This window comes from Streptomyces incanus, from assembly GCF_042656345.1.
GTDB classification, from domain to species: domain Bacteria; phylum Actinomycetota; class Actinomycetes; order Streptomycetales; family Streptomycetaceae; genus Streptomyces; species Streptomyces incanus.
This window is the reverse complement of sequence record NZ_JBHSPC010000037.1, coordinates 91,262-201,079: the sequence shown is the minus strand read 5'-3', so window position 1 is coordinate 201,079 and position 109,818 is coordinate 91,262. Positions and strand designations below refer to the sequence as shown.

The window sequence follows — 109,818 nt, the reverse complement described above, 5'->3', positions numbered from 1 at the left end:
CATCCACCACGCTGACCAGCCGCGTTGCCTTACGCCTCACGAACTACAGCTGCCGTGACAGTCCCGGCAACAGCGTGGCAGGGCCGGGTGGGCCCCCTGATCCGGCATTCCGCCCCTCGCAACTATCGACCACGCTGTTCAATGTCGCGGACAAAGACCGCCGGAGTGGGATCGGCATATCCGTGGCATATCCGTGGCGTATCCGTACCTGCCCGGATGGGCTAATGCCCCGGTGCAGATAGCGCGAGAAGGCGTCCCCGGAGCCGGGGGCCGTTCTTGCCTGCCGTCGGGTGTGTCGGACCGGTCGAAGCGAGCGGCAGCGCACGCGGTTTCCGGTTCGCCTCCGTTTCACACCCCTGTCGCCGGCACAGGCCCGCCGCGAGCACCACGAACAAGCAGGTGAGGCCGCTGGAGCGCGCCGCGCAGCTCAGGCGGGGTGCTCGCCGGGACACATCGGGGCGGGTGCTTTCCGGTCGACTGGCAGAAGGGGACCTGTGGGGGGAGCATTTTCCTCACGAATCCGCACCACGCGGGCTGACCCGCGGATCGATGATGCGGTGGCGAACGGCGAACGGCGGACATGGTGCGAAGCGGAAGAAGGTGCGGCCCCATGGACGGAAATACCGGCGGGAAGCTACGCCGGATGTTCCTGGCCGCGTCGTCGGTCCTGTGCGTTCTCGCGGGAGTGTCGTGCGCCCCTCGCGGCGCCTCTGCCACCAGGACCCCGGACTGTGAGCGCACCCTGGTGGGAGTGGCCCACCCTGACGACGACCTCTACTTCATCGATCCAGAGATCCGTGAAACCGTCCGGGCCGGATGTCAGGTCACCACCGTTTACCTCACCGCGGGCGATGACGGCAAGACGCCTCGGCGGGCGGCCCTGGAGTATGTCGAGAACAGGGAGAAGGGCGTACGCGCGGCCTACGCCGAGGTGGCGGGGGTGCCTGACCGCTGGACCGACAGGACTGTACGGGTCAACGGCCGCAGCATCCGGTCCGTCACGCTCGACGGCGCCGCCGCCACGGTACGACTGGTCTTCTTCGGACTCCATGACGGTCTCCCCCGGGGGCAGGGCGAGGACAGCCTGCTCAAACTGTTCGTCGGCACCCGCCAGAGCATCCCGTTCTTCGAGAGCGAGGAGAGCATCACCGGGGAACAGCTCGTGAGGAGCCTCTCCGCCCTGGCCCGGCAGGACAAAGCGCAGAGGATCCTCACCCTCGACTACGACAACGCCTCGTTCGCCTTCGGGCTCAGCGGAAGAGTCGACCACAGCGACCACGGTATCGGGGCCCGCTACTTCAGGCAGGCGGGATACACCGCCGGGATCCCCGTGTCCTCCTACCTCGGGTACACGATGTCACCGCTGAGCCCCAACCTTCCCCAGGACCAAGTACCCCCGAAAGAGGCAGCCGTCAGGCGCTATCTGGCTCAGGTCGCCTGCGGCTCCCGCGACTGCGGCACCACCGCTCTCTACGAGAGACCACTTCCGCTCGACGCGTTGAAGTGGGTCCACCGCCAGTACCGGCAGATCCGCCGCAGTCCTCGTCCGGGAGAGATCCTGGCGGACATCGGAAGGACCACCGCCCACACGGGCAGAGACCCTGAGCAGTGCCTCGAAGCGGTGCGGGCGGAACCGGAGAACGGCGCCGTCAGGCTCAACAGCTGTGGGGGTACCACTGAGCAGAAATGGGACATCCGGGACGACGGCACCATCAGGTCGCAGCGCTTCCGGGGCTACTGCCTCGCCCTGGTGACGGCCGGAGTGGGACTGGCCCGGTGCGCCCCGGCACGCGCGGAACAGCGGTGGACACAGGAGCCGTGGCAGAGCACCACCTGGAAACGCACGGCGTGGCGCATCGCGGGGGCGAAGAACATGTGCCTCTACCAGGACGACCGGCACCTTCCCCCGCGATGGGACTCAGGAGCGGATCGCAGCCCCCGACTCGGCCTGATCAGGTGCGACGCGCAGACCCAGCCCGGCATCTTCTGGAGTCGACACGATCCCGAGCACCCCGCGTCGACGGGCGGGTGAGCCGTCCGAGCGGCGCCCCGCCAAGTCCGGTGTCCGTCGAACCGTGCCCCTCACGGCAAAGGGAACGCAGCCGACGACACGGTCTCCAGCGGAACGCGAGGCGACCTCACCCGAAGTCCGACACACTCCTGCTTCGGCAAGCCTGCGTTCCGCGTAATTCGAGGGCCATGGAGTCCTTGCCGGGCTGAAGGCGCGGGCACCACCCTCACCAAGCCCCGGACCGACCTCCTGGCCAAGCTCGGCATCCCCGCACCGAAGCAGATCATCACGCTCGAACCCGCACCCCGCTGACCAGCACGAACACCAGCGCTCAGAGAGACGCCTCTCAGGCGCTCTCACCCATGTCCGCGCAGGTCACGCCCCAGATTCGCGACTCCAGACCGCTGAATTACGCGGAACGCAGACAGGAGGGCAAGGTCGCTCCGGTGGCCGGCAGCAGTCAGGTCCTCGACCTCGCGGACTCCTTCTTCGACATCTTCGACGCGATCACGCCGACGTGGACATACGACGACAACGGACAGGGCCCGGGCGACCGACGCGAAAGGGAACTCGCCGCCATGCTCTCCTTCGCCGAACACTCCCCGCGATGAGTGGGGCTCGGCTACGCGTCACCGATGAAGACGGTGTGATCTGGGAAGACCCCTCGGAACAGCAGGTTCAGCGCCTGTATGCCGGACTCGACCTGCGTCGCCGTTTCCTCGGCCTGGAGAGACTCGACGTTCCCCCTTCGGAATCCGGGGAGCATTACCTTCAGGTCCCGGCTCAACGACGATCTGACCGTCGAGATCGAGCACCGGGACGGAAGCGCTGCCGCGCACTACCGCGCCGAGGCCGATGTGCCGTCCGACCAAGGGGGGAGCGAGAGCGTCGAGCCGGTGCTGCTCGGATGGGCGGTGGGGCGTGCGGGCCGGCGCGCCCGATTCCCGTGGACGCGGTGGGACGTGACGCGGGAGTGCCCGTGGGACGAGAACTCCACGATCGACGGAGAATGAACCTGGGGCCGGCCGGAGAAGGAGGGGCGTCGAGATCGCCGAGAAGGTCGACACACCCGAGGCGGTCGGGGCCTTCCCGGTACGGCAGGCGAGGCTGTGACCGGCCCCGGTCGGGACCGCGAGGTCGGCCGCGTTTGATCCCAGCCACCCCCGGGGTATTCTCTCCGTCCCGATTGGCCAGGCCGCTGCCCGCTGTGGCAGACTAGCGGGGTTGCTCGGTCGAGTGCCGATGCTGCGCGTCTCCCGCCGGGAGGACCGGAAGCGAGTCCCACAGTACTCGTCGTCCCATGCATTACATCGAGAGATGTAGGGGCGGACGTACGGGAATCTTCCGGGAAGCGTCAGCGGGGTGCAGACCAGGCGCCCGGTGGGCCTCTCGCCCCCGCCCGCGGTTCCGGAAGGGCCCGCACTCCCATGCAGGGAAGTTCCGACAAGGGACATTCATGTCAACGGGAGCGCGACACGCCCGACCGCGTGGGTCGGAGGAGGGGAGGGTGAGTGACAGAGCAGGCAAACCATCGGGTTCCGGAGCGTTACTAGAGACAGGACTACGAAGTAGCCATGGCGGGACAGAAGATCCGCATCCGGCTCAAGGCCTACGACCACGAGGTCATCGATTCCTCGGCGAAGAAGATCGTCGAGACGGTGACGCGTACTGGTGCGTCGGTCGCGGGCCCGGTGCCGCTGCCCACTGAGAAGAACGTGTACTGCGTCATCAAGTCGCCGCACAAGTACAAGGACTCGCGCGAGCACTTCGAGATGCGCACGCACAAGCGCCTGATCGACATCCTCGACCCGACCCCCAAGACCGTTGACTCTTTGATGCGACTCGACCTCCCGGCCGGTGTCGACATCGAGATCAAGCTCTGAGGCCGGTGATCTGAAGAGATGACAAAGCAGATCAAGGGCATCCTGGGCGAGAAGCTCGGCATGACGCAGGTGTGGGACGAGAGCAACCGTGTTGTTCCCGTCACCGTCGTCAAGGCCGGACCCAACGTCGTCACCCAGGTCCGCACGAACGATGTCGACGGCTACGAGTCCGTCCAGATCGCCTTCGGCGAGATCGACCCGCGCAAGGTGAACAAGCCCCTCAAGGGTCACTTCGCCAAGGCCGACGTCACCCCCCGCCGCCACCTCGTCGAGATCCGCACGGCCGACGCCGCCGAGTACACGCTCGGTCAGGAAGTCACCGCCGAGGTCTTCGAGGCCGGCATCAAGGTCGACGTGACCGGCAAGAGCAAGGGCAAGGGCTTCGCCGGTGTCATGAAGCGTCACAACTTCAAGGGCCTCGGCGCCGGACACGGCACCCAGCGCAAGCACCGCTCTCCCGGCTCCATCGGTGGCTGCGCCACCCCGGGCCGCGTGTTCAAGGGCCTCCGCATGGCCGGCCGCATGGGCAACGAGCGGGTCACCACCCAGAACCTGACCGTCCACGCCGTTGACGCGGAGAAGGGTCTGCTGCTCATCAAGGGCGCGGTTCCCGGTCCGAACGGCGGCCTCGTCCTGGTCCGCACTGCGGCCAAGGGGGCCTGAGGTAACCGATGAGCACTGTTGACATCCTTTCGCCTGCCGGCGAGAAGACCGGAAGCGTCGAGCTCCCCGCGGAGATCTTCGGCGTGGAGAAGATCAGCATCCCGCTGATCCACCAGGTCGTCGTCGCGCAGAACGCCGCTGCCCGTCAGGGCACGCACAAGACCAAGCGTCGCGGTGAAGTCCGTGGTGGCGGCAAGAAGCCGTACCGCCAGAAGGGCACCGGCCGTGCCCGTCAGGGCTCGACCCGTGCGCCGCAGTTCGCCGGCGGTGGCGTCGTCCACGGCCCGCAGCCGCGCGACTACTCGCAGCGGACCCCGAAGAAGATGAAGGCCGCGGCCCTGCGCCACGCCCTCACCGACCGGGCCCGCCACGACCGCATTCACGTCGTCACCGGCGTGATCGAGGGCGAGAACCCCTCCACGAAGGCCGCCCGGACGCTGTTCGGCAAGATCTCGGAGCGTAACAACCTGCTCCTGGTCGTCGACCGCGCCGACGAGGCCGCGTGGCTGTCCGCCCGCAACCTGCCCCAGGTCCACATCCTGGAGCCGGGCCAGCTGAACACGTACGACGTTCTCGTCTCGGACGACGTGGTCTTCACCCAGGCCGCTTTCGAGTCCTTCGTCGCCGGCCCGAACAAGGCCAACGACAACGAAGGGAGCGAGGTCTGATGGCAATCCGTCACCCCTCCATCGCCTCCAAGGCGGCGAAGAAGGCCAAGGCCGCGCGCGTCGCCAAGGCACGCCGCCACGCCACCGAGGGCAAGAACACCGTCGTCACCCCGGCGAGCAAGGCGTACACGGACCCCCGTGACGTCCTGATCAAGCCGGTCGTGTCGGAGAAGAGCTACGCGCTCATCGACGAGAACAAGTACACGTTCATCGTCGCTCCGGGCTCCAACAAGACGGAGATCAAGGAGGCCGTGCAGGCGGTCTTCTCGGTCAAGGTCACCGGGGTCAACACGATCAACCGCCAGGGCAAGCGCAAGCGCACCCGCACCGGCTTCGGCCAGCGCGTGGGCACCAGGCGCGCGATCGTGACCCTTGCCGAGGGCGACCGTATCGACATCTTCGGCGGTCCGACCTCCTGACGGAGGTCCGGATCGTCCGGAATCGGACGAGGACTGAGAAATGGGAATCCGCAAGTACAAGCCGACTACGCCGGGCCGTCGTGGCTCCAGCGTCGCCGACTTCGTCGAGGTCACGCGGTCCACGCCGGAGAAGTCGCTGGTCCGCCCGCTGCACAGCAAGGGCGGCCGTAACAACTCAGGTCGTGTGACCGTTCGCCACCAGGGTGGCGGACACAAGCGCGCCTACCGCGTGATCGACTTCCGTCGTCACGACAAGGACGGCGTGCCGGCGAAGGTCGCGCACATCGAGTACGACCCCAACCGCACCGCGCGCATCGCGCTGCTGCACTACGCCGACGGCGAGAAGCGTTACATCCTCGCCCCGCGCAACCTGCAGCAGGGCGACCGCGTCGAGAACGGTCCCGGGGCCGACATCAAGCCGGGCAACAACCTCGCCCTGCGCAACATCCCGGTCGGTACGACGCTGCACGCCATCGAGCTGCGTCCCGGCGGCGGTGCCAAGTTCGCCCGCTCCGCCGGCGCCTCGGTGCAGCTGCTCGCGAAGGAGGGCACCATGGCCCACCTGCGCATGCCGTCCGGTGAGATCCGCCTGGTCGACGTCCGCTGCCGCGCCACCGTCGGTGAGGTCGGCAACGCCGAGCAGAGCAACATCAACTGGGGCAAGGCCGGGCGCAAGCGTTGGCTGGGCGTCCGCCCGAGCGTGCGTGGTGTGGTCATGAACCCGGTGGACCACCCGCACGGTGGTGGTGAGGGCCGTACCTCCGGTGGTCGCCACCCGGTGTCCCCGTGGGGTCAGAAGGAAGGCCGTACTCGTTCGCCCAAGAAGGCGTCGAACAAGTACATCGTCCGCCGCCGCAAGACGAACAAGAAGCGCTAGGAGCGGGTTTAGATGCCGCGTAGTCTCAAGAAGGGGCCCTTCGTCGACGACCACCTGATCAAGAAGGTGGATGTCCAGAACGAAGCCGGCACCAAGAACGTCATCAAGACCTGGTCCCGTCGCTCGATGATCGTCCCGGCCATGCTCGGCCACACGATCGCGGTGCACAACGGCAAGACCCACATTCCGGTGTTTGTCACCGAGTCGATGGTCGGCCACAAGCTCGGCGAGTTCTCGCCGACGCGCACCTTCCGGGGTCACGTCAAGGACGACCGGAAGTCGAAGCGCCGCTAAGGCGGGGTGGAATGACCATGACAGACACTGGAAGGACAACCATGGAAGCCAGGGCCCAGGCGCGGTACATCCGCGTTACGCCCATGAAGGCCCGCCGAGTGGTGGACCTTATCCGTGGCATGGATGCCACGGAGGCTCAGGCGGTCCTGCGTTTCGCCCCGCAGGCCGCGAGCGTGTCGGTCGGCAAGGTGCTGGACAGCGCCATCGCCAACGCCGCGCACAACTACGACCACACCGACGCCGACAGCCTCGTCATCTCCGAGGCGTACGTCGACGAGGGTCCGACCCTGAAGCGGTTCCGGCCGCGTGCCCAGGGCCGCGCCTACCGGATCCGCAAGCGGACCAGCCACATCACCGTGGTCGTCAGCAGCAAGGAAGGAACCCGGTAATGGGCCAGAAGGTTAACCCGCATGGGTTCCGGCTCGGCATCACCACCGACTTCAAGTCGCGCTGGTACGCCGACAAGCTGTACAAGGACTACGTCAAGGAAGACGTCGCCATCCGTCGGATGATGACGTCCGGCATGGAGCGCGCCGGTATCTCGAAGGTGGAGATCGAGCGCACCCGTGACCGTGTGCGGGTGGACATCCACACCGCGCGTCCGGGCATCGTCATCGGCCGCCGTGGCGCCGAGGCCGACCGCATCCGCGGCGACCTCGAGAAGCTCACGGGCAAGCAGGTCCAGCTGAACATCCTCGAGGTCAAGAACCCCGAGACCGATGCTCAGCTGGTGGCCCAGGCCGTTGCCGAGCAGCTCTCCTCCCGCGTCTCCTTCCGCCGTGCCATGCGCAAGAGCATGCAGTCGGCGATGAAGGCGGGCGCCAAGGGCATCAAGATCCAGTGCGGTGGCCGCCTCGGCGGCGCCGAGATGTCCCGCTCGGAGTTCTACCGCGAGGGTCGTGTGCCCCTGCACACGCTCCGCGCGAACGTGGACTACGGCTTCTTCGAGGCCAAGACGACCTTCGGCCGCATCGGTGTGAAGGTCTGGATCTACAAGGGCGACGTCAAGAACATCGCCGAGGTCCGCGCCGAGAACGCCGCTGCCCGCGCCGGCAACCGCCCGGCCCGTGGCGGTGCCGACCGCCCGGCCCGTGGTGGCCGCGGTGGCGAGCGTGGCGGTCGCGGTCGCAAGCCGCAGCAGGCTCCCGCTGCCGAGGCCCCCAAGGCCGAGGCTCCGGCTGCCGCTCCGGCTGAGAGCACCGGAACGGAGGCCTGACCGACATGCTGATCCCCCGTAGGGTCAAGCACCGCAAGCAGCACCACCCGAAGCGCCGTGGTCAGGCCAAGGGCGGTACGACGGTCGCGTTCGGCGAGTACGGCATTCAGGCCCTCACGCCGGCGTACGTGACCAACCGTCAGATCGAGGCGGCCCGTATCGCCATGACCCGCCACATCAAGCGTGGCGGCAAGGTCTGGATCAACATCTACCCGGACCGTCCCCTGACGAAGAAGCCTGCCGAGACCCGCATGGGTTCCGGTAAGGGTTCTCCGGAGTGGTGGATCGCGAACGTGCACCCGGGTCGGGTCATGTTCGAGCTGTCCTACCCCAACGAGAAGATCGCCCGTGAGGCGCTGACTCGCGCAGCCCACAAGCTGCCGATGAAGTGCCGGATCGTCAAGCGCGAGGCAGGTGAAGCGTGATGTCGGCCGGTACCAAGGCGTCCGAGCTGCGCGAACTGGGTGACGAGGAGCTTCTGGCGAAGCTTCGCGAAGCCAAGGAAGAGCTGTTCAACCTCCGCTTCCAGGCGGCGACCGGACAGCTCGAGAACCACGGTCGGCTGAAGGCCGTCCGCAAGGACATCGCGCGGATCTACACCCTGATGCGCGAGCGCGAGCTGGGCATCGAAACGGTGGAGAACGCCTGATGAGCGAGAACAACGTGACTGAGACGAACACCGGGGCTCGAGGCTTCCGCAAGACCCGCGAGGGCATCGTCGTCAGCGACAAGATGGACAAGACCGTCGTCGTCGCTGTCGAGGACCGCAAGAAGCACGCGCTGTACGGGAAGGTCATCCGCAGCACGAGCAAGCTCAAGGCCCACGACGAGCAGAACTCGGCCGGCGTCGGCGACCGTGTCCTCCTGATGGAGACCCGGCCGATGTCCGCGACGAAGCACTGGCGCATCGTCGAGGTCCTCGAGAAGGCCAAGTAGGTAATTCCCGCAAGGGAATTCCAAACAGTACGTTCCTGCGAGGCACCCCTCGCAGGACAGTTCCGCCAGGCTCCGGGGGCCGATCCGATCGGCCCCCGGGGAACCGGCAGACAAACAGGAGATAGACGTGATCCAGCAGGAGTCGCGACTGCGCGTCGCCGACAACACGGGGGCGAAGGAAATCCTTTGCATCCGTGTGCTCGGTGGCTCCGGTCGCCGCTACGCGGGCATCGGTGACGTGATCGTCGCCACCGTCAAGGACGCGATCCCCGGTGGCAACGTGAAGAAGGGTGACGTCATCAAGGCGGTCATCGTTCGCACCGTCAAGGAGCGCCGCCGTCCCGACGGCTCGTACATCCGCTTCGACGAGAACGCCGCCGTCATTCTGAAGAACGACGGCGACCCCCGCGGCACCCGTATCTTCGGCCCGGTCGGCCGAGAGCTGCGCGAGAAGAAGTTCATGAAGATCATCTCCCTCGCGCCGGAGGTGCTGTGAGCATGAAGATCAAGAAGGGTGACCTGGTCCAGGTCGTCACCGGCAAGGACAAGGGCAAGCAGGGCAAGGTCATTGCCGCTTACCCGCGTGAGGACCGCGTCCTGGTCGAGGGCGTCAACCGGGTCAAGAAGCACACCAAGGCCGCCCCGACCGCCCGCGGTTCGCAGGCCGGCGGGATCGTGACCACCGAGGCCCCGGTCCACGTCAGCAACGTTCAGCTCGTCGTGGAGAAGGACGGCCAGAAGGTCGTCACCCGCGTCGGCTACCGCTTCGACGACGAAGGCAACAAGATCCGCGTTGCCAAGCGGACGGGTGAGGACATCTGATGACGACCACCACCACTCCGCGTCTGAAGACGAAGTACCGCGAGGAGATCGCGGGCAAGCTGCGTGAGCAGTTCTCCTACGAGAACGTCATGCAGGTTCCCGGCCTCGTCAAGATCGTGGTCAACATGGGTGTGGGCGACGCCGCCCGCGACTCGAAGTTGATGGACGGCGCCGTGCGCGACCTCACCACGATCACCGGTCAGAAGCCGGCCGTCACCAAGGCCCGCAAGTCCATCGCGCAGTTCAAGCTGCGTGAGGGTCAGCCGATCGGTGCCCACGTCACCCTCCGTGGCGACCGCATGTGGGAGTTCCTGGACCGCACCCTGTCGCTCGCGCTGCCGCGCATCCGCGACTTCCGTGGTCTGTCCCCCAAGCAGTTCGACGGCCGTGGCAACTACACCTTCGGTCTCACGGAGCAGGTCATGTTCCACGAGATCGACCAGGACAAGATCGACCGTGTCCGGGGTATGGACATCACCGTGGTCACCACGGCGACCAACGACGAAGAGGGCCGTGCCCTTCTCCGTCACCTCGGCTTCCCGTTCAAGGAGGCGTGAGCGAGATGGCGAAGAAGGCTCTCATCGCGAAGGCTGCTCGCAAGCCCAAGTTCGGAGTGCGCGGCTACACCCGTTGCCAGCGCTGCGGTCGTCCGCACTCCGTGTACCGCAAGTTCGGCCTGTGCCGCGTGTGCCTTCGTGAGATGGCTCACCGCGGCGAGCTGCCGGGCGTGACCAAGAGTTCCTGGTAATCCGGTAGTTCCGGACTCCCAGGGCTCTCGGTAAGCAAGGGGAACGGCAGGCGGTCCGCTCCGTATGGCTTAGGCTTGCGGGGTTGGGCACCTGCCGTGCCCGAACGCACGCGGGCATCGCTCGCTAATGTTGCTTACTACGCCGTAGGTCCACCGCGCCGCACCCGTCCCGTCTCGGATCGGGGAGAGGGATGGCGCACCAGGAAACCACGGCGAGAGAGGCCGAAGGCCAATTCATGACCATGACTGATCCGATCGCAGACATGCTGACGCGTCTGCGGAACGCGAACTCGGCGTACCACGACTCCGTGACGATGCCGGCATCCAAGATCAAGTCTCACATCGCGGAGATCCTCCAGCAGGAGGGCTTCATCACGGGCTGGAAGACGGAGGACGCCGAGGTCGGCAAGAACCTCGTCCTCGAGCTGAAGTTCGGCCCCAACCGTGAGCGCTCCATCGCGGGCATCAAGCGGATCTCCAAGCCCGGTCTCCGGGTGTACGCGAAGTCCACCTCCCTGCCGAAGGTGCTGGGCGGCCTCGGCGTGGCGATCATCTCCACGTCGTACGGGCTCCTCACCGACAAGCAGGCCGGCAAGAAGGGCGTGGGTGGGGAAGTCCTCGCCTACGTCTGGTAGCAGAAGGGAACGGAGGAAACAGCTATGTCGCGCATCGGCAAGCTCCCCATCGCGGTTCCCGCCGGCGTGGACGTCACCATCGACGGCCGCACGGTTGAGGTCAAGGGCCCGAAGGGCTCGCTGACCCACACCGTCGTGGCGCCGATCGAGATCGCCAAGGGTGAGGACGGCGTGCTGAGCGTCACCCGCCCCAACGACGAGCGTCAGAACAAGGCCCTCCACGGCCTGTCCCGCACGCTGGTGGCGAACATGATCACCGGCGTGACCCAGGGTTACGTGAAGAAGCTCGAGATCAGCGGTGTCGGTTACCGCGTGCTCGCCAAGGGTTCGAACCTGGAGTTCTCTCTCGGTTACAGCCACCCGATTCTGGTCGAGGCCCCCGAGGGCATCACCTTCAAGGTGGAGTCCGCGACCCGGTTCTCGGTCGAGGGCATCGACAAGCAGAAGGTCGGCGAGGTTGCGGCGAACATCCGCAAGCTGCGCAAGCCCGACCCGTACAAGGCCAAGGGCGTCAAGTACGAGGGCGAAGTCATCCGGCGCAAGGTCGGAAAGGCGGGTAAGTAAGCCATGGCATACGGGCAGAAGATCCTCAAGGGCGACGCCTACAAGCGTGCTGCTATCAAGCGTCGTCACATCCGGATCCGCAAGAATGTCTCTGGTACCGCCGAGCGTCCTCGCCTGGTCGTGACCCGCTCCAACCGCCACATCGTGGCGCAGGTGATCGACGACCTGAAGGGCCACACCCTGGCTTCGGCGTCCACGCTGGACGCATCGATCCGCGGTGGCGAGGCCGACAAGTCCTCGCAGGCCAAGCAGGTCGGTGCCCTGGTCGCGGAGCGCGCCAAGGCCGCCGGAGTCGAGGCTGTCGTATTCGACCGCGGTGGCAACCAGTACGCGGGGCGCATCGCCGCCCTGGCGGACGCCGCCCGCGAAGCCGGACTCAAGTTCTGAGTCGGTTCCGTAGCTAGCGGAAACAGAGAGAGGTAATTCCAATGGCTGGACCCCAGCGCCGCGGTGGCGGTGCCGGTGGCGGCGAGCGGCGGGACCGGAAGGGCCGTGACGGCGGCGCAGCTGCCGCCGAGAAGACCGCATACGTTGAGCGCGTCGTCGCGATCAACCGTGTCGCCAAGGTTGTGAAGGGTGGTCGTCGCTTCAGCTTCACCGCGCTGGTCGTGGTGGGCGACGGTGACGGCACCGTGGGTGTCGGATACGGCAAGGCCAAGGAGGTGCCGGCCGCCATCGCCAAGGGTGTGGAGGAGGCCAAGAAGCACTTCTTCAAGGTCCCCCGCATCCAGGGCACCATCCCGCACCCGATCCAGGGTGAGAAGGCTGCCGGCGTCGTGCTGCTCAAGCCCGCGTCCCCGGGTACCGGTGTGATCGCCGGTGGTCCGGTGCGTGCCGTGCTCGAGTGCGCCGGTATCCACGACATCCTGTCGAAGTCGCTCGGCTCCGACAACCAGATCAACATCGTGCACGCGACCGTGGCGGCCCTCAAGGGCCTGCAGCGTCCCGAGGAGGTCGCGGCCCGCCGCGGTCTGCCGCTCGAGGACGTCGCCCCCGCGGCTCTCCTCCGTGCACGTGCCGGGGCGGGTGCGTAATCATGGCGCAGCTCAGGATTACGCAGGTCAAGTCCTACATCGGCAGCAAGCAGAACCACCGTGACACCCTGCGTTCGCTGGGCCTGAAGAGGCTCAACGACGTGGTCGTCAAGGAGGACCGCCCCGAGTTCCGCGGAATGGTGCACACCGTCCGCCACCTCGTGACGGTCGAGGAGGTCGACTGATCATGGCGGAGCAGAACCCGCTCAAGATCCACAACCTCCGTCCCGCCCCGGGCGCCAAGACCGCCAAGACCCGTGTGGGTCGTGGTGAGGCGTCCAAGGGTAAGACGGCCGGTCGTGGTACGAAGGGCACCAAGGCCCGTTACCAGGTTCCGGAGCGCTTCGAGGGTGGCCAGATGCCCCTTCACATGCGTCTCCCGAAGCTGAAGGGCTTCAAGAACCCGTTCAAGACCGAGTTCCAGGTCGTGAACCTCGACAAGCTGGCCGCGCTCTACCCCGAGGGTGGCGAGGTCACCGTCGAGGGTCTGGTGGCCAAGGGGGCCGTTCGCAAGAACAGCCTCGTCAAGGTCCTCGGCCAGGGCGAGATCTCCGTGGCACTGCAGGTGACGGTCGACGCCGTCTCCGGCTCCGCCAAGGAGAAAATCACCGCTGCCGGCGGTACCGTCACCGAGCTCGTCTGAACCACTCAGGCGTGCCGATGACATGAGCGATCCCGACCGGGGATACCCCACATATGGGGTATCCCCGGTTGGTCGTTCCTAGGGCGGTGGTCTCGCCGGTAAGGTGACTTGCACTGCCCACTTCCCCCGGGCGCCCCACACGGGCACTTCGGGCGGAAGCTGACCGTTATGTATTCGTCGAACCTCAAGACCATCACCCTTGACGCGGTTGCGCGGGGGTCGCAGGAGGCACCGTGCTCACCGCGTTCGCCCGGGCGTTCAAGACGCCCGACCTGCGCAAGAAACTGCTGTTCACACTCGGCATCATCGTGGTGTACCGGATCGGTACGAAGGTGCCGGTTCCCGGTGTCGATTACCGGAGCGTGCAGACCTGTATCGACGCGGCCCAGGCGAACCAGGGCCTGTTCGGGCTGGTCAACATGTTCAGCGGCGGCGCGCTGCTGCAGATCACGGTCTTCGCACTGGGCATCATGCCGTACATCACGGCGAGCATCATTCTCCAGCTGCTGACCGTGGTGATCCCGCGGCTGGAGGCCCTGAAGAAGGAGGGTCAGGCCGGTACCGCGAAGATCACGCAGTACACCCGTTACCTGACGGTGGCGCTCGCCATCCTGCAGGGCACCGGCCTGGTGGCCACCGCCCGCAGCGGCGCCCTCTTCCAGGGCTGCCCGGTGGCGAGCGAGATCGTCCCCGACCAGTCGATGTTCGTGACCATCACCATGGTCATCACGATGACCGCCGGTACGGCCGCTGTGATGTGGCTCGGTGAGCTGATCACCGACCGCGGCATCGGCAACGGAATGTCGATGCTGATGTTCATCTCGATCGCCGCCACCTTCCCCTCCGCCCTGTGGGCCATCAAGGAGCAGGGCAGCCTGGCGGGCGGCTGGATCGAGTTCGGCACGGTCCTGCTCGTCGGTCTGGTCATGGTCGGCCTGGTCGTCTTCGTCGAGCAGGCACAGCGCCGGATTCCCGTGCAGTACGCGAAGCGCATGATCGGCCGCCGTTCCTACGGCGGCACGTCGACCTACATCCCGCTCAAGGTGAACCAGGCGGGTGTCATCCCCGTCATCTTCGCCTCGTCGCTGCTCTACATCCCGGCGCTGATCGTCCAGTTCTCCAGCTCCACCGCGGGCTGGGCGACGTGGGTCACGAAGAACCTGGCCGACACGGGCGCCACGCCGCACATCATTCTGTACTTCTTCTTGATCGTGTTCTTCGCGTTCTTCTATGTGGCGATTACCTTCAACCCCGAAGAAGTCGCTGACAACATGAAGAAGTATGGTGGTTTCATCCCGGGCATCCGGGCTGGCCGACCGACCGCTGAGTACCTGAGTTACGTACTTAACCGGATCACCTGGCCGGGTTCGCTGTACTTGGGTCTGATCGCTCTCGTGCCGACGATGGCGTTGGCCGGTTTCGGGGCAAACCAGAACTTCCCGTTCGGCGGGACCAGCATCCTCATCATCGTGGGTGTCGGTCTCGAGACGGTGAGGCAGATCGAGAGCCAGCTCCAGCAGCGCAATTACGAAGGGTTCCTCCGCTGATGCGAATCGTCCTCGTCGGGCCGCCTGGTGCTGGAAAAGGCACGCAGGCCACCCGTCTAGCCGAGAAGCTGCGCATCCCTCACATCTCCACCGGTGACCTGTTCCGGGCCAACATCAGCCGGCAGACCGAGCTGGGCAAGCTCGCGAAGTCCTACATGGACGCGGGCAACCTGGTACCGGACGAGGTCACCATCGCCATGGCGAAGGACCGCATGGAGCAGCCGGACGCCGAGGCCGGCTTCCTGCTGGACGGCTTCCCGAGGAACGTCTCCCAGGCCGAGTCCCTGGACGAGCTGCTGGAGACCGAGGGCATCACGCTGGACGCGGTGCTGGACCTGGAGGCCCCCGAGGCCGAGGTCGTCAAGCGGATCGCCGGGCGGCGGATCTGCCGCAAGGACTCCAGCCACGTCTTCCACGTGACGTACAGCAAGCCGAAGCAGGAAGGCGTCTGCGACGTCTGTGGCGGCGAGCTGTACCAGCGTGACGACGACTCCGAGGAGACGGTGCGCACCCGGCTGGAGGTCTACCACACGCAGACCGAGCCGATCATCGACTACTACAAGGCCCAGGGCCTCGTGGTGACGATCACGGCGACGGGCCCGGTCGACGAGGTCACCGGGCGCGCGCTGGAGGCGCTCAAGCGCGACCAGTAGCTGTGTCCGTCCGGCCGCGGCTCCCTGCGGGGAGCCGCGGCCGACGTGTGTGCGGGGACGCGGGCGCGGACGCCGTCCCCCGTATCGTTGACGGTGTCCGCACTCTCTCCGGTCCAGAAAGGCCGTCGTCCTCATGGTGCAGATCAAGACCCCCGAGCAGATCGCCAAGATGCGCGAGGCGGGGCTGGTGGTCGCTGCCATCCACGCGGCCACCCGCGAGGCGGCCGTGCCCGGGGCCACGACGAAGGACCTGGACCAGGTGGCCCGCAAGGTGCTCGCGGAGCACAACGCGAAGCCGAACTTCCTCGGCTACGGCGGCTTCCCCGCGACGATCTGCACCTCCGCCAACGAGGTCGTCGTCCACGGCATCCCCTCCGACGACGTCGTCCTCAAGGACGGGGACATCATCTCCATCGACTGCGGCGCCATCATCGACGGCTGGCACGGCGACGCGGCCTACACGGCGTTCGTCGGGTCCGGGCACGCGCCGGAGCTGGTCGAGCTGTCCCGGGTGACCGAGGAGTCGATGTGGGCCGGCATCGCGGCCATGAAGTCGGGCAACCGGCTGGTCGATGTCTCCCGCGCCATCGAGACCTACATCCGCCGGCAGCCGAAGCCCGGCGGCGGGCGCTACGGAATCATCGAGGATTACGGCGGCCACGGCATCGGCACCGAGATGCACATGGACCCGCATCTGCTGAACTACGTGGAACGCCGCCGGGGCAAGGGGCCCAAGCTGGTCCCGGGCTTCTGCCTGGCCATCGAGCCGATGGTCTCGCTGGGCACGGCGAAGACGCGGGTGCTGGAGGACGACTGGACCGTCATCACGACGGACGGTACCTGGTCCTCGCACTGGGAGCACTCCGTCGCGCTGACGGAGGCGGGCCCGCTGGTGCTGACCGCTCCGGACGCCGGGAGGGCGAAGCTCGCCGAATACGGGATCACGGCCGCGCCGGATCCGCTTGCCTGAGGACGGCTCTCGCCGCGACTGCCGGTCGGGGGCCGGTGCAGCCGCTCGACGCCTGTGAAGTGCCCCGGGCGCCGAGCCCGCGAGCGGGGCGTCCGGACTGGGTCCGCCCCGGACGCCGGGAGGGCGAAGCTCGCCGAGCACGGGGTCACGGCCGCGCCGGATCCGCTGGGATGAACCCCGGATCTTGCGCAAGTCCGCGGGTTAAGAATCTCGTGGGTGGGGCAGACTTTCCCGATTCGTCTTTCCGGGGGGCCTGACGTAGACTGACTCGTCGGCTCTTGTGCACCCGCATGTCTGCATGCACGTCATGCTCATACGGTGCGCAGCAGAGTCGATCAAGGTAGTCGATTCGAAGGGCGAAGCGTGGCCAAGAAGCAAGGTGCCATCGAGATCGAGGGCACTGTCGTCGAGTCTCTTCCGAACGCCATGTTCAAGGTCGAGCTCCAGAACGGCCACCAGGTTCTGGCACACATCAGTGGCAAGATGCGCATGCACTACATCCGCATCCTCCCTGACGACCGGGTCGTGGTGGAGCTCTCTCCGTACGACCTGACCCGTGGCCGGATCGTCTACCGGTACAAGTGAGCAAGTAGATCTTGCCCCCTCTCCCTGTGATGCGGGGGCACTGAGCCCGGAGAACTTCAATCCCATGAAGGTCAAGCCGAGCGTCAAGAAGATCTGCGACAAGTGCAGGGTGATCCGCCGTCACGGCCGGGTCATGGTCATCTGCGACAACCCGCGCCACAAGCAGCGCCAGGGCTGAACCGCACGATCCCCCCTCTGCGCCTTTCTGCAGAACTTCGCGCGACGCGAGCAACACATGTTCATACGCAGAGCCCGAGCCTTCCGGCTCGACACCCCCGGCTCGGAGGCTGGGGACCCAGTCCGTACCAAATCGTCGAAGCAGGCGAGGACGGCGGCTGGGGAACGGTTCTGCGGAAGACCTCCGACAACAAACTGGAGCCATTGAATGGCACGCGTTTCCGGTGTTGACATCCCGCGCGAAAAGCGCGTGGAGATCGCCCTCACCTACGTGTTCGGTATCGGCCGAACCCTTTCGCAGCAGACGCTGGCCGCTGTCGGCGTCGACCCGAACACCCGCGTTCGCGACCTCTCCGAAGAGCAGCTCGTCGCGATCCGTGAGTTCGTCGACAACAACATCAAGACCGAGGGCGACCTCCGTCGCGAGATCCAGGCCGACATCCGTCGCAAGGTCGAGATCGGCACCTACCAGGGTCTGCGTCACCGTCGTGGTCTGCCCGTCCGCGGTCAGCGCACCAGCACCAACGCGCGTACCCGCAAGGGCCCGCGTCGCGCCATCGCCGGCAAGAAGAAGCCGGGCAAGAAGTAGTCCACAGCGGACACCTGTCCACGGTCTTCGCTGAAGGACCGACCACCTCCCGTAGGAGTTAGTAGATGCCCCCCAAGGGACGTCAGGGCGCTGCCAAGAAGGTGCGCCGCAAGGAAAAGAAGAACGTCGCTCACGGCCACGCGCACATCAAGAGCACGTTCAACAACACGATCGTCTCCATCACGGACCCGTCCGGCAACGTGATCTCCTGGGCCTCCGCCGGCCACGTCGGCTTCAAGGGCTCCCGGAAGTCCACGCCGTTCGCCGCGCAGATGGCCGCCGAGTCGGCTGCCCGCCGCGCCCAGGAGCACGGCATGCGCAAGGTCGACGTGTTCGTCAAGGGCCCGGGTTCCGGTCGTGAGACCGCCATCCGTTCGCTCCAGGCGACCGGTCTCGAGGTCGGCTCCATCCAGGACGTCACCCCGACCCCGCACAACGGCTGCCGTCCGCCGAAGCGTCGCCGCGTCTGAGTTGCCGGTTCGGTCGGTCGGCCTCCTGCTGGGGGTGCGGGGGTTGTTCCCCGCAAGGCTGTAGCACGGCTGCCGTCCGCCGAAGCGTCGCCGCGGCCGAGCCTTTGGCTCAGTGCCACGCAGGTAGTGATTTTTCGGGCGGTACGCTCCGTATACGGACCGTACCGCCCGTACCCTTGCAGTGCCCGCACTCCTCATCGGGTGCGGTTTCCGTCGGACGTCAAATAGCGGGCGTCCACGAAAGAAGGATCCACACATGCTGATCGCTCAGCGTCCCTCGTTGACCGAAGAGGTCGTCGACGAGTTCCGGTCCCGGTTCGTGATCGAGCCGCTGGAGCCGGGCTTCGGCTACACCCTCGGCAACTCCCTCCGCCGCACCCTCCTGTCGTCGATCCCCGGCGCTGCTGTCACCAGCATCCGCATCGACGGCGTCCTGCACGAGTTCACCACCGTGCCGGGCGTCAAGGAGGACGTCACCGACCTGATCCTCAACATCAAGCAGCTGGTCGTCTCCTCCGAGCACGACGAGCCCGTGGTGATGTACCTGCGCAAGCAGGGCCCGGGTCAGGTCACCGCCGCCGACATCGCGCCCCCGGCCGGTGTCGAGGTGCACAACCCCGACCTCGTCCTCGCCACGCTCAACGGCAAGGGCAAGCTGGAGATGGAGCTGACCGTCGAGCGCGGTCGCGGCTACGTCTCCGCGGTGCAGAACAAGCAGGTGGGCCAGGAGATCGGCCGTATCCCGGTCGACTCCATCTACAGCCCCGTGCTGAAGGTCACGTACAAGGTCGAGGCGACCCGTGTCGAGCAGCGCACCGACTTCGACAAGCTGATCGTCGATGTCGAGACCAAGCAGGCCATGCGTCCGCGTGACGCCATGGCGTCGGCCGGTAAGACCCTGGTCGAGCTGTTCGGTCTGGCCCGCGAGCTCAACATCGACGCCGAGGGCATCGACATGGGCCCGTCCCCGACGGACGCCGCTCTCGCCGCCGATCTGGCGCTGCCGATCGAGGAGCTGGAGCTCACGGTCCGCTCGTACAACTGCCTCAAGCGTGAGGGCATCCACTCCGTGGGTGAGCTCGTCGCCCGTTCCGAGGCCGACCTCCTCGACATTCGCAACTTCGGTGCGAAGTCGATCGACGAGGTCAAGGCGAAGCTGGCCGGCATGAGCCTGGCTCTGAAGGACAGCCCGCCCGGATTCGACCCGACCGCTGCCGCGGACGCGTTTGGCGCGGACGACGACGCGGACGCCGGGTTCGTCGAGACCGAGCAGTACTGAGCGCTCGGGACCGACGGTTCTGTTCGGTGGCGGGGCCGCTGCGGTTGGTCGCGCCCACGCGACGGAGTCGCATATCGACACCTCCCCGCGCCCCTATGGGGCGCGGGGTCTCCGACAGGCGACCGCCTGCTCGGATACTGACTTCGGTACCTGATACGGCCGGGGCAGACACCTAGGAGAGACACCATGCCGAAGCCCACCAAGGGTGCCCGTATGGGCGGCAGCGCCGCGCACGAGAAGCTGCTCCTCGCGAACCTCGCGAAGGCGCTCTTCGAGCACGGCCGGATCACCACCACCGAGGCGAAGGCGCGCAAGCTGCGTCCGTACGCCGAGCGTCTGGTCACCAAGGCGAAGAAGGGCGACCTTCACAACCGCCGCCAGGTGCTCCAGGTCATCACGGACAAGAGCATCGTGCACACGCTCTTCACCGAGATCGGCCCGCGGTACGAGAACCGGCCGGGTGGCTACACCCGTATCACCAAGATCGGTAACCGCCGTGGCGACAACGCGCCCATGGCCGTCATCGAGCTGGTCGAGGCCCTGACGGTCGCCCAGGAGGCCACCGGTGAGGCCGAGGCCGCGACCAAGCGCGCGGTCAAGGAAGACGCCCTCACGAAGGACGCGGCCGTCGAGGACGCCAAGCCCGAGGACGTCAAGCCCGAGGACGCCAAGGACGAGGCCGCCGAGGCCCCGGCCGAGGACAGCGCCAAGGACGCCTGAGGCAGCACTGCTTCACGCCGAGCGGGTCCGCCCTTCCGGGGGCGGGCCCGCTTTCGTATGCCTGAGAGGATCTGTACGTGAGTGACGAAGTGCAGCCCGGACACGTCCGTATCCGCCTGGATCTCTCCTACGACGGGACCGAGTTCTCCGGCTGGGCCAAGCAGGCCGGGGGCAGGCGGACCGTGCAGGGGGAGATCGAGGACGCCCTGCGGACCGTCACGCGGTCCGGGGAGACCACGTACGAACTGACCGTGGCCGGACGGACCGACGCCGGGGTGCACGCCCGCGGCCAGGTGGCCCATGTCGACCTTCCGGCCGGACTGTGGGAGGAGCACCGGGAGAAGCTGCTCAAGCGGCTCGCGGGACGGCTGGCCCGCGATGTGCGGATCTGGTCCCTCGCCGAGGCCCCGGTGGGATTCAACGCCCGCTTCTCCGCGGTCTGGCGGCGCTACGCGTACCGCGTCACCGACCACCCCGGCGGGGTGGACCCGCTGCTGCGCGGCCATGTGCTGTGGCACGACTGGCCGCTTGACGTCGACGCCATGAACGAGGCGGCGGGCCGGCTGCTGGGGGAGCACGACTTCGCCGCGTACTGCAAGCGACGGGAGGGTGCGACGACCATCCGTACGCTCCAGGAGCTGAGCCTGGTGCGCGACGCGGACGGGGTGATCACGGCGACGGTCCGGGCCGACGCCTTCTGCCACAACATGGTGCGCTCGCTGATCGGGGCGCTGCTGTTCGTCGGCGACGGCCACCGCACGCCCGACTGGCCGGGCAAGGTGCTGGCGGCGGGCATACGGGACTCGGCGGTGCACGTGGTGCGTCCGCACGGGCTGACCCTGGAGGAGGTCGGTTATCCGTCCGACGACCTCCTGGCCGCCCGCTCCAAGGAGGCCCGGAACAAGCGCTCGTTGCCGGTCTCCCCGGCCCGGTGCTGCTGAACCGGGCCCGGCCCGGCCGTCGTCACTCGTTCGCGGCGGCCGAGGCCTGGGCCTCGCCGCGGCGGCGGATCTGGCGGAAGGTGAACTCGGCGAGATCGTTGCCGGTGGAGAAGACGGCCGTGTCCTTCTCCGTCACGTCCTTGGCGGCGGTGAAGCCGGACAGGGTGAAGTAGGCGTAGCGGCCGTAGGAGTTGGTGGTCGAGCGGCAGATCGCGCCGTCGCAGAACTCCTTCACACCGCCGCCCGCGAGGGACTTGACGATGCTCTTCTTGTCCGCCTGCTGCTTGGCCTTGGCGGCCTGGGCCTCGGTGTCGAAGACGGCCACGCCCACCGTCACCGCGATGTCGTCCTTGGTGTAGGTGACCCGGAGCAGGCGGCTGCAGCCGTTGTCCGTGAGGACCTTGGGCAGCGTGCCCTTGGCGGCCGAGGCGCAGTTGCGGGTGTCGGCCGTCGGGCCCTTCTTGTACACCGTGTCGCCCATGGTGAGCTGCGTGCCCGGGAAGAGGACGTCGGGGCCCAGTGGCGCCCGGTCCTTCTGCGCGCTGGAGACGAAGTCCTTCGGGTCCAGCGGCGGCGGCGCGCTCGTCGGGGCGAACGACGGGACCGTGCCGGTGGCGCTCGGCAGGTCGGCGGTCGCCGGCAGCTGGGAGGACGGGTCGGAGGCCTGGTTGCTGCCGTTCGCCGAGACGACGGCCACCGCCACGGCCGTGCCTATCGCGACGGTGGCGATCGCACCGCCGCCGATGAGCAGCAGCCGGCGTCGCTTGTGACGTGTCTCGGACGCATCGGCGAGCGCGGCCCAGTCCGGTGCCTGGCCGCTGCCGTTCCCGCCTCCGCTGCTCCAGGGCTGCTGAGACTGCGGTTTCCAGGGATCCCACTGTGAAGGAGGTCCCCCCTGCCCATAACTCATGGGGCGCATCTTAGACGGGGAGCGAGGTGCACCGGCCCGCCCCAACCCCGCGCACGGTGCACGCCGTTGCCCCCACCCGAGGGCAAAAGCGACAACTCCGGGTGGTTGGTGCGAGCCGTGCTGGGGGTCCGGCGTACGGGTGGGGGTCCGGTGTGCGCGTGGGGGACGGGCCCGGCGAACGGGAGAGGGACGGGCCCGGCGAACGGGAGAGGGACGGGTGGTCCACCGCACCCCTGTAGAGTCGGTGTAGCCCACACCCGGCGGACTCGTTTTGACCTGTCCGGCCGAGCGTGGGTATTCTGCATGTTTGTTATGTGTATTGGCTTGCTCATTCTCACGTGAGGGGCCCTTACACCGGTCCACCGGGCCGATGACCAGCGATCTGCACGCGGTATGCGTCACCGCGGTGCGGTCAGGGCTGTCGTGATCGTCTTCGGTGACCATGTCAGGACCACTCACTGAAGAAGCGAAGGCTACGAACCGTGCGTACGTACAGCCCCAAGCCCGGCGATGTGACGCGCCAGTGGCACGTCATCGACGCTCAGGACATCGTCCTGGGTCGTCTGGCCTCCACTGCGGCCTCCATCCTGCGCGGCAAGCACAAGCCGATCTACGCCCCTCACGTCGACACCGGTGACTTCGTCATCGTCATCAACGCCGACAAGGTGCACCTCTCCGGCAACAAGCGGACCCAGAAGATGGCGTACCGCCACTCGGGCTACCCGGGCGGTCTGCGCTCGGTCCGCTACGACGAGCTGCTGGCGAAGAACCCCGAGAAGGCCATCGAGAAGGCCGTCAAGGGCATGCTCCCCAAGAACACCCTGGGCCGTCAGATGCTGTCGAAGCTGAAGGTCTACTCGGGCGACCAGCACCCGCACGCTGCACAGCAGCCGGTGCCGTTCGAGATCACCCAGGTCGCGCAGTAAGTCCGGCCACCCCCTAAGACTGAAGAGAATCTGAGGAGCATCGTGGCCGAGACCACTGCCGAGCAGCCGCTCGAAGAGACCGACATCGACATCGACAGCTACACCACCGAGTCCGAGGTGCCCGTCGAGGGCGAGTACACCTCGGAGTCCATGGCGTCCCACTTCGGCGAACCGCAGCCGGCCGCCGGCCTGGGCCGTCGCAAGAACGCCATTGCCCGCGTCCGGATCGTTCCGGGCACCGGCACGTGGAAGATCAACGGTCGCACCCTCGAGGACTACTTCCCGAACAAGGTGCACCAGCAGGAAGTCAACGAGCCCTTCAAGGTGCTCGAGCTCGAGGGCCGCTACGACGTCATCGCCCGCATCGCGGGTGGCGGTGTCTCCGGTCAGGCCGGTGCGCTCCGTCTCGGTGTCGCCCGTGCGCTGAACGAGGCGGACGTCGACAACAACCGCGGCGCGCTCAAGAAGGCCGGCTTCCTCCGTCGCGACGACCGCGCGGTCGAGCGCAAGAAGGCCGGTCTGAAGAAGGCCCGCAAGGCCCCGCAGTACAGCAAGCGCTGATTGCAGCTGCGCCTGCACGTACTCCGAACGCCCCGACGGCACGCCACAGTGCCGTCGGGGCGTTCGTTTTCTCTCCACTGCGGGCGTATAACGGCACGAGGTGCTCGACGGCTAATCTGATCGGATGGCCCGAGAGCGCTTGCCTCGGGATGTGGAAGCCGCACACGCATCGCGACCGTCGAACACCTCACCGGCGCCCATGGGCCGTGGCCTACGGGCCAAGGGCCATGCCCGGTGGCTGGTGGCCGGATCCTCGGTCCGTAGTCCGGCATCACGCCATCGCGGCATTGCGGCATCACGCTTGATACGACTTCCGGTACGGCATTCGATACGACATTTCGATACTGACGCTTCTCAGGAGGACAAGTGGGACGACTCTTCGGCACGGACGGCGTGCGCGGTGTCGCCAACGTGGACCTGACGGCCGAGATGGCGCTGGGCCTCTCCGTGGCCGCCGCGCACGTACTGGCCGAGGCGGGCACGTTCGAGGGGCATCGGCCGACCGCCGTGGTCGGGCGTGATCCGCGGGCGTCCGGGGAGTTCCTGGAGGCCGCCATGGTCGCCGGGCTGGCCAGCGCCGGCGTGGACGTGCTGCGGGTCGGCGTGCTGCCGACGCCCGCCGTGGCGCATCTGACCGGAGCGCTCGGCGCCGACCTCGGCGTGATGCTGTCCGCGAGCCACAACGCCATGCCCGACAACGGCATCAAGTTCTTCGCGCGCGGCGGCCACAAGCTCGCCGACGAGCTGGAGGACCGGATCGAGTCCGTGTACGAGGAGCACCGCACCGGCGCTCCCTGGGAACGCCCGACCGGCGCCGGCGTGGGCCGTGTGCGGGACTACGAGGAGGGGCTCGACACATACGTCGCCCACCTCGTCGGTGTCCTGCCGAACCGGCTGGACGGTCTGCGGATCGTCCTCGACGAGGCGCACGGCGCCGCTTTCCGGGTCTCGCCGGAGGCGTTCGCGCGGGCCGGGGCCGAGGTCGTCACCCTCGGCGCCCAGCCGGACGGGCTCAACATCAACGACGGCTGCGGCTCGACCCACCTGGAGCAGCTGAAGGCCGCGGTCGTCGAGCACGGGGCCGCCCTCGGCATCGCGCACGACGGCGACGCCGACCGCTGCCTGGCCGTCGACCACACCGGTGAAGAGGTGGACGGGGACCAGATCCTCGCCGTGCTCGCGCTGGCGATGCGGGAGCGTTCCGCACTGCGCTCCGACACCGTCGTCGCGACCGTGATGTCCAACCTCGGGTTCAAGCTCGCCATGGAGCGCGAGGGCATCCACTTCGTGCAGACCGCCGTCGGCGACCGGTACGTGCTCGAGCAGATGAAGCAGCAGGGTTACGCCCTCGGCGGCGAGCAGTCCGGCCACGTCATCGTCCTCGACCACGCCACGACCGGCGACGGCACGCTCACCGGCCTGCTGCTGGCCGCGCGCGTCGCCGAGACCGGGCGTCCGCTGCGCGAGCTGGCGTCGGTGATGGAACGGCTGCCGCAGGTGCTCATCAACGTGCCCGACGTGGACAGGACCCGGGTGCAGACCTCCGGGGAACTCGCGGAGGCCGTGACGGAGGCCGAACACGAGCTGGGCGAGACCGGCCGCGTGCTGCTCCGCCCCTCGGGCACCGAACCGCTGGTCCGCGTGATGGTGGAGGCCGCCGACATCGACCAGGCCCGCTCGGTCGCGGAACGCCTGGCGGACGTGGTGAAGTCGGCGCTGGGCTGACGGGGGTGGGCGGCTGCTGTCCGGCGGTGTGCCGCCGGGGCGCCCGCGGTCGCCCGCGGTCGTAGGAGTCCGCCCCCTCAGGAACCGGAACCGGAAAACCGGCGGAGGGGCTTGAGCGGCCGGCCCCAGAACAGCTTCTGCGTCAGCAGGGTGAGGACGCCGGCCAGCGTGATGCCCAGCAGGTTGAGCAGGAGCTGCTGGGTGGAGCCCCAGGTCTGGCCGGCGTCGCCGTAGCTCAGCGCCACGGCGGCGTTCGCGGCGGCCGGGATCGTCGTCACCGAGATGGCGACGCCGACCAGGGCGCCGGACTTGGCGGATGTGAGCGAGAGGGTGCCGGCCGTCCCGGCCAGTACCGCCACGACGAAGGAGAGCCAGTCGGGCGCGTAGACGAACCCGGTTTGCGGGCGCTCGCCCTCCAGCTGTGCCTCGGTGAACAGTCCGAACGCGTCCATGAGGAGGCTGAAGCCGACCGTCACGGCCATCGCCACCGCGAAGCCCACCAGCAGTGCGATCACCGAGCGCAGCGCGAGCTGCGGCCGGCGCCGTACCACTGCGGTGGAGACGCCCACCAGCGGACCGAATTCGGGGCCGACCGCCATCGCACCCACGATCAGGATGGCGTTGTCGAGCACGACACCGCAGGCCGCGATCATGGTGGCCAGGGTCATGAACGAGAGGTAGGTGACCGAAAGGGTCGACTCCTCGTGGGTCTCCTCGGTCAGGTGCTCCCACACCACCGCGTCCGCGCTCTCGCCGGGCGTCTCCGCCTCGGCCCGGTCGGCCCGCTCGGAGAGCGACAGTTCGATGTTCTCCACGGCGATGGAACCGGACGTTTCCAGTCCCAGCCGCTGCAGCCCGCTCAGCAGGTCGTTACCCGCCTCCCGCGCCACATCGCACATCACGACGTCCCCGACGGGATCGCGCGCGGCGCCCGGCAGCACGACGAGGTGGGTGGTGCCGACGGTCTCCCGGACGAGCCGGCACACGTTGTCGGTCTGACCGGCCGGTGTGATCAGGCGCAGGTGCAGCATGCCGGAAGACTAGGGGATGTTTCGAAAGTCCTGTGCGGTGCCCGCGGTGCTCGGTGCGTGCTCTCGGCGTGCCGGCCGAAAGCCCTCGTACTGGACGTACTTGGGCTTTCGGCCGGTGCGGCGAAGGGGGTACCTCCCTGCTCGAGCGAAGCCGAGAGCTTGGGGGCGCGTGCCGGGTGCCGTCGGCGCTGTGCGGGACTTTCGATACACCCCCTAGACCGGGCGGTGCCCCGGCGGGGCGGTCACAGTTTGCGCAGGCTGAGGCGCTGGACCGTGTGGTCCGGGCCCTTGCGCAGGACGAGGGTGGCCCGGCCGCGGGTGGGGGCGATGTTCTCCACCAGGTTGGGCCGGTTGATCGTCCGCCACATCGTGCCGGCGTAGTCGAGGGCCTCCTCCTCCGAGACCTGGGTGTACTTGCGGAAGTACGAGGAGGGGTCCTGGAAGGCGGTCGCGCGCAGCTTGCGGAAGCGGTTGAGGTACCAGCGCTCGATGTCCTCGGTCCGGGCGTCCACGTACACGCTGAAGTCGAAGTAGTCGGCGAGCCCGACCCGGGTGCGCCCGTCCTTGCCGGGCAGCGCGGGCTGCAGCACGTTGAGCCCCTCGACGATCAGGATGTCCGGGCGGCGCACGGTGAGCAGTTCGCCCGGGACGATGTCGTAGATGAGGTGGGAGTAGACCGGGGCCGTCACCTCGTCCTTGCCGGCCTTGATGTCGGCGACGAAACGGGTGAGCGCGCGGCGGTCGTACGACTCGGGGAAACCTTTCCGCGACATCAGGCCGCGCGCGTGGAGCTCTTTCGTCGGCAGCAGGAACCCGTCCGTGGTGACCAGTTCGACGCGCGGGTGCTCGGGCCAGCGCGACAGCAGGGCCCGGAGCAGCCGGGCGACCGTGGATTTCCCGACGGCTACGGAACCGGCGACCCCTATGACGAAGGGTGTGCCGGACTGGGAGCCCTGCTCACCGAGGAAGGTGTTCAGCGCGCCGCGGAGCCCGTCGGTGGCGCCGACGTAGAGGTTGAGCAGCCGGGACAGCGGGAGGTAGATGTCCCGCACCTCGTCGAGGTCGATGACGTCCCCGAGCCCGCGCAGTTGCTCCACCTCGTCGGCGGACAGCGGCAGCGGCGTCTTGTGGCGCAGCGCGCTCCATTCCGCACGGGTGAGGTCGAGGTAGGGAGTCGCCTCCGGCCGCTGCCGGTGGGCGCTCCGGGACGTCGAGGAGACCGGAGAGATCACAGTCCATTGTTAACGGAGTTTGAACGGGATGGTTCGTGGGCTGTGTCACGCGGTGAGTGGGATCGGAGGAAAATCGAGGGGGGTTGCGAGAAGTCGCGCGCCCCGTGTCCGGCTTTTCCTCGCATCGGGTGTGGCGTTTCGTAGCGGCTCGGGCCGCCGTCGGGTTCACAGTCACAGCCTGGGGTTCGGTGTGAAGCGCGCCATGGTCCGGATCGGCCCAGCCGTCCGCCGCCGGGTGTGCCGTATCTCCAAGTCCGACGGGAAGGGCTGACCGGACCGGACCGTAACGGCGGACGCACGAGCAAGATCACGTGACAGTCACGGTTCCCCTACGAGTGATCCCTCGATGATCACTTGTGAGGGGGCTGTGTCTATATTTCGTGGACTGTGCTGCGGACTCCTCCGCGCCTTAGAAGAAAGAGTTTTCCCACGTGAGAACCACCGCCGTCCGCCGTTCCGCTCTCACCGCCTCCGCCGCCGCGCTCGCCCTGCTCGTCACCGCCTGCGGAGGCTCCGACGACAGCGACAGCGGCAAGGGCGACGAGGGCAAGGTCGACTCCTCCTCCTCCTCCTCCTCCTCCGCGCCCGCGGCCAAGGCGCTGACCGCGGCCGAGCTGGAGAAGGCCGCGCTGGTCCAGGCGGACGTGAAGGACGGCAAGGTGGTCACCAAGGTGCCCGCGACGGACGACGTGAGCGCCGACAAGGTCAAGGCGGACGACGAGGCGTGCCAGCCCCTCGCCAACCTGCAGCTCGCGGTCCCGGTCGGCTCGCCCGCCGCCACCGTCAAGCGGTCCTGGACCGGTGAGCCGAAGAAGCCCGCCAAGGGCGCGGGCGTGGAGGAGGCCCTGCTCGCCGGCCTGGCCGTGGACAAGGTCCTCGTCACGCTCGCCTCCTACGAGGACGGCGGCGCCGAGCAGGTCGTCAAGGACGTCGACGCCGCCGCCGAGAAGTGCGCCGGAGGCTTCACCGTCACCGCGGCCGGCGAGAAGATCGAGTTCCTGAAGGCCGCCAAGGCCGAGGGACCGAAGGGTGCCGACGAGTCCGTCGAGATCACCCTGACGATGGCCGCCGATGAGGGCGTCGAGGCGCCCGTCAAGATCGTCGTCGCGCGTACCGGCGCCACCGTCGCCGGCTTCTCGGCGGTCAACTTCGGTGCGGTCGCCACCGGCGAGGAAGCCCCCTTCCCGGCGCAGATCTCCGACGCCCAGCTCGCCAAGCTCGGCTGACCTCCGGCTGCCGTGACTCCCACCGGTGCCCGGACGATGTCCGCGCACCGGTGGGAATTTCCGATTCCGGGCACGCGGCGGCCCTTTTCGGCGCCTGACGGATCGTAGGCTGCCGGGCATGTGCGGAATCGTGGGATACGTGGGGCCGCAGTCGGCGCTGGACGTCGTGACGGCCGGACTGAAACGGCTGGAGTACCGGGGCTACGACTCGGCGGGCGTGGCCGTCCTCGCGGACGGCGGGCTCGCCACGGCGAAGCGGGCCGGGAAACTGGTCAACCTGGAGAAGGAACTGGCCGCCCGGCCGCTGCCCACCGGGGCGACCGGCATCGGCCACACCCGCTGGGCCACGCACGGCGGCCCCACCGACGCCAACGCACACCCGCACCTCGACAACGCGGGCCGGGTCGCCGTCGTCCACAACGGCATCATCGAGAACTTCGCCGAACTGCGGGCCGAACTGGCCGGGCGCGGCCACGACCTGGTCTCCGAGACGGACACCGAGGTCGTCGCCCACCTGCTCGCCGAGGAGTTCTCCTCCTGTGCCGACCTCGCCGAGGCGATGCGCCTCGTCTGCAAGCGGCTGAACGGCGCCTTCACCCTGGTCGCCGTCCACGCGGACGCGCCGGACGTGGTCGTCGGGGCGCGCCGCAACTCGCCGCTCGTGGTGGGCGTCGGCGAGGGCGAGTCGTTCCTCGCCTCGGACGTCGCCGCGTTCATCGAGCACACCCGCTCCGCGATCGAACTGGGCCAGGACCAGGTGGTCGAACTGCGCCGGGACAAGGTCACGGTGACCGGTTTCGACGGCGTGGCGGCGGACGTCCGCTCGTACCACATCGACTGGGACGCGTCGGCCGCGGAGAAGGGCGGCCACGACTACTTCATGCTCAAGGAGATCGCCGAGCAGCCCAGGGCCGTCGCCGACACCCTGCTCGGCCGCATCGACGGCACCGGAGCCCTGTCCCTGGACGAGGTGCGGATCCCCCCGGAGGCGCTGCGCGAGGCCGACAAGGTCGTCATCGTCGCCTGCGGTACGGCCTTCCACGCCGGGTTGATCGCCAAGTACGCCATCGAGCACTGGACGCGGATCCCCTGCGAGGTCGAGCTGGCGAGCGAGTTCCGCTACCGCGATCCGATCCTCGACCAGCAGACCCTCGTCGTCGCCATCTCCCAGTCCGGCGAGACCATGGACACCCTGATGGCCCTGCGGCACGCGCGCGAACAGGGCGCCCGCGTCCTGGCCATCTGCAACACCAACGGCTCGACCATCCCTCGTGAGTCCGACGCCGTCCTCTACACCCACGCCGGCCCCGAGGTCGCCGTCGCCTCGACCAAGGCCTTCCTGACCCAACTGGTCGCCTGCTACCTGGTAGCCCTGTACCTCGCCCAGGTCCGCGGCGCGAAGTACGGCGACGAGATCCGCGCGGTCGTCCGGGACCTGTCCTCCATCGCCCGGTCGGTGGAACGGGTTCTGGAGACCATGGAACCCGTACGGGAACTCGCCCGCACCCTCGCCCACAAGGACACCGTGCTGTTCCTGGGCCGGCACGTCGGCTACCCGGTCGCCCTGGAGGGCGCGCTCAAGCTCAAGGAGCTCGCCTACATGCACGCGGAGGGCTTCGCCGCGGGCGAGCTGAAACACGGCCCCATCGCCCTCATCGAGGACGACCTGCCCGTGGTCGTGGTCGTCCCGTCGCCGCGCGGCCGCTCCGTCCTCCACGACAAGATCGTCTCCAACATCCAGGAGATCCGTGCCCGCGGCGCCCGCACCATCGTCATCGCCGAGGAGGGCGACGACGAGGTGACCCCCTACGCCGACCACCTCATCCGCATCCCGCCCACCCCGACCCTCCTCCAGCCCCTGGTCGCCACGGTCCCCCTCCAGGTCTTCGCCTGCGAACTGGCCACGGCCCGCGGCAACGAGGTGGACCAGCCCCGCAACCTGGCGAAGTCGGTCACGGTGGAGTGACTTCGGGACCGAGCGGGGAGTCTGGCGAAGGCCGGGACCGGGGCCCCTACGGCTGAACGACGCGCTCGCCGTGACGAGGACCTGCGTTCAGAGGCGGCACACTCACCCGAAAAAGCGTGAGCACTCCGGGCACCACTGTTCAGATGCCGCTCGTCTGAGCGCTCACGTGTCATTCGCCTGCTGACTGCTCACGTTTTTCGGTAGGGCACCTGCTTCCGACCCCAAGGAGCTCTACGGCAGCGGCGCCGTCCGCTCGTGGACGCCGAACCGGAGGAGGGAGGGCGAGGACTGGGGCTCGTCCGGGCGTGCTCGGACGTATGGGGCCGGCAGACGCTGTCTGCAGAGGGCAACCGGGGCACGTACGTGTGGTGCGAGCTGAACGCAACTCACCCGACGGCTGCGTGAGCGTGCCGGGACCGGTGTTCGCCATAAAGTGCTCGGCATGAGCATTATCGGAGTCGGGATCGACGTGGCCGAGATCGAGCGGTTCGCGGCGTCGTTGGAGCGGACGCCCGGCCTCGTGCGGCGGCTGTTCGTGGACAGCGAGTTGCTGCTGCCCAGTGGGGAACGGCGGGGGATCGCCTCGCTGGCGGCGCGGTTCGCCGCCAAAGAGGCGCTGGCCAAGGCGCTCGGGGCGCCCGGCGGCCTGTACTGGACCGATGCCGAGGTGTACTGCGAGGACAGCGGGCAGCCGCGGCTGCGGGTGAAGGGGACGGTGGCGGCGCGGGCCGCCGAGCTGGGCGTGCGGTCCTGGCACATCTCGCTCAGTCATGACGCCGGGGTGGCGTCGGCGGTCGTCGTTGCCGAAGGGTGAACGAGGGCGGGTGACGGACGTGGACCAGTACAGGTTGCTGGGATTCCCCGGGGTCGGGGAGGCCGGGGGCCGGCTGCCGGTGTGGGGAGAGGCGCTTCTCGCCGCCGCCGCTCTGCTCGTGGTGGTGTTCACGGTGGTGCGCATGGTGCGGATGGCTCGTCGGGCGGGGCGCAGGCGGCGGCGGTGACCGGCCGGATGTGCGGGATGGGAACGTGTGTGCCTGCGGTCGCTGGTCCGGGTGGTGTCCGTGTGATCGGGGGACGGGTGTGCGGCGGTCGCGCATACCGTCTCACTGGGGCTCGGGCGCCACGGCGTTCCGGTCGGCAACCGGGAGGTCTTGGGGAGGGCATGGTGCAGGCAGTGGAGGCGGTCGGGTGGGCCCGTTATACCTACCGGCTGCGTGTGTCGTCGGCTGCCCGGGGGGCGCTGGAGGGGGAGTGGGATCGCTGCCGGTGGGTGTGGAACGAGTGCGTGGCGCGTGCGAAGAAGGCCCACCGGGACGGGGAGCTGTGCGGTCCCGCCCGGCTGGACAAGATGCTGACCGGGGCCCGTGCGGTCACGCCCTGGTTGACGGTGGGCTCCTCGGTAGTGCAGCAGCAGGTCATCCGCGACTTCACCAAGGCCCGGGCGAAGGCCCTCAAGGACATCAAGGACCGTCTGCCGCTTGGGCGGCGGGCGGGCATGCCGAAGCACCGGAAGAAGCGTGAGGCGCGGCCGACGCTGAACTACACGCGGCGTGGTTTCCGGCTCAAGGGCGGGCGCCTGTACCTCGCGGGCGGCATCGTGGTGGGGGTGGTGTGGTCGCGTGCGCTGCCGGACGAGCCGTCGAGCGCGCGGGTCTATTGCGACAGCCTCGGCCACTGGTACGCCTCCTTCGTCGTCCCCGCCGTGCTGCAGCCGCTCGAGCCTGCCGGTGCGGTGATCGGGATCGACTGGGGCGTTACGGAGACGGCGACCACCACCAGCGACGCCCATGACCTCCCGCACGCCCGGCACGGCCACAAGGCCAAGGAGGAGCTGGCCCGTTACGACCGGATGATGGCCCGCCGCAGACCCGCCAGGAGGGAGGCCGCCTCGCGGGGCTACCGGGAGGCGAAGCGGCTGCGGGCGAAGACCTACGCGAGGATCGCCCGGCAACGGCAGGACACCGCCCGCAAATGGGCCAAGAAGATCGTGCGCGACCACGACGTGATCGCGGTGGAGGACTTCCGCCCGAAGTTCCTCGCCCGCACGTCCACGGCCCGCAAGGCCGCCGACGCTGCGATCGGCGCCACCAAACGGGCCCTGCTCGAGATGGGCCGCAAACACGGGCGGGACGTGCGCCTGGTACATCCCGCGCACACCACCATGGACTGCGCCCGGTGCGGAGCGAGAACCAAGCACGCACTGCCGCTGTCGGAACGTACCTACACCTGCACCGCGTGCGGAGCCGTCTCCCCCAGAGACAAGAACTCCGCCCGCGTGATGCTTCTCCGGGCAGGTCTGAACCCGGCTGGTGTTGATCGCGTAAGACTCGACCGCTCGCCGAGCGACCAAGCGGCGTGAGCCAGGAATCTCCCTCGCTGTAAGAGGGAGAGCATTCAAGTTGTAGCAGTTCTCGACGGGCGCGTGGGCTTCGATAACTTTCGACCGGCTTGAGAGGCGCGGGACGGCCTTCGGCGAAAGGTAGTTGGACCGTTCCGTGCGGGACACTCGGAGGTATGCGTACTGCGTACAGCGTGGAGACGGTCAGGGCGGCGGAGCGGGACCTGATGGCGCGGCTGCCGGAGGGCGCGCTGATGCAGCGCGCCGCCGCCGGGCTCGCCGCGGCCTGCGCGGACCTGCTCGGGCGGGGTTACGGCCGGGTCTACGGCAGCAGGGTCGTCCTGCTGGTCGGCAGCGGGGACAACGGCGGCGACGCCCTCTATGCCGGCGCCCGGCTGGCCCGGCGCGGCGCGGGCGTCACGGCGGTGCTGCTCGCGCCGGAGCGCGTCCATGCCGCCGGGCTCGCGGCCCTGCGCCGGGCGGGCGGCCGGACCGTGGGGATCACCGATGCCGACGCCGATGCCAACGCCGACACGGGGCCCGATGCCGATACCGCTGCCGTCGCGGCGGTCCGACGGGCCGATCTCGTCGTGGACGGCATCGTCGGAATCGGTGGCACGGGCGGGCTGCGCCCGGAGGCGGTGCCGCTCGCCCGTGCCGCCGAACGGTCCGGTGCCACGGTCGTCGCCGTCGACCTGCCGAGCGGCGTCGACGCGGACACCGGCGAGGTGCGCGGCACCGCGCTCCGGGCCGACCTCACGGTGACCTTCGGGACGCACAAGCCGGGGCTGCTCATCGACCCGGCACGGGAGTACGCGGGGTCGGTGCGGCTCGTCGGCATCGGTCTCGACCTGCCCGCCGAGCCGGAACTCGAGGCGCTCCAGCACGCCGACGTGGCCCGGCTGCTGCCGGTGCCCGGCGCGGAGAGCGACAAGTACCGGCGCGGTGTCGTCGGGGTCGCCGCCGGGTCCGCCCGCTACCCCGGCGCCGCCGTGCTCGCGGTCGCCGGTGCGCTGCGGGGCGGCGCCGGGGCCGTACGGTACGCCGGTCCCGCCGCGCGGGACGTGATCGCCCGCTTCCCCGAGACACTGGTGTCCGACCGGGGGCCGAAGCACGCCGGGCGGGTGCAGGCGTGGGTCGTCGGGCCGGGTGCCGGGGACGACGCCGGCCCGGTGGCGGAGGTGCTGGCGGCGGACGTCCCGGCACTGATCGACGCGGACGGCCTGCGGCTGGCCGACGCCTCGGCCGTACGGGACCGCCGGGCGCCGACCCTGCTGACCCCGCACGCCGGAGAGGCCGCCGCGCTGCTCGGCGTGGAGCGTGAGGAGGTCGAGGCCGGCCGGCTGGCCGCGGCGCGTGAACTGGCCGGACGATACGGGGCGACCGTGCTGCTCAAGGGCTCCACGACACTGGTCGCCGACCCGGAGGACGGGGACGGTACCGCCGTACGGGTGAACCCGACCGGGACGTCCTGGCTGGCCACGGCCGGAAGCGGGGACGTCCTGTCCGGCCTGACGGGCTCGCTGCTGGCGGCGGGACTGCCGGCCCGGGACGCCGGCAGCGTGGCGGCCTACCTGCACGGGCTCGCGGGACGTCACGCGGCGGACGGCGCGCCGGTGGGGGCGCACGACGTGGCGGAGGCGATCCCGGGGGCGTGGCGGGACGTCATGCGCGGGTGAGTCCGAAAGCGCGGGGTCCCCGGACGGGTGGAGCCCCGCCCGGCGCCCGGTGGCGCCGTACCGTCCCGCCGGGGCCGCCCTTGCCGTACCGCTCCCGATGGGGTGTCGTACCGCTCTGAGAGACTGGAGCGCGATGAACGAGACAGATGCTGTGCGGAGTGCGACCTTCAGGGCCCGTGCCGAGATCGATCTGGCCGCGCTGCGCGCCAATGTGCGAAGCCTGCGCGCCCATGCGTCCGGTGCCGCCCTCATGACCGTGGTCAAGGCGGACGCCTACGGGCACGGCGCCCTCGCGTGCGCGCGGGCGGCCGTCGAGGCCGGGGCGTCCTGGCTCGGCACGGCCACCCCGCAGGAGGCGCTGGCGCTGCGCGCGCCCGATGCCGGGGTCCCCGCCGACGTACGCGTCATGTGCTGGCTGTGGACGCCCGGCGGGCCGTGGCGGGAGGCGATCGAGGCCGACCTCGACGTCGGCGTCAGCGGCATGTGGGCGCTGGAGGAGGTCACCGCGGCCGCGCGTGCCGCCGGGCGGCCCGCGCGCGTGCACCTCAAGGCCGACACCGGCCTGGGGCGGGGCGGCTGCGCGCCCGCGGACTGGGCCGAGCTGGTCGCCGCGGCCCTCGCCGCCGAGGCCGACGGCCTGCTGGGCGTCGTCGGCCTGTGGTCGCACCTCGCCTGCGCCGACGAGCCGGGGCACCCCTCCATCGACGCCCAGCTCACCCGCTTCCGGGAGATGGTGGCGTACGCCGAGCAGCAAGGGGTCGACCCCGAGGTCCGGCACATCGCCAACTCGCCGGCCATCCTCACCCTCCCCGACAGCCACTTCGATCTCGTCCGGGCCGGCATCGCGACGTACGGCGTCTCGCCCAGCCCCGAGATCGGCACCCCTGCCGACTTCGGGCTGCGTCAGGTGATGACCCTGACCGCCTCCCTCGCCCTGGTGAAGCACGTCCCCGGCGGGCACGGCGTCTCGTACGGCCACCACTACGTCACCCCGGGCGCCACCACCCTCGGCCTGGTCCCGCTCGGCTACGCGGACGGCATCCCGCGGCACGCCTCCTCCGCCGGTCCGGTACTGGTCGAGGGCAAGTGGCGTACGGCCGCGGGGCGGATCGCGATGGACCAGTTCGTCGTCGACCTCGGCGGGGACGAGCCTCCGCCGGGCACCGAGGCGGTGCTCTTCGGCCCCGGCGACCGCGGCGAGCCCACCGTCGAGGACTGGGCGCAGGCCGCGAACACCATCGGGTACGAGATCGTCACCCGGATCGGAACCCGCGTCCCGCGCGTCCATGTGAATGACGTGACGGCGTGACGGCGTGAGGCATGACGGCGTGACGGCATGACGAAGTAGTACGCCAGAACGCCCGTACGTCCGTACGCTCATCCGACCGCACGCGCATGAGGAACGACAGAGGAGCCAGTACGTGAGCGAGAGCAGTGCGGGGGCCGTCAACACCGCCGTCACGACGGCTGCCGCCTCCGTCGCCGAAGCGTCCGGTGGCTGGCGCCGGGCGACCGGGGTCGCCGGCGTCGCGATAGGTGTGCTCGCCACGGGTGCCGCCGCCGGGGTGGCCATAGAGCGGATGACCGTCGGCCGGGGCATGCGCAAGAAGGCCCGGCTCGCCCTCGACTCCACCGGACCGTACGGCTCGCTGCGCGGCACCCCCGGCAGGGCGTACGCCGAGGACGGCACCGAGCTGTACTACGAGGTCGACGACCCCGACCCGGACCCGGACGCCACTCCCGCGCGCCGCCGCCGGCTGTTCGGCCGCAAGTCACCCGCCCCCGTCACCGTCGTCTTCAGCCACGGTTACTGCCTCAGCCAGGACTCCTGGCACTTCCAGCGGGCCGCGCTCAGGGGTGTCGTACGGGCCGTGTACTGGGACCAGCGCAGCCACGGCCGTTCCGCGCGGGGTGCGGCCCAGGTCGAGCGGGGCGAGCCGGTCACCATCGACCAGCTGGGGCAGGATCTCAAGGCCGTCATCGACGCCGCCGCCCCCGAGGGGCCGATCGTGCTGGTCGGGCACTCCATGGGCGGGATGACGGTGATGGCCCTCGCCGACCGGTACCCCGAGCTGATCCGTGAGCGGGTCGTCGGTGCCGCCCTCGTCGGCACCTCGCCGGGACGGCTGGGCGAGGTCAATTTCGGGCTGCCCGTGGCCGGGGTCAACGCGGTGCGGCGGGTGCTGCCGGGGGTGCTGAGGGCGCTGGGGCAGCGGGCCGAGCTGGTGGAGAAGGGGCGCCGGGCCACCGCGGACCTGTTCGCCGGGATCATCAAGCGGTACTCGTTCGCGGCCCGGGACGTCGACCCGGCCGTCGCCCGGTTCGCCGAGCGGATGATCGAGTCCACCCCGATCGACGTCGTCGCCGAGTACTACCCGGCCTTCAGCGAGCACGACAAGACCGAGGCCCTCGCCCACTTCACCGGCCTCCCGGTGCTCGTGCTGGCCGGGGTGAAGGACCTGCTCACGCCCAGCGAGCACAGCGAGGTCATCGCCGGGCTGCTGCCGGAAGCCGAACTGGTGCTGGTACCGGACGCCGGGCATCTGGTCATCCTGGAGCATCCGGAAGTGGTCACCGACCGTCTCGCCGATCTGCTCGCCCGCACCGGGGCGGTGCCCGCCGCGGCTACCGTGGGTGGCTGTGACCCCGCCTCCTCCTGACGGAGACGGCTGCCGGCCTTTTCCGGCGGTGGTCCAGCCCGAACCGACCCCTTGCGGGGTGTGCCCATGTACTACTGCGAGTGAGTGATGATGGAAGAAGTCGCAGCGTCCCCCCCGTCCGTCCGGTTGGTCGTCAGTTCCCCCGACCGGATGCGGGATTTGGGCCGTGCCCTCGCCAAGCTGCTGCGCGCCGGCGACCTCGTGATGCTCACCGGCGAGCTGGGCGCGGGCAAGACCACGCTGACCCGTGGGCTCGGCGAGGGGCTCGGGGTGCGGGGCGCCGTCACCTCCCCGACCTTCGTGATCGCCCGCGTGCACCCGTCCCTGGGGGACGGACCGCCGCTGGTCCACGTCGACGCGTACCGGCTGTCGGGCGGACTGGACGAGATGGAGGACCTGGATCTCGACGTCTCGCTGCCCGAGTCGGTGATCGTCGTGGAGTGGGGCGAGGGCAGGCTCGAGGAGCTGACCGACGACCGGCTCCAGCTCGTCATCCACCGCGCGGTCGGCGACACCACGGACGAGGTCCGGCACGTGACGCTGACCGGCCTGGGCGACCGCTGGACGGGCACGGACCTGAGCGCACTGTCGGCCCTGAGCGCGCTGTCGGCCTGAGCGCACCGTCGGCCTGAGCGCACCGTCGGTCTGGGCGGGGCGGGCCGGCGCGCTGTGCCCGTGGGGTCCGTTCTCCGGGCGTTCCGACAAGGTGTCGGTAAAATCTTGCATTTGGTGTCCCGGGCGTGGTCACATGGTATCCAGCTCGTAGTTAGGTCTGCCTAACCACGTCCGCCCCCGGCCTCAGGAGGCGTCCATGCCGGCCACCGAGATCTCTCGCCGGACCGAGGCGCGGCCGCAGTCGTTCGCCGGGGTGTCGATGCGCGACCTGCTGGCGGCCGGCGCGGCCGCCGCCGCGATCTCCACACCGCCCCGCGCTCCCGAACCGCACCCGCGGCCCCGGCTCGCCGAGCCGGGCGACGGCCACCGCGAGGCCGCCTGATCCAGGCCCGTCACCGCCGTGGTCGTACGTCGTACGTCATGGGTGGTGGGCGATGTCGCGGCTAACGCACGACGACGACCGTGCGGCCGATGGTGGCGAACTTCCACATCGCCTCGCCGTCCGCGCGGGTTTCGCGGATGCCGCCGGTGGGGACCTTCGGGTCCGGTTCCGGGGCCGATCCGTCGATCGCCGCGCTGAAACCGATCGCCGTGCGGCCGTTGCCGGCGAAGCGGACGACGTGTTCGACGGGGATGCCGTCCGATCCCGTGGTGGACTTCGAGCGGGAGGTGACCCGGTAGGTGCCCGGCTCCGGGTCCACCGTGCCGGGGCTGACCACGAAGGCGTGCCGGACCTTGCCGCCCTCCTCGACCAGCCACACCCGGTCGTCGCCCAGGGCGTAGACGACCCGGGGACCCTGGCCGGAGCCCTCGGGCAGGGCGGCGGGGGAGTGCTTGCCCCGGTCCGCCTGCGGGGCGGCCCGTGCGCTGCCCGTGTCCGTGCGGGCCGCGTGCGGAGCGGCCGGCGCGTTCGCCGACGCCTGGTAGCCGAGGACGCCGACCGTCAGGAGGGCCGCCGCGGTCAGTCCCGCCACGATCGCCGAGCTGTTGCCCGCCACCGCCGTCACCACCTCTGTCCCGCTCCGGCCCGCAGTGTCCCGTGGGACCCGCTCTCCCGTCGCACCCGCTGTCGCCGCCACCCCGGTGGCGATCATCCGGGATCGTCCGGAATTATCCGAAATGCGCATACGTCGATGTGACGGTAGCAGTACGTGACCGTTCGACCGGGCCGTCCGACACGGGGCACGGGGAGCCGTAGGCTGTTTGTGTGCTCCTGCTCGCTCTGGATACCGCCACCCCTGCCGTCACCGTCGCGCTGCACGACGGCGACGACGTCATCGCTTCGTCGAGCCAGGTGGACGCCCGCCGCCACGGCGAACTGCTGCTCCCGGCGATCGACCGGGTGCTCGCCGAGGCCGGTCTGAAGGTGGACGCCCTCACCGGGATCGTCGTCGGCATCGGCCCCGGACCGTACACCGGGCTGAGGGTCGGCCTGATGACCGCGGACACCTTCGGGCTCGCGCTCGGTGTCCCCGTGCACGGCGTGTGCACGCTGGACGGCCTCGCGTACGCCGCCGACCTGGAGGGCCCCTTCGTCGTGGCGACCGACGCCCGCCGCAAGGAGGTCTACTGGGCGCGGTACGCCGACTCCCGTACCCGCCTCACCGACCCCGCCGTCGACCGGCCCGCCGACATCGCCGGTCAGGTCGCGGGGCTGCCCGCTGTCGGCGCCGGCGCGCTGCTGTACCCCGACACCTTCCCCGCAGCGCACGAGCCCGAGTACGTGACCGCCGCCGCCCTCGCCCGGCTGGCCGCCGAGCGGCTGGCGGCCGGCGTGGAACTGCCCGCGCCCCGGCCGCTGTACCTGCGCCGCCCCGATGCCCAGGTCCCCAAGAACTACAAGGTGGTCACCCCCAAGTGACACAAGTGACAGGGCCCGAGAAGGTTGCGCTGCGCGAGATGCGCTGGTGGGACATCGAGCGCGTGTTCCGGCTGGAGCGCGAGCTGTTCCCCGAGGACGCCTGGTCACGAGGGATGTTCTGGTCCGAGCTGGCCCATGCGCGCGGTCCCGCGGCGACCCGCCGTTACGTGATCGCGGAGGAGGACGGCCGTCTCGTCGGATACGCGGGCCTCACCTCCGCCGGTGCGGCGGCCGACGGCGACGAGGGCGCGGCGACCGGGGTGGCCGACGTCCAGACGATCGCCGTCAGCCGGGACCACTGGGGCACCGGCCTCGGCTCGCGGCTGCTGACGGAGCTGCTGCGGGCGGCGACCGCGTTCGAGTGCGCCGAGGTGCTGCTGGAGTGCCGGATCGACAACGTCCGGGCCCGGAAGCTGTACGAGCGCTTCGGCTTCGAGACCATCGGGGTCAGGAAGGGCTACTACCAGCCGGGGAACGTGGACGCCCTGGTGATGCGGCTGGCCGACCCGTCCACCTCCGTCAATCCGGCGAACCCCGGGAACCCCGCGACCTCAGTGAACGGCGTAGAAGGAACCGAGACTCATGGCTGACGAACCCCTGGTACTGGGGATCGAGACCTCCTGCGACGAGACCGGTGTCGGCGTCGTCCGGGGTACCACCCTGCTGGCGGACGCCGTCGCCTCCAGCGTCGACGAGCACGCCCGCTTCGGCGGTGTCGTCCCCGAGGTCGCCTCGCGCGCCCACCTGGAGGCGATGGTGCCCACCATCGAGCGCGCGCTGAAGGAGGCGGGGGTGAGCGCCCGGGACCTGGACGGCATCGCCGTCACCGCCGGTCCGGGTCTCGCCGGTGCGCTGCTGGTCGGCGTCTCGGCGGCGAAGGCGTACGCCTACGCCCTCGGCAAGCCCCTGTACGGCGTCAACCACCTCGCCTCGCACATCTGCGTGGACCAGCTGGAGCACGGGCCGCTCCCCGAGCCGACGATGGCGCTGCTGGTCTCCGGTGGCCACTCCTCGCTGCTGCTCTCCTCGGACATCACCTCCGACGTCCGTCCGATGGGCGCCACCATCGACGACGCGGCCGGCGAGGCCTTCGACAAGATCGCGCGCGTGCTGAACCTCGGTTTCCCCGGCGGCCCGGTCATCGACCGGTACGCGCGCGAGGGCGACCCGTCCGCGATCGCGTTCCCGCGCGGACTGACCGGGCCGCGCGACCCCGCGTACGACTTCTCCTTCTCCGGTCTGAAGACGGCTGTGGCCCGCTGGATCGAGGCCAAGCGGGCGGCGGGGGAGGAGGTCCCGGTGCGTGACGTGTCGGCCTCCTTCCAGGAGGCGGTCGTGGACGTGCTCACCCGCAAGGCCGTACGTGCCTGCAAGGACGAGGGCGTCGACCACCTCATGATCGGCGGCGGAGTGGCCGCCAACACCCGGCTGCGGGCGCTGGCCCGGGAACGCTGCGAGGCGGCGGGCATCCGGCTGCGCGTACCGCGCCCGGGGCTGTGCACGGACAACGGCGCGATGGTGGCCGCCCTGGGCGCCGAGATGGTCGCCCGTAACCGGGCGGCTTCCGACTGGGACCTGTCCGCGGACTCGTCCCTCCCGGTGACGGAACCGCACGTGCCGGGCCACTCGCACGCCCCCGACCGCGACCACGACCATGTGCACGAGGTGAGCAAGGAGAACCTGTACTCGTGACCGTCGCGCTGATGTGGGAGGCGCGGGCCGTACCCGGCCGGGGCGAGGCGCTGCTGGCCTGGGCCGAGGAGCGGGTGCGGGAACTGCCCGCCGATCCCGCCCCCTTGCGCCGGGAGACCTTCCGCGCCCCGCAGGACCGGGTCCTCGTCATCACCTGGTGGGACGCCCCGTACAACGCCGACCTGCCCGAACTGCCCGAACCGGGAGCGGACTTGGTCACGCGGGCGGCGCACCGGTGGCGGTTCGAGTCGGTGGGGACGGGCTGACCGCGTCTTGAGCGTGGGGTGAGTGCGTGGGGGCGAGGGGCGTTGCGGGCCCCGGCCGGCAACGCCCCTCGCCACCCCTGTCCCTGCCCCCTGCCCTTGCCCCTGCCCCGGTGTCCGTCCCCCCGTCACACCCCGTCCGACACCTCCGTCCCGCATACCAGCCGCCGGTCGGAGCCGAGTTCGCGGAGGGGGCCGGTGAGGGTGAGGTGGGCCGTGTGGCGTAGGCGGTGGCCTGCCAGGCGGTGAATCCGGCCAGGCACTCCTCGTGCGCGACCGCCGGGATGCCGAACCTGCCCGCCCGCGTGATCCGGCGCTGGGCGCGGGCCGGCGCCCGCGTACCGAGATCCGGGTCGACGGGGGCCGTGCCGAAGGAGCGGGTGAGCCGGCCCAGGCCGTGGACGATCAGCTCGCCCCCGTCGTGGTCGGAGGTCATGTCGTGCTGGTGCGGGGCGACTCCCTCGCCGTCCGTGCCCGCGCCGGCCCAGACCCCGTACAGCTGGGCGGTCTTCTCCTCCAGGGTCATCCGGGCGAGCAGGTCGTCGACCCGGGCGGCGGCGGGCAGGGCGGGGTCACGCCAGGGCGCGGTGGTCATGAAACTCCTGTCGAGGACGGACGGCCCTCTCACGAACGTTCTCCATGACGGGGTCTGCGGTGGGGCTACTGCCTTGGGCGCCTTGAGTTGCGAATGTTTCGGAATTTATATCGAATGTTCCGGGAATTTATGGCGCGAGGAATACTTCGTCAAGGGGGTCCGCAGGGATACGATCGCGGCCATGACTTCCTCGCAGCCCGCCGAAACCCGGACGCGAGGGCGCAGTACGCAGACTGCGACCCTTGCCGAGATCGCCCGCGAGGCCGGTGTCTCCGCGCCGACTGTTTCGAAGGTCCTCAACGGCCGTGCCGATGTCGCCCCCGCCACCCGGAGCCGGGTCGAGGAACTGCTGCGTGCCCACGGCTACCGGCGCCGGCGCGCCGAGGCCACCCGCTCGCCGCTGATCGACCTGGTCTTCCACGAACTGGAGAGCGCCTGGGCGATGGAGGTCATCCGGGGCGTGGAGAACGTGGCGAGGGACGCCGGACTGAGCGTCGTGCTCTCCGAGAGCGCGGGGCGGCTCACCCCGGGGCGGACCTGGGCCGACCAGGTCGCCGCGCGCCGCCCGCACGGGGTGATCCTCGTGCTGTCCGGCCTCGACGAGTCCGGGCGGGCGCTGCTGACCAGCCGTTCCATCCCGTTCGTGGTGATGGACCCGGCCGGTGATCCCGGCACCGACGTGCCCTCCATCGGCGCGACCAACTGGCAAGGCGGACTCGCCGCCACCCGGCACCTGCTCGAGCTGGGGCACACCAGGATCGGGGCCGTCAGCGGGCCCTCGCAGATGATGTGCAGCCGCGCCCGCGTCGACGGCTACCGGGCCGCGCTGGAGACCGGCGGGCTTCCGGTGGACCCCGGGCTGATCATGACCGGCGACTTCCACCACGAGACCGGGTACCGCCAGGGCCTCGCCCTGCTGCGCCGCCCCGACCGGCCCACCGCGGTCTTCGCCGGCAACGACCTCCAGGCGCTCGGTCTCTACGAGGCGGCGCGTGAGCTGGGCCTGCGGATTCCCGAGGACCTGAGCGTGGTCGGGTTCGACGATCTGCCGGTGGCCCGCTGGGTGGGGCCGCCGCTGACGACCGTACGGCAGCCGCTGACGGAGATGGCGGAGGCGGCTGCCAGGCTGGTGCTCGACCTCGGCAAGGGCGAGCACGCGGCGGCGGCCGCGACCCGGGTGGAACTGGCGACGAGCCTGGTGGTGCGCAGTAGCACGGGGGCGCCGCCGGCCGGAGGCTGACGGTTTCCGGGCTTCCGGGCTTCTGGGCTTCTGGGCGTCGGCGGGGCGGCGCTCGAAGCCTGTCGCTGACGATTTCGAAAGTTTCGCTGTTCGGGACTCGCGCGGTGCCGTGCGGTCGGCCGCCAACTCGGCTGTTCTCAGGGTGAGTCCAGGCGGTGAAGTCTGAGAACTTCACAAGAAAACAGTCCGGAGGGTGTTGGTTGCCATAATTCGGACTTACGTTCCTGCCTGTGAGGGGACACGAGGACCAGGGCGAGGGCTCCGACGAAGGGCACGACGAGTCCGAAAGTGACGCGCCTTCGGACGCGCCCTCGGAAGCTTCCGAGGGCGCGGGCATAGGGACGGACCCGCCGACGGAACAGCGACCGCACCGCCGGGCGCGGGCGCTGAAGTTCGCCGGTCTCGCTCTGGCGGGCGCGCTGGCGCTGGGCGCCGGGGCGGCCGGCTGGGCGTACTGGCAGCTCGGCGACAACATCACGAGCGTCGACATCGACAGCGCCCTGGGCGACGACCGTCCGGCCAGGGGAACCACCCCCGGCCAGGGTGCTTCGGCGTCCGCCTCGGCCTCACCCCTGCCGACGGGGTCCCTCAACATCCTGGTGCTGGGCTCGGACTCGCGCAGTGGCGGAGAGAACCGGGCACTCGGCGGCGGCGACAGCGGCGGGGCCCGTTCCGACACGGCCATGGTCGTCCACCTCGACGCCGGCCGGACCGCCGCGACCGTGGTCAGCATCCCGCGCGACACCCTGGTCGACCGCCCGGCCTGCCCGCTGCCGGACGGCGGGTCGACGCGGCCGGCGTCCCACGCGATGTTCAACAGCGCGTACGAGGTGGGCGGGCCGGTGTGCGCGGTGAAGACGGCCGAGCTGCTCACGGACGTCCGCATGGACCACTACGTCGAGATCGACTTCACCGGCTTCGCCCGCCTGGTCGACGTGCTCGGCGGCGTCACCGTCACCACGGACGAGGACATCGACGACGACCGGAGCCATCTGAACCTCGAAGCGGGCACCCACCACCTGGACGGCACCGAGGCCCTCGCGCTGGCCCGCACCAGGTACGGCATCGGGGACAGCAGCGACCTCGGCCGCATAGGCCTCCAGCACACGCTGGTGAAGGCGCTGCTGGACCGGATCGGGAAGCAGGGCCTGCTGACCGACCCCGTGAAGCTGTACGAGGCCGCCGACGCGGTCACCAGCAGCCTCACGACCGACACCGGCCTGGACTCGCCGGCCGAGCTGAACCGCTTCGCCCGGAGCCTGCAGGGCCTGTCGTCGACCGCCGTCACCACCGTCATGATGCCGGTGGTCCCGGCGCCCTGGGACGCCGACCGGGTGGTGGCGGACCAGCCGGAGGCGGACGAGCTGTGGGCGTCGCTGCGGTGACTCGCGGCGCGCCGGAAGAAGGTTCAAGAAAGTTCGGGGAAATCCGGGGGAGCGTGTCGATTCCGGCGTCGCCCGTTCGACGCAGGGGGTGAGAGGCCGGGAAGGGCCCGGCCCGTACGACACGACGACATGAGGAGTCACCATGCCGCGCTTTCTTTCCCTGGTCCGGATCGACGAGTCCAACGCGCCTGCGGAGGGGCCCAGCCCCGAGCTGATGCAGCGGATGGGTGAACTGATCGAGGAGATGACGAAGGCCGGGGTCCTGCTGGACACCGCCGGGCTGACCCCGACGGCCCAGGGCGCCCGGGTGCACTACGAGGGTGGACAACTGTCCGTGACCGACGGTCCGTTCACCGAGTCCAAGGAGGTCATCGGGGGCTATGCGCTGATGCAGGCCAAGGACAGGGCCGAGGCGATCGAGTGGACCGAGCGGTTCCTGAAGGTGCACGAGGAGCACTGGACGGTGACCTGCGAGGTACGGGAGATCGTCGAGGGCTGACGGCGGCGGAGCGGCCCGGCGGGGCCGCTTTCCGGCCTCCGGTGTCGTAGGGGTGTGTGAGGGTGGGCTGTGACATCGCAGCCCATCCCCGTCCCGCACGGCGCGGCCGAGACGGCGGCAGCCACCGCGCCCGGTGACCCGGCCGGGTCCCCCGCGGCCGTCCGGGCGCGCCGGACCGTCGAGACCGTCTTCCGTCTGGAGTCCCCGCGGGTGATCGCCGGCGTGGCCCGCGTCGTCCGTGACGTCGGCATCGCCGAGGAACTGGCGCAGGACGCCCTCGTCGCCGCGCTGGAGCAGTGGCCGAGGGACGGCGTGCCCGACAATCCGGGCGCCTGGCTCATGGCCACCGCCAAGAACCGCGCCGTCGACTTGATCCGGCGCCGCGAGAACTACGCCCGCAAGCTCGCCGAGATCGGCCGGGACCCCTCGGCCGTCGCCCCGCCGGAGGACCCCGCAGACCTCGCCGACCCCGACGGCATCGACGACGACCTGCTCCGGCTCGTCTTCACCGCGTGCCACCCGGCCCTGTCGGCCGAGGCGCGCATCGCCCTCACCCTGCGCCTGCTCGGCGGTCTGACCACGGCCGAGATCGCCCGCGCGTTCCTGGTCCCGGAACCGACGGTGGCCCAGCGGATCGTGCGCGCGAAGCGGACCCTCGCGACGGAGAACGTCGCCTTCGAGGTGCCCTACGGCCCCGACCGCGCGGCCCGCCTCGGCTCGGTCCTCGACGTCATCTACCTGATCTTCAACGAGGGGTACGCGGCCACCGCGGGCGACGACTGGCTGCGCCCCGGCCTGTGCGAGGACGCGCTGCGGCTGGCCCGTGTGCTGTCCGGGCTGATGCCCGGGGAACCCGAGGTCCACGGTCTCACCGCGCTGCTGGAGTTCCAGACCTCCCGCGCCGCCGCCCGCACCGGCCCGGACGGCGAACCGGTCCTGCTCAAGGACCAGAACCGGGCCCGTTGGAACCGCATGCTCATCGCCCGCGGCATCACCGCCCTCACCCGAGCCGACGCGACGGCGGGCGGCGCCCCGGGCCCGTACGTCCTCCAGGCCGCCATCGCCGGCTGCCACGCGCACGCGTACCGCTACGAGGACACCGACTGGCGCCGCATCGTCGCCCTCTACGGTCTCCTCGCCGCCCGCGCCCCGTCCCCGGTCGTCGAACTCAACCGCGCGGTCGCCGTCTCCATGGCCGACGGTCCCGCCGCCGCCCTCCCCCTCGTCGACGCCCTGACCGACGTACCGGCGCTCCGGGGCTACCACCTCCTGCCGAGCGTCCGAGGAGACCTGTTGGCCCGCCTCGGCCGCACCGAGGAGGCCCGCGCGGAATTCGAACGAGCGGCATCCCTGACCAGGAACGAGCGGGAACGGGAGATGCTGCTGCGACGGGCGGGAGGCTGACGGGCGGGAGGCTGAGGGAGGCGGCTTCCGGCCCGAAGGTCAGCGCAGAGGGTTGCCGAGCAGCATGGTCGGGGCGCCGGCGACACGGGTGAGGAAGACGGTGACGGACGCGGAGCCGTGGGGTTTGGGGAGGGCCTTGCGGCGGAGTTCCTCCGGTTCCACCGCCGAGCCGCGCTTCTTGACGGTCAGCGTGCCGACCTGACGCTCACGCAGCAGCGCCTTCAGCTTCTTGACGTTGAAGGGGAGCCGGTCGGTGATCTCGTAGGCGGTGGCGTACGGCGTCGGGCGGTGTTCGTCGGCGGTGATGTAGGCGATGGTCGCGTCGATGAGCCCGCCGTCGAGCCGGTCGGCGACCTCGGCGACGAGATGCGCGCGGATGACGGCGCCGTCGGGCTCGTACAGGTACCGGCCGGGCGGACGCACCGCCGGGTCGGGCAGCCCGCGGGAGAGCAGCGTGCGGGGGCCGGGCAGCAGGGTCGCGCGTACCGCGCCGGGGTCCGGCTCGGGGTCCGGCGCGGGGCCCGGTCCGGGGCTCGCCACTGTCTCCGACGGGGCGGCCGCGTGCCCGGTGCCGAACCACAGCACCGCCTCCTTCACATCCCCGCCGTCCGAGATCCACTCGGCCTCGGCATCACCGGGAACGGCCTCGTGCGGGATGCCCGGAGCGACCTTCAGGGCGGCGGCGCGGGGCGCCCTGCGGGCCGCCTCGATCGCCCAGGACAGCGGGGGCGAGTAGGCCTCGGGGTCGAAGACGCGGCCCCGGCCGCCGCGCCGGGCCGGGTCGACGAAGACGGCGTCGTACCCGGCGGTGTCCACCTCCGTCACGTCTGCCTCCCGCACCTCGATCAGATCCGCGAGCCCCAGCGCGTCGGCGTTGGCCCGGGCCGCCGCCGCGGTGAGCGGGTCCCGGTCCACCGCGAGCACCCGGATTCCGGCGCGGGCCAGCGCGATCGCGTCCCCGCCGATCCCGCAGCACAGGTCGGCCACCGAGGTCACCCCCAGCTCCTTCAGCCGCCCTGCCCGGTACGTCGCCACGCTCGCCCGGGTCGACTGCTCGACCCCGTTCGGTGTGAAGAACATCCGCCCGGCGTCCTCGGCCCCGAACTTCACCACCGCCCGCTGCCGCAGCCGGGCCTGGCCGAGCGCCGCGGACACGAGCTCCGCCGGATGCTCACGGCGCAGCCGGGTCGCGACGGCGAGTTCCTGGGCCGGGTCGGTGTCGCGCACCTCGTCGAGGAGGGCGCGGCCCTCGGGAGTGAGGAGCGGGGCGAGGGGTGGGACAGGAAGGGGGGTGCGGTCGTTCACCGGCCCATTGTGGGTCAGGTACGGGCCGTTGTGGGCCAGTCGGCGGACGGTGTGCCGCCGGCCGCGGTGTCGGACCGGGTCCGGGGCGGTGGACTGCGAGGATCCGACCCCATGCGACTAGTAGGACAAAATGACAAAAGATGGTCACTGGTGGGTGTGCGGGCCGGTGTCGCCGTACTCACCCTCGCGACCCTCGCCCCTCTCGTCGCGGGCTGCGGACAGGACTCCACCGCCCCGGACCCGGCTGCGGGCGGCCCCCAGCCCCTCGCCGCGCCTCCGGCCCGCGAGCCCGACTCCTACGCCGCCGAACTGCGCGCCGCGCACGCCGCGCGGGTGGCCGCCGCGAAGCGCTGGGGGCTCAAACAGGTGCCCCGGACCGCTCCGCCGGCGCCCGAGGAGAAGCCGAGGATCACCACCCGTGAGGGCTTCGAGGTCGACGGGCACCGGAAACCGGGCCTCCCCCCGGTCTTCACCACCGTCCCCACCGAGGAGAAGGTCGTCTTCCTCACCATCGACGACGGCGCCGAGAAGGACCCCGCGTTCCTGCGCATGATGAGCGAGCTGAAGATCCCGTACACCGCGTTCCTCAGCAACTACGTCATCGAGGAGGACTACGGCTACTTCGAGAAGATGCGGGACCAGGGCGTCGGCCTGAACAACCACACCCTGAACCACCCGTACCTGCCCGGCCTGTCCTACGCCGGCCAGAAGCGTGAGATCTGCGGCATGCAGGACGTCATCGAGGAGCGGTACGGCGACCGCCCCGTCCTCTTCCGCCCGCCGTTCGGCAACTACAACAAGGACACCCTGCGCGCGGCGAAGTCCTGCGGCATCGAGTACGCCCCGCTGTGGAACGAGGAGGTCTTCGTCGACCGCTGGGACTACCGCGAGGGGGACGGGGAACTGCGCCCCGGCGACATCGTCCTCTCCCACTTCCGGGGCCGTGCCGAATGGGAGGGCACCATGCCCGACATGATCCGCCGCTTCCTGGACAAGGTCACGGCCGAGGGATACGCGGTGGGGCGCCTGGAGGACTACCTGTGATCCGGCGGGGGGCGGCCACGGCGGTTCTCCTGGCGGCGGGTCTCGTCCTTTCGGCGGCGCTGGCGGGCTGCGGCACGGTCGGCGGGCGGCCGACCGCGGGCCCGACAGTCCCAGGGGCAGGGGCAGGGGCAGGGGCAGGGGCAGGGGCAGGGGCAGGGGCAGGGGCAGGAGAAGGGGCGGGGACGGGTGCGGGTGAGGGGAAAGGCGCCGGGGAAACGGGCGACGGAGCGGGCCGGTCACCCGGCCGCCTCCCGCCCGTCGTCGACCACGTCCCGACCCGGGAGAAGGTCGTCTTCCTGACCTACGACGACGGCGCCGAACGCGACCCCCGCTTCATCGACCTCGTACGCGGGCGCCGCCTCCCCGTCAGCATGTTCCTCACGGACAGCGTGGTGGGGCCCGGCTACGGTCACTTCGCCCGGCTGCGCTCGGTCGGCGCGAGCCTGCAGAACCACACCCTCGACCACCCCGCCCTGCGTGGCCTGCCCTACGCCGGTCAGCGCGCCGAGATCTGCGGCCAGCAGCGCAAGCTCACGTCCCGCTTCGGCATCCGCCCCCACCTGTTCCGCCCGCCCTACGGCACGTACGACGCCACGACCCTCCGGGCCGCCGCCGACTGCGGCATCGCGGCGGTCGTGCTCTGGAGGGTCACCCTGGAGGGTGACGGCACCCTCACGTACGCCCGCGGCGCCCACCGCCTGGCCCCCGGCGACATCATCTCCGTCCCCGCGGGCGAGGGGCCGCCGCTGACCCTTGCGGAACGGACGACGCGTTTGCTGCACGAGCTGGAAGACCGGGGATTGAGGGTCGGGAGGCTGGAGGACCACGTCCGGCACGTGAGCCTGTCCGGCACGTGAGCCTGTCCGGGACGTGAGCCCGTCCGGCACATGAGCCCGTCCGGGGCCCCCGCCTGTGTTGAACGGGGTTCGCCGGACCGGGGGGGGACGGGCAGAAGTGGCCCCACCCCTCGACCGGTCGGACGACCGGCCCCCCGGCCCCCCGACGGCCTCTTCTCACCGGCCGCGCTGGTGCGCGGACCACCCGCCGGCCCGCCGCTCGCACACCCGCCGGAGCCACTTCTCACCGTTTCGGCGGGGCCGGAACTTCCCGGCGGAGACACCCTGCCCGTAGAGATCGGGGGAGATCGAGGGCGAGGCCGTTCAGGTCGAAGCCGGGGTCCGGGGGTGGCGGCTCCCAGGCGACGGTCACCCGAACGCAGGCCGACCTCTCGGACTGGCGTACACAAATCGGACTGGCGTACACAAAAACTCCGGCGACGCCACGCAGTGAATTGGCACTCCGCTTGACCGAGTGCTAATCGCGGTCATAGTCTCGGGTCTGGCACTCCCCCCTGGAGAGTGCCAACAAAGCGACAGGCAGGTCCGGCACCCGCGACGACGGATCCACCTGGTCGCCACCTCAGACAGTTAACCCCGTGAGATCTCCGAAGGGGGAGGTCGGATCGTGACGACCGCCAGCTCCAAGGTTGCCATCAAGCCGCTCGAGGACCGCATTGTGGTCCAGCCGCTCGACGCCGAGCAGACCACGGCTTCGGGCCTGGTCATTCCGGACACGGCCAAGGAGAAGCCCCAGGAGGGCGTCGTCCTGGCCACCGGTCCCGGCCGTATCGAGGACGGCAAGCGCGTCGAACTCGACGTGAACGTCGGCGACATCGTGCTCTACAGCAAGTACGGCGGCACCGAGGTGAAGTACAACGGCGAGGAGTACCTCGTCCTCTCGGCCCGCGACGTTCTCGCGATCATCGAGAAGTAAGTCACCTCGTAGCAGATTTGCTCCGAACTGCGCCCCTGGTCCCGACACGCTTACTGAGCCGGGGGCCCGGGGCGCAGTGTTTTTTCACCCCAGAATCCCGAGAGGGCTCCCGCTGCCATGGCGAAGATCCTGAAGTTCGACGAGGACGCCCGTCGCGCCCTTGAGCGCGGCGTCAACAAGCTTGCCGACACGGTGAAGGTGACGATCGGCCCCAAGGGCCGCAACGTCGTCATCGACAAGAAGTTCGGCGCCCCCACCATCACCAACGACGGTGTCACGATCGCCCGCGAGGTCGAGGTCGAGGACCCGTTCGAGAACCTCGGTGCCCAGCTGGTCAAGGAGGTGGCGACCAAGACCAACGACATCGCGGGTGACGGTACGACCACCGCGACCGTGCTGGCCCAGGCCCTGGTCCGCGAAGGCCTGCGCAACGTCGCCGCCGGCGCCTCCCCGGCCGCCCTCAAGAAGGGCATCGACGCCGCCGTCGCCGCGGTCTCCGAGGACCTGCTCGCCTCGGCCCGCCCGATCGACGACAAGGCCGACATCGCCGCCGTCGCCGGGCTGTCCGCCCAGGACCAGCAGGTCGGCGAGCTCATCGCCGAGGCCATGGACAAGGTCGGCAAGGACGGTGTCATCACCGTCGAGGAGTCCAACACCTTCGGTCTGGAGCTGGACTTCACCGAGGGCATGGCCTTCGACAAGGGCTACCTGTCGCCGTACTTCGTGACGGACCAGGAGCGCATGGAAGCCGTCCTGGACGACCCGTACATCCTCATCACGCAGGGCAAGATCGGCTCCATCAACGAGCTGCTGCCGCTGCTGGAGAAGGTCATCCAGGCCAACTCCTCCAAGCCGCTGCTGATCATCGCCGAGGACGTCGAGGGCGAGGCCCTGTCGACCCTGGTCGTCAACAAGATCCGCGGCACGTTCAACGCCGTCGCGGTCAAGGCCCCCGGCTTCGGTGACCGGCGCAAGGCGATGCTGCAGGACATGGCCGTCCTCACCGGCGCCACGGTCGTCTCCGAGGAGGTCGGCCTCAAGCTCGACCAGGTCGGCCTGGACGTGCTGGGCTCCGCCCGCCGCGTCACCATCACCAAGGACGACACCACGATCGTCGACGGCGGTGGCAAGAAGGAGGACGTGACCGGTCGCGTCGGCCAGATCAAGGCCGAGATCGAGTCCACGGACTCCGACTGGGACCGCGAGAAGCTCCAGGAGCGCCTCGCGAAGCTCGCCGGCGGCGTGTGCGTCATCAAGGTCGGCGCCGCCACCGAGGTGGAGCTGAAGGAGAAGAAGCACCGTCTGGAGGACGCCATCTCCGCGACCCGCGCCGCGGTCGAGGAGGGCATCGTCTCCGGTGGTGGCTCCGCGCTCGTCCACGCCGTCAAGGTCCTCGAGGGCAACCTCGGCAAGACCGGCGACGAGGCCACCGGTGTCGCGGTCGTCCGCCGCGCCGCCGTCGAGCCGCTGCGCTGGATCGCCGAGAACGCCGGCCTCGAGGGCTACGTCATCGTCTCCAAGGTCGCCGAGCTCGAGAAGGGCAGCGGCTACAACGCCGCCACCGGCGAGTACGGCGACCTGGTCAAGGCCGGCGTCATCGACCCGGTCAAGGTCACCCGCTCCGCCCTGGAGAACGCCGCCTCCATCGCCTCCCTCCTCCTGACGACCGAGACCCTGGTCGTCGAGAAGAAGGAAGAGGAGGAGCCGGCCGCCGGTGGGCACGGCCACGGCCACTCCCACTGAGCGACTCGCTCATAGCGGCGGACGTCGGTGACAGACGCCCGTAGCGGACACGGAGGCCCGGCACCGCTGACCAGCGGCGCCGGGCCTCCGTGCCGTATCCGTGCCCGTGATCGCCCTCGATGTCGGTGTCCTGTGCCACGCTCGGCGCATGGGATTCTTCGGCGATCCTGTGCTTCCGGAGGAACCGCCCGCCGAACGGGCCGTGTCGGTGAGCTTACGGCCGCCCGGAAAAACGAGGCATGGCCTACGCGCGCGCCACGGCCGGACCGAGGATCGACGATGGCCGGGACGCGGCCGGACTCCGCACCCCACGCCGCCGGGCGGCGCTGCCTCCACGGTTTCGGTGCTGACGGCGGAGGGCACAGCGGCACCTCGTCCGAACGGATCCGCCGCTTGCCCACGCCGGTGCACGCACACCCGGGACCGCATGGCGGCCGAAGGCGAGAATGAGCCCGGCTCCCCGTCCCACGACCGTGGGCACGCCCTTTCCCCTTTCTCTCCGCGCTCTGTCCACGGGTCACCTGGAGGTTCGAGCATGCAGTACACGCGTGCACGGCGTGCCGTTCTGGGCGGGCTCGCCGCGCTCGCCGTCCTCCCGCTCGCGGCTTGCGGCTCTGGCAGTGCCCCGGCTTCACCGACTTCATCGGCTCCGTCTGCCGCGACGACGCGACCGGCTCCGGCCGCGAAGCCGGCCGCCGGACTGGTGGCGACGACCGCCCACACGGTCTTGCCGGGCCCACCCGGCCGCTCGGCGACGCCCCACTTTTCGGCCAGCGCCGCGACGAGGGCGAGTCCCCGGCCACCCTCCGTGAGCGGCCCGCCCTCCGGCGCCGGTACGGGCAGCCGCTCACCGCGCACGTCGCTCACCTCCACGCGCACCCGGGCCCCGTCCGCGTTCCTGCCGAGCCGCAGCTCGGCGTCCCGGCCGGGAACCCGGCCGTGGGTGGCGGCGTTGGCGGCCAGCTCGGCCACGACCAGCTCGACGGTGTCGTGCACCGGGCTGCCGTAGGCCCAGCCCCAGGCGTCCATCTGCTGGGAGGCGAGGCGCCGGGCGAGCCGGGCACCGCGCGGGGTGGCGGAGAAGCGGAGGGTGAAGACCCTCTGCTCGGCGAAGAGGAGGGCGGAAGCGGCCGGTCGCTGCCGCCGGGGGGAACTCGTCATGCCTCCGAAGATCCCGTGGCGGCCCCCCGTTCACCAGCTCCGACGCCCCCACGGCGGCGCTCTGTAGGGGCGTCGGGCGAGGGTGTCGGACGTGTCGGGGCGACTGCCCGCCGCCCGCGCCGCTCGTTCCGGAACCCCTGTGGTCACATCGGAATGACTCGTGCTGGTGTCTTGGCGGACTTGAAGGGGCACCCGCCGTCCAACGGCCGCTGCCCCTTTCTTCTTGTCCGCGTGCTGTTTCCTGACGCCGCAACACCTTGTACCGGGGCGCTCGTCGGCTCTCTGCACTTCGCACCCGGGCCATCCGCTCAGCAGTCCTGGGCCGACAGCGGACGTACCTCGTTTTCGTCCGTCACCTCGTACACGTCGATGCGTAGCAGAGCCCGGACATGGGCCGGGACGCGTTCGACGGCGTTCACGGACGAGGACGGCACGACGAGTGCGTACCGTATCCGGGCGTCCTGGCTCGTCATCCGGCGCAACAGCTGCCCGTAGGCGATGTCGGCGTCGATGACCCGGCCTTCGTTCGACCGTCCTCGCCGCTGGTACTCCTGAATGGCGATCGCTGTCCTCCGACGATGAACCTGGGCCGTTTGCCACCGGAGTCGGATCAAAGGCTCAGTGGGGTGTGTGCCCGGTGTGATCTCCGCTCCGGCAGCCGGCGCCGCCGATGTAGTACGCGTTGAGATGGTTCGGACCTGCGCCCGGTAGCTGGGTGGGGCCGGGGCTGACGCAGAGGTGGTGGTCATTCGTGCTGCCGCCCCCTCTGACGTCGACGTGTACCCGCACCGTCGTCTCGCCGCAGTGGTTGTATCCGGCGAACTGGGACTCGCGGACGTTGTACCGGAAGAAGCCGCACGGGGCGAGAGGGCTCGCACCCGCCTGACGCACTTCCGGACCGCGCTCGGGCCCGGCGTGAGCCGGACCCGGGAACGCCATCAGGGCCAGCGCGGCACTCGACGCCGCCGCCAGGACGGCTCGAAGAGGACGGGGGGAGAGCTTCACGCACACTCCTTGAGGGGTGAGCCATGGCGATGACGACCAGCTGATCGGCTCTGCCTGACACCACGACACCTCCTGCGCGTCGCACCGGTACCGAAACCGTAACCGTTTGCACTCGCCCAATGGCTTTAAGTCACCGAATTGAGTGATGGGCGAGATGGAGACGGGAATGAGTCCGTTTCGCCCCGAAGTTGCTGGTCGCCGGGTCGGCGCGAGGGGGAGGGCCGGTGCCCGCCCCGGCCGGTGACTTCAGGGTGAACGAGCTCGCTGGGGCGGATTCGTCTTCTTGACAGCATGCATATCGTTTATCGATAGTATCGATAAACGATATGCATGCTGCGATCGGCAGGGGGAATCATGGGTACGAAGTCCTGGTGGAGCCGGACCGACAGTAGGTTGCTGGAGGCCGCTCTGGGTCTGGCCGCTCTGCTGGTCGGCGTCTTCGGGGTGCTGCTCCCGGCCCTCGGGGTGGTCGGTCTCATCGATCCGGTGGACACCCGCGAGATCGAGGCCGAGACCGCGACCCGGGTGCCGGGCACCGTGACCGACGCGGTGGCGGGCCACGGCATGACCCTCACGGGCACCCACCGGGCCGACCTCGTCTTCGTCGGCCCCGACCTGGGTCAGCGCCTGCTGCTGGCCCTGCCGGAGATCATCGGCGGCCTGTTCCTGCTCCTCATCCTGGCCCTCCTCCTCAAGGTGGCCAGGACCCTGCGCGACGGCGACGTCTTCGTGCCGATGAACGCCCGACGCCTGAGCATCATAGGGCTCACGGTGCTGGTGCAGGCCGTCATCGTCCCGGCACTCCTGGCGCTCACCACGGAGATGCTGGTGAGCGGCACCCCCGTGGCCGACCGGATCCCCTTCTCGGCCACCTTCGCCGGCCAGTACGTCCTGCTCGCCTTCCTCGTCCTGGCCCTGGGCGAAGTCTTCCGGCGCGGCACGAGGCTGCGCGCCGACACCGAGGGGCTGGTCTGATGCCGCCGGAGGAGGAACACCGGGTCCAGGTCCACCTGGACCGACTGCTGGCCGAGCGCGGCATGACCCTGTCCGAACTGGCGACCAGGGTCGGGGTGACGGTGGTCAACCTCTCCGTTCTCAAGAACGACCGGGCGAAGGCGATCCGCTTCTCCACGCTCACCGCGATCTGCCGCGAACTGGACTGCCGGCCCGGCGACCTGCTCGGCATCCGCGAGGACTGATCCCGACCCGGAAGATCTGGTGCCGCGTCAGGCGACGTTCGCCCTGTGGCGACCGCCTGCCCTCGCCGTCATCGATCTCCCGGACCCGCACGCGTTCGGCCACGCGATCGTTCCGGCGGTCCTTGACCGGATCAAGAGCCCCGGAAGTGCGAGCCCGAATCGCCGACGGGCATGGCGGACGGACACAGGCGGCGATCTGCGCTTCCCGGAGGCACCGGGGAGACGACCGCTGGGGTCGGGCCTCGTCGCACGCCGCCTCGCCGGCCGCGCGCGGCCGGTCCGGGCGAACGGATTCTGATCCACGGGCGGTTCGACGGAGGGGAGACGGGCCCGGCGGACACGGTGGGAATGACGTTCCGCTCGGCCCGGACCAGGTCGCGGGGAGCGTCCGCCGACGCCGCGCGAGTCCGTCGAGGAGGCCGCCGTCGCGCCCGCCGGTCGGGAGAAAGTGACGCTCACCGCGGGCGTGGAGGCGCTGCCGGTGAGTGCTCGGAGAGGGCGGATATATTTCGTAGGCCGATATATGCTCGACGCATGACACGGCAGAACCGGTCCTTGACGGAACCGCAATACTTCATCCTCGCCGCGCTCATGGACGGACCGTTGCACGGTTACGGCATCATCAAGGCCGCCGAGCAGGCCACCGACGGGCGGCTCCGGATCGCTGTCGGCACTCTCTACGGCGCGCTGGAGCGGTTGGAGCGGGCCGGGCTGGTGGCCGCCGGCCACGAGGAGATCGTGGACGGACGGGCGCGGCGCTACTACCGGCTCACCGAGGACGGCACCGGGGCGCTCGGTCGGGAGGCGCTGCGGATGCAGCAGGCGGCGGCCGTCGTCATCGGACGTTCGCGGGATGCCGGAGCGGCCCCGGCATGAACCGTTTACTGCTTGCGGCCTATCCCGAGTCCTACCGTTCCCGGCAGGGAGAGGAGTTGCTGACCTGCCTGGCCGAGGCGTATCCCGGCCGCTCCTGGCCCCCGCCGCGGGAAGTTGCCGCCTTGGCGCGTGCCGGGGTGCGGGCCCGCGCCCGCGCCGTCGTCGACGACACGGCCCGGCCGTGGTGGCTGGACGGCATCCATCTGACCGCGCTCGTCCTCGCCGCGCTGGCGCTGGTGCCGTACCTGCAGGATGTGTGGCACTGGGCACTGCACATCGATCCCGGCCGGCATGCCATCGCCTTCCACTTCTCCGGCTGGTACCCGTGGGCGCGAGGTCCCGGTACGCGGATACGGCTCCTGCCCTACGGGCTGCTTCCGCTGGTCTGCCTGATCGCCCTGCTGCGCGGCAAGTCGTGGATCGCGCTGCCGGCCGCGGCAGCGATGATCTACGCCGGTGCCACGTTCAACAGCAATACGCTCTTCGGCGACGAGGGCAAGGCGGGCCTGGGCTACTACGGGCTGGGCGCCCCGATAACGGCCCGTGACCTGGTGCTGTCGGGGACACTGTGCGCCGCGTGCGCCGTGCTGGCGGTCTGCCGTCCCGGCCGGCTGCGACGCCACTCGTACCGCTGGCTGGTCCCCGTCGTGCTCGCCATGTTCGTGGCCGGGGGCCTGCACGTCATCTCCATCAGTCCAGCCTTCCAACGCGGCCTGTTCGCCCTCGAAGTCGCCGCGCTGATCGCCGCGTGGGTGGCGACGGCCGCCACCGGCGACTACCGGTGGCTGATCCCCGTCGCGGCGGTCGCGTTCATCCGCACCCAGGCGATCGTCGTCCAGCCGAACGCGTTCATGCGGTCCCTGCCGGACATGGTCGTCCTCCTCCTCCTGATCGCGCCCCTCCCGGTCCTGGCGATCGCCGCCCAGCGCCGACAAAGCCGGGCGCTCCTCGAATAGGAGCAGATCCCCGGTGGGCCCGCCATGCCGGTCGGCCCACCTCGTGCCCGAAGCGGTGCGTGAGCGCACCGCTCCCCCACCGCGTGAGCGCACCGCTCCCCCACGAAGACGGAGAACAGCGATGACTCAGCAAGATCCCTCGACCCTGTCCACGCACCCGGACCCCGGCCAGGTCCCGGGAACCACGGCCGAACCCGGCCCCGCGCGGACGATACGGCTACGGGTCTCGGCTCCGCTGTGCCTCCTGGGGTTCCTGGCGGTCTACCTGATCGCTGTCTGCACCCCGTTCGGGCAACGGGCGGAGAACGCCCTGTTCAGCAGATACGGCGCCGAACCGGCATGGATCTACGACTGGTCGGGGGCGGCTTACGACTCGTCGGCCCTGCCGCCCCTGGAGCAGACCGCGATGCCCACCCTGCTCGTGGGCATCGCGGTCATCGCGGCCGTCACTCTGGTGCGCAGGTGCTGGTGGCGAGGCTGCGCGGCGACCGGGATCGTCGTGGTCACGATCGGGAGCAAGGAACTCACCAGGATGATCCTGCCCCGCCCCGATCTGGTGGACGCGCGCGTCTCGCTCATCGAGGCGAGCTTCCCCAGCGGACACGTGGCCATCCCCGCCGGGCTGGCCCTCGGCGCCGTCCTCGTCGCTTCCCCCCGCATCCGCCCCTACGCCATTGCGGTCGGCATGCTGTGGCTCGCCGTCACCGCCGGCGCCGTCCTGGCCACCTACCACCACCGGCCCAGCGACGTACTGGGCTCCACACTGCTGGCCTGCGCCTGCTACGGCCTCGCGGCCCGGTTGCTGCCACCGGCCGACGCACCAGGCATCATGCGGCGCCCTCGTGCGCTGCCGGCCATCGCCCTGGCACTGTCAGCGGCCGGCGCGCTCGTCGCCGGCGCGCGGAACGACTCCGTCACACAGTCGCTGGTCTTCGCGACAGCGGCCTTCCTGTGCGCGGCCCTGTTCTGGTTCACCACAGCGGAGGGGCCCGCACACACCGCACGCCGCACACGCCCCGCGCGGGGCTGACCGCCCGGCCGGCTCATGAAGTCCTCCTGGTGGATGCCGCGGAGGGCCAGGACGTGTCCCCTGCCGACGTGTCCCGGCCCGAAGCCGCGTTCGGCCTCATGGGCACCGACGGAGCGGAGGCCCTGTTCGTTCGAGTGCCGAGCCGATGCCCCGGTCCCGGCCCGGACGGTGTGACTCACCCCGGCGGTACGGAGCGGGCCGTGCAGTCCCGGCACAGGGCTTCGTCGGCGATCGGCCGGAAGAGGGTGGGCTGGGTGTGATCGCCCGCGCACTCGCGTGCGCCCGCCAGGCGGGGGGACAGGCGGGGTTCGAGGAACTGCTCGGGGGAGGCTCCTCCGGGCGGTGGGGCTGCTTCCGGCGCGGAACCCGTCCTCGTCGGTACGGGCGGTACGGGCGCTACGTCGCGCAGGAGGTAGCGCAGCAGGCCGCCGGGGCGGTGGACGGTGCTGCCGTCGTCGGGGAGGCCGCGCAGGATGTGCAGGCGGACGGCGGCGGGCGGGTGCCCGGCGGCGAGCCAGCGGGCGGTGAGGTCCGTCAGTTCGGCGTGCATGGCGCGGGGGATGTGGTGGAGGGCGGGGGAGAGGTGGGGGTAGGCGGAGACGAGGGCGCGGGCCTCTTCGAGGAGGGGCGGGGCGGTCGTGTCCGGCTGCGGTTCTGCTTCCGCCGTTGCCGTTGCCGTTGCCGTTGCCGTTGCCGTCCCCGTCTCGGTCTCTGTCTCCGTTGCCGGGCTGGGGGGTTCGGGGGGTCGGTGGGAGGTGTTCTCCCATGAGTCTTTCTTTGGATGACCGTCGGTCGGCGGGGTGGTCGGCTCACCGACGGCCGGAATCCGGGGACCCGGTGCGAGCTGCGGCGATACCCGCTCGGTGGTCGTCTCTCCGGCGGCGCCCACGGGCATCCGCGCGAGGAGCTTGGCGGCCTCGGCCGCGTTCAACGAAGTGCTGGAGACGAGCTGTTGGGTGGCCCAGCGACCGCCGGGCCCCTGGACGCGCCGCTCGTGCACGAAGCCCTCGTCCTTGAGCTGACGCTTGGCCCGCGTGAAGGCGTACGCGCCGATACGGGCGCGTTCGGCGGTGCGCGACAGGGACTCGCGCGCTCCCTGCGGAAGGGAGAGCTGCCAGGTCAGGAGACGGACGGCGTCGGAGGTCAGACGCGGGTGCCGGATGATCTCGTGGGAGAGCTGGGTGAAGGCGCGCGGGGGCGCGATATGGTGCCGGTAAATCACGGTGGAGTCGCTTTCCACTGGTGGTTCAGGCCCTCGCGAACGGGTGCAACCGTTGCGGGGGCCGACTTGTGGTGACCGTACCGCACGGAACGTGTGCGTGTGGACGCGTTGAGTGAAGAGGGCTCTCGTGGGGGGTTCACCCGTTCGTCGCAACTTGTTCCGGTTTCGGTGTGGTTGATGCCTGTGCGTCCTACCGTGCGGTTACGGGTGTCCGAGCGCTGGTTGTGCTGAGGGGGCGATGGGGTGGAATCGGGTGCGGATTCGGGTGTGAGCGGCGTGGACGCGGACTCGAACGGGGAGTTCCTGCGCTGCTTCGGGCGCCAGATGAAGCTGCTGCGCGAGGTCGCGGGTCTGACGCAGGCGCAGTTGGGGGGCCAGGTCGGGTACGGCGAGGCGCAGATCGCGGCGGTGGAGCAGGGACGGCGAATTCCCAAGCCCGAACTGATCGACGGCGTGGACCGGGCGGTGGGTGCGCGGGGCGTGCTGATGGCCATGAAGGAGGAGGTGGCGAAGGCTCGGTATCCGTCATTCTTCCGGCGGTACGCGGAACTGGAGTCGCAGGCAGCTGAGTTGCACGCCTACGACAACCATGTGGTCAAAGGGCTTCTTCAGACGGAGGAGTACGCGCGAGCCGTCTTCACCATGTGGCGCCCGCTGCTGAGTGACGAGGTCATCGAACAGCGCGTGGCCGCACGCATGGAGAGACAGAAGCTGTTCTCCCGGCGTCCTGCACCGCTCCTGAGCTTCGTCATCGAGGAACAGGTCCTGCTCCGTCCTGTGGGCAATCATCAAGTACTGCGCGAACAACTGGAGCAACTGCTGCTCTTCGGGCACGAACGCAACGTCGAGATGCAGGTCATGCCGACAGAACGGCTGGAGCATGCGGGACTTGGCGGGGCATTCACGTTGATCCATCTCCCGGACCAGCGCAGGATTGGGTACATGGAGGTGCAGGAGGCGAGCATCCTGTACACCGTGCCCAAGAAGGTCAGTCCGCTGGAAGCGACGTACGGCGTACTCCGAGCGCAGGCGCTGACTCCCAGGGAATCCCTGGCCTTCATCCAGAAGCTGTTGGGAGAGCTATGAAGGCAAGCAGCCCCGAGCCTGCCGTTGGTGAGCTGAGCTGGTTCAAGAGCAGTTACAGCTCGGGCAGTGGTGGCGACTGTGTCGAGGTCGCGGACGCCGGTACGGCCGTGCTGGTCCGTGACTCCAAGCGGCCCGGCGATGCGGTTCTGACCGTCGGTTCCGACCAGTGGGCGGCGTTCGTACGGATGACAGCGCGCGATTGATCTGAAGAGGGAGGGGCGGTCGGAAGCCGGGACTCGGCTTCCGACCGCCCCTCCTTCATGGGCGCGGCTCAGTCACTCGCTCTTCTTCTGCCGTCCGCGGGTCTTCTTCTCGGGGCGCCAGGCGACGAGGTCGTTCTCGGACAGCTCCGCGTCCGCGCGGCCCGATTCGAGGGCGGCCTGGAACTCCTCGGCGGGGTTGCCTTCCCACTCCTCGTCGTACTCACCGTGCCACTGGTGCACCCAGGGCAGCACTTCCCGCAGTCCGGCGAGCAGTGGTACGAGCCGGGGATCCTTCTTCTCCCAGCCGCCGTCCTCGACGCGGCTGCGGACGAGTCCCACAAGGGCGTCGGCCTGGTCGCGGTGGTTCCAGCCGGCCCAGCCGAGGAGCAGGGAGGTGTCCGACTCCAGGGAGGCACCGGGGTAGGAGATGAAGCGCTCCTTGGGCACGTCGAGCTTGCCGCGGTGGGACCAGTAGGAGTGCTTGAGGAAGTCCGCGCCGGTGTACTTCGGCGGCACCTTGATGTCGAGCCGCTTCCCGGTCCGGTCCTCCTCGCGCTGCTGTTCCCAGACCTGCTCCCACTGCGCCCGCTTGCGCAAGCCGGAGTCCTTGTAGCGGAGCGCGGCGAGATACGGCACGTGCTCGGCCTCGATGACGGCGGCGAGGACGGTGGCGAGGGAGGCGTCACGCTTGCCGAGGTGGTCGGCGGCGTACAGCTCGGCGACGGCCTGGACGTCGTCGTCGTGGCGCAGTTCGTCGGCGAGCTGGTTGATGGTGAGCGGCCGGGGCACGGTGAACCCGTCCCGCTCCTCGAACCACAGCTCCTCGCGTTCGGCGGCATCGAGCAGCCAGTTCCGCAGGGCAGCGGCTTCCCGCTTCTCCCAGGGCTCGGTGGACCAGCGGCGCTTGTACTCGGGGCGCTCGATGAGGCGGATGTCCTTGTTGGCCTCGATGAGGTCGATACGGGCCTGGACGACCTTGCGGTATGCCTCCGGCCAGTGGGCAGGGATCTCGGTGACCGGGGTGGGCCCGTGCCGCTCGAACCACGCCGTCCGGCTCGCGGTGTCCTGCGGGGTGGTGGCCCGGGCCGGATCGTCGGGCCGGGCCACCACGACGGTGGTCGTCAGGAACGCGGCGGGTCGGTCGCAGTGGTTTCCTTGCCCGGCTCGCCGGGCTGATCGGTGAAGACCGTCAGGTGCCAGGTGCCGTTCTCCCGCGTGACGGTGAAGGTGTCCTGGAGGGGCTTGCCCGCCTTGTCCTCGGCCAGGAGGCGGGCCGAGCCGACGTCCGGGCCCATGTCGTGCTGGATCCGCACGTCCTTGATCTTCCACCCCCGTCCGCCCTGCTCGGCGAGGATCCGCTCGGCCTCCTGCCGGGACCACTCCTCGTCCTTGACGCCCCCGACCGACATCAGCCCGGCGGCGCTACGGGAGTTGAGGGCCCGCACATAGGCTTCGACGGCCGCGCGGGCTCCGTCGGAGGATGCCGAAGCCGAGGACGAGGGTGCCGAAACACCGGGCGGCGCTTCATCCTCCTGGGACGAGCAGCCGGATGCGACGACCAGGGCGGCCGCCACGGCCAAGAGGCGTCGACGTTGCACAGCACACTCCTGTTTTCCGGTGAGGGAACGGGCAGCCTGTCAGGTGCGGTGCGCATACCACCAGGCGCGCGGGTAGTCGGAGAGGATCTTCTTCAGGCTTTTGTTGTGGGTGTCGCTGGTGTGGTAAGTCAGATACGGCGTACCGCCGTACTTCTTAGTGACGATCATGGTGTGGTCGATGTTGTCGTTGCGGTTGAAGTCGGCCTGGAGAACGTCGGACGAGGCCAGTTTCCACACGTTGTCGAGTATCTTGGTCCGCTTCGAATGCTTCTTCGCGAACCAATACCAGTTCTCGGCCCCGGCCCATGTGTAGCTGGTCGTGGACTTCGTCGGCCCGTAGAACCAGTACTTGTTGCTCTTCCGCTGGATGATGGCGCCGCCCTTGGGCCCCCAGCCGCCGGCCAGCATCGCCTGGGAGATGAAATTGGTGCAGTCGTTGCCGTACGTGCGGTAGGCGTTGTTGTGGTTTTTCCAGTATTTGTCGGCGTAGGACACCATCTTGCCGTAGTTGTAGTTCGCCGAAACCGTGGGTTTGACGTAGTCGACGCTGTTGGCGGGCAGCGGTTCGACATCGGCTCCGGCGTCCTTGCTCCCTTCGGCCTCGTCCGGCGTGCCGCCCCCGTCGTCGACGGCGGCGTCGACGTCCACGTCGGCCACCTGGGTCGTCGCGGTCGGCCCTCCCTCCGCGTCGGCCTCGTCGGACGACAGCAGCCAGGCGCCGTCGGGGCCCTGGGCGAACTGCACCGTGTGCGGGAGCGACAACTCCTCGTACTCCGGCGCGCCCTCCTCGACCTCCTGAGGCGTGAACGGGAGGTACAGGCGGGTGTGCTCGGCGAGTTGAAGCGTTGCCGACTGGCCGGTGACGGTCACATCGGTGACCTCCACGTCGACCTCCGCCTTGGTGTAGCCGCCGTCGACTTCCTCGTACCGTCGGCCTTTCTCCACCAGGGCGGCGAACTCGTCCTGTATCCGGGCCGTCATGGAACGAGTCGACTGAACCTGCCCGCGAGCGGACTTCACCGCCGGACGGGCCGTTGTCAGCAGGTCGGCCCGCTGCTGAAGGTAGCCCTCGGCGAGCTGGGTGAGTTCGGTGGTGCCGGCGCTCGCCGACGTCCTCGCCGTGGGCGAGGACGTCTGAGCGTGTGCCGGTGTGCCGATGAGCGTGAGCGTCGCCGCCGCCGTGGTCGCGGCTGCGGCGATGACACGTCTGTGCCCCGTGGTGCGCATGAATCCCCCTGCATGAGCTGACTGGTCGGCCTCAGCCTGTATGTCAGGAGATCGAATGCGGACACGTCGTTCCCGTATGACGAGTTCCAGATCCAGGAATGTCCGGTTCCTGTTCGAGGTGTTTTCGGCGTGAACCAGATCTGGTTCCGCTGGAGCATGTCGGCACGGGCCTTGCGGCCCACCGGGCTCACGTCGTGCCTGCCGAGGAGCGCGGCAACACGCGAGAAGCCGCTCGGGGAGGACGATCCGGGAGGAGCGCCGCTCGAGTCGCCCCGATGTGTGGTGACGTCATCCCGTGCCGTCCACATGCGGGCGGGCCAGGCGGCGCAGCGGGGACGTCCTGTCCCACACGTGCCAGCGCGCACCGCACACCGGGTCCGTCGCGTACGTCACCTCGGCCGGGAAGCCGTCGGCCCTGACCCGCTCGGCCGACGGCTCGGCGAGACGCCTGCCGCAGCGGGGACAGCGGTCCGGGGTGCGCATGGGATACATGCCCATGGTTCTTCTCCCGCCTACGCCGGCGCCGACTGCGTGGACGCCGTCCACCCGCTCACCGCCACGGCGGCGGTGTCACACGCCAGGACCCGCCAGGCGCCGGGAGTCCAGGCGAAGACCGCGTCCTGCCTGAAGCGGCGTCCCAGATCACGCGCCGCGGCATCGCTCAGGCCGACGACGGCGACGCTCTCCTCGCGATGCGTGCCGCACGCGTCGCCTCCCTCAGCGGGCCACCAGGTGAGACCACGGTGACGGACCTCGTCGAGCAGCAGGCGGTGAGCGTGGACGTTGGCGTCGTCCGACACGGTACGGCCACGGGGGTTCCAGGCGGTGATCACATGGACGGTGGCACTGCTGCCGGCCACCGGTACCGGGAAGAAACCCTCGGCCGTGCCCCGAGGGCGCGGCTCGACTCGAACGGCCCGGTCCCCGAACCGGATGTCGACGACTGCCGCCCGATAGAGATCCCAGTTGAGGGGCGTACCGGCTGCGTCGGGAGCGTGCACGAGGGCCTCCTGTGGAACGAAGACCCCCTTACACCTCGCGCAGGGAGATCGGTGCTCACCCCCACGGGATCATGGGGGCATCGGCCGCAAGATTTCATGAGCCCGGGCCCCAAAGCAAGAGACTTGTGAAGATATTACGGAAGATCGGCGCGGGCGTTGGCTTCCCGTCCGGCCGTGTGATCCAGCGCCAAGCCCTGGTCTGCTGGGCGGCACCCCTTCCGGCGCGAGACGCCCCGGGCGAGGTGACGGCCGATCCGCGTGAGGTGCGCGGGGAAAGCACAGATCACCGGGGTGCGGCAGCGCGCGACCGGGGTCCTTCGACTCCGGGAGGCTGCCCGACATGCCCGTACCCTCCGAGACGGAGCCAGGCCGCGCGGGCCTGCCGCTCATCGACCTCGCCGCCGCGCGGGAACTGTTCCGTACGGCCGAGTCGAGCGGCCTCGGCCGACCGGGGACCGACGAGGTCTTCGACCAATGGCTCAACGGTTCGGGACAGCGGACACCGATCACCTCCGGGAGACGGCGGCGGAAACGGGGACCGCCACGCCGCGGCGTGGCGGTCCCCGCTGAATACACGTCCAGAATTCCAGTCGCCGCCTCCGACAGCGGATGTGCCGTTGCCCTGCCCAGTGGACCGGAGCCGCTTTCGAGCACGGCTCAGAGCTCCGTGACTCCGGAGTCTTCAGCTTTGCCGACTCCGACCGCAGCCCTGGACAGCCGTACTGCTGCCACCGGCCTTGGGTGTGACGGCCCGGGCGGTCGTGGTGGTCCGTTACTGCGGGCCGTACTTGCGGCCCGTTCGCGAGGAGAAACCGCCCAGAGCACCGCGTGGCACCAGCTTCGCCGCTCCCATCAGCGCCTTGTAGCGCGCATCCGGGATCGACACCGTCTTGCCGCGGGCCAGGTCCGCGAGGGCCGCCTCGGCCACCTTGTCCGCGTCCAGCCACATCCAGTTCGGGATGTTGTCCGTCCCCATCCCCGCCCGCTCGTGGAACTCGGTGCGTACGAAGCCGGGGCACAGCGCCATCAGGCGTACGCCGCTGCCCGCGAGATCCTGCGCCACACCCTGGGTGAACTGCACGACCCACGCCTTGGACGCCCCGTAGGTGCCGCGCGGCACGAACGCCGCGGTCGAGGCGACGTTCACGACGCCTCCGCGCCCGCGCTCCCGCATCACCTCCGCCGCCGCCGTCGTCAGCCGGAGCACCGCCTCGCAGTGCACCTTGAGCATCCTCAGCTCGTCCGCCATGGAGACGTCGAGGTAGCGGCCCTTGTTGCCGAAGCCCGCGTTGTTGATCAGCAGGTCGACGGGGTTCTTGCGATCGCCCAGCCGCTCGGCCACCGTCTCGATGCCCTTGTCCTCGGACAGGTCGGCCGTCAGCACCTCCGCCTCGATGCCGTGACGGTCGTGGAGCTCGGTCGCCTGCTCCCGGAGCCTGCCGATGTCGCGGGCCACCAGCACCAGGTCATGCCCGTCGGCCGCCAGCCGCCGCGCGAACGCGGCACCGATCCCGGCCGTCGATCCCGTAATCAGAGCGGTTGTCATGACGCAAGACTAGTTACCCGGAGTCTGGGCGTCCGGTCGGCGTCGCCGTCCCGGTCGGTGCACTGAAGCCCGGCCGGGTCAGTCACTCCCGCGCCCGCCCCTCCACCCGCCCCCGCCCTCCTATCCGTTTCCGGACCCGTGCCCGGCATGACCCGGCGGGGTACCGGCCGACCGGCCTTTCTCGACCACCACGAACTGGCCCATCATCCCCTCGTCCTCGTGGTAGAGCAGATGGCAGTGGTACATGTACGGAACGTCCGGGTCGGCCGGCCCGGTGAAACGCAGTGCCAGCTTCACCGTCGTGCCGTGCGGGACGAACACCGTGTCCTTCGGCCCGCTCAGGGCCGCCGGCGGAGCCGACCCGTTCACCTCCACCACGCGGAACTGCACGTCGTGCACATGGAAGTTGTGCGGCATGCCGTTCGTGTTGCGTACCGTCCATACCTCTGTCGTCCCGCGGGTGACGGTGTCGTCGACGCGCCCCATGTCCATCGACCGGCCGTTTATCCCGGACAGCTTCAGATCGAAGTGCCGCCCCCGTACCGCCTCGTCGCCGTCGGGCAGCTCCGGCTCGGTGAGCGCGGTCGGCAACTCCGGCGAGGCCCGCAGCTGCCGGGCGGCCCGCAACTCCAGTATGTCGAAGGAATCGTCGCCGCCGCCGAACCGCTGCTGCCAGAAGCCCCCGTAGTTCTCCTGAGGGAAGCTCCGGAGCATCACCCGTTCACCCGCCTCCACCCGCACGACGATCTCGGCGCGCTCGCCCGGCGACAGCTGTACCCGGCCCGTCACCGCGGGCCGCTCCAGCAGTCCGCCGTCCGTGCCGATCAGCGAGAAGTCACGGTCGTCCGGGAAACCGAAGGCGTAGGTACGGGCGGTGGACGCGTTGACCAGCCGCAGTCGTATCAGCTCGTCGTGCACCTCCCGATAGGGATTCAGTGTGCCGTTGACCATGGTCCGGTCACCCAGGAAGCCCGCGTTCTGCATCATCCCGCGGTCCCCGGCCAGCCGCGTGCCGTCGAAACGGACGTCCTGCACGACGACCGGCAGATCGTCGACGCCGTATCGCTTCGGCAGGGGCAGGCGCGCGGACTTCTCGTCGTCGAGGAGGAACAGGCCGGCGAGACCACGCCGGACGTGCTCCTCGGTCCTGCCGTGTGGATGCGGGTGGTACCAGAGCGTCGCGGCCGACTGGTCCACGGTCCAGTGCGGTGTCCAGGTGGCGCCCGGGGCGATCATCTGGTGCGGGCCGCCGTCCATGCGCGCCGGCAGATGCATTCCGTGCCAGTGCACGGAGGACGCCTCGTCCAGACGGTTGCTGACCCGCACCCGCACCTTCTCGCCACGCTCCGCCCGCAGCGTCGGGCCGAGATAGGAGCCGTTGAACCCCCAGGTCGCGGTCCTCTTCCCGTCGCGGAACTCCTTCTCGCCCGCCTGCATGCGCAGGTCGAAGACCCGTGTGCCGTCCTTCTCCACGGTCGAATCGGCCAACGGCGGTATCACCAGGGCGTTGTCGAACGGCGTCCTGCCCACCGTGCTGACTTCGGCGCCGGTCCACAGCCAGGCGAACAGGCCGCCGACGGCCACGGTGAACACGGTGGCCAGTGAGCCGAGTACGGCGACAAGGCGCTTCCAGCGGAATGCGCGGCGGGGGGCGCCGGGCGGGCTTCCCCCGTCCGGCGCCGGGCTCTTGGACACGTGGCGAGACATGCTCCGAGCGTCCTGGATCACGGCTCACCGGACATCGGGGACCTTCCCGGAACCACCCCTGATCCAACCCCCGCCCGGGATCAGGGCTTTACCCCGAGGCGGGGTGCCCCAGCCTTTCGCCGGTTGGCCAGGAGCAGATGCCCGGTGCCCGGTGCTCACGGGACGGCCCGGCAGTCCGTGTCCGGCGAGCGGTGAGCGGTGATTGCCTGTCAGAAGCCTTGGACCGCGCCGGGCTTCTCCCCGGGCCTCTCCCCGGGCTTCTTTCCGAGGCTCTCCTTGTACTTCTCCTTGTACTTCTCCTTGTACTTCCGTGCCCTCGCCAGTGCCTCCGGGTGGAGGGAGTCGCCCGCCGCCAGCAGCAACGGCAGCAGAGTCTGCTCGGTCGTCACCGCCCGGAACTGCAGAGCGACCGTCACCTCGTGATCCGGCCGGTGCACGATCCGTATCGCGTCGCCCGCCCGGATCTCACCGGGCCGGACCACCCGCAGATACGCACCCGGCGCGCCCCGCTGCGTGAACCGCTTCACCCAGCCCTTCTCACCCAGATGGCCCTGGAAGGTGCGGCAGGGAATGCGACCGGAGGTGACCTCCAGCAACACCTCGGACCCGATGGCCCACCGTTCGCCGATCCGGGCGCCGGACAGGTCGAGCCCTTCCGTGGTGAGGTTCTCGCCGAACGAGCCGCTCGGCAGCGTGCGCCCCAGCACGCCCTCCCACTCGTCGAGATCCTCGCGGGCCATCGCGTACACCGCCTGGTCGTCGCCCCCGTGGTGCCGCGTCTCGCACACCGCGTCCCCGGCCAGTCCGCTCGCGCCGACCCCTTTCGGTCCCGGCGCCGCCACCCGCACCGGTCTGTCCACCGGCTGCTTGTCGATGCCGGTCAGACCCTCGGGGTGGTCCGTGTACGGCACGGCCTTGGGACGGCCCAGGTTCACAGACAGAAGCTTCATGGGGCGCACCGTAAGCGATGCAGAATCAAAGCGTCGAAGCGATATTCGGTGCCACATCAAAGGACGGCTTATCCTTGGGGCGTGATCGAGGCCCGTCATCTCCGAGTACTGCGCGCCGTGGCCACCACCGGTTCGTTCTCCGCGGCGGCCAGGGAACTGGGCTGCACCCAGCCTGCCGTCAGTCAGCAGATGAAGGCGCTGGAGGCGTCCGTCGGCACGCCGCTGCTCGTCCGCACCGGACGAGAGATGCGCATGACGCAGGCCGGGGACGCGCTGGTGCGCCATGCCGCCGGCATCCTCGCCGGGCTGACGGCCGCCGAGGAGGAGGTCGCCGCCATCGCCGGGCTGCGGGCGGGGCGGGTACGGCTCGTGTCCTTTCCCAGCGGTAGTTCGACGCTCGTCCCGACAGCCCTCGCCGCGCTCCGCGACGCCCACCCGGGTACCCGTGTCTCCCTGGAGGAGGCCGAGCCGCCCCGGTCCGTCGAGATGCTGCGGGAGGGCGACTGCGACGTGGCCCTCGCCTTCCGCTACGAAGGGGCGGCGGGTGCGGAGGAGTGGGACGACCTCGTCGTGCGGCCGCTCCTCACGGACCGGCTCGTGGGGCTCCTGCCCGAGCGGCATCCGCTGGCGCACGTGGAGTCCCTGGCCATAGGAGAACTCGCCGAGGAGCCGTGGATCGCCGGCTGTCCGCGCTGCCGGGGGCAGCTGGTGGAGGTGTGCGAGACGGCTGGTTTCACCCCCCGCATCGACTTCGCGACCGACGACTACCCCGCTGTGGCCGGCCTGGTCGGCGCGGGGCTCGGGGTGGCCGTCCTGCCCCAGTTGGCCATCGAGTCCGTACGGCCCAGGGGGGTGCGCACGGTCGCTCTGGAGCCCGCGGTGCGGCGGGAGATCGTGGCCCTGACCCTCCCCGACCTCGCCCAGGTGCCCGCGGTCGGCGCGACGCTCGACCAGCTGGCGCGCGCGGGCGGCCGTTAGCCGGGACCAGCCGGGACCCGGCGCCTACGGGAGGCCGACGCTCTCGCGTCCCGTCCCCTCTCGTGTCCGGTCCGGTCGCTGTTTCCTCTCCGCCGTCGCTCCGTGGGGCCAGGGACGGCCGGGCACCACCCGCGAAAAGCGAAGGGCACACACGCGTGCCCGATGTGGAGAAACGTTCCTTCAGGTGTTCGAAGCGGCGTGCTCGCCGAGCGTCGCGACCGACGCCGGTGCCGGTGTCGACACCAGCCGGTGGCGCGCCCGACCCATCAGTTCTTCGCGCTCGTCCTCGGTCAGTCCGCCCCACACGCCGTACGGCTCGCGTACGGCCAGGGCGTGGGCGGCGCACTCGGCGCGTACCGGGCACCTCATGCAGACCTCTTTGGCCGAGTTCTCGCGAGCGCTTCGTGCCGCACCGCGCTCGCCCTCGGGGTGGAAGAAGAGCGAGCTGTCCACCCCGCGGCACGCGGCCAGGAGCTGCCAGTCCCACAGGTCCGCGTTCGGTCCTGGAAGGCGGGAGAAATCTGCCATTACGTGACCCCTTGTAGCGGTTCTTGGCGGATCCGGTGTCCACGACCGTACAACTACGATCCAAGGAGATGAAAATATGACTCATTGCGAATCTAGCCTCAGACACCAATAAATGGGAAGAAAAAGGGCCGAACGGGGCATAGGTTGTGATGAAAGTTCGAGGGTCTGCCGCGCGCGTCTGCATCGTGTCCGTCCCCTCACGTAGAGTGCCGAAGGCGGCAGACGACCCCGTAACTCTTTCGAGTGACCGTCGTTGAGAGTGCGAGGCGGTTGAAGGAAAAAGCGCTCGGGCGGGTGTCCGAAGCGGTCGACCGCACAGGTGACGATTTCGTACCAGCCTGGAGGCTCAAGGTGACGCGCATCAGCTGCGGAGGGCGGTCATGACTTCCGTCCTCGTCTGCGACGACTCCCCGCTTGCCCGAGAGGCGCTTCGCCGCGCGGTCGCGACCGTGCCCGGCGTCGAGCGCGTGACGACGGCTGCCAACGGCGAGGAAGTCCTCCGCCGCTGGGGAGCCGACCGCTCGGACCTGATTCTGATGGACGTGCGCATGCCGGGCCTGGGGGGTGTCGAGACCGTCCGGCGGCTGCTGTCCGCCGACCCCGGCGCGCGGATCATCATGCTCACCGTCGCCGAGGACCTCGACGGTGTGGCGCTCGCGGTGGCGGCCGGCGCCCGTGGCTATCTGCACAAGGACGCCTCCCGCGCGGAGCTGCGTGCGACGGTCACGCAGGCCCTCGCCGACCCGACCTGGCGGCTCGCCCCGCGGCGGCTGCGCTCGGCGGAAATGGGTGCCGCGCCCACGCTCACCGCGCGTGAGATCCAGGTCCTCGAAGGAATGAGCCACGGCCGCTCCAACGCCGAGATCGGCCGTGAACTGTTCCTCTCCGAGGACACCGTCAAGACACACGCCCGACGGCTCTTCAAGAAGCTCGGAGCGTCGGACCGGGCCCACGCGGTGGCGCTCGGATTCCGGTGGGGGCTGGTGCGCTAGGGCCTGTCCTTCGGATCGGACCGGCTTCGGTGTACGGCATCGAGCGGTGGCCGGCGGGTGGGGGCGTGTGGATGAACCCGCCCGGACTGCGCCCTGGTGGGATCGTGTCGGAGACGGGCGACGCCTCCGGCGCGGGCTGCCGTCGCCCCTCCGGACGCGGCCCGTGGTCCGGCAGGGCGCATACCCCGCTGCACGGCCTCGGACCGATCCGGACGACAGGTCCTGAGGTCGTCCGCGCGCACCTCGCCGGCAAGGGCGTGAAATGCCCGGTTCGCCAGGGCGTCGAAGCCGGTGGCCGGGTGCCCTGTGCCTGTTTCGCCGCGGATGACGCATCCTTGAGGTGTGGAGTTCCTTGGGGACAAGTCGGTCGAGCGGAAGAGGAGGGCGCAGGGGATGAGTTCCGCCGCACCTGCTCATAACGCTTCGGTGCACAACAACAGCCGGGGTGCCGCGGAGCCGACGCCCGCAAGGCACCATGGACCGATGCGCGACGACGAGGCGGGCACTGCCCAAGGGGTGATCGGTGCGCTCGTCCACCGAGCCGTCGACGGGGACGAGCAGGCCACGCACGATCTGCTCGCCCATGTCCACCCCCTGGCACTGCGGTACTGCCGCACCCGGCTGTCCCGGCTCCCGGGCGACGCCCGGCACTTCGTCGAGGACCTCGCCCAGGAGGTCTGCGTGGCGGTGCTGCTCGCACTGCCCCGCTACAAGGACACCGGCCGCCCCTTCGAGGCGTTCGTCTTCGCCATCGCCGCACACAAGGTCGCCGACCTGCAGCGCGCCGCGATGCGTCACCCCGGTCTGACCGCCGTGCCCTCCGACGAGATGCCCGAGCGTCCCGACGACTCCCTTGGTCCGGAGGAGCGCGCCCTGCTCAGCAGCGACGCCGAATGGGCCAAGAAGCTGATGGCCAACCTGCCCGAGAACCAGCGCGAGCTGCTTCTGCTGCGGATCGCCGTGGGCCTCACTGCGGAGGAGACCGGCCAGATGTTGGGAATGTCACCCGGCGCCGTCCGGGTCGCCCAGCACCGCGCCCTGAGCCGGCTGCGCGCCCTGGCGGAGCAGTAACCGCCGCTGCGGAAACCATCCGCCGCCCGGCCGTCCCTTGGGCAATGAACGGTCGGCCGGCCGATTCCGTACGAACATACGAATACCGGAGCCTTGCAGAACCGTGGAATGAGACACCTCTCCTTCCCGTTAGCATGGACATCCGCACCGATCAAGGCCATTTGGGGAAGGTGTCATGACTGCGAACGTCGACGGAGTGCCCGGTAAATTCGCGACACTCGGGCTGACCTACGACGACGTGCTGCTGCTGCCGGGCCCGTCGGACATGGCGCCCGACGAGATCGACACCGCCTCGCACGTCTCCAGGAACGTGCGGGTCAACATCCCGCTGCTGTCCGCCGCCATGGACAAGGTGACCGAATCGCGCATGGCGATCGCGATGGCCCGCCAGGGCGGCGTCGGCGTCCTGCACCGCAACCTGTCCATCGAGGACCAGGCGAACCAGGTCGACCTGGTGAAGCGTTCCGAGTCCGGCATGGTCACCGATCCCATCACCATCCATCCGGACGCCACCCTCGCCGAGGCCGACGCCCTGTGCGCCAAGTTCCGCATCAGTGGCGTCCCGGTCACCGACGGCAACAAGAAGCTCCTCGGCATAGTCACCAACCGTGACATGGCCTTCGAGACCGACCGCTCCCAGCAGGTGCGCGAGGTCATGACGCCGATGCCGCTGGTCACCGGCAAGGTCGGCATCTCCGGCGCGGACGCCATGCAGCTGCTGCGCCGCCACAAGATCGAGAAGCTTCCGCTGGTCGACGACCAGGGCGTCCTCAAGGGCCTGATCACGGTCAAGGACTTCGTCAAGGCCGAGCAGTACCCGAACGCCGCGAAGGACGGCGAGGGCCGGCTGCTGGTCGGTGCCGCGGTCGGCGTCGCCGGCGACGCCTTCGAGCGCGCCCAGGCACTGATCGAGGCGGGCGCCGACTTCATCGTCGTCGACACCGCGCACGGCCACTCCCGCCTCGTCAGCGACATGGTCGCCAAGATCAAATCGAACTCCGCCGGCGTCGACGTCATCGGCGGCAATGTCGCCACGCGCGACGGCGCGAAGGCACTGGTCGACGCGGGCTGCGACGGCATCAAGGTCGGCGTCGGCCCCGGCTCCATCTGCACCACGCGCGTCGTCGCCGGCGTGGGAGTGCCGCAGGTCACCGCGATCTACGAAGCCGCGCTCGCAGCCAAGGACGCGGGCGTCCCGGTCATCGGCGACGGCGGCCTGCAGTACTCCGGCGACATCGCCAAGGCCCTGGTCGCGGGCGCCGACACGGTGATGCTGGGGTCGCTGCTCGCGGGCTGCGAGGAGTCTCCGGGCGAGCTGCTGTTCATCAACGGCAAGCAGTTCAAGTCGTACCGCGGCATGGGGTCGCTCGGCGCGATGCAGACCCGCGGCGACCGCAAGTCGTTCTCCAAGGACCGTTACTTCCAGGAGGGCGTCGCCTCCGACGAGCAGCTCGTCCCCGAGGGCATCGAGGGCCAGGTGCCCTATCGCGGCCCGCTCTCCTCGGTGGTCCACCAGCTGATCGGAGGCCTGCGACAGTCGATGTTCTACGTCGGCGGCCAGACCGTGCCCGACCTGCAGGCGAACGGTCGCTTCGTGCGGATCACCTCCGCGGGGCTCAAGGAGAGCCACCCGCACGACATCCAGATGACCGTGGAAGCACCCAACTACAGCAACAAGCGCTGACAGCCCGCGCCCGCGTGAGACGGCCGTCCGACAGCGACGGCCCCACCCGCCTCACGCGTCCGCGCGTGTAGGCCCTACCACGGGGTGCACGGACGCGTGACAGTCGTCCGAGGGCGGCCCGGGAAAGGTCCGGGGCCGCCCTCGCCGTCCGTCCGGGGCGATGCGGAGCGGGACCGTCGGGGATACTGGAAAGCGCTGCAACGCATCAGGGAAAGGCCACAGACGTGACTGAGATCGAGATCGGGCGAGGCAAGCGCGGCCGCCGGGCATACGCCTTCGACGACATCGCCGTCGTCCCCAGCCGCCGTACGCGGGACCCGAAGGAGGTCTCGATCGCCTGGCAGATCGACGCCTACCGCTTTGAGCTGCCCTTCCTGGCCGCACCCATGGACTCGGTCGTCTCGCCGGCCACGGCGATCCGCATCGGTGAGCTCGGCGGCCTCGGCGTGCTGAACCTCGAAGGACTGTGGACGCGGTACGAGGACCCGCAGCCGCTGCTCGACGAGATCGCCGAACTGGACGCCGAGACGGCCACGCGCCGCTTCCAGGAGATCTACGCCGCTCCCATCAAGGAGGAGCTGATCGGGCAGCGCATCAAGGAGGTGCGCGACTCGGGTGTGGTCACCGCGGCCGCGCTCTCCCCGCAGCGCACCGCGCAGTTCTCCAAGGCCGTCGTCGACGCCGGCGTGGACATCTTCGTGATCCGCGGTACGACCGTCTCCGCGGAGCACGTCTCCGGCTCGCACGAGCCGCTCAACCTGAAGCAGTTCATCTACGAACTCGACGTCCCGGTGATCGTCGGCGGCTGCGCCACCTACACCGCGGCCCTGCACCTGATGCGTACCGGTGCGGCCGGTGTCCTGGTGGGCTTCGGCGGCGGCGCCGCGCACACCACTCGCAATGTGCTCGGTATCCAGGTCCCCATGGCCACCGCGGTCGCGGACGTGGCCGCCGCCCGGCGTGACTACATGGACGAGTCCGGCGGCCGGTACGTGCACGTGATCGCGGACGGCGGCGTCGGCTGGTCGGGCGACCTGCCCAAGGCGATCGCCTGCGGCGCCGACGCGGTGATGATGGGCTCCCCGCTCGCGCGTGCCACCGACGGTCCGGGCAAGGGCAACCACTGGGGCATGGAGGCGGTGAACGAGGAGCTGCCGCGCGGCAAGAAGGTCGACCTCGGCACCGTCGGCACCCTCGAGGAGATCCTCACCGGCCCGTCGCACACGCCCGACGGCTCGATGAACCTCTTCGGCGCCCTGCGCCGCGCCATGGCCACCACCGGCTACAGCGAGCTGAAGGAGTTCCAGCGCGTCGAGGTGACGGTGGCGGACTCGCAGCACCGGCGATGACGTGACGGCGCGCTCGCCCGGAGCGCGACGCCGTCGGGACGTTCACGAAGGGGCTCGGCCATCCGTGTGGGATGGCCGAGCCCCTTCGTGTGTCCGCGAGGGCGGTGCCGTGGTGGTGGGGGCGCGCGGGGTGGCAGAGGGGCGCGCGGTTGCCTTCGGCGTGAATATCGGGAGATGGAACGATGCGGGGCGGTAGCGCCCTGTCCGGCGGCTCGCTTCTCCGGGTCGCCCCCTTCCGAGGACACGTTCCGGACCCCGCCCTTCGGGGCCCGGCCCGCTTCCGAACGGACCGCCCTGCCGGGCTGACGGGCGGCCTCGTGGAAGGGGACGTGCCCATGGGCCGTCACCGCAAGCCCACCTGCTAGGACCGGATCCGTCTGCGGACGGGTGAAGTGCCGGAGGAGGTGGATTCTGCGGATGTTCGGATGGCGAGCGGCCACCCCTATGAGAAGTAGGGGTGTGACCCAGATACGCGTCAAAGGGGCAATGAGATGATCTTGAAGCCCTGAAGGGCCCGGCCCATCACCCGTTCGGCTCAGTGTCGTTGGTGGTGATGTTGTTGTCGTCTTGGGCCGGGGTGGGTTGTGACCTCGATCGAGCGGACCGCGTACCCGCGGTTCAAGCGGCTGATCACCGCGCATGAGCTGCATCTGTTCTTCTTGCCGACTCGCGATGAGTTGGAGTGGGCAGCCGAGGCGACGGACGGTGACGAGCATCTGCTGGCCCTGCTGCTGATGCTGAAGTCGTACCAGCGCCTGGGGTGCTTCCCGGCGCTGGAAGACGTACCGGAGCAGGTGGTGGAGTTCGTCCGGCGTCACGTGGAGCTGCCGGAGGGCACCTTGCCGGTGTACCGGGCGGAGAGGACGGCCAAGCACCACCGCGGGCTGGTCCGCAAGCGGGTCGGCGTGAAGTACGACCAGGCAGAGGCCCGGCGGATCGTGGAGCGGTCGATCCGCGAGGAGGCCGCGGCGAGGAACCGGCCGGCGGACCTGATCAACATCGCGCTGGAGAAGGTGGTGGAGGCTGGGCTGGAACTACCCGGCTTCTCCACCTTCGACAAGATGGCCTCGAAGATCCGTACCGAGGTGAACGCCTCGATCTGCGCGGGCATCCACGACCGGATGAGCGCCGTTCAGCGGGCGGGGCTGCTGCGGCTGCTGGAGGAGCGCGACAGTGACGGCACGACGCTGTTCTACCGGCTGAAGAAGCCCGCCAAGGGGCCGAGCTGGTCGCACTTCAAGAGTCTGACCAAGCGCCTGGAGTGGGTGGACGAGCTCGGCGACACCGCGGTCTGGGTGGACGGCGTCACCTCGGGGAAGATCACCGACTTTGCCGGGGAGGCGGACGCGGGGGACGCCCCGGCGCTGCGGGACTACGCGCCCGTCAAGCGCATCGCGCTGATTGCGTGCCTGACGTACAAGGCGAGGATGCGGGTCCGCGACGACCTGGCGACGATGTTCTGCAAGCGGGTGGCGACGAAGATCAAGAAGGCCAAGGCCGAGCTGGAGGAGATCCGCCTGCGCCAGCAGGAGATGGTCGAGGCCCTCATCGGGAACTACCGCACCGTGCTGAAGCACATCGACGAGGGCGGCCCCGCCCAGGAGGCCCTGGCGAAGGCCGCGGCCATGACCGCCGAGGCGGCGAAGGCCCTGGACGGGCTGGACGAGGAAGCGTCGGCCGAGGAGGTCGCCAAGCGGCTGGACGGCAAGGTCTCCCCGGCGGTGCTCGCCATGGCGAAGGCCCTGGTGGTGCAGGCCGGTGGGCTCGGCGCGGTCACCAGGGCCGTGGAGGGCTTCGGCGGGTTCGCGAAGCAGTACGAGCAGATCGAGAAGGTCTCCGCCCACCACGGGAACTTCTGGGAGGTGCTGCTGTACGGGCAGATCGGGCGGGACCGGGCGGTGATGTTCGACCTGGCCGAGAAGCTGGAGTTCACCGCGACATCCGAGGACGGGCGGGTGCTGGACGCGCCCGCACACGCCCAGCGGCACCAGAGCGCCCGCGGCGAGTACATCACCGCCTTCGACGAGGAGGGCAAGGAGGTGGACATCTCCTTCGCCACGCAGAACTGGCGCAAGGCCGCGGTGGACAAGACCCGGTCCGGGCAGTTCGTCCGCCAACATTTCGAGGCGATGGTGTTCACCGCCCTCGCGGAGGAACTGCGCACCGGCGACGTCGCGGTGGTCGGCTCGGAGGAGTACGCGGACTGGTCCGAGCAGCTGCTCGCGTGGGAGGTCGTCCAGGAGAAGCTGGCGGCCTATCTGGTGGAGGTCGGCCTCGCCGAGGAGGGCGAGGCGGCCAAGTTCGACGCACAGTTCTTCCGCCGGCAACTGGAGGACAAGCTGCGAGGCGCCACCGCGGCGGCGGACGCCGGATACCCGGACAACGAGGGCCTGGTCCTCGACCCGGAGACCGGTATCCCCTCGCTGAAGCCGCACCGCTCGGAGGGGCAACGGCCGTCGGCGAAGCGGCTGGAGCAGGAGATCAAGGCCCGGATGCCGGAACGCTCGCTGATGGGGATCGTGGCCCGCACCGCGTACTGGGTGGAGTGGTGGCGCCGCTTCGGCCCCGCGTCCGGCAACGAGCCGAAGCTGGAGGACCCGTTCGGCCGGTACGTCATCACGACCTTCGTCAAGGGCACCAACATGGGCCCGTATGAGGCCGCTCGCCACATCCCCGGAGTCTCGGGGCACGAGCTGTCGTACGTGGCAAACCGGCACTTCTCGATCGTGCTGCTGAACGAGGCGATTGCTGACCTGGTCAACGCGCACGCCCGCCTGGACATCTCGCAGGCGTGGGGCGACGGCACGGCCGTGGCCGCCGACGGCACCCACATGGACACCTACCTCGACAACCTGCTGGCCGAGACGAGCGTCCGGTATGGCAAGCCGGGCGGGATCGCCTACACCACCACATCTCCGACACCTACGTCGCGCTGTTCACGCACTTCATCCCGTGCGGGGTGTGGGAGGCCGTCTACATCATTGAGGGCCTGCTGAAGAACACCTCCGAGGTGCAGCCGACCACGGTGCACGCGGATACCCAAGGCCAGTCCTTCCCGGTCTTCGCGCTCGCCCACCTGCTGGGCTTCGACCTGATGCCCCGCATCCGGAACTGGAAGAACTGCACGTTCTACCGACCGTCCAGGCAGAGCGAGTATGTGCACATCGACGCCCTGTTCGGGGAGCCGGGCAAGCACGTCATCGACTGGGACCTGATCGAATCCCAGTTCCGGCACCTGATGCGGGTGGCCGTCTCCGTACGGGAGGGGGCGATCTCCTCCTCCACGCTGCTGAAGCGCCTGCGCTCGGGCTCGCGGAAGAACGCCACCTACACCGCCTTCCGCGAGGTCGGCCGCGTGATCCGCACCGCGGCTCTGCTGCGCTACCTCTCGGACGCCCCGCTGCGCCGACGGGTGACGACGGCGACGAACAAGGTGGAGTCGTTCAACCGGTTCTGCCAGTGGATCGGGTTCGGCAACCGCGGGGTCATCGCGGACAACGACCCGGTTGAGCAGGAGAAGGCGATGAAATTCAATGCTCTGCTCACGAACGATCTGTTGACTGAACTACTGGCGGAGTTTTCGCAGGTCAGTGACCTTGTGGCGGAGACATCGTTGAGTCGGCCATGGAAGTATCGCGAGACCTGGCGGCTCTGTCCGTCCCGCTGGTCGGGCAACTGGTGGCTATGGAGGATCCGTGGGAGCCCTACCGGCTCGTCGACTCGGCCGGGGAGCCGGTCGAGGGAGCTGGTGCCTTCCTGCGTGATCTGCAGGGAGCCGGTCGTTCGGCGGCGACCGCCCGTTCCTACGGGATGGATCTGCTGCGCTGGCTGCGTTTCCTGTGGGCTGTCGAGGTGCCGTGGGACCGAGCGAGACGGATCGAGGCGAGGGACTTCTCCCGCTGGCTGCAAGTCGCCGGGCAGCCGCGGCGTCCTCACTGGCGGCGCCCGGACCAGGCGGGACGGTGGGCCGCAGGTGGCAAGCCGTACGCGGCGTCGGTGCGAGCGCACAGCGAGACGGTGCTGCGGAGCTTCTACGACTTCCACCGCGACATCGGCACCGGACCTGTCCTCAACCCATTCCCGCTGGACCGATCACGTCGCGGCCGGCGGGTCCACGCCCACCGCAACCCGATGGACCTGACCCGTAACGAACGCACCGGGCTCTACCGGCCGAGAGTGCCCAAGCGGGTGCCCCGCAGTGTCCCCGACGAGAAGTTCAACGAGATTTTCGCTCGGCTCCCGTCGCATCGTGACCGGGCCATGGTCGCCTTCTACATCTCCACTGGTGCCCGTGCCAGCGAACTGCTCAGCACTTGGCAGGCTGGCGCCGACCCGGGCCGTCAGCTGATCTCGGTTGTCCGCAAGGGCACCGGCGAGGTTCAGGAGCTTCCCGCCTCGACCGACGCGTTCGTCTGGCTGCGGCTCTACCAGGTGGGGATGGACGATGCGATCCCGCGTGGGCGGCTCTTGCCGCTGTGGTGGACCCTGAGATCCCCGTCGAGGCCGCTGACCTACCACGCGGTTCATCGCATGTTCGAGCGGGCGAACGCCAAGGCGGGGACGTCCGCGACTCTGCACGCGCTGCGGCACACCGCTGCCTACCGTATGGCCGAGGACCCGAATCTTCCCCTCACCGATGTCCAATTCGTCCTCGGACACGCGCAGTTGACCACGACACAGCTCTACCTCACGCCTCGCAAGGAGGTGGTGATCCGGCGCCTGCTGGCCCACCACGCCGAGCAGACACGGCAGGCAGCCGCCCGCATGGCTCCGCCTCCAGCCGCCGACTACCGGCCGGAAAGTCTCGATGTGCTGTTCGGAACCGGTGCTCGGTGACCGTCACCTCGTCGGCGAGCATCGGCATCCGCACGCCAGCCGCTGGCCTGGAGCCTCATCTCACTCGCGTGATGGCTGCCCGGCAGCGCTTCCCGGCCCGCAGTGTTTCCGACAACTGGCCGAGCACCGAGCGCTCGCGCGCCGAGGCGGCCCGGTTGCTGTCCCGTCCGCCCTTCACTCTGGAGAACGCGGGCAGCGAACTGCACCATAAACACGGCATCGTCATGGTGCTGGACTGGCTGGAAGACCAGCCCGGGCAAACCTGGCAGGAACGATGGAAGGCCAGCGGCATCGAGCAGGCCGGCGCCGCTTGGCGGCCGGTGATCAAGCAATGGCTTCACGAGCGCGGTCTCAAGGCAGCCTGGCGCATGCCGGTGGTGGGCCGGGCCCTGACGACGGTGATCAGTGCTGAGCTGCTGCGGCCTTCGGTGGACTGGCTGGCCGCCGGGGCCAGCCGCCAAGGAGTGCTGGTCCGCGCCATGGCACACAGTCGAGACCCAGACGGATTTGAGCGCTTGCGCGAGCTTGGCGCTCAAGACCAGGGCGTGCGGCCGGGCGCCGTCACTGCGACGCTCTGCCGCAGTGCCCTCATCCTCGCGGCGAAGGGCGGCACGATCGCCGACATCACCGTCGGCGACGTCCTGGAGCTTCTTGCGACACAAGCCGTGGTGCTCAAGCGGGCGATGGCGGGGACCGAAGTGTTCTACCGCCTGCTGCACCAGTTCGGAGCCCTCGGAGAGGATGCCCCACAGAATCTGCGCGAGGTCCGCTACCTGGGACAACGGACCCCGGAGGAACTGATCGACCGCTACGGCCTGCGCTGCCGTGCTGTCCGTGACCTGCTGGTGGACTATCTCCGTGAACGTCAGCCCGCGCTGGACTACAACAGCTTGAAGTCCCTCTCCTACCACCTGGGCAAACGCTTCTGGCAGGACATCGAGCACCACCACCCCGACGCCGACAGCCTCCGCCTCGCCCCGGACGTCATCGGGCAGTGGAAGCAGAGAATCCGCACTAAGGACAAGACCGTCACCACCCCCGACGGCCGCCGCACAAACACCAAGGTCGAGAGGCTCAACCACCGGGACACGCTCACCCAGGTGCGGGCCTTCTACCTCGATATCGCCCAGTGGGCCCTGGAAGACCCCGGCCGCTGGGGCCCGTGGGTGGCACCGAGCCCGGTGAGGGCTGACGAGTTGGAGAACCGCAAAGTACAACGACGACGCAAGGCCAGAATGGACGCCCGCACCCGCGAGCGCCTGCCGGTCCTGCCCATCCTCGTCCGCTCGGTCGACCAGCGCCGCAGAGACGCCGCCGCCGTACTGGAAGCAGCCCGGCATGCCGGCCCCGGCGAGGTGTTCACCGCTGCCGGTCAGCAACTCGTACGTGCCGTGGTTCCGCACGGAACGGCCGGCCGGATCTGGGCCGAGGACCCACACACCGGAAAACGCCGCGATCTGGGACTCGAGGACGAGCGCGCCTTCTGGACCTGGGCCGTAGTCGAGGTCCTGCGGGCCACCGGCATCCGCATCGAAGAACTGCTGGAACTCAGCCACCACAGCCTGGTCCAATACCGGCTGCCCACGACCGGTGAACTCGTCCCCCTCCTGCAGATCGTTCCGTCCAAGACGGACACCGAGCGGTTGCTGCTGGTCAGCCCCGAGCTCGCCGACGTCCTCAGCGCGATCATCTGCCGAGTCCGCAATACCACCGGTGCCGTTCCCCTGGTCCGCTCCTATGACCGCGGCGAATGCGAATGGCAGGAGCCGGCCCTGCTGCTGTTCCAACGGCGCATCTGCGGCGAGGACCGCGCGTTCACCGACGAAACCGTCCGCACCATGCTGGACCAGGCCCTCATCGACACCGGCCTGACTGACGCCACCGGCGCCCCACTCCGCTACACACCACACGACTTCCGACGGCTGTTCATCACCGACGCCATTCTCAACGGGCTGCCACCGCACATTGCCCAGGTGATCGCAGGCCACCAGGACATCAACGTGACTCTTGGTTAGCCGTCTACCCCGAGGAGGCGATCCAGGCGCACATGGCCTTCCTGGCCCGCCGCCGTTCGCTCCGCCCAAGCGAGGAATACCGCGTCCCCACTGACGAGGAATGGCAGGAGTTCCTCGGCCACTTCGAGCGGCGCAAGGTCTCCATCGGTGCATGCGGCCGCGCGTTCGGCACCCCCTGCATCCATGAGCATGCCTGCGTCCGCTGTCCGATGCTCTGGCCCGACCCCGCTCAGCGTGACCGGCTCGTTGAGATCCGAGACAACCTCCTGGCCCGCGTCGCCGAGGCCGAACGCGAAGGTTGGCTCGGCGAGGTGGAGGGGCTCCAGGTCAGCCTGGCTGGCGCCGAAGACAAGCTTGCTCAAATGGACCGACGAGCTTCCGGCGGCACGGCGATCAACCTCGGCATGCCAGGCATAGCCGCAGCTCAACCTATCCGGGAGGAGGGAACGGCTTTGCTGAGACAATCCCTGGATGACCAGCAATGAGATCCGGTTCGACTGCCAGCATCGGGGCGACGGCGGCCCGCTCGTGATCGTCCCACGCATCGACGGAGCACCACTCACCGAGCTGATCGACGGGTTCGAGATCGCGGCCGGGATGCAGCCCGCAGGGGACGCCTACGGCGGTCTGATCCCGGAGTTCTTCCGGTTCGGCCCGATGCAGAACCACTTCCTCGGACGGTCCACCAACGCCATGGGGCCGAAGACACCCGTTCTCGGTTGTGAATGCGGTGAGTGGGGATGTTGGCCTCTCATGGCCCGCATCACCGCGACAACCGACCTCGTGACCTGGGGCGCCTTCGAGCAACCGCACCGCAAGACCCGCGACTATGTGGCATTTGGTCCGTTCCAGTTCGACCGTCACCAATACGATGACGCCTTGCGGGCCCTGAGCGCGGTTATCGGCTCCGACGTCGACGACAAGCGCGCATGAGCGCTACCAGGCGCGGCCTGCTGGGCTAAAGGATGGGGAAGCGGTTCATGGAAAGGTTCGAGACGGAGAGTCTGGCGCTCATGCCTGGCCAGAAGGTTCAGGCCACGGTCCTCAGCCATCACCCATGGGGTGTGATCGTTGAGATCGTCGGTTACGAGAACGCCGGTCTGTCGGCCTCTATCGACATGATCCAGCAGTTCTCCCGGACCACGAGCAGCCATGACGAACTACTCGCGCTCTTTCCACCCATCGGTTCGCAGATAGATGCAGTGATCGAGCAAATCCACCGCTGGCATCCGCCGGTATCAGTGCGACTCAGCATCCGACCTGCCGACCTTGAGTCGCTGACCTGGAGCTGCGACTTCTGTGGTGAACGGATCACGTTGAGCCCAGGTGGAGACGCCCTCGTCCTGGACTCGCGGAGCAACGACGGTCCAGGAAGCCACACCCTCATCTCCCACCGGCACTGCCTGGCCAAGCGAATCCGCCCAGACAACACCGGAGAGCGGGCGCGAGCATTGAAGATCGGGAAGATGCACTGAGGGTTGTCAGGCCCGTGCCTACCGGCATGGCTGAGCTCGACAGCTCATTCGGCGGGAACCAGCCGACAGTTCAGAGAAGCGGTCATCTTCCACAACGCCCTGGACATCGCGGAGATCGTGCGGCAGCTGCTGGAGGAGGGTTGGGAGATCGAGCCGGAGGACCTGGCCCAGATCTCGCCGTACCTGACCGAACACATCAACCGGTTCGGCGAGTACTCCACCCACGAGCTCGGCATCCAGCCCGAGGCGTATGACCCGCGCCTGGACGTCGACTTCACGGTGCTCAGAGGCGATGCCCCGACGAGCGAGAGCTACTCACCAGCCGCCTGAACCGAAAATCCACCGTCCAGGAAAGCGCCCTGGTCACAGCTACTGCTTCGTGCGGCCGGCTGAGGCTCGCTGAGTGTCCGCGCCGGAGCTGGCGTGCCGCTGGGTCTCCTGGGGACCGTGCCAGTCCAGGCACATCACGGTGGCATCGTCCTCGAGCCGGCCGCCGGCGGCGTCCCGTACCGCGGACGTCAGCATCAGCGCGGCCTCCCGCGGGTGCAGGTCCCGGGTGCGCTCCAGCAGAGCGGGCAGGTCGACCTTCTCCCCATGACGTTCGAGCATGCCGTCGGTCAGCATGAGCAGACGGTCACCGGGGTGCAGATCGATGTCCTGAACCCGGTAGGGGTGGGGCGCGAACACGGACAGCCCGAAGGGATGGTCCACTTCGCAGGTGATCACCTCCGCAGTCCCCTCACGCATGCGCAGTGGCCAGGGGTGGCCGGCGTTGACGAACTGGGCCTGCCCGGTGTTCAGACCGATGCGCAGCAGCTGCCCGGTGGCGTGACCGTGACCGTGGTCGGCCAGGGCCAGGTCGGCCCGGTGGGCCTGGTCGGCCAGGCCTGCTCCTGCACGGCGAGCGCCGCGCAGGGCGCCCACCAGGATCGTGGCGGCCAGCGCGGCGTCGATGTCGTGACCCATGGAGTCGGTCACCGACAAGTGCAGGGTGTCGCGGTCCAGGGTGTAGTCGAAGGTGTCGCCGCTGAGGTTCTCGGAGGGCTCCAGGCTCCCGCACAGGGTGAACTGTGCTGCCTCGCACGACAGTGACGGGGGCAGCAACTGGTACTGGATTTCTGCTGCCAAAGTGGGGGGCCTGGAGCGTTTGCCCCAGATGTAGAGGTCGGTGAAGCGCCCATTGGCGATCACGATATAGGCCAGGAGATGGGCGGCTTCCCCGACCGCATCGAGGACGTCCTCGCCGGGGGCGGCCGGAAGGAGCAGTTCCAGCAGCCCGATGGCATCCCCCCGGTTGGTGACCGGCACGATCACCCGCTGTCCCCGGCCGGTCTCCTCCTGGTACAGCCGCTGGGTACGGATCACCTGCTCGTAGACACTGCCGAGCATGGGGATCCGCTCCGCTTCCCGACCACCCTCCGCGGCATCAGTGGTGGACAGCCGCGCCACGGCCTTCCCTGTCAGGTCCACGATGAGGAAAGAGACCTTCGTGGCCTCGAGACGCCGCCGCAGGTCCTCGGCGACCACGTCGACGGCCTCCACCGGCGAGGCCGTCTCCGCTGCCGTCAGCAGCCGGGGAAGTTCACTCTGCCCACCACTCACGACTACGGCCCCTTTCGCCGGCCCCTCATACCAGCCTGGGAACCACAACGGTGAGCGTCAATTTGTGATCAGTCACAGTAAGTGAAGGTGGTCACGTTGTGCGTTCGCAGAAATGAGTAGTTCTGAGAGACCACGGACCTTCACCGGACCGTGTCCGGTTTGCCCCTGATCTTCGTTCTCACAACCTCTCGCAAAACAGCTTTCGCATAATGCCCCGCGCGATAGGTTCTGCGACATGCCAGAGCCCGCCGAACCGGCCGCCGCCGTCGAACAGTTCGACTGCCCCACCTGTGAAGTGCCCGCCGGAAGCACCTGCCGCACCCGCGGCGGCAAGGTCGCCCCGAAGTACCACACCCCGCGCTTCACGCTCGTCCCCCAGCTCCGCGCCGAGCTCGAAATCCGCACCCCCGCCGACCGCGGCCCCGGCCGCCCCTGGGAGCTGGGCCCGGCCATCGACGCCGCCGTGCCGGAGGCCGCGACGAAGCCCACGAGGGTGGGCTACGCCCGTTGCAGTACCGCCCAGCAGGAGCTCCAGAGCCAGCTCGATGCCCTGGAAGAGGCGGGCTGTGCCCCGGTCTTCTCGGAGAAGATCAGCACCCGGGTCAAGGTCCGGCCGGAGTTCGTCAAGGCGATGGACTTCGCCCGCACCATCAAGAAGGCCGTCCCGCACCAGCGGGTGATCTTCACCGTGCACGAGATGAAGCGCCTGGGCCGCGGCGCCGCCGAGCTGCTGACCATCGCCGAGGACCTGCGCCACCACGACATCCAGCTCGAACTCCTCACCGGCCCCCTCCAGGGGGTGTACGACCCGTCCGGGCACGGCGCCGCCCTGTTCGCGTTCTTCGCCGGCATGGCCGAGTCCGAGCGCGAGTACATCCGCGAGAAGTCCCTCGAAGGACAGGCATCCGCCCGCGAGCGCGGCCGACACGGCGGACGCCCCAAAGTCGTCGACGACGACATGGCTGCCTACGCCCGCACTCTGCGCGCCAACGGCGTCCCCGTTCCGCAGATCGCGAGCAAGCTCGTCATCACCTCGGGCAAGAACAAGGGACAGCGCCCCTCGGTCGCCACCGTCTACCGCATCCTCGCCGAGGACGACGCTGGCGACGGACCGGCCTGACCCCCGAAGGGCTTCAAGATCATCCCATTGCCCCTTTGACGCGTATCTGGGTCACACCCCAAGTAGGGGTGGACACTCCGTGAACCATCCTGGAGCCCGCCGCAGTAGCCTCTGCGGCGGGCTCCGCCTGTCGTCCAAGGTGTCCGCGCGGGCCCCCTCCCACCACCAGCCCCTGGAGCACGGTGAGCCGGGAGCGCCCCCTTTCACAACCGGTGCGCCGCCCCCGTCGGTGTGGCCCCGCGCGTGTCCAGCAGCAGCTGGGCCTTCACGGACAGGCCCTGGAGGTCGTACGTGCGGTGCTGCTGGAGCAGGATCGTCAGGTCGGCGTCGGCGGCGGCCTCGTACAGGGAGTCCGCGCGGGGGAGGGGGCGGTCGAGCACGCTCCAGGACGGGACGTGCGGGTCGTGGTAACTGACGGAGGCACCCAGTTCCATCAGCCGCATCGCGATCTCCCGCGCGGGGCTGCCCTGCTGGTCGGCGAGGTCGGCCTTGTAGGTGACTCCGAGGAGCAGCACGCGTGCGCCGCGGGCCGACTTGCCGTGCTCGTTGAGGAGTGCGGCGGCACGCTGCACGACGTAGTGGGGCATCCGGCCGTTGACCTGCTGGGCGAGTTCCGCCATGCGCAGGGTGCGGCCCGTGTGGGCGGTCAGGTCCTGGGCGACGGCGTGGCCGCCGACGCCGGGGCCGGGGCGGAAGGAGTGGAAGCCGAAGGGCTTGGTCTCCGCGCAGCGGATGACGTCCCACAGGTCGACGCCCAGGTCGTGGCAGAGCACGGCCATCTCGTTGACGAGGGCGGTGTTGACGTGCCGGAAATTGGTCTCCAGCAACTGCACGGTCTCCGCTTCCCGTGGGCCGCGCGCGCGGACGACCTTGTCGCTGAGCCTCCCGTAGAACGTGGCGGCCGACTCGGTGCAGGCCGGGGTGAGCCCGCCGATGACCTTCGGAGTGTTGGCGGGGGTGAAGTCGCGGTTGCCGGGGTCGACGCGGCTGGGGGAGTAGGCGAGGTGGAAGTCACGGCCCGCGCGGAGGCCGGATCCGGATTCGAGCAGGGGGCGGAGGAGTTCCTCGGTCGTTCCGGGGGGTACCGGGGACTCGAGGATCACCGTGGTGTGCGGGCGCAGCCGTGCGGCCAGGGTGTGGGCTGCGGCTTCCACCTGGCCGAGATCCAGCCCGCCTTCCGCACCGCGCGGGACCGGCGCGCAGATGACCGCGGTACGTACCCGGCCGAGCTCGGCGGGGCCGGTGATCGCGCGGAACCCCTGTGCGACCATGCGGCGCAGCTCGGCGGGGCTGAGGAAAGCGGTCTCCGGGCCGGTCCGGTAGCCGATGGTGGAGATGCCGGCGGCGACGGCGGCCTGGGCCAGGGGCAGGCCGTACGGGCCGAGTCCGATGACGGCGAGATCTGCGGGCATGGCGTGGGCCGTCCTTCCCAATAACCGAAGCGGGACAGGCGCGCAAGCCCTGTGGACAGAACAGGCGAGCGCAATGTCAGACTAGGAGTAAATATGACCGATTTGTTGTATTGGTCGGCCGAGTTTCGCCGAGTCGAGGCGAGAGTTGTCCACAGGTTGGGGCGTGTGGTGGCTGGATTTGGGCATCCCGGCAAGAATCTGGGCATGAGGGAGGGGGGCCGGGCTTCGCCCGACGGGTGCGGCCGATGCGACCGATGAGCGGGAGGCAGCGGTGAGGACAGCGACACTGGGACCGGCGGAGCGAGCCGAGTCACTCGCATCCATGGCGGAGCGTGAACTGGACGTGCTGGTGGTGGGCGGCGGCGTGGTCGGTGCGGGCACCGCGCTGGACGCCGCGACACGCGGCCTGTACACAGGGCTGGTCGAGGCGCGTGACTGGGCGTCGGGCACGTCCAGCCGATCCAGCAAACTGATCCACGGCGGCCTGCGCTACCTGGAGATGCTCGACTTCGCCCTCGTGCGGGAGGCGTTGAAGGAACGCGGGCTGCTGCTGGAGAAGCTCGCCCCGCACCTGGTGAAACCGGTGCCGTTCCTCTACCCGCTGCAGCACAAGGGCTGGGAGCGGCTGTACGCCGGGGCGGGCGTCGGGCTCTACGACGCCATGTCGATGGCCCCCGGACACGGGCGGGGGCTGCCCGTGCACCGGCACCTGAGCCGCCGTCACGCGTTGCGCGTGGCACCGTGTCTGAAGAAGGACGCCCTGGTCGGGGCGTTGCAGTACTACGACGCCCAGATGGACGACGCCAGGTTCGTGGCGACCCTGGTGCGCACCGCGGCGGCGTACGGCGCGAGGGTCGCCAACCGTGCGCGGGTGACCGGATTCCTGCGCGAGGGTGAACGGGTCGTCGGTGCCCGGGTACAGGACGTCGAGGGCGGCGGGGAGTACGAAGTCCGCGCCAAACAGATCGTCAACGCCACCGGTGTGTGGACCGACGACACCCAGGCGATGGTGGGCGAGCGGGGCCAGTTCCACGTACGGGCCTCCAAGGGCATCCACCTGGTCGTCCCCAAGGACCGCATCCACTCCACCACCGGGCTCATCCTGCGCACGGAGAAGTCCGTCCTGTTCGTCATCCCGTGGGGCCGGCACTGGATCGTCGGGACCACGGACACCGGCTGGGACCTCGACAAGGCACACCCGGCCGCGTCCAGCGCGGACATCGACTACCTGCTGGAACACGTGAACTCGGTGCTCGCGGTACCGCTCACGAGGGATGACGTCCAGGGCGTGTACGCCGGCCTCCGGCCGCTGCTCGCCGGTGAGTCCGATGCCACCAGCAAGTTGTCACGGGAGCACACCGTGGCCCATCCCGTACCCGGACTTGTGGTGGTCGCGGGCGGCAAATACACGACGTACCGGGTGATGGCAAAGGACGCGGTGGACGAGGCCGTGCACGGGCTCGACGTACGGGTCGCCGCCTGCGTCACCGAGGACACACCGCTGGTCGGAGCCGAGGGGTACCGGGCGCTGTGGAACGCACGGGCGCGGATAGCCGCACGCACCGGACTGCACGTGGTCCGGGTCGAGCACCTGCTGAACCGGTACGGGTCACTGGCCGAAGAGGTCCTGGAACTCGTCGCCGGCGACTCCTCGCTGGGCGAACCGCTGCAGGCGGCCGACGACTACCTGCGCGCCGAGATCACCTATGCCGCCTCGCACGAGGGGGCGCGGCATCTGGACGACGTGCTGACCCGGCGCACCCGCATCTCGATCGAGACGTTCGACCGGGGAACGCGCAGCGCCCGGGAGGCCGCCGAGTTGATGGCGCCGGTGCTGGGCTGGGACAAGGACCGGATCGAGCGCGAGGTGCAGCACTACGAGAAGCGGGTGGAGGCCGAACGGGAGTCGCAGCGGCAGCCGGACGACCTGACGGCGGACGCGGCCCGACTGGGGGCTCCGGACATCGTTCCGTCGTAGGGCGGTGCCGCTGCAGGGCGGTGCCGTCGGCACATCGGGGCAGAGGGAATCCGGGTCGTGCCCTCGTCGGCGAGGGCACGGCGCGGGCCGGGTTCCTCCACGGCCGGCAGGGCCGCCGCCGGGGCTCCACCCTGTGTGACCAGCAGCGGGAGGAATGCGTTCGAGGGAGGGGCCGACAGAGCCGAGGAGACCGGCGGCGCCGGGGAGAGTGAGGCCGTGGACCCAGCGGCGGTCAAGAGTGTCCTGAGCGGTGGCATCCGGTTCCCCTCTTGCCGAAAGGACATCATGCGGGCACGCGGAGCACGTCCTTCACCCGGGTTCAGGGCGCGCCGGGCGCGGGGTACGGCCAAGGGCACCCTGGGCGTTGAGCACTTGTCGGGTGAGGGACAATGAAGGCTCTGTCAGGGCGGGTTGCATGAGGGGACGCATGTCGGAGCCGGAGCGGGCGGGGACAACCCGTCAGGACGAGAGCGCACGTCTGCTCGCCGGGCGGTACCGGCTGGGAGATGTGCTCGGCCGCGGCGGCATGGGGACGGTGTGGCGCGCCGAGGACGAAACCCTGGGGCGGACCGTCGCCGTCAAGGAGCTTCGGTTCCCGTCGAGCATCGACGAGGAGGAGAAGCGGCGGCTGATCACACGGACGCTGCGCGAGGCCAAGGCGATCGCGCGGATCCGTAACAACAATGCCGTGACGGTCTTCGACGTGGTCCAGGAGGACGACCGGCCCTGGATCGTGATGGAACTCGTCGAGGGCAAGTCGCTCGCCGAGGCCATCCGGGAGGACGGTCTGCTGGAGCCCCGGCGTGCCGCCGAGGTCGGGCTCGCGGTGCTCGACGTGCTGCGTTCCGCGCACCGCGAGGGCATCCTGCACCGTGATGTGAAGCCGTCGAACGTGCTCATCGCCGAGGACGGCCGGGTCGTGCTCACCGACTTCGGTATCGCCCAGGTCGAGGGCGATCCGTCCATCACGTCGACCGGCATGCTGGTCGGTGCCCCCTCGTACATCTCCCCGGAGCGGGCCCGCGGGCACAAGCCGGGGCCGGCGGCCGACCTGTGGTCGCTCGGCGGGCTGCTCTACGCGGCGGTGGAGGGCACGCCGCCGTACGACAAGGGGTCCGCGATCGCGACGCTCACGGCGGTGATGACCGAGCCGCTCGAGGAGCCCAGGAACGCGGGACCGCTCAGGGACGTCATCTACGGGCTGCTCGCCAAGGACCCGGCCCAGCGGCTCGACGACGCAGGCTCGCGGGCCATGCTGAACGCGGTGATCAACGCGCCCGAGACCAAGGGTGCCCAGTCGGAACCGGCGGACGCGACGAAGGTCGTGCCGCTGCCCGAGCAGCCCGGGGGGCGTGGCAAGGGCAGGCGGGGCGGCGAGGAGGCCGGGGAGAAGCTGCGCGGCGCGATGCGTTCCGTGCGGAAGGCCGCGGTGACGGCGGGGGCGGTCGGTTCCGTGGCTGCGACGCGCGCCAAGTCCGGCAGCGGTGCCGCCGGTTCGACGGCCGGCCAGGCCGCCCCGGCGACGACGGCTCGGGCTGGCACCGGGGCCGGGAGCGGGGTGCGGCCGGGTGGCCCGGCTGCGGCCCATGGGTCCGGTTCGATGCCTGGCCCGGCTTCCGGGCCGGTGTCGAACTCGGCGTCGGGCGCCCGGGATTCGGGGTGGCCCGTGATGACGCCGCCGGACCTGCCGGCGCGGCCCGCACCGAAGGCGTCACTCACCGATGTGGTGCCGCGGCGGACCTTGGTCGTCGTCGCGGTGGTCGTGGTGCTCGCCGTGCTCGGTACCGTGCTCGCCCTGACGCTCGGCGGCGATGACGACGAGGGCGGCGCGGGGGCGAAGGGCGGCGCGGAGCGGACTGCCTCCGGGCAGGCGCCCAGCGCCGACACCAAGAAGGCCGATGGCTCCGAGGCCGGTGAGGACGACGGCACCCGGGCCGACGGTGAGGCAGCCGAACCGGAGGACACGGGCACGGGTGCGGGCTCCGGCGACAGCGACGACGACACAGGGTCGGGCGACAGCGAGTCGGACGACCCGGCCGGGGGGACCGGGGACACCTCGGTGGCGAAGACGCACACCGGGAACCAGGGATACACGATCGGGCTGCCCGAGGGCTGGACGTACCAGTCGACGGACGGTGCCGGTGACCGGTTCACCGGGCCCGACGGGCAGAAGCTGCTCGTCGCCTGGACGTCCACGCCGAAGGGCGACCCGGTGGCCGACTGGGAGAACCAGGAACGCGGCATGGTGCGTTCGCAGTACAAGAGGGTCCGAATAGAAGCGGTGGACTACCGGGGGTGGAACACCGCCGACTGGGAGTTCACCTACGTGGACGGCGGTGCGAAGTACCGGACCATCGACCGGGGGTTCGTCGTGGACGGCCGGGTCGGGTACGCGCTGATGTACACGGCGAAGGCCGACAACTGGGACGGTGAGCAGCGCGAGGAGACCTGGCAGGCGCTGACGCGGTCCTTTGAACCCAAGTCCTGAGCATGAGCGGCCGCCTGATGGGGGAAGTGAGATGTGGCATCCCCTCTCTCCGGGTTGCCTCCGGCACGTATCGTGAGTGTTCGCGGACCGTACGCAGCCGGAACAGGCCGCTGGGCGAGCGGACCTGACCGACCATAATGCCGGGGGAGGCGCAGTGGACGAATACGCGGGGCGGGTTCTCGCCGACCGCTACCGCCTGCCGTTGCCTCCCTCCGACGAGTACGAACTGACCGAGACCCGCGCCTTCGACACCTACAGCGGGCAGGAAGTCCTCGTCAGACAGGTGCCGTTGCCGGAGGTCGTCGAGGCCGAGGTACTCGACGCGGAGGGGCTGCCCGACGGTTTCACGGCGCGGGACGGAAGCGCCCGCCGGGCCGCTGGGCGCACGGCCGACCGCGCGGGCACGCGGCGGCCCACCGACCCCGTGGTACGGCGAGCGGTCGAGGCCGCGCAGGCCGCGGCGGCCATCCCCGACCATCCGCGGCTGGACCAGGTCTTCGACGTGTTCGCGGAGGGAGGTTCCCTCTGGATCGTCAGCGAACTGGTGCCCGCCCGGCCGCTGGCGGCGCTGCTGTCCGAGCGGCCGCTGACCCCGTACCGGGCGGCCGAGGTCGCCGCCGACGTTCTGATGGCCGTGCGGGTACTGCACGGCCACGGCTGGGTGCACCGGAACATCACCACGCGCACGGTGCTGGTCTGCGACGACGGCCGTGTGATGCTGACCGGTCTCGCGGTCGGCGCGGCGGAAGAGGCGCTGTGCGGGTACGACCCGGTGCCTGCCCCGGACACGTTCCTTCCGGAAACCACCTCTCCGGGTACGGCTGCTCCGGGTACGGCTGCTCCGAACCCAGCGGTGCCGGGCGCGGGCTCGGCAGCCGAGGCCCTGGGACCCGTGGCACCCACGGGAACCGGCATTCCGGCACAGGCACCAGGGCGCACTCCGTCGTGGCCGCCCGGCTTCACCGCCGACCCCGACCCTGACCCCGCACGCGGTTCTGGTCCCGCACACGGTCTCGGTACCGGTCCCACCCATGGTCCCGGCGCCGCATCGAATCCTGACGCCGCGCGGCGGGCCGCCATCGAGGCGCGGGCCGGTCGGCTGCCCGGGAGCGGGGCGGCGGACCCGGGCAGCGGGGCCTCCGCCGCGGCGGCCCCGCGGGCCACCGACAGCGCCGGGGACGTAAGGGCTGCCCGCGCGGGGGCGATCGCCGCGTACCGGGCGGGTGCCCGTGCCGCCGCCCGGGTGCAGGAGGCGCAGCGGTTGGGCCGAGCCGCCCTGCCCGGCGCCGATCCCGCCACCGGGGACGGCGCCCCGGCCGTCCTCGCACCGCACACCAATGGTTCGTCGGGCACTCCGGGCGGGAGCGGGACCGGTGCGGTCCCGCCGGGACTGATAGCCGACCCGTACGGGGTGGAGGCCACCGGCTGGCACGGCGCCACGCCCCGCAGCGCTCCCGCCGCAGAACCGGGCACCGACAGCCCGCAGTTGCCTGGTGGCAGTGGCAGTGGCAGTGGCAGCGGGAGCGGGAGCGGGAGCGGGAGCGGGAGTGGCAGGGGCCTCAGCGGGGCCGACGGGCCCGGGCGCCCCGCCCTGCCGCCCGGCGGGTTTGCGCCGGCACCCGCGCTCAGCCCCGTGACCGGCGTGACCGGCCCCGCCGGGGCTGCACCGCCCGGCGGGGCCACCCCGACCGCCCGTTGGGGCGAGTCGGCGGCCCACGCACCCGCGCGCCGTGGCCCCGCCACCGCGTTGGCCGCCGAGCGGGCACGACAGGCGCGGATGGCCGTCATCGGCCCCGTGACGGAGCGGTGGGCACCGGAGCAGGCCGGGCCCGTGCACGAGAACTGGCAGCTGGCCGCGCCCATCGGCCCCGCGACCGACCTGTGGGCGCTGGGCGCGCTGCTGTTCCGGGCCGTACAGGGACACGCGCCCTACCCGGAGGAATCGACGGCCGAGCTGGTGCAGATGGTGTGCGCCGAGCCCGCCGCGTTCGCCGAGGAGTGCGGTCCGCTCAGGCCGGTCGTGGAGTCGCTCCTGCGTCAGGACCCCACCGAGCGGCTCGACTTCGAGGAGCTGCGCGGCTGGCTGCGTTCGCTGGTGCGGTCGGCGCCCGAGCCGGAAGCCGGCGTGCACGTCATAGCTGCACCGCCGGTCGACACCGGCCGGCTGCCGGTCGTGCGTCGCCGGGGCGAGCTGGTGCGCAGGCGCCGCGCCGGACTGCCCGCGCACCACGGACGGCACAAGCGGGCCAAGCAGGAGCCGGGGTCCCCGCGCCGGCTGGGCCGCACCCTGCTCCTGCTGGTGCTGCTCGTCATGGCCGCGGCGATCGCGTACGCCGTGATGTTCATGCCGAAGGCCGGTGAGGGGACCGGGGACGCGGGGGCGGCCGATCGCACCGGCGCGGCCGGGGCGACCGGCGAGGCGTCTCCGTCGCAGGAGGCGGGCGGCGCACCGGGATCCGGCGACTCCTCGGCGGAGCCGGAGGATCCGAAGAGTCCGGAGGGCGGTACCGGGAAGTCCGGCGCGGCCGGCGAGACGCAGACCACCGGCCCCGACGATCCCGCCGTCCCCAAGGGCTTCACCCTGCGCAAGGACCCGGAGGGTTTCCGCGTCGCCGTGGCGGAGGGCTGGCAGCGCACCGGGAAGAACGGCAGCGGTCAGGTTCTTTACTCCAGCGGCGACTTCGAGCTGATCGTCGTACCCGGCCGGGACAGCGCCTCGCAGTACGGAGACGACCCGATGGCCTATCAGCGGGACGACGAGCGCGAGCTCCAGCCGTACCGCGACTCCAGCTGGGCCACCTCCACCGGTCTGAAGACCATCGAGGTGGGCGGACGGACCATGGCGGAGGGCCAGTTCACCTGGACCGGCGACGGGGGCGAACTGTACATCCGCAACCTCGCGGCGCTGATCGACGGCCGGTACCACGTGCTGCAGGTGCGCGGCCCGGAGGGTGAACGTGACGAGGTGACCCGGCTGTTCGAGCGGGCCTCGGCGACCTACCGGCTCACCGGCTGACCCGGCGCCGTACGCCTCAGTGGTCGCCGCCGTCGCGTCTGCCGCCGCGCGTTTCCCGTAGTGGCAACCATCACAGTGCGGTTTCCATGGCCCGCTCGCTGTTCCCAGGCCGGACCCCGTAAATCTAACCTGACGCTGTCAAGACCATTGCGGGGCAAGGTGAATCAGATGCAGGGCCTGCTCGTCGCGGGTCGCTACCGGCTGGGCGATGCCATCGGCAGCGGTGGCATGGGCCGGGTGTGGCGCGCGCATGATGAGGTGCTGCACCGGTCCGTGGCCATCAAGGAGTTGACCGCCGCGCTCTACGTCTCCGACGGGGACCGGGCCATGATGCTGGCGCGTACCCGCGCAGAGGCACGCGCGGCGGCACGGATCAACCACTCCGCGGTCGTCACCGTGCACGACGTGCTGGAGCACGACGGTCGGCCGTGGATCGTCATGGAGCTGGTCGAGGGTCATTCGCTCGCCGACGCCGTCAAGGAGCGGGAGCGCGTCGAGCCCCGTGAGGCGGCCCGCATCGGCCTGTGGGTGCTGCGCGCGCTGCGCGCCGCGCACGCCGCCGGGGTGGTGCACCGCGACGTCAAGCCGGGCAATGTGCTCCTCGGCGACGACGGACGCGTGCTGCTCACCGACTTCGGCATCGCGCAGATCGAGGGCGACACGGCGATCACCCGTACCGGGGAGGTCGTCGGCTCGGTCGACTACCTGGCACCCGAGCGGATCCGCGGCCTGGATCCCGGTCCCGCCTCGGACCTCTGGGCGCTCGGCGCGACGCTGTACACGGCGGTGGAGGGCAGATCGCCGTTCCGTCGCACGTCTCCGCTGACCACCATGCAGGCGGTCGTGGAGGAGGAGGCCGACGAGCCGCCGTACGCCGGCCCGCTCGCGCCCGTCATCAGCGCGCTCCTGCGCAAGGATCCGGCCACGCGGCCCGACGCGGCGGCGGCCGAGCAGATGCTCGCCGAGGCGGCGGAGGGGCGGCGGCCTGCTTCGGCGCAGAGGTACGTGATGACGCAGGCCGACGGCACCCGGATGCCGTCGGCACCGCCGTCGTCGCAGGCGCAGGCGCCGTCGTCATCGCCATCGCAGGCGCATCCGCCGTCGCCGTGGCCGTCGGGATCGACGGCGTACGAGCCAGGGGCGGGTGCCGGTGCCGGCACGGGTGCCGTGCCGCCGTCGTACTTTCCACCGGCGGCCGGCACGGGGACCGGACCCGCGCCCGGCGCGACTGGTACACCCGGCACGACCGATGGGACCTCTGGCCTGCTGGGCGGTGGGGGCCCTGGTGCCACGGCTCTCCAGCCGCCCTCCGGAGGCGTCACCGCCGCCGGGCCGCGGAGGCTCGGGCGCGGGCGTCTGATCGCCCTCGTCGTGATCCTGGCCGCGCTCGCCGGTGGAGGGACCGCGATACTCCTCAGACAAGGGGACGACGGCAAGTCCCAGGACAGCAGCAGCTCGGCGTCGCCCTTCGACAAGCCGATGCCCGCGCCCACGCCCACACCCACACCCGACCAGGCCGGTGCGGGCGACAGCGAGCAGACGGGTGGGCTTCCGGCGGGCTGGGTGCGCCGCGACGATCCGTTCGGCTTCAGCATCGCCCTGCCCGGCGACGACTGGCAGCGGGTCGTCTTCGACGAGGAGACGCGCCAGGTCGACTACACGCCCGACGGCGGCAGGAGCTTCATCCGTATCGCCGCCGACGACTTCCCCGACTTCGACGACCCGTACGAGCACCTGAGCGATCTGGACCAGCAGATAGGGCAGCGGCTGGTCGACTACCGGCAGGTGGGTCTGGAACGCCGCGTCTACCGCGACCGCGAGAGCGCGCGGTTGGAGTACATCTGGACCGCGCTGGCGAAGGACACGGAGTTCCCGGGGCCGTACCAGGCCGTCGACCAGATGTACATCTCCCGTGACGGAGTCGAGTACGCGATCTACATGGCGTCCCCGGCGGAGGACTGGGCCGCGACGAGCAAGCAGTTCGAAACGGTCCTGCAGGGGTGGCGGGAACCCCGCTAGGACAGGCCCCGGCCCCCCGCGGGAAGCCAACTGTCCGGTTCCGCGACGGTGGCGCTTGGCCGGATAGGCCTACCGGAGGGATGACATCCGGTGGGGCATGATGGGCCCATGGTGACCGAGGGGGAGCCCGAAAGCGGGTCCGCACGGCACAACGTCCGTGTCATCGCGGGCCGTTATCGCCTGGAGGCGAGGCTCGGGCGCGGCGGTATGAGCGTGGTGTGGCGGGCGACGGACCAACTGCTCGGGCGGGGTGTCGCCGTCAAGGAGCTTCCCCTGGACGAGGCGCTCTCCGCGACGGAGGCGCGGCGGCAGCGGGACCGCACCCTGCGGGAGGCGCGGGCGCTCGCCCAGTTGAGCCATCCGCACATCATCGTCGTCCACGATGTCGTCGAGGACGACGAACGCCCGTACATCGTGCTGGAGTTGATCGACGGCGGCTCGCTCGCCGACCGTATCGCCGCACAGGGCCCGGTCGACGCGATGGAGGCCGCGCGCATCGGCGTCGACCTGCTCGGCGCACTGCGCGCCGCCCATGCGGCGGGCGTCCTGCACCGCGATCTCAAACCCGCGAACGTGCTGCTCGAGCGCGGCACCGACCGGGTCGTCCTCACCGACTTCGGCATCGCCCAGGTCGCGGGCGCCACCACGCTCACCGAGTCCGGCTCCTTCGTCGGCTCGCCCGAGTACACCGCCCCCGAGCGGATGTCCGGGGCCAGGACCGGACCCGAGTCCGATCTGTGGTCGCTGGGCGCGCTGCTGTGCACGGCGCTCAGCGGCGAGTCGCCGTTCCGCCGGGACTCGATCGGCGGGATCGTGCACGCGGTCGTGGTCGACGAAATACGGCCACCCGCGCAGGCCGGGCCGATTCTGCCCGTCGTACGCGGGCTGCTGGAACGGGACCCCGCCCGGCGGCTGGACGCGGACCGTGCCGAGGGGATGCTGCGGTCCTTCCTCGAGACGGGCCGCACACCGGAGTCCCCGCCGCCCGGATACCTGCCGTCCGGATACCCGGCGCGCGGACGGGGCCGGACTCGTCGGCCGCCTCCGGAGCGGGGAGGGACGGCCGGGTCGGCGCGCACCCCCGGCGGCCTTGCCGTCACCGCCGTGCGCTCGCCGGGGCGGCCCACGAGGAGCGTGCTCGTGGCCGCGCTGGCCGTCGCCGCGCTGGTGGGCGCCGGCGTGTCCGCGGCGGTCCTGCTCCTGGACCGCGACGGTGACGGGAGCGGCGGCGGTGGTGGCGAAGGCGGTACGCCGTCGAGCACCGGGCCGCTGACACCCGCGAGCCGGCCTCCGGAGCCCCGCCCGTCCCGTACGGACGGTCCGTCCCGCACGGACGGTCCGTCCCGCACGGCCGACCCCTCCCGCACGGCGGGCCCGTCCGCTTCTTCCGCATTTCCGGTATCTCCCGCATCTTTCGCCTCTCCGACTTCTCCCGCTTCTCCGGTTCCTTCCGCCGTGGTGCCGCTTTCGAGGTCTGTGACGTCCGGCACGGCCTCGTCCGGCATGTAGCCGCATAAAAGGTAGATAAGCCGCGGACGGAGTCACGGGTCTGTGACCGGACGGCACCCGCTGTGGCTCCGCGAGGGCTTGGCGCGATATGGATGGAGCATGAGCAGCAACGGGGGAGCCCGCCACGGCGCGGCCGACGAGCCAACGAGTTTTGGTCTGCAACCGCCGAATCCGCCCGCGTCCGTGCCGCATCCGGGCAACCCGTACGCGGCACCCACGCAGATGGTTCCGCAGCAGTCCCAGCAGCAGCCGCGCCAGCAGGCGCCGGTCCGGCCGCAGGCGCCGTCGCAGCCGTCGCAGCCGTCCCGCCATGAGTCATCGCCTCCTCGGTCGTCGCAGGACGACCCCGGCGTCGGTCGGCTCATCGCCGGTCGTTACCGGCTGCTTTCCAAGCTCGGGCACGGCGGTATGGGCACGGTGTGGCGGGCGGCGGACGAGACGGTGGACCGCGAGGTTGCCGTCAAGGAGCCCCGCGTCCCGGACCACCTTCCCGAACGCGAACGCGCCAACGCGTTCGAGCGCATGCGCCGCGAGGCCCGTGCCGCCGCCCGGCTCGATCACCCCGCGGTGGTCAACGTCCATGACGTCGCGGTCGTGGACGGGCAGCCGTGGATCGTGATGGAGCTGGTCCAGGGCCGTTCCATGGGCGCGGTACTGCAGGAAGAGGGCACCCTCTCCGCGCGCGAGGCGGCCAGGGTCGGCCTGGAGGTGCTCGGCGCGCTGGAGGCCGCGCACGCGGCCGGCATCCTGCACCGGGATGTGAAACCGGACAACATATTGCTCGGCCGGTACGACCGGGTCGTCCTCACCGACTTCGGCATCGCCCAGATCGAGGGCGAGACCAACCTGACCGACACCGGCGGCTTCGTGGGCTCGCCCGAGTACATCGCGCCCGAGCGGGTACTGGGCCAGCGCCCCGGGCCCGCCTCCGACCTGTGGTCCCTCGGCGTCGTGCTGTACGCGGCCACGGAGGGCGTCTCGCCGTTCCGGCGCAGCAACACGCCCGCGACCCTCCAGTCCGTCCTCAACGCCGCGCCCGCGCCGCCCGCCGCCGCGCAGGGGCCGCTGGCCGAGGTCATCACGGGCCTGCTGCAGAAGGACCCGGCACACCGCCCGAACGCCGCCCGGGTGCGCGCGCTGCTGGACGCCGTCGCGAACCCGCCCGCGCCCCAGCCCACGCAGATCGTTCACGCCCCGGGCCTCGGCGACGGCACCGGTGCCGGTTTTGGCGATGGATCCGGGAACGGATCCGGAGGCAAGGGCATCCGGATCGGCTACAAGACGCTGACCGGACTGGGCGCGGCGGTCGTCGCCGGAGCGGTGGCCGCGTACCTGGTGATCGCGGACCCGTTCGCGGGACCGCTGCCGGACGGCTGGAAGACCCACGAGGAGAAGGACGTCGCGGCGTCCGTGTCGGTCCCGAAGGACTACCAGCGCACCGTGCCCGACCCGGAGAAGTCCATGGGCGGCGACAAGGGGCACTGGGTCAGGTACACGGACTACAGCGGCAGCATCTGGATCGGCCTGACGCTGGCCCGGAAGGCCGAGGACACCAACAACAGCATCGAGGCCTCCGCCGATGCCGAGATGTACGACGACAACAAGGGCTTCAAGGAGAGGGGCAGTTACGACCTCGACATGCCGGAGGGGCCGGTGACGAAGCCGAAGCCGGACCTCACGTACAAGGGGAAGAAGGCCGCGGAGAACACCGTCGTCTACATGACGAACGACAGTCAGAACCCCCGCCCCCGGGAAATGCGGATCTTCTACTACATGACGTCCGACGAGGACATGTACAAGCTCACCATCAGCTACCCGGGCAAGGGTGACTTCACGGAGCGCGGGCGCGAAGTGGCGAAGACAGTGATCGCCAACCTGGACGTCGCCAAGCTCTGAGCCGGTCCGGTCCGGGCTGTGCCACGTCCGGTCCGGGCACCGCGTCGACAACGCGGTGCCTCGCACGGTACTGATGGGGGCATGAGCGACGACGGTGGCGCGACGGACGCCCGGGGGTCGCCTGGTCGGCGGTCGCCACCGACTGATCGAGCGGCTCGGCTCCGGCGACTCCGGCGACGTCGGCTCCCGTGGCATCGTGCAGGTCCGCCTCACCCAGGGGGACCGCGCCCCCCGGTCCCCGATGGCACAGGCGCAGCCCGAGCACGTGGACTGGGGAACGTACGACAGGGAGGTGCGTACGCAGTGCACCCGCACCAGCTTCCAGGGTCACGAAGCCGTCCTCGCCGACACGACCGGCGGCCCGGGGGAGCCTCCCAGCCGGCTCGTGCAGCTGCTGATCCGCACCGACGACGGCCGTATGTGCGAAATGCGCGAACTCAGTGTCCACATGCCCAAGGGCGGACCCGGGGAGAAGCACGGGACGGCGGTGTTCAAGAGCGCCCGCGACCGGCTCGAGATCGGGGCGGTCCGGTCGTCAACGCCCTGATCAGCGGGTTTGCTGCCAGCGTTCACTGGCGTGGTGCGTGAGCAGTCCGTGAATCCGTTACCGGCGGGTACACAAAGCGTTCGCGCGGGCATACCCTGCGGCTCATGACGGACGCGCAGACCCGGCACACGACCGGTACCAATCCTCTCGCCCCCACCCCGGCGGGCGCCCGGACCGCGGTCGACGTGGTCACGCCCGAACTGGTCGCCCAGCTCACCAGGGGCGTCGTCGGGGCCGGACGGACCGCCAACCACACACCGTTCACCGGCGAGAAGCTGGCCGACCTCCCCGAGTCGACCCCCGAGGACGTGCAGCGGGCCTTCGAGGCGGCCCGCGCCGCCCAGGCCGTGTGGGAGCGGACCCCGGTACGTCAGCGGGCCGCTGTGCTGCTCCGCTTCCACGACCTGATCCTGGAACGCCAGGCCGAGGTGCTCGACCTGATCCAGCTGGAGACCGGCAAGGCCCGCCTGCACGCCCACGAGGAGGTCCAGGGCGTCGCCATCGAAGCCCGTCACTACGGCCGCCGGGCCGCCGCGTACCTCCGGCCCAAGCGGCACGCGGGCGCCATGCCGGCCCTCACGAAGGTCACCGAACGGCGTCACCCGCGCGGCGTCGTCGGCCAGATCGCTCCCTGGAACTACCCGCTCGAACTCTCCGTCGGCGACGCGCTCCCGGCCTTCGTGGCGGGCAACGCGGTCGTGATGAAGCCCGACACGGAGACCTGCCTCACCGCCCTGTGGGCCCGTGACCTGCTGATCGAGGCCGGACTGCCCGCCGACCTCTTCCAGGTCGTCCTCGGAGAGGGGCCGGTGGTCGGTCCGGAGGTCGTCAAGCGCGCCGACTACGTCTCCTTCACCGGCTCCACCCGCACCGGCCGCGAGGTCGCCCGGCTCGCCGCCTCCCGGCTCGTCGGCGTCTCCCTCGAACTGGGAGGGAAGAACGCCATGCTGGTCCTGGAGGACGCCGACCTGGACAAGGCGGCCGCGGGTGCCGTCCGGGCCTGCTTCTCCTCCGCGGGCCAGCTCTGCATCTCCATCGAGCGGCTGTACGTCCATGAGTCGGTCACCGATGCCTTCCTGGAGCGCTTCGCCGCCCGGACCCGGGCGATCCGCCTCGGCACCTCCCTGGCCTACGGCGCCGACATGGGCTCCCTGGTCGGCGAACGCCAGCTGGACGCGGTCACCCGGCACGTGGACGACGCCGTCGCCAAGGGTGCCAAGGTGATCGCGGGCGGCACGGCCCGCCCGGACATCGGCCCGTACTTCTACGAGCCGACCATCCTCGACGGCGTCGAGGAGTCCATGAGCGTCTGCGCGGAAGAGACCTTCGGTCCGGTCGTCTCCGTCTACCGCTTCGGGTCCGACGACGAGGCCGTCGAACGCGCCAACGCCACCCCGTACGGCCTGAACTCCTCGGTCTGGACGAAGGACGCCCGGCGTGGACGTGAGGTGGCCGCCCGGCTGCGTACCGGCACGGTCAACATCAACGAGGGATATGCGCCCGCCTACGGCAGCGTCCAGTCGCCGATGGGCGGAATGAAGGACTCCGGCCTCGGCCGCCGGCACGGCTCCGAGGGCATTCTCAAGTTCACGGAGGCCCAGACCGTCGCCCACCAGCGGCTGCTGCCCCTCGAGCCCCCCCTCGGCATGGACGACGAGCAGTACGCGACGTTCATCAGCCGGAGCCTGCGCCTGATGAAGGCATTCCGCTTCCGTTAGCCGGCTCGGCGCCGCGGACAACCGCGGACGACCGCAGACAGCCGTGCACAGCCGGCAGCAGCCGACAGAGCCCAGCCCAGCGGGCGGCCCCGCCCCGCCGCTTTCGACGAGGAGAGCACGTGTCACAGGAGAACTCCGTCCCGGAACAGGACGAAGACGGTCACGGTGTCGAGCCCGTCACCGGTCACGGCACCGGTCCCGGCACCGGGCCGGTCACCGGGCTCGACACCGGGCCCATGCCCGATACCGGTGCCGGCCCCGCGTACGACTACGACGTCCTCGTCGTCGGCTCGGGCTTCGGCGGCTCGGTCACGGCCCTGCGCCTGACCGAGAAGGGATATCGCGTCGGCGTCCTGGAAGCGGGCCGCCGCTTCACCCGCGCGTCCCTCCCGAGGAACTCCTGGGACCTGAAGAACTACCTGTGGGCCCCCAGGCTCGGTATGTACGGCATCCAGCGCATCCACCTCCTCGGCAGCGTCATGGTCCTGGCCGGCGCGGGTGTCGGCGGCGGCTCCCTCAACTACGCCAACACCCTCTACGTACCGCCCAAGCCCTTCTTCGACGACCCGCAGTGGCGCGACATCACCGACTGGCAGGAGGAGCTGAAGCCGTACTACGACCAGGCCCAGCGCATGCTGGGCGTACGGCTCAACCCGACGACGACCACGACCGACGTGCATCTGAAGGCGGCGGCCGAGCGGATGGGCGTGGGCGACACCTTCCACATGGCTCCGGTCGGCGTCTTCTTCGGCGACGGCGAGGACGCCGACGGGAAGGCGGAGGCGAAGCCGGGACAGGAGGTGTCCGACCCGTACTTCGGCGGGGCGGGGCCGTCGCGCCGGGCCTGTGCCGAGTGCGGCGAGTGCATGACGGGCTGCCGGCACGGTGCGAAGAACACCCTCAACGAGAACTACCTGCACCTCGCCGAGAAGGCCGGCGCGGTCGTCCACCCCATGACGACGGCCGTGTCGGTGACGGAGGACTCACAGGGCGGATTCGCCGTCGCCACGCTCCCCACCGACAACCGCCGCAAGGGCAGCGGCCGGACCTTCCGGGCTCGCCGGGTCGTGCTGGCCGCCGGCACCTACGGCACCCAGACGCTGCTGCACCGCATGAAGGCGAACGGACAGCTGCCCCACCTCTCGGACAGGCTGGGCGAACTGACCCGCACCAACTCCGAGGCGCTCGTCGGCGCGCACACCGACAACCGCCACTATCGCAAGGTGGCGGCCTCGCCCAAGGCCGACTTCACTCGTGGCGTGGCCATCACGTCGTCCATCCACCCCGACGAGAACACCCACATCGAGCCGGTCCGTTACGGTCACGGCTCCAACTCGATGGGCGCCCTCTCGATCCTCCAGGTCCCGTACGCGGGCCGCGACTCGGGGCCGGCCAGGGTTTTGGGTTGGCTGGGCAACGCGGTGAAACACCCCTGGGCGATGGTGCGTTCGCTCTCCAACCGGCGCTGGTCGGAACGGACCATCATCGTTCTGGTGATGCAGTCGCTGGACAACTCCCTGACGACGTACCTGAAGCCGTCCGGTCCGGGGCGCGGGCTGCTCACCGCCCGCCAGGGCCATGGTGCCGCCAACCCCAAGCAGATCAAGGCGGCCACGGAGGGCGCGTCCGCCCTGGCCACCGAGATCAACGGGTTCGCCGGCTCCAACATCGGCGAGCTGACGGGCATGCCGATGACGGCCCATTTCCTGGGCGGCTGCGCCATCGGCGCCACGCCGGAGACCGGCGTGATCGACCCGTACCACCGGCTCTACGGCCACCCCGGCATCTCGGTCGTGGACGGAGCGGCGGTCTCCGCGAACCTGGGGGTGAACCCGTCCCTGACGATCACCGCACAGGCGGAGCGGGCGATGTCGTACTGGCCCAACAAGGGCGAGCCCGACCGGCGGCCGGAGCAGGGCGCGGCATACGAGCGGCTCCAGCCGGTCGAGCCGAAGTCCCCGGCGGTCCCGGCGGACGCCTTCGGCGCCCTGAAACTGCCGTTCCTGGGGATGCCGGCGATGCCGCCGAAGAAGTAGCCGCGGCAGCCGGGCGAGCCGCGGCAGCCGGGCGAGCCGGGCGAGCCGGGCGAGCCGGGAAAAGGATAGAGGACCTGCGCCCCCCTCCGAGCGCAGGTCCTCTTTCCCTTGTCTGCGGCGTGCTTACGCCACCGCACCGTCCTTGCGACGACGCACCACGAACACCGCACCCGCACCGGCCACGACGGCGGCACCGCCGAGGAGTCCGATCATCGGAAGCGCGGAGCTGGAGCCGGTCTCGGCGAGGCTGCCCGTGGCCTCGACCGTCTTGACCTGGCTGATCGGCTTCGTACCACCGGTCTGCGGCTTGGCGTCCGACGGCTTGCCCGGCTCGGCACCGGCGGCCAGGATGTCGAAGAAGTAGATCCAGCCGTTCGGGTCGTTGGCGATCCAGCAGCCACCCTCGTCCGAGTACTGGGCGAAGCCACCTGTCACACCGAGCGAGTCGGGCACGTCGCCGCTGACCCGCAGCCGCAGCTCGTACGAGGTCGACTTGTGGGCGCCCAGCGAGAACGAGGTGAACGTGCCGCCCTCACCGGCGGCCCCGGCGACCTCGCGCCAGGTGCCGCTGGACTTGTCGAGGACCTGCACACTGATCTCGCCGGAGTAGTCCTCAATGTCCTCCCAACCGATGGCCGCCACACCGATCAGCGGAGCGATGTCCTTGATGTCACGGTCGCCGGTGTTGGAGACGTTGAACCGGAAGTTGGTCCAGCCGCTGCCCGCGACGATCGTCTCGGGCAGGCCCGACAGGCCGCTCGTCAGGTCATCGCTCAGCTCGACGACCTCGTTGCCGTCCTCGTCGACGCACAGCTGGGCGTCGTTCCCGGGAGCGCTCTCGCTCGGGCTCGGGCTCGGGCTCGGCGAGGTGGCGGGACTGCTCTCCTCCGGGGAGGGGTTGCTCTGCTCGTCGTCCGTCGCGGGGTCGTCGGCGGCGGGGCTGCTCTCCTCGCCGTTCCCCGGGGTGGTCTCCTCCGGGGAGGGGTTGCTCTGCTCGTCGTCCGTCGCGGGGTCGTCGGCGGCGGGGCTGCTCTCCTCGCCGTTCCCCGGGGTGGTCTCCTCCGGGGAGGGGTCCTTCTTGTCGGTGGAGGAGTTGCTCCCGTCCACGGAGGAAATGCTGGTCGAGGTGCTCGGCTGCTCGCTCGTCGCGAACGCGACGGGAGCGGAGAGCAGGGCGAGCGGGGATATGACAGCCGTCGCGGCCGCGGTGACCATGGCACGGCGGAGCTTCATGAAGACCTCGGGAAGTCGGGTGTACCGCCGGTTGCGGTACGCGTCGGGTGGAGGCCTCCGCGGTGGGGCGCGGGAGTGGCCCGTGGTTCCAGTAATTTGATCTACGAACCCTGTAAATGGTTGTCCCGGTCCTGACATGTTTTTCATGTGAGGTGGATCACTCCGGGAGGATGATCCGTTTCGGCGTACGCTCACCCTTCGATTTCCCTCGGCCGGATCCGGTCCCCCTGACAGGAAGCGCGTCGCCCAGTGTCCGAGCAGTCCTCTTCAGGCCGAGACCAGAACTCCTCCCCCCTCCCCGACGACGTGTGGGAGAAGTTCGTCGAGGACAGTGAGCGCGGCATTCGCGCCTCCGCTCCGAAGGAGCCGTCCGCGCGGGCGCGCATGGTGACCGAGCGGCTGCGGGCCATGGACGAGGCGCAGGCCGCGGCAAACGGCGCCGGCAAGAAGCGCCGTCGGGGCCGGAGCAGGCCCGCCGCCGCGCCCGCACTGCCCGAGGGGTGGCGCACCGGTCCTGCGTGGCGGGACATGGACGGCCGCGCGAAGCGCCGGCGCAACGTCTGGAGTGCCGTCGGCGTGCTCCTGGCCGCAGCCGTGGCCGTTGCCGCCGTCAGCCCGTCCGGCGCGCTGTCCTGGCTGCCCGGCGGTCTCGGCGAAGGGTCCGGTACTTCGGACGGCGCGAACGGGGCGAGCGCGGACTCCGTCGTACCGCTGGCCCCCGAAACCGCCCGCCCCAGCGGTGCCCCCTCCGCCGCCCCGGCCGATGTGCCCACCCGTGACCGGCCGTTCGCCGGCTCGCCCGCCGCGCGGTGGGAGGCGGGAGCGGACGCCATCCAGCTGCCGAAGGTGGAGGCGAAGGGGGCGAAGGCGACCGTCAACGGCGTCCCCGTCGCCGATGTCGAGGCGGCGCTGGAAGGGACGAAGGACTTCCTGGTCGCCTCGAACCTCGACCGCGCGGTGCTCATGGGGGCCGAGCCGAAGAAGGCCCTGGCCCTCATCGACCCGCTGGCGAAGGAGTACCTCTCCGAGCTGCGCGCCGGACTGCGCAAGCCCACCGAGCAGAACGACCCGACGTGGACGTTCTCCCGGTTCGACCCCGACGAGGTCGAACTGGTGGGCGATGTGAGAGTCCGTGGCCGCCTGACGTTCGAACCCCTGCGGGAAACCGCCGGGAAGGTCGTGGTCAAGGCCGACTACACCTTCGTGTACGCGGTGGCCCCGGCCGGCGGCGGCGACGAGGTGACCCGGTCGATCGTGCGCCGGGTGATCGAGGTGGACGCGGCGGATCCCGCCAGGTTCCGGGCGACCGGCGGTCACATCTGGCCCCTCGCCGTCGGGAGCGAGATCTCCAACGACGATTGCCGGTACGGCGACGGAGTGATCCGTCCGAAGTTCTTCGCCGACCGGTTCGACGGCTCGACACCGACGGGGGAGGCGCGCGACCCGTACGACCGGAGCCGGGATCTGCCCGACCTCGACCAGGGCTGCGCCGTCATGTCCCGCACCTGACGCGAACCTCGTTGCATGGTGCGCCCGTCCCCGGGGCTGGGCCGTACGGCACTGTGGTCGTACGGCACTGGTCGTACGGCATGGGGGAAGGGTCCCGCCGGGCGGAGTCGCGGGGCTCTTCCTGTGTCAGCACCGGCCTCAGGGCAGCACCGGTGCCGGAGCGGCGCCAGGGGGTGGCGCCGCTGGTCTCCCGAACGGTCATGGGCGGGGACGGGCCTGGGTACCGATCGCCTGCCGCCCGCCGCCCGCCGCCTGCGGTCTCGTGCCTGCGCGCTTCGGGCCTGGTGTGGTTCTGCCGCCCGTTGTGGTTCCGGCTGGACCGGGACATGTCCCGTCGGCCGGCTCCGGGCGTCCCCGGGGCCGGCCGTTCTCCTGGGTGACCGGACTGCTGTCCCTGCCGTCCGGTCACTCGTCCGGAGCGAGGTCCCACGACGCACGGCACGATCCGCACATCTCATCGCTCCGGCGAGCCACGCGTGGTTCTGTCGGGCCCGCCCCTGGCTGACACGGACACCGGTATCAACGGTGCGATCCCGGTTCCGGTCACGCACTGTACGGGTGAGAAAGGATGCGTACGTCTGTACCCGGAACGGGGTCCGGCACCGGTGGCCGGACCGGCGGACGGACCGGGTGGTCCGTCGGCTCGGATTCAGATCTTGCCGCGGCAGAGCTCCAGCAGAGTCATCGCGAGCGCGGTGCCCGGCTTGCCCAGGGCGTCCCTGTAGTGGCCGAGGATCTCCATCTCGCGGGAGAGGTTCACGCGTCGGCCGCCGGAGGCGATCCGTTCCTGCTGGATGACGGCCGACACGGCCATCCGCTCCTGGACCAGTCCGATGATCCGATCGTCGAGCGCGTCGATCCGCTCGCGCGCGCCGGTGATCACGTCGGCGGCTTCGGCGGCGCGGGCGCCGGACTTCTCAGTGCTCGTGGCTTCGGTGGTGGTGGTCATGTCGGGGGCTCCTCGTCGGACGGTGCGGAGTACCCCGGGGTGACACGGTCCGAAAACGCCAGGCGCCCCGGACC

General features: G+C 70.1%; 110 protein-coding genes and 3 pseudogenes. 90 read left to right on the top strand and 23 right to left on the bottom strand.

Annotated elements, in window-relative coordinates:
- The first annotated feature begins 610 nt into the window (after nt 1-610).
- From ACFP2V_RS15275 to truA, 34 genes are all read left to right on the top strand, one after another.
- Complete coding sequence (locus tag ACFP2V_RS15275; RefSeq protein ID WP_381211454.1) at nt 611-2,032, top strand: ricin-type beta-trefoil lectin domain protein; 1,422 nt, start codon at nt 611-613, stop codon at nt 2,030-2,032.
- Between the two features lie 341 nt (nt 2,033-2,373).
- Complete coding sequence (locus ACFP2V_RS15270; protein ID WP_381211493.1) at nt 2,374-2,622, top strand: hypothetical protein; 249 nt, start codon at nt 2,374-2,376, stop codon at nt 2,620-2,622.
- Between the two features lie 78 nt (nt 2,623-2,700).
- Nucleotides 2,701-3,024 carry a hypothetical protein gene (locus tag ACFP2V_RS15265; RefSeq protein ID WP_381211451.1) on the top strand — a complete coding sequence of 108 codons (324 nt, stop codon included), beginning with the start codon at nt 2,701-2,703 and terminating at the stop codon, nt 3,022-3,024.
- Nucleotides 3,025-3,585: 561 nt separating this feature from the next.
- A complete protein-coding gene (gene rpsJ, locus ACFP2V_RS15260; protein ID WP_003948644.1) occupies nt 3,586-3,894 on the top strand; it encodes a 30S ribosomal protein S10 in 309 nt (102 codons plus the stop codon).
- An 18-nt stretch (nt 3,895-3,912) separates the two neighbouring features.
- Nucleotides 3,913-4,557: a 50S ribosomal protein L3 gene (rplC, locus tag ACFP2V_RS15255; RefSeq protein WP_055605688.1), complete on the top strand. Its 645-nt coding sequence runs from the start codon at nt 3,913-3,915 to the stop codon at nt 4,555-4,557.
- A gap of 8 nt (nt 4,558-4,565) precedes the next feature.
- Nucleotides 4,566-5,225: a 50S ribosomal protein L4 gene (rplD, locus tag ACFP2V_RS15250; RefSeq protein WP_381211447.1), complete on the top strand. Its 660-nt coding sequence runs from the start codon at nt 4,566-4,568 to the stop codon at nt 5,223-5,225.
- Nucleotides 5,225-5,644, top strand: coding sequence for a 50S ribosomal protein L23 (gene rplW / locus ACFP2V_RS15245; protein WP_381211444.1), 420 nt, complete (start codon nt 5,225-5,227; stop codon nt 5,642-5,644). Before rplD ends, rplW begins: the two co-directional genes overlap by 1 nt.
- 40 nt (nt 5,645-5,684) lie before the next feature.
- The gene (rplB, locus tag ACFP2V_RS15240) at nt 5,685-6,521 is read left to right on the top strand and encodes a 50S ribosomal protein L2 (RefSeq protein ID WP_055592169.1); all 837 of its coding nucleotides are present in this window, start codon (nt 5,685-5,687) and stop codon (nt 6,519-6,521) included.
- Between the two features lie 12 nt (nt 6,522-6,533).
- The gene (gene rpsS, locus ACFP2V_RS15235; RefSeq protein WP_003948639.1) at nt 6,534-6,815 is read left to right on the top strand and encodes a 30S ribosomal protein S19; all 282 of its coding nucleotides are present in this window, start codon (nt 6,534-6,536) and stop codon (nt 6,813-6,815) included.
- Nucleotides 6,816-6,856: 41 nt separating this feature from the next.
- Nucleotides 6,857-7,204, top strand: coding sequence for a 50S ribosomal protein L22 (gene rplV / locus ACFP2V_RS15230; protein ID WP_381211440.1), 348 nt, complete (start codon nt 6,857-6,859; stop codon nt 7,202-7,204).
- Nucleotides 7,204-8,031, top strand: coding sequence for a 30S ribosomal protein S3 (rpsC, locus tag ACFP2V_RS15225; protein ID WP_010986347.1), 828 nt, complete (start codon nt 7,204-7,206; stop codon nt 8,029-8,031). The genes rplV and rpsC overlap by 1 nt, the downstream gene beginning before the upstream one ends.
- A gap of 5 nt (nt 8,032-8,036) precedes the next feature.
- The gene (gene rplP / locus ACFP2V_RS15220; protein WP_004927269.1) at nt 8,037-8,456 is read left to right on the top strand and encodes a 50S ribosomal protein L16; all 420 of its coding nucleotides are present in this window, start codon (nt 8,037-8,039) and stop codon (nt 8,454-8,456) included.
- Nucleotides 8,456-8,680, top strand: coding sequence for a 50S ribosomal protein L29 (rpmC, locus tag ACFP2V_RS15215; RefSeq protein ID WP_030831683.1), 225 nt, complete (start codon nt 8,456-8,458; stop codon nt 8,678-8,680). Before rplP ends, rpmC begins: the two co-directional genes overlap by 1 nt.
- Complete coding sequence (gene rpsQ, locus ACFP2V_RS15210; protein WP_381211435.1) at nt 8,680-8,967, top strand: 30S ribosomal protein S17; 288 nt, start codon at nt 8,680-8,682, stop codon at nt 8,965-8,967. Before rpmC ends, rpsQ begins: the two co-directional genes overlap by 1 nt.
- A 127-nt stretch (nt 8,968-9,094) precedes the next feature.
- Entirely contained in the window at nt 9,095-9,463 is a 369-nt protein-coding gene (gene rplN, locus ACFP2V_RS15205) for a 50S ribosomal protein L14 (protein ID WP_003992364.1), read from the top strand.
- Between the two features lie 2 nt (nt 9,464-9,465).
- A complete protein-coding gene (gene rplX / locus ACFP2V_RS15200) occupies nt 9,466-9,789 on the top strand; it encodes a 50S ribosomal protein L24 (protein WP_042165101.1) in 324 nt (107 codons plus the stop codon).
- Complete coding sequence (rplE, locus tag ACFP2V_RS15195) at nt 9,789-10,346, top strand: 50S ribosomal protein L5 (RefSeq protein WP_042165103.1); 558 nt, start codon at nt 9,789-9,791, stop codon at nt 10,344-10,346. Before rplX ends, rplE begins: the two co-directional genes overlap by 1 nt.
- Before the next feature lie 5 nt (nt 10,347-10,351).
- On the top strand, nt 10,352-10,537 hold the full coding sequence (locus tag ACFP2V_RS15190; RefSeq protein ID WP_003948630.1) for a type Z 30S ribosomal protein S14: 186 nt from the start codon (nt 10,352-10,354) through the stop codon (nt 10,535-10,537).
- 236 nt (nt 10,538-10,773) lie between these two features.
- The gene (gene rpsH / locus ACFP2V_RS15185; protein WP_332430061.1) at nt 10,774-11,172 is read left to right on the top strand and encodes a 30S ribosomal protein S8; all 399 of its coding nucleotides are present in this window, start codon (nt 10,774-10,776) and stop codon (nt 11,170-11,172) included.
- Between the two features lie 24 nt (nt 11,173-11,196).
- Nucleotides 11,197-11,736 (top strand): 50S ribosomal protein L6, encoded by a 540-nt coding sequence (gene rplF / locus ACFP2V_RS15180; protein WP_381211429.1) that lies wholly within the window; start codon nt 11,197-11,199, stop codon nt 11,734-11,736.
- A 3-nt stretch (nt 11,737-11,739) separates the two neighbouring features.
- Entirely contained in the window at nt 11,740-12,123 is a 384-nt protein-coding gene (gene rplR, locus ACFP2V_RS15175; RefSeq protein WP_055592173.1) for a 50S ribosomal protein L18, read from the top strand.
- Between the two features lie 41 nt (nt 12,124-12,164).
- Nucleotides 12,165-12,770 carry a 30S ribosomal protein S5 gene (rpsE, locus tag ACFP2V_RS15170; protein WP_030221015.1) on the top strand — a complete coding sequence of 202 codons (606 nt, stop codon included), beginning with the start codon at nt 12,165-12,167 and terminating at the stop codon, nt 12,768-12,770.
- A 2-nt stretch (nt 12,771-12,772) separates the two neighbouring features.
- The gene (gene rpmD / locus ACFP2V_RS15165; protein ID WP_042165115.1) at nt 12,773-12,955 is read left to right on the top strand and encodes a 50S ribosomal protein L30; all 183 of its coding nucleotides are present in this window, start codon (nt 12,773-12,775) and stop codon (nt 12,953-12,955) included.
- 2 nt (nt 12,956-12,957) lie between these two features.
- On the top strand, nt 12,958-13,413 hold the full coding sequence (gene rplO / locus ACFP2V_RS15160; RefSeq protein ID WP_023547373.1) for a 50S ribosomal protein L15: 456 nt from the start codon (nt 12,958-12,960) through the stop codon (nt 13,411-13,413).
- A gap of 233 nt (nt 13,414-13,646) precedes the next feature.
- Nucleotides 13,647-14,960, top strand: coding sequence for a preprotein translocase subunit SecY (secY, locus tag ACFP2V_RS15155; protein WP_381211423.1), 1,314 nt, complete (start codon nt 13,647-13,649; stop codon nt 14,958-14,960).
- The gene (locus ACFP2V_RS15150) at nt 14,960-15,613 is read left to right on the top strand and encodes an adenylate kinase (RefSeq protein WP_381211420.1); all 654 of its coding nucleotides are present in this window, start codon (nt 14,960-14,962) and stop codon (nt 15,611-15,613) included. The genes secY and ACFP2V_RS15150 overlap by 1 nt, the downstream gene beginning before the upstream one ends.
- A 133-nt stretch (nt 15,614-15,746) precedes the next feature.
- A complete protein-coding gene (gene map / locus ACFP2V_RS15145; RefSeq protein ID WP_381211417.1) occupies nt 15,747-16,583 on the top strand; it encodes a type I methionyl aminopeptidase in 837 nt (278 codons plus the stop codon).
- A gap of 363 nt (nt 16,584-16,946) precedes the next feature.
- Complete coding sequence (infA, locus tag ACFP2V_RS15140; protein ID WP_003948620.1) at nt 16,947-17,168, top strand: translation initiation factor IF-1; 222 nt, start codon at nt 16,947-16,949, stop codon at nt 17,166-17,168.
- A 64-nt stretch (nt 17,169-17,232) separates the two neighbouring features.
- Nucleotides 17,233-17,346 carry a 50S ribosomal protein L36 gene (rpmJ, locus tag ACFP2V_RS15135; protein WP_003974245.1) on the top strand — a complete coding sequence of 38 codons (114 nt, stop codon included), beginning with the start codon at nt 17,233-17,235 and terminating at the stop codon, nt 17,344-17,346.
- 207 nt (nt 17,347-17,553) lie between these two features.
- On the top strand, nt 17,554-17,934 hold the full coding sequence (rpsM, locus tag ACFP2V_RS15130; RefSeq protein ID WP_031041520.1) for a 30S ribosomal protein S13: 381 nt from the start codon (nt 17,554-17,556) through the stop codon (nt 17,932-17,934).
- Nucleotides 17,935-17,999: 65 nt separating this feature from the next.
- Nucleotides 18,000-18,404 (top strand): 30S ribosomal protein S11, encoded by a 405-nt coding sequence (gene rpsK, locus ACFP2V_RS15125; RefSeq protein ID WP_003956432.1) that lies wholly within the window; start codon nt 18,000-18,002, stop codon nt 18,402-18,404.
- A gap of 256 nt (nt 18,405-18,660) precedes the next feature.
- Nucleotides 18,661-19,683 carry a DNA-directed RNA polymerase subunit alpha gene (locus ACFP2V_RS15120; RefSeq protein ID WP_042165128.1) on the top strand — a complete coding sequence of 341 codons (1,023 nt, stop codon included), beginning with the start codon at nt 18,661-18,663 and terminating at the stop codon, nt 19,681-19,683.
- 186 nt (nt 19,684-19,869) lie between these two features.
- Nucleotides 19,870-20,403: a 50S ribosomal protein L17 gene (gene rplQ, locus ACFP2V_RS15115; protein WP_381211410.1), complete on the top strand. Its 534-nt coding sequence runs from the start codon at nt 19,870-19,872 to the stop codon at nt 20,401-20,403.
- Nucleotides 20,404-20,480: 77 nt separating this feature from the next.
- Complete coding sequence (gene truA, locus ACFP2V_RS15110) at nt 20,481-21,344, top strand: tRNA pseudouridine(38-40) synthase TruA (RefSeq protein WP_381211407.1); 864 nt, start codon at nt 20,481-20,483, stop codon at nt 21,342-21,344.
- A 22-nt stretch (nt 21,345-21,366) separates the two neighbouring features.
- Here truA and ACFP2V_RS15105 read toward each other — a convergent pair whose 3' ends face one another.
- Nucleotides 21,367-22,254, bottom strand: coding sequence for a hypothetical protein (locus ACFP2V_RS15105; RefSeq protein WP_381211404.1), 888 nt, complete (start codon nt 22,252-22,254; stop codon nt 21,367-21,369).
- Between the two features lie 482 nt (nt 22,255-22,736).
- On the opposite strand from ACFP2V_RS15105, the gene rplM reads away from it, so the two are divergent.
- From rplM to glmM, 3 genes are all read left to right on the top strand, one after another.
- Nucleotides 22,737-23,180, top strand: a complete 444-nt coding sequence (gene rplM, locus ACFP2V_RS15100; RefSeq protein WP_360402949.1) for a 50S ribosomal protein L13 — start codon at nt 22,737-22,739, stop codon at nt 23,178-23,180.
- A 42-nt stretch (nt 23,181-23,222) separates the two neighbouring features.
- The gene (gene rpsI, locus ACFP2V_RS15095) at nt 23,223-23,741 is read left to right on the top strand and encodes a 30S ribosomal protein S9 (RefSeq protein ID WP_381211400.1); all 519 of its coding nucleotides are present in this window, start codon (nt 23,223-23,225) and stop codon (nt 23,739-23,741) included.
- A 366-nt stretch (nt 23,742-24,107) separates the two neighbouring features.
- Nucleotides 24,108-25,466, top strand: coding sequence for a phosphoglucosamine mutase (gene glmM, locus ACFP2V_RS15090; protein ID WP_381211397.1), 1,359 nt, complete (start codon nt 24,108-24,110; stop codon nt 25,464-25,466).
- A gap of 77 nt (nt 25,467-25,543) precedes the next feature.
- On the opposite strand, the gene ACFP2V_RS15085 is transcribed toward glmM, so the two are convergent.
- Nucleotides 25,544-26,497, bottom strand: coding sequence for a DUF389 domain-containing protein (locus ACFP2V_RS15085; RefSeq protein ID WP_381211394.1), 954 nt, complete (start codon nt 26,495-26,497; stop codon nt 25,544-25,546).
- 242 nt (nt 26,498-26,739) lie between these two features.
- On the bottom strand, nt 26,740-27,729 hold the full coding sequence (gene coaA, locus ACFP2V_RS15080; RefSeq protein WP_381211391.1) for a type I pantothenate kinase: 990 nt from the start codon (nt 27,727-27,729) through the stop codon (nt 26,740-26,742).
- 431 nt (nt 27,730-28,160) lie between these two features.
- On the opposite strand from coaA, the gene ACFP2V_RS15075 reads away from it, so the two are divergent.
- The 10 genes from ACFP2V_RS15075 (at nt 28,161) to ACFP2V_RS15030 (ending at nt 38,595) form a co-directional block, all read left to right on the top strand.
- Nucleotides 28,161-28,955 (top strand): hypothetical protein, encoded by a 795-nt coding sequence (locus tag ACFP2V_RS15075; RefSeq protein WP_381211388.1) that lies wholly within the window; start codon nt 28,161-28,163, stop codon nt 28,953-28,955.
- 118 nt (nt 28,956-29,073) lie between these two features.
- Nucleotides 29,074-30,921: a glutamine--fructose-6-phosphate transaminase (isomerizing) gene (gene glmS, locus ACFP2V_RS15070; RefSeq protein WP_381211385.1), complete on the top strand. Its 1,848-nt coding sequence runs from the start codon at nt 29,074-29,076 to the stop codon at nt 30,919-30,921.
- A 442-nt stretch (nt 30,922-31,363) separates the two neighbouring features.
- On the top strand, nt 31,364-31,735 hold the full coding sequence (locus ACFP2V_RS15065) for a holo-ACP synthase (RefSeq protein WP_381211382.1): 372 nt from the start codon (nt 31,364-31,366) through the stop codon (nt 31,733-31,735).
- Nucleotides 31,736-31,745: 10 nt separating this feature from the next.
- Entirely contained in the window at nt 31,746-31,922 is a 177-nt protein-coding gene (locus tag ACFP2V_RS15060; protein ID WP_381211380.1) for a hypothetical protein, read from the top strand.
- A gap of 161 nt (nt 31,923-32,083) precedes the next feature.
- The gene (locus ACFP2V_RS15055; RefSeq protein WP_381211377.1) at nt 32,084-33,280 is read left to right on the top strand and encodes an RNA-guided endonuclease InsQ/TnpB family protein; all 1,197 of its coding nucleotides are present in this window, start codon (nt 32,084-32,086) and stop codon (nt 33,278-33,280) included.
- Between the two features lie 155 nt (nt 33,281-33,435).
- Complete coding sequence (locus tag ACFP2V_RS15050; RefSeq protein WP_381211374.1) at nt 33,436-34,938, top strand: NAD(P)H-hydrate dehydratase; 1,503 nt, start codon at nt 33,436-33,438, stop codon at nt 34,936-34,938.
- A gap of 133 nt (nt 34,939-35,071) precedes the next feature.
- Nucleotides 35,072-36,247 carry an alanine racemase gene (alr, locus tag ACFP2V_RS15045; protein ID WP_381211371.1) on the top strand — a complete coding sequence of 392 codons (1,176 nt, stop codon included), beginning with the start codon at nt 35,072-35,074 and terminating at the stop codon, nt 36,245-36,247.
- 112 nt (nt 36,248-36,359) lie between these two features.
- On the top strand, nt 36,360-37,598 hold the full coding sequence (locus ACFP2V_RS15040; protein ID WP_381211368.1) for an alpha/beta fold hydrolase: 1,239 nt from the start codon (nt 36,360-36,362) through the stop codon (nt 37,596-37,598).
- Between the two features lie 90 nt (nt 37,599-37,688).
- Nucleotides 37,689-38,213 carry a tRNA (adenosine(37)-N6)-threonylcarbamoyltransferase complex ATPase subunit type 1 TsaE gene (tsaE, locus tag ACFP2V_RS15035; RefSeq protein WP_381211491.1) on the top strand — a complete coding sequence of 175 codons (525 nt, stop codon included), beginning with the start codon at nt 37,689-37,691 and terminating at the stop codon, nt 38,211-38,213.
- Between the two features lie 196 nt (nt 38,214-38,409).
- Nucleotides 38,410-38,595: a hypothetical protein gene (locus tag ACFP2V_RS15030; RefSeq protein WP_381211366.1), complete on the top strand. Its 186-nt coding sequence runs from the start codon at nt 38,410-38,412 to the stop codon at nt 38,593-38,595.
- 61 nt (nt 38,596-38,656) lie between these two features.
- On the opposite strand, the gene ACFP2V_RS15025 is transcribed toward ACFP2V_RS15030, so the two are convergent.
- Nucleotides 38,657-39,211 (bottom strand): hypothetical protein, encoded by a 555-nt coding sequence (locus ACFP2V_RS15025; RefSeq protein WP_381211363.1) that lies wholly within the window; start codon nt 39,209-39,211, stop codon nt 38,657-38,659.
- A 209-nt stretch (nt 39,212-39,420) separates the two neighbouring features.
- Here ACFP2V_RS15025 and tsaB point away from each other — a divergent pair, with 209 nt between their 5' ends.
- From tsaB to ACFP2V_RS15005, 4 genes are read left to right on the top strand one after another with little or no spacing between them, the layout of a single operon-like run.
- Entirely contained in the window at nt 39,421-40,074 is a 654-nt protein-coding gene (tsaB, locus tag ACFP2V_RS15020; RefSeq protein ID WP_381211360.1) for a tRNA (adenosine(37)-N6)-threonylcarbamoyltransferase complex dimerization subunit type 1 TsaB, read from the top strand.
- Nucleotides 40,075-40,079: 5 nt separating this feature from the next.
- A complete protein-coding gene (gene rimI / locus ACFP2V_RS15015; protein WP_381211488.1) occupies nt 40,080-40,664 on the top strand; it encodes a ribosomal protein S18-alanine N-acetyltransferase in 585 nt (194 codons plus the stop codon).
- Nucleotides 40,657-41,766: a tRNA (adenosine(37)-N6)-threonylcarbamoyltransferase complex transferase subunit TsaD gene (gene tsaD, locus ACFP2V_RS15010; RefSeq protein WP_381211357.1), complete on the top strand. Its 1,110-nt coding sequence runs from the start codon at nt 40,657-40,659 to the stop codon at nt 41,764-41,766. The genes rimI and tsaD overlap by 8 nt, the downstream gene beginning before the upstream one ends.
- Nucleotides 41,763-42,032 (top strand): hypothetical protein, encoded by a 270-nt coding sequence (locus ACFP2V_RS15005; RefSeq protein WP_381211354.1) that lies wholly within the window; start codon nt 41,763-41,765, stop codon nt 42,030-42,032. The genes tsaD and ACFP2V_RS15005 overlap by 4 nt, the downstream gene beginning before the upstream one ends.
- Before the next feature lie 220 nt (nt 42,033-42,252).
- Here the strand turns inward: ACFP2V_RS15005 and ACFP2V_RS15000 are convergent.
- A pseudogene (locus ACFP2V_RS15000) lies at nt 42,253-42,624 on the bottom strand (glycosyl hydrolase); the annotation flags it as partial.
- A 181-nt stretch (nt 42,625-42,805) separates the two neighbouring features.
- On the opposite strand from ACFP2V_RS15000, the gene ACFP2V_RS14995 reads away from it, so the two are divergent.
- The 4 genes from ACFP2V_RS14995 to ACFP2V_RS14980 all read left to right on the top strand — a co-directional run bounded on the left by ACFP2V_RS14995 (nt 42,806) and on the right by ACFP2V_RS14980 (nt 47,152).
- Nucleotides 42,806-43,864, top strand: a complete 1,059-nt coding sequence (locus ACFP2V_RS14995) for a LacI family DNA-binding transcriptional regulator (protein WP_381211351.1) — start codon at nt 42,806-42,808, stop codon at nt 43,862-43,864.
- A 335-nt stretch (nt 43,865-44,199) separates the two neighbouring features.
- Entirely contained in the window at nt 44,200-45,249 is a 1,050-nt protein-coding gene (locus tag ACFP2V_RS14990; RefSeq protein WP_381211486.1) for an LCP family protein, read from the top strand.
- Nucleotides 45,250-45,391: 142 nt separating this feature from the next.
- Nucleotides 45,392-45,748, top strand: coding sequence for a YciI family protein (locus tag ACFP2V_RS14985; RefSeq protein WP_381211348.1), 357 nt, complete (start codon nt 45,392-45,394; stop codon nt 45,746-45,748).
- Between the two features lie 69 nt (nt 45,749-45,817).
- Nucleotides 45,818-47,152: an RNA polymerase sigma factor gene (locus ACFP2V_RS14980; protein WP_381211345.1), complete on the top strand. Its 1,335-nt coding sequence runs from the start codon at nt 45,818-45,820 to the stop codon at nt 47,150-47,152.
- Between the two features lie 39 nt (nt 47,153-47,191).
- Here ACFP2V_RS14980 and ACFP2V_RS14975 read toward each other — a convergent pair whose 3' ends face one another.
- Nucleotides 47,192-48,457, bottom strand: coding sequence for a class I SAM-dependent methyltransferase (locus ACFP2V_RS14975; protein ID WP_417801230.1), 1,266 nt, complete (start codon nt 48,455-48,457; stop codon nt 47,192-47,194).
- Between the two features lie 156 nt (nt 48,458-48,613).
- On the opposite strand from ACFP2V_RS14975, the gene ACFP2V_RS14970 reads away from it, so the two are divergent.
- From ACFP2V_RS14970 to groL, 4 genes are all read left to right on the top strand, one after another.
- Nucleotides 48,614-49,501: a polysaccharide deacetylase family protein gene (locus tag ACFP2V_RS14970; protein ID WP_381211480.1), complete on the top strand. Its 888-nt coding sequence runs from the start codon at nt 48,614-48,616 to the stop codon at nt 49,499-49,501.
- Nucleotides 49,498-50,358 carry a polysaccharide deacetylase family protein gene (locus ACFP2V_RS14965; protein WP_381211342.1) on the top strand — a complete coding sequence of 287 codons (861 nt, stop codon included), beginning with the start codon at nt 49,498-49,500 and terminating at the stop codon, nt 50,356-50,358. Before ACFP2V_RS14970 ends, ACFP2V_RS14965 begins: the two co-directional genes overlap by 4 nt.
- Before the next feature lie 607 nt (nt 50,359-50,965).
- A complete protein-coding gene (gene groES / locus ACFP2V_RS14960; RefSeq protein ID WP_055572073.1) occupies nt 50,966-51,274 on the top strand; it encodes a co-chaperone GroES in 309 nt (102 codons plus the stop codon).
- Nucleotides 51,275-51,391: 117 nt separating this feature from the next.
- A complete protein-coding gene (gene groL / locus ACFP2V_RS14955) occupies nt 51,392-53,017 on the top strand; it encodes a chaperonin GroEL (RefSeq protein ID WP_381211339.1) in 1,626 nt (541 codons plus the stop codon).
- A 708-nt stretch (nt 53,018-53,725) separates the two neighbouring features.
- On the opposite strand, the pseudogene ACFP2V_RS14950 reads toward groL, so the two are convergent.
- The 3 genes and pseudogenes from ACFP2V_RS14950 to ACFP2V_RS14940 all read right to left on the bottom strand — a co-directional run.
- Nucleotides 53,726-54,178 (bottom strand): annotated as a pseudogene (locus ACFP2V_RS14950) (ATP-binding protein); the annotation flags it as partial.
- Between the two features lie 308 nt (nt 54,179-54,486).
- A complete protein-coding gene (locus ACFP2V_RS14945; protein ID WP_381211336.1) occupies nt 54,487-54,792 on the bottom strand; it encodes a hypothetical protein in 306 nt (101 codons plus the stop codon).
- Between the two features lie 4 nt (nt 54,793-54,796).
- Nucleotides 54,797-55,183 (bottom strand): DUF6355 family natural product biosynthesis protein, encoded by a 387-nt coding sequence (locus tag ACFP2V_RS14940; protein WP_381211333.1) that lies wholly within the window; start codon nt 55,181-55,183, stop codon nt 54,797-54,799.
- A 354-nt stretch (nt 55,184-55,537) separates the two neighbouring features.
- Here ACFP2V_RS14940 and ACFP2V_RS14935 point away from each other — a divergent pair, with 354 nt between their 5' ends.
- From ACFP2V_RS14935 to ACFP2V_RS14915, 5 genes are all read left to right on the top strand, one after another.
- Complete coding sequence (locus ACFP2V_RS14935) at nt 55,538-56,158, top strand: DUF2975 domain-containing protein (protein ID WP_381211330.1); 621 nt, start codon at nt 55,538-55,540, stop codon at nt 56,156-56,158.
- Complete coding sequence (locus ACFP2V_RS14930; protein ID WP_381211327.1) at nt 56,158-56,382, top strand: helix-turn-helix domain-containing protein; 225 nt, start codon at nt 56,158-56,160, stop codon at nt 56,380-56,382. Before ACFP2V_RS14935 ends, ACFP2V_RS14930 begins: the two co-directional genes overlap by 1 nt.
- Before the next feature lie 534 nt (nt 56,383-56,916).
- Nucleotides 56,917-57,258, top strand: coding sequence for a PadR family transcriptional regulator (locus ACFP2V_RS14925; protein WP_381211324.1), 342 nt, complete (start codon nt 56,917-56,919; stop codon nt 57,256-57,258).
- Nucleotides 57,255-58,214: a hypothetical protein gene (locus ACFP2V_RS14920; protein ID WP_381211321.1), complete on the top strand. Its 960-nt coding sequence runs from the start codon at nt 57,255-57,257 to the stop codon at nt 58,212-58,214. Before ACFP2V_RS14925 ends, ACFP2V_RS14920 begins: the two co-directional genes overlap by 4 nt.
- A 121-nt stretch (nt 58,215-58,335) precedes the next feature.
- Nucleotides 58,336-59,244 carry a phosphatase PAP2 family protein gene (locus tag ACFP2V_RS14915; protein WP_381211318.1) on the top strand — a complete coding sequence of 303 codons (909 nt, stop codon included), beginning with the start codon at nt 58,336-58,338 and terminating at the stop codon, nt 59,242-59,244.
- Nucleotides 59,245-59,419: 175 nt separating this feature from the next.
- Here ACFP2V_RS14915 and ACFP2V_RS14910 read toward each other — a convergent pair whose 3' ends face one another.
- On the bottom strand, nt 59,420-60,466 hold the full coding sequence (locus tag ACFP2V_RS14910; RefSeq protein WP_381211315.1) for a hypothetical protein: 1,047 nt from the start codon (nt 60,464-60,466) through the stop codon (nt 59,420-59,422).
- Between the two features lie 267 nt (nt 60,467-60,733).
- Here ACFP2V_RS14910 and ACFP2V_RS14905 point away from each other — a divergent pair, with 267 nt between their 5' ends.
- Entirely contained in the window at nt 60,734-61,552 is an 819-nt protein-coding gene (locus tag ACFP2V_RS14905; RefSeq protein ID WP_381211312.1) for a helix-turn-helix domain-containing protein, read from the top strand.
- Nucleotides 61,549-61,755 carry a DUF397 domain-containing protein gene (locus tag ACFP2V_RS14900; protein ID WP_381211309.1) on the top strand — a complete coding sequence of 69 codons (207 nt, stop codon included), beginning with the start codon at nt 61,549-61,551 and terminating at the stop codon, nt 61,753-61,755. The genes ACFP2V_RS14905 and ACFP2V_RS14900 overlap by 4 nt, the downstream gene beginning before the upstream one ends.
- 72 nt (nt 61,756-61,827) lie before the next feature.
- Here the strand turns inward: ACFP2V_RS14900 and pglX are convergent, their stop codons facing one another.
- From pglX to ACFP2V_RS14860, 8 genes are all read right to left on the bottom strand, one after another.
- Nucleotides 61,828-62,862: a BREX-2 system adenine-specific DNA-methyltransferase PglX gene (pglX, locus tag ACFP2V_RS14895; protein WP_381211306.1), complete on the bottom strand. Its 1,035-nt coding sequence runs from the start codon at nt 62,860-62,862 to the stop codon at nt 61,828-61,830.
- A 14-nt stretch (nt 62,863-62,876) separates the two neighbouring features.
- Nucleotides 62,877-63,353, bottom strand: a complete 477-nt coding sequence (locus ACFP2V_RS14890; protein WP_381211303.1) for a hypothetical protein — start codon at nt 63,351-63,353, stop codon at nt 62,877-62,879.
- 39 nt (nt 63,354-63,392) lie between these two features.
- Nucleotides 63,393-64,580: an amidase domain-containing protein gene (locus ACFP2V_RS14885; RefSeq protein ID WP_381211300.1), complete on the bottom strand. Its 1,188-nt coding sequence runs from the start codon at nt 64,578-64,580 to the stop codon at nt 63,393-63,395.
- Nucleotides 64,581-64,868: 288 nt separating this feature from the next.
- Entirely contained in the window at nt 64,869-65,078 is a 210-nt protein-coding gene (locus ACFP2V_RS14880; RefSeq protein ID WP_381211297.1) for a hypothetical protein, read from the bottom strand.
- Between the two features lie 14 nt (nt 65,079-65,092).
- Nucleotides 65,093-65,581 (bottom strand): DUF3293 domain-containing protein, encoded by a 489-nt coding sequence (locus ACFP2V_RS14875; protein ID WP_381211294.1) that lies wholly within the window; start codon nt 65,579-65,581, stop codon nt 65,093-65,095.
- Between the two features lie 772 nt (nt 65,582-66,353).
- Nucleotides 66,354-67,127 (bottom strand): SDR family NAD(P)-dependent oxidoreductase, encoded by a 774-nt coding sequence (locus ACFP2V_RS14870; protein ID WP_381211291.1) that lies wholly within the window; start codon nt 67,125-67,127, stop codon nt 66,354-66,356.
- Between the two features lie 120 nt (nt 67,128-67,247).
- Complete coding sequence (locus ACFP2V_RS14865; protein WP_381211288.1) at nt 67,248-68,834, bottom strand: multicopper oxidase family protein; 1,587 nt, start codon at nt 68,832-68,834, stop codon at nt 67,248-67,250.
- 209 nt (nt 68,835-69,043) lie between these two features.
- The gene (locus ACFP2V_RS14860) at nt 69,044-69,784 is read right to left on the bottom strand and encodes an MOSC domain-containing protein (RefSeq protein WP_381211285.1); all 741 of its coding nucleotides are present in this window, start codon (nt 69,782-69,784) and stop codon (nt 69,044-69,046) included.
- A gap of 81 nt (nt 69,785-69,865) precedes the next feature.
- Between ACFP2V_RS14860 and ACFP2V_RS14855 the strand changes: the two genes are divergently transcribed.
- Nucleotides 69,866-70,762 carry a LysR family transcriptional regulator gene (locus ACFP2V_RS14855; protein WP_381211282.1) on the top strand — a complete coding sequence of 299 codons (897 nt, stop codon included), beginning with the start codon at nt 69,866-69,868 and terminating at the stop codon, nt 70,760-70,762.
- A gap of 180 nt (nt 70,763-70,942) precedes the next feature.
- On the opposite strand, the gene ACFP2V_RS14850 is transcribed toward ACFP2V_RS14855, so the two are convergent.
- Nucleotides 70,943-71,290 (bottom strand): WhiB family transcriptional regulator, encoded by a 348-nt coding sequence (locus tag ACFP2V_RS14850; RefSeq protein ID WP_381211279.1) that lies wholly within the window; start codon nt 71,288-71,290, stop codon nt 70,943-70,945.
- 380 nt (nt 71,291-71,670) lie between these two features.
- Here ACFP2V_RS14850 and ACFP2V_RS14845 point away from each other — a divergent pair, with 380 nt between their 5' ends.
- From ACFP2V_RS14845 to ACFP2V_RS14790, 12 genes and pseudogenes are all read left to right on the top strand, one after another.
- Nucleotides 71,671-72,282, top strand: a complete 612-nt coding sequence (locus tag ACFP2V_RS14845; RefSeq protein WP_003948568.1) for a response regulator transcription factor — start codon at nt 71,671-71,673, stop codon at nt 72,280-72,282.
- Nucleotides 72,283-72,765: 483 nt separating this feature from the next.
- Nucleotides 72,766-73,353 carry a sigma-70 family RNA polymerase sigma factor gene (locus ACFP2V_RS14840; RefSeq protein ID WP_381211276.1) on the top strand — a complete coding sequence of 196 codons (588 nt, stop codon included), beginning with the start codon at nt 72,766-72,768 and terminating at the stop codon, nt 73,351-73,353.
- Between the two features lie 175 nt (nt 73,354-73,528).
- A complete protein-coding gene (guaB, locus tag ACFP2V_RS14835; RefSeq protein ID WP_381211273.1) occupies nt 73,529-75,037 on the top strand; it encodes an IMP dehydrogenase in 1,509 nt (502 codons plus the stop codon).
- 224 nt (nt 75,038-75,261) lie between these two features.
- A complete protein-coding gene (locus ACFP2V_RS14830) occupies nt 75,262-76,386 on the top strand; it encodes a GuaB3 family IMP dehydrogenase-related protein (RefSeq protein WP_381211270.1) in 1,125 nt (374 codons plus the stop codon).
- Nucleotides 76,387-76,970: 584 nt separating this feature from the next.
- Nucleotides 76,971-79,382, top strand: coding sequence for a Tn3 family transposase (locus ACFP2V_RS14825; RefSeq protein WP_381211266.1), 2,412 nt, complete (start codon nt 76,971-76,973; stop codon nt 79,380-79,382).
- Nucleotides 79,346-79,882: pseudogene (locus ACFP2V_RS14820) on the top strand (Tn3 family transposase); the annotation flags it as partial. The gene ACFP2V_RS14825 and the pseudogene ACFP2V_RS14820, both read left to right, overlap by 37 nt.
- A 128-nt stretch (nt 79,883-80,010) precedes the next feature.
- Nucleotides 80,011-81,222, top strand: a complete 1,212-nt coding sequence (locus tag ACFP2V_RS14815; protein WP_381211263.1) for a tyrosine-type recombinase/integrase — start codon at nt 80,011-80,013, stop codon at nt 81,220-81,222.
- Complete coding sequence (locus ACFP2V_RS14810; RefSeq protein ID WP_381211260.1) at nt 81,219-83,237, top strand: tyrosine-type recombinase/integrase; 2,019 nt, start codon at nt 81,219-81,221, stop codon at nt 83,235-83,237. The genes ACFP2V_RS14815 and ACFP2V_RS14810 overlap by 4 nt, the downstream gene beginning before the upstream one ends.
- Before the next feature lie 32 nt (nt 83,238-83,269).
- Nucleotides 83,270-83,722 (top strand): hypothetical protein, encoded by a 453-nt coding sequence (locus ACFP2V_RS14805; RefSeq protein ID WP_381211257.1) that lies wholly within the window; start codon nt 83,270-83,272, stop codon nt 83,720-83,722.
- Nucleotides 83,709-84,170: a hypothetical protein gene (locus ACFP2V_RS14800; protein WP_381211254.1), complete on the top strand. Its 462-nt coding sequence runs from the start codon at nt 83,709-83,711 to the stop codon at nt 84,168-84,170. Before ACFP2V_RS14805 ends, ACFP2V_RS14800 begins: the two co-directional genes overlap by 14 nt.
- A gap of 47 nt (nt 84,171-84,217) precedes the next feature.
- On the top strand, nt 84,218-84,712 hold the full coding sequence (locus ACFP2V_RS14795) for a hypothetical protein (RefSeq protein ID WP_381211251.1): 495 nt from the start codon (nt 84,218-84,220) through the stop codon (nt 84,710-84,712).
- Between the two features lie 3 nt (nt 84,713-84,715).
- Entirely contained in the window at nt 84,716-85,042 is a 327-nt protein-coding gene (locus ACFP2V_RS14790) for a Tn3 family transposase (protein WP_381211248.1), read from the top strand.
- A gap of 39 nt (nt 85,043-85,081) precedes the next feature.
- On the opposite strand, the gene ACFP2V_RS14785 is transcribed toward ACFP2V_RS14790, so the two are convergent.
- Complete coding sequence (locus tag ACFP2V_RS14785) at nt 85,082-86,314, bottom strand: PP2C family protein-serine/threonine phosphatase (RefSeq protein ID WP_381211246.1); 1,233 nt, start codon at nt 86,312-86,314, stop codon at nt 85,082-85,084.
- A 235-nt stretch (nt 86,315-86,549) separates the two neighbouring features.
- On the opposite strand from ACFP2V_RS14785, the gene ACFP2V_RS14780 reads away from it, so the two are divergent.
- On the top strand, nt 86,550-87,434 hold the full coding sequence (locus ACFP2V_RS14780) for a recombinase family protein (protein ID WP_381211243.1): 885 nt from the start codon (nt 86,550-86,552) through the stop codon (nt 87,432-87,434).
- Between the two features lie 203 nt (nt 87,435-87,637).
- Here the strand turns inward: ACFP2V_RS14780 and ACFP2V_RS14775 are convergent, their stop codons facing one another.
- A complete protein-coding gene (locus ACFP2V_RS14775; RefSeq protein ID WP_381211241.1) occupies nt 87,638-88,846 on the bottom strand; it encodes a nucleotide sugar dehydrogenase in 1,209 nt (402 codons plus the stop codon).
- A 271-nt stretch (nt 88,847-89,117) separates the two neighbouring features.
- Here ACFP2V_RS14775 and ACFP2V_RS14770 point away from each other — a divergent pair, with 271 nt between their 5' ends.
- The 9 genes from ACFP2V_RS14770 to ACFP2V_RS14730 all read left to right on the top strand — a co-directional run bounded on the left by ACFP2V_RS14770 (nt 89,118) and on the right by ACFP2V_RS14730 (nt 106,053).
- Nucleotides 89,118-90,824, top strand: coding sequence for a glycerol-3-phosphate dehydrogenase/oxidase (locus tag ACFP2V_RS14770; protein WP_381211238.1), 1,707 nt, complete (start codon nt 89,118-89,120; stop codon nt 90,822-90,824).
- Between the two features lie 427 nt (nt 90,825-91,251).
- Nucleotides 91,252-93,312, top strand: a complete 2,061-nt coding sequence (locus tag ACFP2V_RS14765; RefSeq protein ID WP_381211235.1) for a serine/threonine-protein kinase — start codon at nt 91,252-91,254, stop codon at nt 93,310-93,312.
- A gap of 154 nt (nt 93,313-93,466) precedes the next feature.
- Nucleotides 93,467-96,328, top strand: coding sequence for a protein kinase (locus tag ACFP2V_RS14760; protein ID WP_381211232.1), 2,862 nt, complete (start codon nt 93,467-93,469; stop codon nt 96,326-96,328).
- 168 nt (nt 96,329-96,496) lie between these two features.
- The gene (locus ACFP2V_RS14755) at nt 96,497-98,347 is read left to right on the top strand and encodes a serine/threonine-protein kinase (RefSeq protein WP_381211229.1); all 1,851 of its coding nucleotides are present in this window, start codon (nt 96,497-96,499) and stop codon (nt 98,345-98,347) included.
- A gap of 108 nt (nt 98,348-98,455) precedes the next feature.
- On the top strand, nt 98,456-99,856 hold the full coding sequence (locus tag ACFP2V_RS14750; RefSeq protein WP_381211226.1) for a serine/threonine-protein kinase: 1,401 nt from the start codon (nt 98,456-98,458) through the stop codon (nt 99,854-99,856).
- Nucleotides 99,857-99,955: 99 nt separating this feature from the next.
- On the top strand, nt 99,956-101,752 hold the full coding sequence (locus ACFP2V_RS14745; protein ID WP_381211223.1) for a serine/threonine-protein kinase: 1,797 nt from the start codon (nt 99,956-99,958) through the stop codon (nt 101,750-101,752).
- A gap of 94 nt (nt 101,753-101,846) precedes the next feature.
- On the top strand, nt 101,847-102,299 hold the full coding sequence (locus ACFP2V_RS14740; protein WP_381211220.1) for a hypothetical protein: 453 nt from the start codon (nt 101,847-101,849) through the stop codon (nt 102,297-102,299).
- Nucleotides 102,300-102,403: 104 nt separating this feature from the next.
- Nucleotides 102,404-104,017, top strand: a complete 1,614-nt coding sequence (locus tag ACFP2V_RS14735; protein ID WP_381211217.1) for a succinic semialdehyde dehydrogenase — start codon at nt 102,404-102,406, stop codon at nt 104,015-104,017.
- Between the two features lie 236 nt (nt 104,018-104,253).
- Complete coding sequence (locus ACFP2V_RS14730; protein WP_381211477.1) at nt 104,254-106,053, top strand: GMC oxidoreductase; 1,800 nt, start codon at nt 104,254-104,256, stop codon at nt 106,051-106,053.
- A 123-nt stretch (nt 106,054-106,176) separates the two neighbouring features.
- Here the strand turns inward: ACFP2V_RS14730 and ACFP2V_RS14725 are convergent, their stop codons facing one another.
- A complete protein-coding gene (locus ACFP2V_RS14725; RefSeq protein WP_381211214.1) occupies nt 106,177-107,286 on the bottom strand; it encodes an LAETG motif-containing sortase-dependent surface protein in 1,110 nt (369 codons plus the stop codon).
- Nucleotides 107,287-107,535: 249 nt separating this feature from the next.
- On the opposite strand from ACFP2V_RS14725, the gene ACFP2V_RS14720 reads away from it, so the two are divergent.
- Entirely contained in the window at nt 107,536-108,795 is a 1,260-nt protein-coding gene (locus tag ACFP2V_RS14720) for a hypothetical protein (RefSeq protein WP_381211211.1), read from the top strand.
- Nucleotides 108,796-109,444: 649 nt separating this feature from the next.
- On the opposite strand, the gene ACFP2V_RS14715 is transcribed toward ACFP2V_RS14720, so the two are convergent.
- Complete coding sequence (locus ACFP2V_RS14715; RefSeq protein WP_381211208.1) at nt 109,445-109,744, bottom strand: chorismate mutase; 300 nt, start codon at nt 109,742-109,744, stop codon at nt 109,445-109,447.
- Nucleotides 109,745-109,818 lie beyond the last annotated feature (74 nt).

Coding starts and splice junctions, on each gene's coding strand:
- alr (WP_381211371.1), top strand. CDS start 35,072: ATGAACGAGACAGATGCTGTGCGGAGTGCGACCTTCAGGGCCCGTGCC.
- ACFP2V_RS14775 (WP_381211241.1), bottom strand. CDS start 88,846: ATGCCCGCAGATCTCGCCGTCATCGGACTCGGCCCGTACGGCCTGCCC.
- ACFP2V_RS15120 (WP_042165128.1), top strand. CDS start 18,661: ATGCTGATCGCTCAGCGTCCCTCGTTGACCGAAGAGGTCGTCGACGAG.
- ACFP2V_RS14745 (WP_381211223.1), top strand. CDS start 99,956: ATGAGCAGCAACGGGGGAGCCCGCCACGGCGCGGCCGACGAGCCAACG.
- tsaE (WP_381211491.1), top strand. CDS start 37,689: ATGGAAGAAGTCGCAGCGTCCCCCCCGTCCGTCCGGTTGGTCGTCAGT.
- rpsQ (WP_381211435.1), top strand. CDS start 8,680: ATGAGCGAGAACAACGTGACTGAGACGAACACCGGGGCTCGAGGCTTC.
- rplO (WP_023547373.1), top strand. CDS start 12,958: ATGGCGGAGCAGAACCCGCTCAAGATCCACAACCTCCGTCCCGCCCCG.
- ACFP2V_RS14885 (WP_381211300.1), bottom strand. CDS start 64,580: ATGCGCACCACGGGGCACAGACGTGTCATCGCCGCAGCCGCGACCACG.
- ACFP2V_RS14935 (WP_381211330.1), top strand. CDS start 55,538: ATGGGTACGAAGTCCTGGTGGAGCCGGACCGACAGTAGGTTGCTGGAG.
- ACFP2V_RS14880 (WP_381211297.1), bottom strand. CDS start 65,078: ATGGGCATGTATCCCATGCGCACCCCGGACCGCTGTCCCCGCTGCGGC.
- rplR (WP_055592173.1), top strand. CDS start 11,740: ATGGCATACGGGCAGAAGATCCTCAAGGGCGACGCCTACAAGCGTGCT.
- rpmD (WP_042165115.1), top strand. CDS start 12,773: ATGGCGCAGCTCAGGATTACGCAGGTCAAGTCCTACATCGGCAGCAAG.
- ACFP2V_RS15065 (WP_381211382.1), top strand. CDS start 31,364: ATGAGCATTATCGGAGTCGGGATCGACGTGGCCGAGATCGAGCGGTTC.
- ACFP2V_RS14845 (WP_003948568.1), top strand. CDS start 71,671: ATGACTTCCGTCCTCGTCTGCGACGACTCCCCGCTTGCCCGAGAGGCG.
- rpsS (WP_003948639.1), top strand. CDS start 6,534: ATGCCGCGTAGTCTCAAGAAGGGGCCCTTCGTCGACGACCACCTGATC.
- ACFP2V_RS14920 (WP_381211321.1), top strand. CDS start 57,255: ATGAACCGTTTACTGCTTGCGGCCTATCCCGAGTCCTACCGTTCCCGG.
- ACFP2V_RS14715 (WP_381211208.1), bottom strand. CDS start 109,744: ATGACCACCACCACCGAAGCCACGAGCACTGAGAAGTCCGGCGCCCGC.
- ACFP2V_RS15055 (WP_381211377.1), top strand. CDS start 32,084: ATGGTGCAGGCAGTGGAGGCGGTCGGGTGGGCCCGTTATACCTACCGG.
- ACFP2V_RS14915 (WP_381211318.1), top strand. CDS start 58,336: ATGACTCAGCAAGATCCCTCGACCCTGTCCACGCACCCGGACCCCGGC.
- rpsC (WP_010986347.1), top strand. CDS start 7,204: ATGGGCCAGAAGGTTAACCCGCATGGGTTCCGGCTCGGCATCACCACC.
- ACFP2V_RS15190 (WP_003948630.1), top strand. CDS start 10,352: ATGGCGAAGAAGGCTCTCATCGCGAAGGCTGCTCGCAAGCCCAAGTTC.
- ACFP2V_RS14900 (WP_381211309.1), top strand. CDS start 61,549: ATGAAGGCAAGCAGCCCCGAGCCTGCCGTTGGTGAGCTGAGCTGGTTC.
- ACFP2V_RS15105 (WP_381211404.1), bottom strand. CDS start 22,254: ATGAGTTATGGGCAGGGGGGACCTCCTTCACAGTGGGATCCCTGGAAA.
- rplE (WP_042165103.1), top strand. CDS start 9,789: ATGACGACCACCACCACTCCGCGTCTGAAGACGAAGTACCGCGAGGAG.
- ACFP2V_RS15030 (WP_381211366.1), top strand. CDS start 38,410: ATGCCGGCCACCGAGATCTCTCGCCGGACCGAGGCGCGGCCGCAGTCG.
- ACFP2V_RS15265 (WP_381211451.1), top strand. CDS start 2,701: ATGCCGGACTCGACCTGCGTCGCCGTTTCCTCGGCCTGGAGAGACTCG.
- tsaD (WP_381211357.1), top strand. CDS start 40,657: ATGGCTGACGAACCCCTGGTACTGGGGATCGAGACCTCCTGCGACGAG.
- rplQ (WP_381211410.1), top strand. CDS start 19,870: ATGCCGAAGCCCACCAAGGGTGCCCGTATGGGCGGCAGCGCCGCGCAC.
- rplD (WP_381211447.1), top strand. CDS start 4,566: ATGAGCACTGTTGACATCCTTTCGCCTGCCGGCGAGAAGACCGGAAGC.
- ACFP2V_RS14850 (WP_381211279.1), bottom strand. CDS start 71,290: ATGGCAGATTTCTCCCGCCTTCCAGGACCGAACGCGGACCTGTGGGAC.
- ACFP2V_RS14780 (WP_381211243.1), top strand. CDS start 86,550: ATGCCAGAGCCCGCCGAACCGGCCGCCGCCGTCGAACAGTTCGACTGC.
- ACFP2V_RS15085 (WP_381211394.1), bottom strand. CDS start 26,497: ATGCTGCACCTGCGCCTGATCACACCGGCCGGTCAGACCGACAACGTG.
- ACFP2V_RS14755 (WP_381211229.1), top strand. CDS start 96,497: ATGCAGGGCCTGCTCGTCGCGGGTCGCTACCGGCTGGGCGATGCCATC.
- rplX (WP_042165101.1), top strand. CDS start 9,466: ATGAAGATCAAGAAGGGTGACCTGGTCCAGGTCGTCACCGGCAAGGAC.
- ACFP2V_RS14725 (WP_381211214.1), bottom strand. CDS start 107,286: ATGAAGCTCCGCCGTGCCATGGTCACCGCGGCCGCGACGGCTGTCATA.
- rpsH (WP_332430061.1), top strand. CDS start 10,774: ATGACCATGACTGATCCGATCGCAGACATGCTGACGCGTCTGCGGAAC.
- guaB (WP_381211273.1), top strand. CDS start 73,529: ATGACTGCGAACGTCGACGGAGTGCCCGGTAAATTCGCGACACTCGGG.
- ACFP2V_RS15150 (WP_381211420.1), top strand. CDS start 14,960: ATGCGAATCGTCCTCGTCGGGCCGCCTGGTGCTGGAAAAGGCACGCAG.
- ACFP2V_RS14930 (WP_381211327.1), top strand. CDS start 56,158: ATGCCGCCGGAGGAGGAACACCGGGTCCAGGTCCACCTGGACCGACTG.
- ACFP2V_RS14985 (WP_381211348.1), top strand. CDS start 45,392: ATGCCGCGCTTTCTTTCCCTGGTCCGGATCGACGAGTCCAACGCGCCT.
- groL (WP_381211339.1), top strand. CDS start 51,392: ATGGCGAAGATCCTGAAGTTCGACGAGGACGCCCGTCGCGCCCTTGAG.
- rplC (WP_055605688.1), top strand. CDS start 3,913: ATGACAAAGCAGATCAAGGGCATCCTGGGCGAGAAGCTCGGCATGACG.
- ACFP2V_RS14870 (WP_381211291.1), bottom strand. CDS start 67,127: ATGACAACCGCTCTGATTACGGGATCGACGGCCGGGATCGGTGCCGCG.
- rplF (WP_381211429.1), top strand. CDS start 11,197: ATGTCGCGCATCGGCAAGCTCCCCATCGCGGTTCCCGCCGGCGTGGAC.
- ACFP2V_RS14750 (WP_381211226.1), top strand. CDS start 98,456: ATGGTGACCGAGGGGGAGCCCGAAAGCGGGTCCGCACGGCACAACGTC.
- rplB (WP_055592169.1), top strand. CDS start 5,685: ATGGGAATCCGCAAGTACAAGCCGACTACGCCGGGCCGTCGTGGCTCC.
- ACFP2V_RS14800 (WP_381211254.1), top strand. CDS start 83,709: ATGACCAGCAATGAGATCCGGTTCGACTGCCAGCATCGGGGCGACGGC.
- ACFP2V_RS14730 (WP_381211477.1), top strand. CDS start 104,254: ATGCCCGATACCGGTGCCGGCCCCGCGTACGACTACGACGTCCTCGTC.
- map (WP_381211417.1), top strand. CDS start 15,747: ATGGTGCAGATCAAGACCCCCGAGCAGATCGCCAAGATGCGCGAGGCG.
- rpmJ (WP_003974245.1), top strand. CDS start 17,233: ATGAAGGTCAAGCCGAGCGTCAAGAAGATCTGCGACAAGTGCAGGGTG.
- ACFP2V_RS15275 (WP_381211454.1), top strand. CDS start 611: ATGGACGGAAATACCGGCGGGAAGCTACGCCGGATGTTCCTGGCCGCG.
- rplP (WP_004927269.1), top strand. CDS start 8,037: ATGCTGATCCCCCGTAGGGTCAAGCACCGCAAGCAGCACCACCCGAAG.
- glmS (WP_381211385.1), top strand. CDS start 29,074: ATGTGCGGAATCGTGGGATACGTGGGGCCGCAGTCGGCGCTGGACGTC.
- rpsJ (WP_003948644.1), top strand. CDS start 3,586: ATGGCGGGACAGAAGATCCGCATCCGGCTCAAGGCCTACGACCACGAG.
- ACFP2V_RS15270 (WP_381211493.1), top strand. CDS start 2,374: ATGTCCGCGCAGGTCACGCCCCAGATTCGCGACTCCAGACCGCTGAAT.
- rplW (WP_381211444.1), top strand. CDS start 5,225: ATGGCAATCCGTCACCCCTCCATCGCCTCCAAGGCGGCGAAGAAGGCC.
- rplV (WP_381211440.1), top strand. CDS start 6,857: ATGGAAGCCAGGGCCCAGGCGCGGTACATCCGCGTTACGCCCATGAAG.
- ACFP2V_RS14925 (WP_381211324.1), top strand. CDS start 56,917: ATGACACGGCAGAACCGGTCCTTGACGGAACCGCAATACTTCATCCTC.
- ACFP2V_RS15050 (WP_381211374.1), top strand. CDS start 33,436: ATGCGTACTGCGTACAGCGTGGAGACGGTCAGGGCGGCGGAGCGGGAC.
- ACFP2V_RS14840 (WP_381211276.1), top strand. CDS start 72,766: ATGCGCGACGACGAGGCGGGCACTGCCCAAGGGGTGATCGGTGCGCTC.
- rpsK (WP_003956432.1), top strand. CDS start 18,000: ATGCCCCCCAAGGGACGTCAGGGCGCTGCCAAGAAGGTGCGCCGCAAG.
- rpsE (WP_030221015.1), top strand. CDS start 12,165: ATGGCTGGACCCCAGCGCCGCGGTGGCGGTGCCGGTGGCGGCGAGCGG.
- rpsM (WP_031041520.1), top strand. CDS start 17,554: ATGGCACGCGTTTCCGGTGTTGACATCCCGCGCGAAAAGCGCGTGGAG.
- rpmC (WP_030831683.1), top strand. CDS start 8,456: ATGTCGGCCGGTACCAAGGCGTCCGAGCTGCGCGAACTGGGTGACGAG.
- ACFP2V_RS14815 (WP_381211263.1), top strand. CDS start 80,011: ATGGAAGTATCGCGAGACCTGGCGGCTCTGTCCGTCCCGCTGGTCGGG.
- ACFP2V_RS14765 (WP_381211235.1), top strand. CDS start 91,252: ATGTCGGAGCCGGAGCGGGCGGGGACAACCCGTCAGGACGAGAGCGCA.
- ACFP2V_RS14795 (WP_381211251.1), top strand. CDS start 84,218: ATGGAAAGGTTCGAGACGGAGAGTCTGGCGCTCATGCCTGGCCAGAAG.
- ACFP2V_RS14860 (WP_381211285.1), bottom strand. CDS start 69,784: ATGAAGCTTCTGTCTGTGAACCTGGGCCGTCCCAAGGCCGTGCCGTAC.
- ACFP2V_RS14735 (WP_381211217.1), top strand. CDS start 102,404: ATGACGGACGCGCAGACCCGGCACACGACCGGTACCAATCCTCTCGCC.
- ACFP2V_RS14865 (WP_381211288.1), bottom strand. CDS start 68,834: ATGTCTCGCCACGTGTCCAAGAGCCCGGCGCCGGACGGGGGAAGCCCG.
- ACFP2V_RS14805 (WP_381211257.1), top strand. CDS start 83,270: ATGGCCTTCCTGGCCCGCCGCCGTTCGCTCCGCCCAAGCGAGGAATAC.
- ACFP2V_RS14995 (WP_381211351.1), top strand. CDS start 42,806: ATGACTTCCTCGCAGCCCGCCGAAACCCGGACGCGAGGGCGCAGTACG.